This window comes from Xanthomonas hortorum, from assembly GCF_011305375.1.
GTDB lineage: Bacteria > Pseudomonadota > Gammaproteobacteria > Xanthomonadales > Xanthomonadaceae > Xanthomonas > Xanthomonas hortorum_E.
This window is the reverse complement of the sequence record NZ_VCME01000002.1, coordinates 57672-173014: the sequence shown is the minus strand read 5'-3', so window position 1 is coordinate 173014 and position 115343 is coordinate 57672. Positions and strand designations below refer to the sequence as shown.

The window sequence follows — 115343 nt, the reverse complement described above, 5'->3', positions numbered from 1 at the left end:
GCGCCACCTCGGCCACGCGACGAATGTTTTCCACGCGGTCTTCGTCGGTGAAACCCAGATCGCGGTTGAGCCCGTGGCGCACGTTGTCGCCGTCCAGGATGAAGGTGTGATAGCCCAGCGCATGCAGCCGCTTGTCGACCAGATTGGCAACGGTGGATTTGCCCGCGCCCGACAAGCCGGTGAACCACAGCACGCGCGGGGTCTGGCCCTTGATGCGCGCACGCGCGGCGCGATCCACATCCAGATGCTGCCAGTGCACATTGCCGGCGCGGCGTAGCGCAAACTCCAGCGTGCCGGCGGCCACGGTGGCATTGCTCTGCCGGTCGATCAGGATGAAACCGCCCAGCACGCGGTTGCGCGCATACGGCGAGAACGCGATCGGCTCATCCAGCGCCAGATTGCAGTAGCCCACCTCATTGAGCTCCAGCCGCTTGGCGGCCAGCCGCTCCTGCGTGTTCACATCGACCTTGTGCTTGATCTCGCTAATGCTCGCTGTGACCGTGCGCGTGCCGATCTTGAGCCAGTACGGGCGGCCCGGCAGCAACGCGGCATCGTCCATCCACAGCAGATGCGCGGCGAACTGGTCGGCCACTTCCGGCGGATCGTCGACGGCAGCGATGATGTCGCCACGGCTGATGTCGATCTCCTCGCGCAAGGTCAGCGTGACCGCCTGGCCAGCGCGCGCGCTGTCCACCTCGCCATTGGCATCCAGCACCGATGCCACCTGCGTGCGGCGCCCGGAGGGGACCACCACCACCGCATCGCCAACCCGCACCTGCCCGGCCGCAATGGTGCCGGCATAGCCACGGAAATGCTGGTTGGGACGATTGACCCACTGCACCGGCAAGCGGAACCCGCTGCCGGCTTCCGGCGTCTCCACGTGCACGGTGTCGAGATGCTGCAACAGATGCGGGCCGCTGTACCACGGCATCCGCGTCGAGGCGCTGGACAGATTTTCGCCATCCAGTGCCGATAGCGGAATGCACTGCACATCGGCAATGCCCAGCTGCGCGGCCAGCACGCGATAGGCATCGGCGATCTCGGCGAATACCTGTGCGTCGTAGTCCACCAGATCCATCTTGTTGACCGCCAGCACCACATGCCGGATGCCCAGCAACGACACGATGTAACTGTGCCGGCGAGTCTGCGCCAATAACCCCTTACGCGCATCCACCAGCACCACCGCGACATCGGCGGTGGATGCGCCGGTGGCCATATTGCGCGTGTACTGCTCATGCCCGGGGCAATCGGCGACGATGAACTTGCGTTGGTCGGTATCGAAATAGCGATACGCCACATCGATGGTGATGCCCTGCTCGCGCTCGGCGGCCAGGCCATCCATCAACAACGCATAGTCGATGCCCTCGCCCTGCGTGCCGTGCCGGCGGCTATCGCTTTCCAGTGCTGCGAGCTGGTCGTCGAACAAGCGCTTGCTGTCGTATAGCAATCGCCCGATCAACGTGCTTTTGCCGTCATCCACGCTGCCGCAGGTGATGAAGCGCAGCAGCGGCTTTGATTCGTGTTGATGCAGGTAGGCGCTAATAGCGCCGGGAGTCGGGAGTGGGGAATGGGGATTGGCAAAGGCAGCTGCTTCCCCCGTTCCGTCCACGGCGAACCGCTGTTGCGAATCTTCAATCCCCACTCCCGAATCACTGCCCATCAGAAATACCCCTCAAGCTTTTTCTGCTCCATCGATGCACCCGGCGCATGATCGATCATGCGGCCCTGGCGCTCGGAGCTGGTGCTGACCAGCATCTCGGCGATCACCGCTTCCAGCGTGTCGGCGGTGGATTCGATCGCGCCGGTCAGCGGATAGCAGCCCAGCGTGCGGAAGCGCACCGAGCGTAGCTGCGGTGTTTCGCCTTCATGCAAGGGCAGGCGATGGTCGTCGACCATGATCCACGCGCCGTCGCGCTCCACCACCGGGCGCGGTGCGGCGAAATACAGCGGCACCACCGGAATGGCCTCGCGGTAGATGTACAGCCAGATATCCAGCTCGGTCCAGTTGGAGAGCGGAAACACGCGCACGCTTTCGCCCGGTTTGGTGCGCGCGTTGTAGAGATTCCACAACTCGGGGCGCTGATTCTTGGGGTCCCAGCGGTGGCGTGCATTGCGGAACGAGAACACGCGCTCCTTGGCGCGCGATTTCTCCTCGTCGCGGCGCGCACCACCAATGGCCGCATCGAAGCCGCCCTGCTCCAGCGCCTGCTTCAGGCCCTGGGTTTTCATGATGTCGGTGTGCACCGCCGCGCCATGGCTGATCGGGCCGATGTCTTGCGCGATGCCGTCCGGGTTGATGTGCACGCGCAGGTCCACGCCGGTCTCGGCCGCACGGCGGTCGCGGAAGGCGATCATCTCGCCGAACTTCCAGCGCGTGTCCACGTGCAGCAACGGAATCGGTGGCGGCGATGGCGCAAATGCCTTGAGCAGCAGATGCAGCAGCACCGAACTGTCCTTGCCCACCGAATACAGCACCACCGGGGCCCGGAACTCGGCGGCGACTTCGCGCAGGATGTGGATGCTTTCGGCCTCGAGCCGGTCGAGGTGAGACAGGGGCTGCAGAGTCATCGGGGTGTCGTGGCGTCGGCGGGCAGACCAGCCGATGGTAGGGCAAGGCGCCGCAGTGTGTGGCGCAGGCAGCCCGCACCCAAATAAGCGGCCGGCATAACGCGATAACGGCTCATCCTTTCTGGCCGCCGCAACGTTTCCATAACATCACTGGTCTCATCAACGCCCCCGGATCCAAATGACCGCCGCCAGTTCCGCGCTACCGCCCAGCCCCTTGCCCGACGAGCGCAAGGCGCTGCTGGAACGGTTGGTGGACGGCCTGGATTCTGCGTCACTGTGGTGGCTGTCTGGTTACACCGCCGGGCTGGCACAAGGCCAGCCGCCGCGCTCGCTCGCGGTCCTGCCGGGCGGCCAGCCCCACGCGATCGCGCAAGCGAGCCAGCGCCTGACCGTGCTGTACGGCAGCCAGACCGGCAATGCCCGCCGCGAAGCGGAGCAACTGGCCGCCGAGGCCGAGGCGGCGGGCTTGAGCGTGCGCCTGCTGCGCGCCGACACCTACCCCACCCGCGAGTTGGCCAGCGAACGCTTGTTGTATGTAGTGATCAGCACCCAGGGCGAAGGCGACCCGCCGGACGATGCGATCGGGCTGGTCGAATTTCTGGCCAGCCGGCGCGCGCCCAAGCTGCCCGAGCTCAAGTACGCGGTGCTGGGGCTGGGCGATTCCAGCTACGCGGATTTTTGCGGCATTGCGCGCCGCATCGACGAGCGCCTGGCCGAACTCGGCGGCAGCCGTGTGCAGCCGCGTGGCGAAGCCGATCTGGATATCGACAGCGTCGCCGCGCCCTGGCGTGCGCAGGCACTCACGCACGCACGCGAGCACCTCAAGAGTGGCCCGCCTTCGGCCACCATCACGCCATTGCGCAGCAGCGCGGCCGCAGCAGTGTGGTCGCATCAGCACCCGTTCGCTGCAGAGGTGCTGGCCAACCAGATCATCAGCGGGCGCGACTTCAAAGGCCCGCAATTTCGCGTCTATGCACTGCCCGTCAAGCGCGTGCGTCATCTGGAATTTTCGCTGGAAGGCAGCGGGCTGAGCTACGAGCCCGGCGATGCGCTGGGCATCCGTCATCGCAATCCGCCCGCACTGGTGGATGCAGTGCTGCAGACGCTGCGCCTGGATGGTCATGCCGCGGTCACCATTGGCGAAGAGACTCTGGCCTTGAACGAGTGGCTTGCCACCCGGCGCGAACTCACTAAACTGTCGCGGCCGCTGCTGGCCGCACATGCCGAGCGTGCGCGCGCCGAGGAGCTGCAGACGCTGCTCACCCCGACCCAGACTGCCGGCCTGGCGTCGTTGCTCTCCGATCACCAGTTGATCGACGTGCTGCGACGCTGGCCGGCGGATTGGGACCATGGCGGCCTGCTGGCCGCCCTGCGTCCGCTCACCCCACGCCTGTACTCGATCGCCTCCAGCCGCAAGTGCGTGGGCGAGGAAGTGCATCTGGTCGTGGACGAACTCACCTACCAGGCGCACGGCCACGCGCATCTGGGCTCGGCCAGCGGCTTTCTTGCCGCCCTGCGCGAAGGTGACACCGCACCGGTCTACGTCGAGCCGAACGAACGCTTCCGCGTGCCGGCCGACCCCGATCGCGACATCCTGATGATCGGCCCGGGCACCGGCGTGGCACCGTTCCGCGGCTTCGTGCAGGAACGCGCCGAAACCGGCGCCAAGGGCCGTAACTGGCTGTTCTTCGGCGCCCAGCATTTCAATACCGATTTCCTGTATCAGGCCGAATGGCAGCAGGCCCTGCAGCGCGGCGAACTGCATGCATTAGAAGTGGCGTTCTCGCGCGACCAGGCCGAAAAAATCTACGTGCAACACCGCCTGCGCGCACGCGGCGCCGAGGTCTACGCCTGGTTGCAAGGCGGCGCGCATGTGTATGTGTGCGGCGCCATCGGCATGGGTAAGGACGTGCACGCCGCCCTGCTCGACATCGTCGCCACCCACGGCGCACTCGATGCCGAAGCCGCAGCTGCGTATCTCACCCAGCTGCAGGTGGAGGGGCGGTATGCGCGCGATGTCTATTAGAGCCGGGAATCGGGATTGGGGAATCGGGAATCGGAACAGCCCGCAACTGACCTTTCCTGGCAGACCAAGCCGCTTTTTACGATTCCCCATTCCCGACTCCCGATTCCCATGACTCACTCCGTCGAAGACATCAAATCCGAAAGCCGTCGTCTGCGCGGGTCGCTGGAACAGAGCCTGGCCGATGCGGTGACCGGTGCGTTGCGTGAGGACGATCAGACCCTGATCAAGTACCACGGCAGCTACCAGCAGGATGATCGCGATATCCGCGATGAGCGGCGTCGGCAGAAGCTCGAACCGGCGTATCAGTTCATGATCCGCACGCGCACGCCGGGCGGGGTGATCTCGCCCACGCAGTGGCTGGCGCTGGATAGCATCGCCACGCGGTATGCCAATCATTCGTTGCGCATCACCACGCGCCAGGCATTCCAGTTCCATGGCGTGATCAAGCGCGAACTCAAGGCGACCATGCAGGCGATCAATGCGACCTTGATCGATACGCTGGCCGCCTGCGGCGATGTCAATCGCAATGTGCAGGTCGCGGCCAATCCGCTGCTGTCGCAGGCGCATGCCACGCTGTATGCCGATGCTGCGCGCGTGTCCGAGCATCTGCTGCCGAATACGCGTGCGTACTACGAAATCTGGCTGGACGAAGAGCGCGTCTCCGGCTCCGGCAGCGAAGAAGAACCGATCTACGGCGACCGCTATCTACCGCGCAAGTTCAAGATCGGCTTCGCCGCGCCGCCGCTCAACGATGTGGACGTGTTCGCCAACGATCTGGGCTTTATCGCCATCCTGCGCGAGGGCCAATTGCTCGGCTACAACGTCAGCATCGGCGGCGGCATGGGCGCCAGCCATGGCGATGCGGAAACCTGGCCGCGCGTGGCCAATGTCATTGGGTTTGTCACCCGCGATCAGTTACTGGATCTCGCAACCGCCGTGGTCACCACGCAGCGCGACTTCGGCAATCGCGCAGTGCGCAAACGCGCGCGCTTCAAGTACACCATCGACGATCATGGTCTGGGCACCATCGTGGCCGAGATCGAACGCCGCGCCGGTTTCGCGCTGCAGCCGGCGCAGCGGTTCGCCTTCGAACACAACGGCGATCGCTACGGCTGGGTCGAAGGCGAAGACGGGCTGTGGCATCTGACCCTGTCGCTGCCGGCCGGGCGCATCGCCGATACCGAAAGCGCCGCCCACCTGAGCGGCCTGCGTGCGATTGCGCAGTTGAACGTCGGCGAGTTTCGCATGACGCCCAACCAGAATCTGGTCATTGCCGGTGTGCTGGCCAGCGAGCGCGCACGCGTCGATGCCTTGGTTGCGCAGTACGGTCTGGATGCCGGCAATCGCGCGCCCACCGCACTGGCACGCGGCGCGATGGCCTGTGTGTCGCTGCCCACCTGCGGCCTGGCGATGGCCGAGGCAGAGCGGTATCTGCCCGACTTCAGCGCGGCCTTGCAACCGTTGCTGGAACAGCACGGACTGGCCGACACCCCGATCGTGCTGCGCCTGTCCGGCTGCCCCAACGGCTGCTCGCGCCCGTATCTGGCCGAGATCGCGTTGGTGGGCAAGGCGCCCGGTCGCTACAACCTGATGCTGGGCGGCGATCGCCGTGGCCAGCGTCTGAACACGCTGTATCGCGAGAACATCACCGAAGCGGACATACTCGCCGCACTCGAACCGCTGCTGGCGCGCTATGCGGCCGAACGCGACCAGGCCGGCGACGAAGGCTTCGGCGACTTTCTGCATCGCAGCGGCCTGATCGCCCTGCCGCCCTACCCCACCCACCGTCACCTCGACCTGGAATTGCTCGCATGACCGCGCTGCCTGTTGCATCGATCGCACCTTCCGCGCTGGACGACCTGGACGCGCTCAATGCGCAGCTGGAAGCCCTGCGTGCCGACGAGCGCGTGGCCTGGGCACTGCAACACGGCCCGCAGGACGCGGCGCTGTCGTCCAGTTTCGGCGCGCAGTCGGCAGTTACCCTGCACCTGCTCACCCAGCAGCGCCCGGACATTCCGGTGATCCTGATCGATACCGGTTACCTGTTCCCGGAAACCTACCGGTTTGCCGACGCGCTGGCCGACCGGCTCAAGCTCAATCTCAAGGTGTATCGCCCGTTGGTCAGCCGTGCCTGGATGGAAGCGCGCCACGGTCGCCTGTGGGAACAGGGCATGGTCGGCATCGACCAGTACAACAACCTGCGCAAGGTCGAGCCGATGCGGCGCGCATTGGACGAGCTCAATGTGGGCACCTGGTTCACCGGCCTGCGCCGCAGCCAGTCCGGCGGCCGCGCGCAGACGCCGATCGTGCAAAAGCGCGGCGAGCGCTACAAGGTCAGCCCGATCGCCGACTGGACCGATCGCGACGTGTGGCAATACCTGCAGGCACACGATCTGCCGTATCACCCGCTGTGGGAGCAAGGCTACGTGTCGATCGGCGACTTCCACACCACGCGCCGCTGGGAACCGGGTATGCGCGAAGAAGACACGCGTTTCTTCGGATTGAAGCGCGAGTGCGGCATTCACGAGGACATCTGAGCACTACACCCCGTCGTGATTTCTTCGCGGTAATTTCAAGCGCTGTGGCGCGCTGAATGTTTCTGCTGGCCATCCCAAGAAGTAAGGCCTCGCCGCAGCGAATGCTCAGCGCGATGCAGCCGCAGACATGCCGACCCTCATGGCGCTGCGACGCCAGTTTGATCGCGCTGCATCCAGTAGCGATCAAACAGCCACATCAGCAGCAACGAGAATCCGACCAGCGGGAAGATCAGCCCGCAGATCGCCAGCAGCAGCATCAGACCGCGCAGCGTGCGTGGTTCGGCCGGCAGCGGCGGAACGCCCAGCCTGCCGGCCGGGCGACGCTTCCACCACATCACCGCAGCGCTCACGCACAACAACACGATCGCCGCGCATGCCAGCAACAGGATCAACTGATTGGCCGTGCCGTATTGCTGGCCCAGGTGCACGTTGATGCCCCATTCCAGCGCGCGCCCTATCGGCCCGTAATCGCGATAGGTCATGTCCAGCAGCACCGCACCGCTGTACTGATCCAGATGGATAACGCGCTGCCGTTGCAGGTCGGCCGGATACACCGAGGCGGTGTACACGCCAGTGGCGCCACGCGGCGGCGAGATGCTGTAGCCCGGCACGATGCCGAGCGCATCGAAGCGCGCCATCGCCGCATCGAGCCCAAGCGCCCCGCGTCCCGGCGCAGCGACACTGCCCGCGCCACCGTGAGCCGCGTGCTCGCTGTCCGTCGAGTGCGCGTGTTGCGTCGAGTGCGCGTGTTGCGTCGAGTGCGCGTGTTGCGCCGAGTGGCTTGAGTGCTGTGAGTCCCCCGGCAGGCCTGAGTGCTCTGAGTGCTCTACAGGATTTGCATCAGAAGCACGCTGACTAGCCCCTCTCCCCGCGGGGCGAGAAGGCACGGCTTGCGCGCCACTGGCGCGCGTGCCTTGGAGCGCCCGCGCTGCTAGCGCGGGCCGGGGCGCGGAGCGGGGGTTGGGGTGAGGGTCGGCAGCACGCACTGCACTCACCTGCAACCCACCCGCCTGCTCATGCCGCGCAACAACTCCACGCCCAGGCACAACAGACTCCGGCACACGCGCCTGCCGCAACGACCATGCCGGATCGGTCGTCTCGGTCAACCGCTGCTGCGACATCGGCTGCTGTACCCGCAGCCCAGCCGGATACCCGAAATCATGCCCATTGACCCAGCGATTGACCTGCGCGCCCCACAGCCACGACCACGGCATGCCGGTCAGCGCCAGGAACAGCAACACCGCGCCCACACTCGCCCCGGTGACCGCATGCAGATCGCGCCAGAACAGCCGTTGCGCCGGCTTGCCGCGCACGCTCAACACCCCGCCGCGTCGCCCGCGCGGCCACCACAGATACATACCGGTCAGCACCAGCACGATCGCCCAGCCGGCCGCCATTTCGATCAACCCGCGCGCAAACGGCCCGATCAACTCCAGGCTGTGCAGCCGACGAATCGTCCAGCCCAGGGTGCCATGCTCGGGTAGCGTACCGAGCACGCGTGCGCGGTACGGATCGACATAGACCACTCGCCGCATGCCGTGCGCATCGACCAACCCGATCTCAGCGCTGGCATCGGCACGACTCGGCGTGGTGTAACGGAACAAGGTGCCGCCATCGCTGCGCTGCGCCGCATCGACCAATTGCTGCGCAGACACGCGCAGCGCGCCCACCGGCACGACTTTCAACCCGTGGTGCACGCTGCGATCGATCGCGTCCTGATACAGAAACGCTGCACCGGTCAGCGCCAGCCAGATGATGAAAGGCAGCACCAGCAAGCCGGCATAGAAATGCCAGCGCCATACCGCGCGATAGAAGCGCCAGCGGCTGTCCTGACGCAGCTCGGCACCAGCACCCTGAGCAGTCGATACGCGCATCAGAAGCTCCAATCCCAGGACAGCGACAACGCACGCCCGTCGCCCGGCGAATAACCGGAACTTCCGGTGTCGTACCACGCGTACACATACGCACGATCGGTCACGTTGCGCAGCTGCAGGCTGAGCGCATTGCGCGCATCCACGTTCCAGCGCGCGCCCAGATTGAGCAGGGCGTAACCACCGGTGCGGCCCAGCGTATTGCTGCGCTCCAGATAATAGTCGCCTTGCGCATTGCCCCAGGCGCTGAGCTGCACAGCCGAAGTGAGTTGCCATTCCAGCCCGGCAGTCGCCAACCAGTGCGGCACGTTTTCGATCTCCTTGCCGCGCGTGGCCGGTGCGCTCGGATCGGGTGTAGCGATGCTGGCCTTCTGCCGCGAATACGACAGCCAGGCCCGCCAGTGTTCGGCCGGCTGCAGATTCAGTTGCGCATCCCAGCCGCGCCGCAGCGTGCGCCCCACGTTGGCCACATCGCCGACACCGGCCACGCCATTCACTCCCAGAATAGTGGCGACTTCACCGGACGCGCGCTGTTCCCAATACGCCAGGCGCCCGTCCATTACAGCCGATGGAGCGAACTTGAAACCGGCCTCCCAGCCATCGTTGATCGATGGGCCTAGATTGCCGGGCTGGCGACGATATGCACCATCGCCGCTGCCGATCTGGAAGCTGCGGCCCCAATTGGCGTACATGCTGCTCTGCCCGACAAGCCGATAGCTGGCGCTGAACTTGGGCTGCTTGATGGTGCCGTAGTCGTAGGTGGGCGCGTAGAGGCCCGCGCGCACATCGTGCAGCTGCCCATCGACGCGGTCGATGCGATAGCCCGGCACCACCTGCAGGCGCTCGATCGGTGTCAGCACCGCCTGCACATAAGCTCCGCGTGTGCGCAGGTCGTAATCCCAATCGCGCAATTGCGCACCGCGCACGCGCGCCACGGTGCGGTAACGCTGCGACTGGTTGTCCTGCCACTGCGCATCCACGCCGGCTTCCAGGTTGGCGCTCAGCGCGCCCCAATCCGGCTGCCAATTGCCACGCAATAGCAGGCCGCGATGGGTTTCGTCGGTATCGCGTTCCTGCTGCAGGCCGGCTGCGGAAAACCGCACCCAACGCCGATTGCGATAGTCGTTTTGATAGGCCTTCGCGCTCCACTGCGCATCGGCGCCCAGCGTGCCGTCCGCATGCAATGCGGTCTGCCGTAGCTGGCGTTCGCTGCGATCGTCCTGCGCATAACCTGGCGAACTGCGCGGCGCCGTACGCGCGCTGGCCGCATCCAGATAGCCCGCTTCCAGCGCATGATTGTCGTAGTAACGCGTGGTAAGCCCGGCGCGGAACGCAGCATCCGGGTCGGTGTAGAACCACTTGCCGGCCACGCTACGCTTACGCGCCTCGGCATGGTCGCGATAGCCATCGGAATCGCGCCACGCCAGTACATAGTTCTGGCTCCATGCGCCATGTTCGAAGCCCTTGCCCAGCTGCACCTCGCGCGCACCGAAGCTGCCGGCCGTCACGCTCAAACGGCCATCGTTACCGCCGGTGCGGGTCAGCACGTCCACGCTGCCGGCAATCGCATTCAGACCGTAGCGCGCATCGTTGGTACCGCGCACGATCTCGATCGCGCTGATGTCCTGCGGAAACACCGCGTCCAGATACGGCATGCCACCGGCATTGTCGTTGCTGGGGATGCCGTCGATCAGCAGCTTCACTGCATTGATCCGTCCCTCGCCGTTGAAGCCACGAAACGAGAACCGCCCCGCATCGGTGCCCATGCGGAACTGGGTGACCTGCACACCCGGCGCGCGCATCAGCAGCTCCCAGCTGTAATCCACGTGCTGATCGTGCAGCAGCTCGCCGCCGATCACATCCACCGAACTCAGCACGCGCGCCGTGTTCGGGCTGCGCTGGGTCTGGCTCACCTGCACCTTGCCCAGCGTCAACGCCGCATCCTGTGCCTGCACCTGGCAGGCAGGCCACCACACCAACGCCAACGACGGCGCATACCACATCGTTTTCAATAACCGCAGACGCATGACCAACCCTTCGCCGTGCCGGCACGGCAACACCGCCACGCGCCGCGGCATAGCAGCGGGCACAGGCATCACTTCAGGAAAGCGGGCCGTCCATGCAGCGGCAGGCGGGCACGCCGGAAGACCAGGCGTGCAATCAACACAACGCAGCGGACGCCCGCGATGGGGCCAGACTCACGCGTGCAGCGGCGGCCCACGTGCCCCGAGTGCGGCCCAGCGCACGACCGACCACGCCCGTGCATGGGTGTGCATGGGCGCCGGCGCCGACCGGAGTTGCAGCAGACACAGCACCAGCAGCGCCAGCCACGGCAGCAGCCGCGCAGCCAGCACGCAGTAATCGCAAGCTTCGCCGTGCATGCCGGCAGCGTGTTCGCCGGTTTGCGGCTTGGCTGGCGACGCGGCGCTGTCGTGATGATGCGCGGCAGTCTGCGCCGGCATGGCCTGGTGGCCTGCGTGCACCGACCCGCCTGCGTCCAATGCCGGCCCGCTCATGCACATCGGTTCGACCGACTGCGCCTGGCTCCAACGGCTGATCAGCGGCGCCACCAGCATCAGCGCCACCGCCAGACAGGCAAGCAGATGCAGCCAACGGTGATGACGGAACGAACGCATCGCGCGAGTGTAAACCGCCGCCTACCGCGCGGCGATGCTTGCGGCCGGTGCGCGACCGGATGTCGCACCCGGATGTCGCACCCTCGAGTCGTCGCGACCTCTTCAGTACTGATCGTTGCTCCGCCGCAACACACCCCGCAATTTGCGTCACGACATCGCAAACAAACCAAAACGCCGCCCCTCCACTGTCGGGGCCGGCAGTCACAGTTCCATCCACGAGCGTGATCGCACCCACATGCCAGCCCCTGCCATGCCCTATGCTTGTCGCTTATCCAATTAATTCTGCGCGCGCATGAGCGTCTTGTTCGATTCAGCGGCTGAGCCCCTTCCCTGCGCGCCCAAACCAGCGAGCGAAGCGTTGCGCCTGCAGGCGCTGCGCAGCTACGGCATTCTCGATACGCCGCGCGAGGCGGCATTCGAAGACATCACCAGGTTGGCCTCGATCATCTGCCAGACCCCGATCGCGCTGATCAGCCTGGTGGACGCCGACCGCCAATGGTTCAAGAGCGAGCGCGGCATGGGCGAGCGCGAGACGCCGCTGTTCAAGTCGATGTGCGCGCATGCGCTGCTCGACAACGACGTGCTGGTAGTGCCCGACACGCGCGAAGACATCCGCTTTGCACGCAACCCGCTGGTCACCGGCGAGGTGCCACTGCGGTTTTATGCCGGTGCGTTGCTCAAGACCAGCGAAGGCCTGTCGCTGGGCACGGTCTGCGTGCTGGACCGGCAACCGCGTCAACTCACTGACGAACAGGTCGAAGCGCTGCGAGCACTGGCACGCCAGACCATGGCGCAGCTGGAACTGCGCCGCGCGCTGCAGACTGCCGAAGAGTCCGACCGCTATCGCAGCCGACTGATGGCGATCGCCGGGCACGACTTGAAAACCCCGCTGCGCACTGCGGCCTATGCCATCGACAAGATGCGCCGGCACGCCAATGTCGATTCCATTCCCACCCTGGTCACCGCACGCGATGCGATCGGCGTGGTGGCACGCAGCCTCGACGAACTGGCCACACTGGCCGCCGCGAGCAAGAGCTCCACCCCGGATCTGCAGCCGCTGGCACTGGAAGACGTGCTGCACGCGGTCCTCGGCGTGTGGCGGCAGCCGGCGAGCGACAAATGCCTGGCCTTGCGCCACGTGCCCACTTCGCTGCGCGTGCGCAGCCACGCCACGCTGCTGACCACGCTGATCGGCAACCTGGTCGGCAACGCGGTCAAGTACACCGAACGCGGACGCGTGCTGGTCGGCGTGCGCCGCCGCCCCGGCTATGCCGAGGTGGAAATCATCGACAGCGGCATCGGCCTGAACCTGGACCACCCCGAACAGGTGTTCCAGGCGTTTCGCCAGGCGGATCCGAACAGCGAAGGGCTGGGCATCGGTCTATGGATCGTGCACCGCACTGCCGAAACCCTGGACTGCGAGGTGGATGTGCGCCCACGCCCGGCAGGCGGTACCTGTTTCTCGGTGCGCATCCCGCTGGCCTGAGCGCGGCAATGCGTCGCGCATAAAAAAAGGCGGACCCGGGCTCCCGACCCGGATCCGCCGCCAAGCACGCCAGGTCTCTCCCCAGGGACCCGGGTGCGCCATCGCGCAGCCTCGCGCAATGGTGATGCGACAGCGCTGGCAACCCCTCGACGACACCGCCAAACACACCGGCCATGCGATCACTGCATCGCCGGTCCTGCGCCGTCCACCCCTAGACGTCCGAAAGTGTCGCGTTATGGTTGCTATAAGGATTTACGACAGCGCAGCGCGCAACTTGATACGGACCGATGACGCCGATCCGGCGGCCCTGACACGTGTAGGGAGAATCACTGACAGCGTATTTCCGGGTTAGTGTGAGCCTGCGCGCAGGCTATTGATCGCATTGAGATTTTCGCAACCACGTACGTTGCAGTGCAGCATCCACGCGCGCGACAGATGAGGCCGTCAAAGCTCAGGTTCGGCCGCATCCTGCCGCGCAAACCACTCGGCCGAATGCACCTCTTCGGCTGCGACCTCCAACAGCTGACGCAGCACCGCCAGCGGAATCTGCACCTGGGTGTCGCCGGCCTGCACTGCCACCCATAACGCTTCGTCGTGCGGGTCGGCCAGTACCGTCAGCAACGCATGCTCGCGGCCGTCGAGGTTGGCCGACAGCTGCAACGACATGCCGCCGTCCTGGTCGGGCGACCACAGCCGGCTGAGAGGCGGACGCAGTGGCTCGGTCAATCGCTCGGTCATCGGTTACAGCGCCTCACAGTGGCAAACGGAGATCGCGCGCATAGCAAACCGGAATTGGTATACCCCGCGCGCAGACTGCAGTGTACGAACAGTCCCTACCGATTCCGAACGCTGATACCAGCATGATGCAGTTGTTACGTGGACGTACTTTCGGTGTGTCTCATGCTGGTACGCGCCCAAGCGCCCTCAGTGACCGGAGCATTCGCGTAAAACTGGCAGGCACCGTGAGCGGCGATAGTCGATGCGCGGTGCCGCATCCGGGAGCGGGACACGCCGCAAGTACGTCCATGTAGGCTCGGTGGCGGCATCCATGCCGCCACACGGTCCCGCACCCGGATACGGCACCACGCTTCCACTCTTTGCGGCTGCTGATGGGCAAGCAATGATTTCAGGTACGCATAATGCTTGCGGGTTCCACAGTAGATTTCTGCAGTCGATGTGGTTGGCATCAATCCATCGTTTCGCCACTGTGAGGTCATGATCCGAAGAAGGGCCAGTGAGCCAGACACCGTTTTTCCTTCAACCACCGACAACACCTGGTGGTGCTTGCGCGCGTACCGGCGTGGGACCTTACGCGGCATGGATGCCGCGTAAGAGCCTACATGGACGTACTTGCGGCGTGTCCCACGCTGGTACGCGCGCAAGCGCCCCTCAGTGACCGAAGCACTCCCCCAAACACAGCAGACGTCGTGATCAAGTTTGGTCGACGCGCGGCAGCTGATCGGCAGGTAAGGCCTTTGTTTTTTTCTGCAGCCATCGACAACATCCGAAGCTACTTGCACGCATGCAGCCTTCGATAGCCGCTCAACCAGCGCTCATGCGGCCGTCGCCAGCCGCTCAGCTGGTAATGGTCTGGGTCAGCGACTCCCAGGTCGGCGGCAGCGGCCAGTTCGGCGCCTGGTTGCCGTCCAGCACGCGGCGCAGATCGCGCTTGTCGATCTGCGGCGCCAGCACATGCACCAGATCCAGCGCGTAATCGCGCAGCACGCGGTCGCGGGGTAGTACCGCCCAGGCGATGCAATCGGCAATGGGCGCTGGCGCCGGCCAGGCGCGCAGATCCTCGTCGTTGGCGCTGACCGCCATCTCCGCCACCAGGCCAACGCCCAGGCCGGCACGCACATAGGTCTTGATCAGGTCCGCATCCAGCGCGGTCAACGCGATGCTCGGCTCCAGCCCGACCTGCGCAAATGCCCGCTGCAACGACGAACCTGGCCGCGTGGACGACTCGTAGCTGATCAACGGGTATTGCGACAGCGCCTGCATGTCCGGCGCGGTACGCGCCTGATCCAGCGGATGACCGCGCGGCACGATCACCAGCCGACGCCAGCGGTACAACGGCACCGCAATCCCGGCGCTCGGCTCGCCACCGGCGGTGCTGACCACCGCGATATCCGCATCGCCCTGGCTGAGCAGATCCAGCGCCGCACTTTCCGCGGCCTGCTGCAGATGCACGCTCACCTGCGGATAGGCGTGCTTGATCTGCGCCACCGCCGGCGGCAGCACGAAGCGCGCCTGGGTGTGGGTGGTGGTCAGGGTCAGCTGGCCCTGGCTCTCGCGGCGCTGGTTGGCCGCATAGGTACGGATGTTGTTGGCTTCCGACAGCACCGAACGCGCACGCTCGATCACCTCCACCCCCGCCGGCGTGACCGCGTCCAGGCTGCGCCCCTTGCGCACGAACAACAGAAAGCCCAGTTCGTCCTCCAGCTGTTTGAGCTGCTTGGACAGACCGGGCTGGGTGGCATGCACACGCGCGGCGGCCAGCGTGATGTTCAGCTCGGCATCGGCGATGGCGACCAGATAACGAAGTTGGGTCAGCGTCATGGGCTTATATCCAAAAAAGCGCGAGGCGCCACAGGGACTCGACTGTAGAGGAGTTCTATGGACCAGCTTATAACCGAACGCTATTTCCAGGGTGTATGAAGTCATTTCCGACGGCTATATGCCGGCGTTACGGTCTGGCCCTCCCTTCTCGATGCCCCTGCCGTGCCCCCTGTGTTCCCGCTCATTGCCGACCTGCGTGGCCGTGCCGTCCTGGTGGTCGGCGGCGGCGCCGATGCCGAGCGCGCCACCGCCGGGCTGCTGCAGGCAGGCGCGCTACCGTTGGTGGGTGCACCGGAACTCACCATGCAATTGCGCAACTGGGTGCAGGCCGGGCAGGTGCGCTGGCTGTTGGGCGGGTTCGACCCGGCGTGGCTGGAACTGCCCGACCAACTGGTCTGGCTGACCATCGCCGCCAGCGCGACAGCCGAACTCAACGATGCCCTACGCGCTGCAGCCACCGCGCGCCGCCTGCTCACGCACGACGCTACCCCGGCCGCTTCAGCAGCGACACCCGCAGCATCCCCCACGCCCCGTAGCGCAGTCGGCACGCTGGCCCCCGGCAGCGTGACCCTGGTCGGCGCCGGCCCCGGCGATCCCGGCCTGCTCACCCGGCATGCCCTGCGCGCGCTGCGCCAGGCCGACGTGGTGCTCTTTGATCGCCTGGTCAGCCCACAGATCCTGCAACTGGCACGTCGCGACGCACTGCGCGTGGAAGTGGGCAAGGCTGCACAAGGCCACAGCACCCGCCAGGAGCAGATCCACGCGCTGATGCTGGAACACGCCCGCGCCGGGCGCCGCGTGGTGCGGCTGAAAGGCGGCGACCCGTTCGTGTTCGGCCGTGGCGGCGAGGAGCTGGAATTCCTGCGCGACCACGGCATCGCTTTTCAGGTCGTTCCCGGCATCACCGCTGCGATCGCTTGCGCCGCTTATGCCGGCATTCCGCTCACCCACCGCAACCACGCGCAATCGCTGCGGCTGATCACCGCGCACTGCAAGGATTCGCTGGACACGCTGGACTGGCAGGCGCTCGGCCAGGAACGCCAGACCCTGGCCTTCTACATGGGTGTGGCGGGCCTGGACGGCATCCAGCAACGCCTGTTGCAGGCAGGCCGCGCGCCCGCCACGCCATTCGCGCTGGTGGAAAACGGCTCGCGCCCGCAGCAACGCGTGATCACCGGCACCCTCGCCAGCCTGGCCGCCACCGCACAGCACCACGCCGTGCGCGCACCGGCCTTGCTGATCCTGGGCGAGGTCGCCGGGCTGGCCGCCAGCCTGCACTGGTTCGGCGCACCGCCGTTGACCGCACAGCCGCCCCCGCACTCACCCATCGCAACGCCCGACGCGCCCACACTCGCCCACGCAGCCTGATTCCGACGGAGACCCCATGGCCCTGTACGACAACATCCTCGACACCATCGGCCGTACCCCGGTGGTCAAGCTCCATCGCCTCGCGCCCGAGCACGTGACCCTGTACGTCAAGGTCGAGGCGTTCAATCCGGGCGGCTCGGTCAAGGACCGGCTGGCGCTGGCGATCGTTCTGGACGCCGAGCAGCGCGGCCTGCTCAAGCCCGGCGACACCATTGTCGAAGCCACCTCCGGCAATACCGGCGTGGCGCTGGCAATGGTGGCCGCCGCACGCGGCTACAAGTTCGTCGCCACCATGGTGGAAACCTTCTCCATCGAGCGCCGCAAATTGATGCGCGCGTATGGCGCCAAGGTGATCCTGACCCCGGCCGCCGAGCGCGGCAGCGGCATGGTGCGCAAGGCCAAGGAACTGGCCGAGCAGCACGGCTGGTTTCTGGCCAGCCAGTTCGCCAACCCGGCCAATCCGGCCTATCACCGCAACACCACCGCCGCCGAAATCCTGCGCGATTTCGCCGGCCACCGGCTGGACCATTTCGTCACCGGCTGGGGCACCGGCGGCACACTCACCGGCGTGGGCGAAGTGCTGCGCGTGGCCCGCCCGGAAGTGCGCATCACCGCCACCGAGCCGGCTGGCGCTGCGCTGCTACAGGGCCAGGACTGGAAGCCGCACAAGATCCAGGGCTGGACCCCGGACTTCGTGCCGGAAGTGCTCAATCGCGATGTCGCGCACGAAGTCCTGAGCGTGGAAGACACCGATGCGATCACTGTGGCCCGTCGCCTGGCCGCCGAGGAAGGCATCTTCACCGGCATCTCCGGCGGCGCCACCGTCGCCACTGCATTGCGCGTGGCCGAAAGCGCGGTGCCCGGGGCCGTGGTGCTGGCGATGCTGCCCGATACCGGCGAGCGGTATTTTTCCACGCCGCTGTTCGCCGACATCAACGAAGGCTCCGACGACGATTGGCTTGCCGGTCTGCCCTGATCGTCGCGTTGTGTCTGCATACAAGGCCGCGCCCACAGCGCGGCCTTTTTGTTTGTGGTCGATCCAGTCATCGGCCTCGCCTTCCTCGGATCGGCCTAGCCTTCCTCGGCATGCGATTGCGTCATGCAATCGCATGGTGCCGCAGATACCTCGGACATCGCCAAGCTTTGTAGATCGCTGCGTGCGGAGCAGCTCGCACTACGGCACCCGCGCACTCCCGTCCATGTCAAGGAAACGTTAGGATGGCGGCCGTGATGCAGGGAGAAACGTGGTGAACAACCGGCCGTACGGACACAGCGACACCCGCACCTCGCGGGCGCCATGGCTGGTCAAGATCACTTCGCCTGCTCACTTCGCGCTGGCACTGGGCCTGGGTGCCTGGCTGCAAAGCGCGTTGGATCTGCCATTACCTGCGCCAACCCTGTTGGCATGGATCGAACTGGCCGGCGGCGGCATCGCCGGTCTCGGGCTGGCGCTGGCGGTGAGCTGCTTCATCCTGTTCGCGCGCCAGCGCACCACGATCATGCCCAGCGGTCATCCCTCGCGGCTGGTGCTGGACGGCCCGTATCGCTTCACCCGCAACCCGATGTATCTGGCGCTGGTGCTGAGCTACATCGGCCTATGTCTGCAGCTGGGTTTGCTGTGGGCGGTTGCGTTGTTGCCGCTGCCATGGCTGGCCTTGCAGCTCTACGTCATCCCGTTCGAAGAAGCGCGCCTGCGCAGTGAATTCGGCCGCCATTACAGCGCCTATTGCGCGCGCGTGCGGCGCTGGTTGTAGTTCTCGGTCGTCGGTGACATCTGCGTTGCGATTGACCCGATCGATCGCATTGGCACGTTCGCACAGCCGCAGCATGCCATCGACGCGCGGCATCGACGTACGCGCGCCGGGCAGTCGCAGCAAGTGAGATGAATGGGCGATAGCGTGCCCATTCCGCAACGCGCGCCCCATCACGCGTTCCTCATGCAAATCCCTTAACTATCGCGCTATGAAGATCGAAGTCTGGCAAGGCGACATCACCGAACTCGACGTGGACGTCATCGTCAACGCCGCCAACGAATCATTGCTGGGCGGTGGCGGCGTGGATGGGGCCATCCATCGCGCAGCTGGCCCGCGTTTGCTGGAAGCCTGCGAAGCGTTGCCGCAAGTGCGTCCGGGCGTGCGCTGCCCCACCGGCGAAATCCGCATCACCGACGGCTTCGATCTGAAGGCACGGCATGTGTTTCATACCGTCGGCCCGGTGTGGCGCGACGGCAAGCACAACGAGCCGGAACAACTCGCCAATTGCTACTGGCAGTCATTGAAACTTGCTGAGCAGATGATGCTGCATTCGATCGCCTTTCCGGCGATCAGTTGCGGCATCTATGGATACCCGTTGTATCAGGCCGCACGCATCGCCGTGACCGAGACACGCGACTGGCAGCGCTCGCACAAGGTGCCCAAGCATATTGTGCTGGTGGCCTACAACGAGGCGACCTTCAAGGCATATCAGCAGGCATTGGCCGCGCAGGAAACTGCGGCCGCCTGAGGCGCGATGCAAAGGTTGAAGTGACGAGCGCCGCGAGGCGCTCGTTGCGTTTTGACAAGACGACTGACGTGCAGCGCCATCATTGCCGCCGACAGTCTTTCAACGACTTCAGTGCCGTATGACGGTGTGGCCCGGCATCGCGCCCGATCAGCGCTGTCGCTCTTGATCGAGGCAAACAAAAACGCCGGCATTGCTGCCGGCGTTTTTGTCTTAGCGATGCGATGGCCTTGCAGCCGTCGTCAACCGATCAACCCTTCCACTTGCCCAGCGCGGCCAGACCGTTTTCCTTGGCGCGCTCATAGATGATCTGCTGCGCCTTGGCGAAGTTGCCGGTCATATCCTTGGCCCACAGCTTCAGTGCAGCCTGCTGCATCGCGCGGCCGTAGGAGAAGCTCAGCGGCCACGGCAGATTGCCGAGCTGGTGCATCTCGTTGAGGTGCGCGGTGGACTGCTCGTCGCTCTGGCCGCCGGACAGGAACACGATGCCCGGCAGGATCGCCGGCACGGTCGACTTCAGGCACATCACGGTGGACTCGGCCACTTCTTCGATGCCGGCCTGCTCTTCGCAGCCCTTGCCGGAGATGACCATCGAGGCCTTCAGGATGGTGCCTTCGAGCACGACATTCTGCTCATACAGTGCGCCGAACAGCGAACGCAGCGTGGCTTCGGTGACTTCGTAACAGGTCTCGATGTCGTGGCTGCCGTCCATGATCACTTCCGGCTCGACCATCGGTACCAGGCCCTGCTCCTGGCACAGCGCGGCATAACGCGCCAGCGCATGCGAATTGGCCTCGATGCAGGTGCCGGACGGGATGTCTTCGCCGATGTTGATGACCGCACGCCACTTGGCGAAGCGTGCGCCCAGCGTGTAGTACTCCTCCAGACGCGCACGCAGACCGTCCAGACCTTCGGTGACCAGCTCGCCCGGCATGCCGGCCAGCGGCTGCGCACCCTTGTCGACCTTGATGCCCGGAATGATGCCGTGGGCGGTCATGTACTCGGCGAACGGCACGCCGTCCTTGGTCTTCTGACGGATGGTCTCGTCGAACAGGATGGCGCCGGAGATGTAATCGCTCAGCTTGGGCGTGGTCAGCAGCAGTTCGCGATATGCGCGACGGTTTTCTTCGATGTTCTCGATGCCGACGCTGGCAAAACGCTTGGCGATCGTGCTGGTCGATTCGTCGATGGCGATGATGCCCTTGCCCGGGGCGACCATGGCCTGGGCGGTTTCGGCAAGCTGTTCGATGCTCATGTAGTTCCTGTGGCAGCTGCGGGGGAGAACGAAAGTATAGCGACGAAAGTCGCAGACATTCCTTCACGGAATGTCTGCAACCGATTACACGTGTCCTGCGTGACAGGATGTGTGGCGCGGCGCGCATCGCGATGTGCACGCATGCCGACGATGCCGGTGGCCGCGCATCGGGCGGATGCGCGCATGGGTCTTGTCTGGCGTCTTGCGTGCGCAAACGTTCCGCAACAGACCTCACCCGAACATGCCACACAGCACAACGGCGACCCGCAGGCCGCCGTTGTGTTTGTCCTCGCGATCACCACACAGCGCGCGTTTCGCAGGCGCGCTGTGTCATCACAAAACAGACGTGACTACAGCTCGCCCAATCCGCTGGCGCGGCCGTCTTCGCCCACTTCCAGCAGACGCAGCGTGTTGGTGGCGCCGTGGGTTTCCATATGCTCGCCGCTGGTAAAGACCACACGGTCGCCGGGCCCCATGCGCTCGTTCTCCACCAGCAGACGGATCGCCGCACGTGCGGCTTCGCGCGGGGTCAGGCCGCGGCTGTCGAAGCTGATCGGGAACACGCCGCGCATCATCGCCATGTGGCGGCGTGCGCCATCGTGACGGGTGAACGCGTAGATCGGCATGTTGGAGCGGAAGCGCGACAGATAACGCGGCGTGCCGCCGGATTCGGTCAAGGCGACCACACCGGCCAGACCGATGTGCTCGGACAGGAACATCGTCGCCATCGCGATCGCCTGGTCGGCGCGCTGCAGATTGCGTTGCGCCGCTTCGAAGTCGGTGTCGAATTCGAACTGACGCTCGGCACCCAGACAGATGCGCGCCATCGCTTCCACCGCACGTACCGGGTAGGTACCGGCAGCGGTTTCGGCCGAGAGCATCACCGCATCGGTACCGTCGATGACCGCATTGGCAACGTCCAGCACTTCGGCGCGGGTCGGGATCGGGCTTTCGACCATCGACTGCAGCATCTGCGTGGCGGTGATCACCACTTTGTTCTGCGCCAGCGATTCGCGGATGATCTTCTTCTGCAGGCCCGGCAATTCGGCATCGCCGATTTCCACGCCCAGATCGCCACGCGCCACCATCACCACATCGGAGGCGGCAACGATCTCGACCAGGTTCTCGATCGCTTCGGTGCGCTCGATCTTGGACACCAGCGCGGCATCGCAACCGTGCTGACGCGCGATACGCCGCGCATCGTTCATGTCTTCGGCATTGCGGCAGAACGACACCGCGATGAAGTCCACGCCGATCTTGGCGACGATGCCGATCAGTTCCTTGTCGCGCTCGGTCAGCGCGCCGAGCGACAGCCCGCCGCCCTGCTTGTTCAAGCCCTTGCGGTCGGACAACACGCCGTCGTTGAGCACGGTGGTGACGATGCGCTGGCCCTGCACTTCGGTGACCTGCAACTGCACCAGGCCGTCGTCGAGCAGCAGCACGTCGCCTGCAGTGACGTCCTGCGGCAGGCCAAGGTAGCTGACGCCCACCTGATGCTGATCGCCGGCCGGGGCATTGGCATCGGCCACCAGGTCGAAGCGCTCGCCCATGATCAGCTTGATCTTGCCTTCGGCAAAGCGCTCGATGCGGATCTTCGGGCCCGGCAGGTCGGCCAGGATGCCGACCTCGGCACCGACACGCACCGCAGCGGCGCGGACTTCGGCCGCACGCTTGGCCTGGCCGGATGGATCGCCGTGGCTGAAATTGAGGCGCACCACGTTGACGCCCGCCTTGAACAAAGCGTCCAGCACACCGGGCGGATCCGTGGCCGGTCCGAGCGTTGCGAGGATCTTGGTGCGGCGTTGACGTTCTTTCATGATGGCCTCCCTGTAAAAGCCGCGAAACTTAACACACGCGTCACGTACCAAGGATGGCATTGCGGCATAGCCACCCTTGCATTACGGCATGTCCTGAAGACAGTGCGGGACAGTACGTACGCTTTCCGCACCACGCTGACGCGCTGCGGGCTAAAACTGTGGGCTGCCACCCTAACGCGGCGGCGGTGAAGAACAGACTTTTCAAGCGTCAATGATTTGCGTCGATCAATGCACGCAACTCGGCCGGGTTGTGTGCGATTGCACCGGCACCGGCGGCGCGCAGTTCGGCTTCGTCGCCGAAGCCCCACAACACGCCGATGCTGTGGATACCGTGGTGAGTGGCGCCATCGATATCCATGCGGCGGTCGCCGATCATCACGCAGCCGGTTTTTTCGATCTGCAAACGGCGCAATGCTTCGGCGATCAGGTCCGGCTTGAAGCGGCGCTCGCCGTCTTCGCTGGCGCCGATCACGTTCTCGAAGCACGCACCGAAGGGCAGATGCTCGACGATACGGCGCGCGTAGCGCTCGTTCTTGGAGGTCACGACCGCCAGGCGATGGCCGGCGCGCTGCAGGTCGATGACGACCTCACCGATACCGTCGAACACGCTGAGTTCGGTCCAGCCCACCGCGTCGTAGCGCGCGCGGTAGGCGGCCAAGGTGCGCTGCACCAGCTCCGGATCATCCGGAAAGCACTCCGTGAAACTGTCGCGCAGCGGCGGGCCGATCCAGGCGCGCAGGGTCTGCGGCGACGGACGCGGCTGGCCCACCTCGTCGAAGGCATGCACGATGCTACCGACGATGCCCGGCTCCGAATCGACCAGGGTGCCGTCCAGATCGAAGAACAGCGTGGCTGCACTCACTTACCGCGCGCCTCGAGTGCGGCCACCGCCGGCAGGGTCTTGCCTTCCAGGAACTCCAGGAACGCGCCGCCGCCGGTGGAGATGTAGGTGACGTCCTTGGCGATGTCGTACTTGTCCACGGCGGCCAGGGTGTCGCCACCACCGGCGATCGAGAATGCCCTGGAGCTGGCGATCGCACGCGCCAGGGTTTCGGTGCCGTGGCTGAAGGGCTCGAATTCGAACACGCCAACCGGCCCGTTCCACACCACGGTGCCGGCGCTGGCGATCAGCTCGGCGTAGCGCTTGGCGGTCTGCGGGCCGATATCCAGAATCAGATCGTCGGCCTCCACGGCATCGAGCGACTTCACGGTGGCCTGCGCATCGGGCAGGAACTGCTTGGCGACCACCACATCGGTGGGCAACGGAATCTCCGCGCCGCGCAGCTTGGCATCGGCCACGATCTGGTTGGCGGTGGGAATCAGGTCCGGCTCGTTCAAGGACTTGCCCACGTCATGCCCGGCTGCGGCGATGAAGGTGTTGGCGATGCCGCCACCGACGATCAGCTGGTCGACCTTGTTGACCAGGTTGGACAGCAGCTCCAGCTTGGTGGAGACCTTGCTGCCGGCCACGATCGCCAGCAGCGGCTTGGCCGGGTTGTCCAGCGCCTTGGCCAGCGCATCGAGCTCGGCCATCAACAGCGGGCCGCCTGCGGCCACCGGGGCAAAACGGATCACCCCATGCGTGGAGGCCTGCGCGCGATGCGCGGTGCCGAAGGCGTCCATGACGAACACATCGCATAGCGCGGCGTACTTGCGCGACAGGGTCTCGTCGTCCTTGCCCTCGCCGACATTCATGCGGCAATTTTCCAGCAGCACCACCTGGCCCGGCGCCACCTCGACCCCGTCGATCCAGTCACGCACCAGCGGCACGTCCACGCCCAGCAGCGCGCTCAAGCGCGCGGCCACCGGCGCCAGCGAATCTTCTTCGGTCCAGCTGCCTTCCTTGGGGCGGCCCAGGTGCGAAGTCACCATCACTGCAGCGCCCTTTTCCAGCGCCAGCTTGATGGTGGGCACCGAGGCGGTGATGCGCTGTTCGGAGGTGATCTGGCCGTTGTCGATCGGCACGTTGAGATCCTGGCGGATCAGCACGCGCTTGCCGGAGAGATCGAGGTCGGTCATGCGGACAATGGACATGGGGTCAGCTCGCTAGGTCTGGGGATTCGGGAGAGGGGATTGGAGATTGGTCGTGCGGAAGCAGGCCGCAGGGGCGCTGGATGTCATGCATTTGCAGACGCGTTGAAGCAGCCGCTGCACGCTGTCGTTGCGCCCGCGTACGGATCGCGGGAAATTGCGCGTTGCCTGTCACGCATGTCGCTGCCGACACGGCTGGCGACGCGGATGATGGTCGGTCGAAGACGACGGGCAATGCGGATGCCTTGGCGACGGGGGACGCCCATTGTCGGACCTTCGCGCCGCAGCGGCAAACCGCAGTGCGGCGCACCTCGCTATCAGGCGTTGCGATTGGCCACCGAGCTACGCAGCAGACTCACTGCGAAACCGCCGACCAGCAAGGCGCCGCCGACCAGCAGGCCCCAGAGCAACCAGCGCTTCCAGTCGCGCGGCGTGGTGGCCGGCTGCAATGCTGCATCGCCAGCCAGCGGCTGTGCCTGCGCGGCGACGCTGGCCTGGGCCGGTTGCCACTGCGCACCACGTTCGTGACGTAGCGCCTGCAGCATCGAGGCCAGCGGCGCTTCACCACGTTGCACGCGCGCGCTGCCGGCAACCACTGCGTACGGCGGCTGGCCCTGCGCGAGAAACATCACCCGCTCCGGCTGGTAGCCCACACGCAGGGTCGGCACTGCGGTGCTGCGCCCTTGTGCGGCGAGCAGCCGCCATTGACGATCGCGCACCGGTGCGGACAGCACTTGCGGCGGCGAGGCGGCCGCAGCGCCATTGCCCAGACGATAGGCCAACCACGGCCCGGCCTGGCGCTGCCACGGCGCATCGTCGGCATCGCGGCTTTCCACGATCCATTCGACCGCTTCGGCCTGACCACCGCCGACATCGATCTGGGTGATCGGGAAGCGCCCCGGCAGGACGTAGACCACGGCTGCATCCTGCGCGGTGCCCGGCAACTCCAGCCATTCCACGTGGGTGGGCGCGGCGATGCCGTCCAGCTCTGCATCGACCACACGCAAGGCCGGCAGCTCGCCCGACACCGGCACGATGCGCAGATAACGAGCGCCCTCGTCCAATGCGATGCGGCGTTGCTGCAGGCGCTGGGCCTGATTGTCCAGCGCCATCACGGTGGCGTCGGAAGCGAGCACGCGCCAGTCGCGCAGATCGTCGCTGCCTTCCACGCGCAGTTGGGCCTGCACCGGCATGTTGCCGTCCCAGTCCAGCCACAGCGCACGCACACGATCGCGCAAGGCGCTGGCATCGATCAACCAGCTGCCGCCGGCGCCCGCAGCTGCCGAGGTGCCGGTTGCAAAGCGGCCTTCCAGCCGGCGCACCGCGCCACTGGCATCGCGCTCGGCGATCAGCTGCAGATCGCCGTTGGCAGGCGCCGCACCCGCCGGTAGCGCAAACAACGGCAAGCGCTGCCGGCGTGGCGCGACAGCTGGCGCTGCGTCCACGGCGAGTAATGCAGTTGGCACCTCTTCGCCACGCGCATCGATCACCGTGACATCGCGCAGCGCTGCGTCATCTGCGCTGCGATAGAGCGCATCGTTCAAGCTCAGCTGGTACATGCCGGCATCCGAGCCGGCCACCTGCAACGGCCATTGCTGACGATAGTCCTGGCGCACATCGGCCGCCTGCGCCATTAGCGGCACCAGCAGCAGCCATCCCCATTGTCTCGCTTTCATGCCTGATCCTTTTCGACGCCATCGTCTGCGACAGCAGGTTCTTCAGCGGCCGCCTGGCGCGGCGGCGCCGGTGCCAGATAGCCCACCACGGTGCACAACAGGCCATAGGCCATGAACGAGCCGATGCCGAGGAGATTGCCCAGATGCTGGCGATCGACCAGGACCAGCTTGGCCAATACCAGGCCCATCAACAACGCCCCACCCAACCACAGACCGCGTTGACCGCGACGCGAGCCGATCACCCAGCCCAGCACGCCCAGCACGCTCCACACGATGGTCAGACTGGTCTGCGACAAGGTGGCGTTGATCAAGGACGCATCCCACGCCACGCCGCCCCAGTGATGCACGCTGTGCAAGGTGCTGCCGGTGATCAACACCCAGCCCAGGACACCCAGCGCCGTCACACGCCAGCGTTGCAAGGCCAACGGCGCCCGCATGGACCATGCCCAACGCGCGAGCAAGGCCAGCACGGCCAGTTGCGCCAGCTCGGCCGGGTTGAGCACGGGCAGCCACGGCAATGGCGCGGCGCTCACCGGATCCAGCAACACGATCAACCAGCCGATGCCCAGCACGGCGAACACACAGCTCAGCAAGGCATTGCGCGCAGGATCGAAGCTTGCGCCCTGCGGCCACGCCAGCCACGGCCAGCGCAGCAGCCCCACGGCCGCCACGGCAAGCCAGGGCGCGGCGAGCAATGCGCAGCGCCAGCCGTTGGCAAGCAGGAATGCATCGGCCAACCAGGCTGCGCCCAACGACACCACCAACGGCCACAGCAACCACCAGATGAACTGCGCGGCCACAGCGCCGGCACCGTGCTGCATGCGCAAGCACCACAGCGCACGCGCACCGGCCAACGCAAACCCCAACCACGCCAACGCGCCCCAATGCGCGAACGGCTGGGTATGCGCATGGCTCTGCCAAAGCGCCAGCGGCACGGCCAGCGCTAGCCCGGACATCACCGTCCACACCAATGCCGTTGCCGGGCGACGACGATGGACCTCGGCCGCCATCCACAGCGTGAGCGCCACAAAGCCCAGCAGCAGATCCGGTTCGCTACGCAGATCGCCAGCAAAACTGAAGATCTCGTGCACGCCGCAGAACGCCCACCAGCCCAGCCCCCACAGATACGCAACCAGTGCACGCCGTGGCTGCCCTGCATCGCGCAGGAACCAGGCACTGGCGCAGCCGGCAATGGCAAGCAGCAAGGTGCTCATGCAGGTGGCATTGGCAATGGCCAACACGTCGTAACGCCACGCATCCACGCCGAAGGCGACGCCGACCGCCGCAAGCAACTGCAGCGCCACACCGCTGAACTGCGAGATGCGTCGCTGCTGCCGCAAGCCCAACCACAACAAGCCCACACCTTCGAGTGCGAACACGCTGGCGGTGGCACGCGCCGACAATGCCAACGGCACCGCCAGCGTCGCAAAACCCACCGCCAGCATCGCGTGTGCTTCGCCCAGCAAGCGCGTGGAGGCACGCCGCAGCAGCCAGCTCGCCAGACCTGCATACAGCACCGCCACGGCCAGCGCGCACAACGCCAGCGGCAACCGATCGCCTTCCAGCAGACGCGCCTGCAACGCGAACGCCACCAGTGGCGTGCCGAACAACAGGCTGCCGTCGATGACCTTGCCTGCACTGCCATCGCCGCGGCGCGCATGCAGCACCGGAATCGCCACATACATGGCGAAGAACAGCAGCAGGAACGGCTCGGTGCTGGCGAATTTTGCCGGGCTGTATTGCAGCGCGCCCCACAGCGTGCCGATGCCGAAGGTGAAGGCGAATCCGAGCAGGTTCAGCACCCGCCACGGGCGCGTCCAGGCGATCGCCACGATGCCGGCGTTGAGCACGGCGTAATACGAGAACAGCGCAACATGATTGCCGGTACCGGTGGATAGCCAGATCGGCGCGAGGAAGCCGGCCAATACACCGAGTACCGCCAACGTGCGCGAGTCCTGCACCACCGCCAGCACGCACATGCCGGCAATCAGCACCACGCTGATCCCCATCGCCAGGCCGGCGCCCAGCAATCCATACAACTTGAAGGCGGCGAACACGGTGAGCAACAAGCCGCCGATGGCGCCACCCTGCAAGGCCAACGCAAAGCCCGGGCGCTGCAGCCGTTGCTTCCAGCCGAACACCAGGCCGGCCAATGCCAGCACGCTGATCCCGGCCAGCCGCAGCTCGACCGGCATGCGCATCCAGCCCTGATCGCTGGCGTACTTCAACAGCGACGCCACACCGGCCAACAACACCAGCATGCCGACCTTGACCGGCACATTGCCTTCGGTGAACCAGCGCTTCACTGCGCTAGCTGCGCGAGAGATCGGGCCGGGTTCGGATGGGATGTAGTGCGGTTGCTGCTGTGGCTCAGACTGCGCAGGCGCAGTGGACGAAGTCGGCGCATCGCCTGCGCTGCGCGCTGCCGAAGACGCGAAAGCATCGGCGGGCAATGATGGCGGCATCGTCACGACAGGCACCGGTGCAGCCTGCAGGTCTGCTGCGCGAGGCGAGTCGGGCTCGCCAAATGTAGACACACCGACGTCGGATGCGTCTTGCTGCGGCTCCCACGCCCTGAAAGGCGTTGGCATTGGCGAATGCACCGCCGCCGCATCCGCGGCCCCCGCCCCACTGGCCTGCCACTGCGCAAGCCGCTGCTCCAGCGAATCCACGCGCCGCCGCAACCCGGCAATCCATACCAGTGCAATCACCAATCCCACCGGCAACGCAAGCAGAAACAGCACTACCAGCCCGATCATCGTTTCCAACGTATTCCCCCTGATTCGGCATCCGGCCGACTCTAGCGTCGCCATGCTACTCGGCGCGCCGACGAAAGTCGGCAGGGCACCTCGATTGTGTGGCCAGAGGACAGCGCTTGCTGGCAGCCCAAGCAGTGCGTCAGCCAGCGCGAAGCGACAGCAGCAGCGCTACCAGGTGGTTCAACCTATCGGCGGGGATCGCGCATGACATGGGCTGCGTCGCGTCATCGAGCAGAGAACGCATAGCTCGGTCTCTATGCATTGCATTCCCGCCCAGCAGACCGCTTCAATCCACTGCAGCACACATAAAAAACCCCGGACCAGCCGGGGTTTTCGACAAGCGGCGCGATTTACTTCGCCACAACCCGCACCATTTCCAGGCACTTGTTGGAGTAGCCCCACTCGTTGTCGTACCAGGACACCAGCTTGACGAAGGTGGAATCCAGGGCGATGCCGGCGTCGGCGTCGAACACCGAGGTGCAGGTCTCGCCGCGGAAATCGGTAGCCACCACCTTGTCTTCGGTGTAACCCAGCACGCCCTTCAGAGCGCCTTCGCTCTGCGCCTTCACTTCGGCACAGATCTCGGCGTAAGTGGCCGGCTTTTCCAGTTCGACGGTGAGGTCAACCACCGACACGTCCGAGGTCGGCACGCGGAAGCTCATGCCGGTGAGCTTCTTGTTGAGCTCGGGAATCACCACGCCCACGGCCTTGGCAGCGCCGGTGGAGGACGGAATGATGTTCTCCAGGATGCCGCGCCCACCGCGCCAATCCTTGTTCGACGGGCCGTCCACGGTCTTCTGCGTTGCCGTGGCCGCGTGCACGGTGGTCATCAGGCCGCGCTTGATGCCCCACTTGTCGTTGATCACCTTGGCCAACGGCGCCAGGCAGTTGGTGGTGCACGAGGCGTTGGAGACGATCGCTTCGCCCTTGTAGGTCTTGTCGTTGACGCCGAACACGAACATCGGCGTATCGTCCTTGGACGGTGCCGACAGGATCACCTTCTTGGCGCCCGCGTCGATGTGCTTCTGCGCGGTTTCCTTGGTCAGGAACAGGCCGGTGGATTCGATCACTACCTCGGCACCGACGGCATCCCACTTGAGGTTGGCCGGGTCGCGTTCCTGGGTCAGACGAATCTTGTTGCCGTTGACAATCAGCGTATTGCCGTCGACCGATACATCGGCCTTGAAGCGGCCATGCACCGAATCGTATTGCAGCATGTAGGCCAGATAGTCGGGCTCGAGCAGGTCATTGATGGCCACGATCTCGATGTCATTGCCGAAGTTCTGCACCGCAGAGCGCAGCACGTTGCGGCCGATGCGACCGAATCCGTTGATGCCAACCTTGATTGCCATGTTCACTAGCTCCTGCGGCCGCGACAGCGCGGCGGATGGAAAGGGACGGCCATTCTAGCAGCGTCGCACTCGCGCAGCCGTGCGCTTGAATGCTGCGCAGTACAGCATGCAAAGACGTTGTGGTCAGGTGCAGCCGCAGCCATCGCAGGCATCCCCGAACCACTGCCGGTAGACGCAGTGCCGACCCTGGATGTCTGCGCTCGCTGCATGCGCGATGCACGGCCCCACATGCAACGAGAGACCTGCTGATCCAACGCCTGCATGCACCGCGCTGGCAGCGGGCTCGGCAATAGCCTGTGTCCTTCAAGAAGGCACCGGCGTATCGCTCTCACATGGGCATCCGCACGTGTTGCTCAGCGCTCGACGCTTCGCACAACGAACAATTGTCTGCACAACAGGCAAAACCTGAAGAGGGCCATACATCCTCATTAAATTATTTATTTTCAATCGCTTAGAAATATCCAAACTACGCCATACAGCATACTCAAGACTATGCCGAACAGCAGAATTTCGGCGCTCCGTGGATTTCGATACTGGCCCTGCCTGCTGAGGCACCCATCAATCACAACGGAGATTCCCCCATGCGTCGCACCCTTCTCTCTCTGGTTCTGGCTCTGGCCGCCACCCCGGCGCTGGCTGGCGGCGTGATGCATTACACCGAAAAGGCAACGCTGCCCACCGATGGCGAAGCGCGCGAAGTGGCGGCGTTGTTCGACACCTGGAACGCGGCGCTGGCCACCGGCAACCCGCACAAGGTTGCCGATCTGTACGCACCGGACGGTGTGCTGCTGCCGACCGTCTCCAACGAAGTGCGCGCTTCGCGGGCGCAGATCGAAAAGTACTTCGAGATGTTCCTGACCAAGAAGCCGCAGGGCGTCGTCAACTACCGCACCGTGCGCGTACTCGATGAAGACAGCGCGGTGGACGCCGGCGTCTACACCTTCACGCTGACCGACAAGGACGGCAAGAAGAGCAAGGTGCAGGCCCGCTACACCTTCGTGTACGAAAAGCGCGACGACAAGTGGCTGATCATCAACCACCACAGCTCGGCGATGCCGGAAGTGGATGCGCCCAAGGTCGCCAAGGTCAAGTAAGTGCTCGATCCCTGCAGCCATCCGCTCGCGGCCTGCGCCATCGCGCATGCAAGCGGCGGCGCTCCTCCCCCGCCGCCGCTTGCACCAGGCGCATCGCGTTGCACCTCAGGCGCGATGCGCCGGTGCGATCACCGCCACGGCGCGCACCGCTGTTGTCAATGCCAGCTCCTGCTCACACCGCTGCATGACACACAGCGTCATCGCGCCAACGGATTGATCAGGATCAAGGCAGCCCTCGGGCAAACCCACAAGACTTACTCCATCTTCTGCACACAACGAGAATTTCTATGCGCATGCGCTCTACCCTTCTGCTCGCCGCCCTGGCCGCCAGCTTTGCCAGCGTCCCCGCATTGGCTCAATCCAAAGGCGACTGGACGGTTGCCGTCGGCGCCCACCAGGTCGCGCCCAAATCCGATAACGGCCGTCTGGTCGGCGGTACGCTCGAAGCAGACGTCGGCAAGGACATCAAGCCGACCTTTACTGCGGAATACTTCATCGCCGACAACCTGGGCATCGAAGTTCTGGCTGCGCTGCCGTTCGAGCACGACATCGCGCTCCGCGGCATGGGGCGTGTCGGCAGCACCAAGCATCTGCCGCCGGTGATTTCGCTGCAGTACCACTTCAACAGCCAGGGCAAGCTCTCGCCGTTCGTTGGCGCGGGTATCAATTACACCCGTTTCTTCAGCACCGACACCCGCGGCGCGCTGGCCGGCAGCGATCTGGAACTGGACGATTCCTGGGGCCTGGCCCTGCATGCAGGCGTGGACTACAAGCTCAGCGAGCGCGGCGCCCTGCGCGTGAACCTGCGTTGGATCGATATCGACACCGAAGCCAGCCTCGATGGCAACCGCATCGGCACGGTCAACATCGACCCGCTGGTCTATGGCGTGGCGTACGTGCACCGGTTCTGATCCACTGCGTGCGCGGTGCATCTCTGGCACACTGGGCGTCCAGGGACGTGCATCCACCGCCGGAGTTGCGGACAGGTTGGTCACGTCGACCGCCTGTCCGACCTACCGGGGATTCCATGAGCATGCTGATCCGTACCGCCCTCGCCATCGCACTGGCCGCTTCGGCCACACCCGCTCTTGCACAGTCGGCCGGCCACTGGACCACCGGCTACGGTGCCGGCTATGTCTCGCCCAAATCCGACAGCGGCACCTTCGGCGGCACGCGTGCCGAGATCAAGGGCGCACCGGCGCTGTCGTTCACCTACGAATACTTCATCCGCAACAATCTCGGCATCGAGGTGCACGCTGCCGTCTCGGGCAAGCACGATCTGGAACTCGACGGTATCGGCAAGGTGGGGAGCTACTGGTCGGTGCCGCCGAGCGTGCTGTTGCAGTACCACATCAACGGCTACGGCACGGTGTCGCCGTTCGTGGGTGTGGGCATCAACTACACCACCTTTCTCGGTGAAGACGTCGATGATGCATTCGGCAATGGCGATCTGAGCTTCGACGATTCGGTGGGCGCCACCGCGCATGTCGGCGTGGACTTCATCTTCAACGAGCGCAGCGGCTTGCGCGTGGATGCGCGCTGGACCGGCTCGCAAAGCAACGTCGACTTCAACGGCGCGCGGCTGGGCAAGGCGAAGATCGATCCACTGACCTATGGCGTGTCCTACCTCGTGTACTTCTGATCGTATTGTAGACGCCACGCTGAGGCGTGGCCGTCGTGCAACCGGGACGGCCATAAAACCGTCCCGGACCGTTGCGTACAATTGCGGGATGAAGACCTTCTCTCCCTCTACCGTCGTCCTGGCCGCAGCCATTGCTGCAACACTCCAGCCCATGACCGCATTCGCCTGGGGCCCGCAGGGCCACCGCTTGGTGGCGCGCGTTGCAGAAACCGAACTGACACCGCAAGCGCGTGCGCAGGTGGCGCAATTGCTCGCAGGCGAGTCGAATCCGAGCCTGGCCGGGGTCGCGACCTGGGCCGATGAACTGCGCGAACACGATCCGGATCTGGGCAAGCGCTCCGGGCCCTGGCATTACATCAACCTGGGCGAACACGAGTGCGGCTACGTGCCGGCGCGCGACTGCCCGGATGGCAATTGCGTGATCGCCGCGCTCGAGCAGCAAACCGCGTTGCTTGCCGATCGCAGCCAGCCGTTGGACGTGCGGCGGCAGGCGTTGAAGTTCGTGGTGCATTTTGTCGGCGACATCCATCAGCCCATGCATGCCGGTTACGCGCACGACAAGGGCGGCAACACGTTCCAGCTGCAGGTCGATGGCAAGGGCAGCAACCTGCATGCGCTATGGGACAGCGGCATGCTCAACGACAGCCACCTCAGCGACGATGCGTATCTGCCACGTCTGCTGGCGTTGCCGGCTGCCGCTGCGGTGTCTCCGGCGCTGCCGCCGCCCGCTGCTGCCTGGGCGCAGGCGTCGTGCAAGATCGCGATCACACCGGGCGTGTATCCGAGCGAGCATGTAGTGCCGGACAACTACATCGCCACCTATCGTCCGATCGCCGAGACGCAATTGCGGCTTGCCGGCGACCGACTCGCCGCCGTGCTCAATGCGGCGCTGGCTGCCCCCTGAGATGGAGACGCCGATGCAGCCCGAAGTCCTTACGTTCTTCCACGCCGACAGCAACACCTTCACCTATGTGGTCGCCGATGCGGCAACCGGTGCAGCGGCGGTGATCGACCCAGCGCTGGACTATGCGGCCGACACCGGCGAGGTCAGCACGCACGCCGCGCAGGCCATCGTCGATGCCATCGCCGAACACGACTGGCAGGTGCACTGGCTGCTGGAAACCCATGCGCATGCCGATCACCTGTCTGCCGCGCAATGGCTCAAACAACACTGGCCACAGGCGCGCATCGGCATCGGCGAAGGCATTCGGGATGTGCAACAGACACTCGCACCGCGTTATGCCTTGCCAGAGGACTTCCGCGCCGATGGCTCGCAGTTCGATCACCTGTTCGCCGATGACGAACGCTTCCAGCTCGGGGGCATCCAGGCGCGCGTCATCGCGGTGCCTGGGCATACCAGCGACAGCATCGCGTATCTGATCGGCGATGCGCTGTTTCCCGGCGATTCGTTGTTCATGCCCGACGCGGGCACGGCGCGCTGCGATTTTCCCGGTGGCGATGCGCGGCAACTGTTTGCCTCGATCCAGCGCCTGTATGCGCTGCCGGAAGACACCCGTGTGTTCGTCTGCCACGACTACGGCCCGGGCGGCCGCGCTGTGGCGCATCAGACCAGCATTGGCGAACAGCGGCGCCGCAATATCCATGTGCGCGATGGCGTCGAGATCGAGGCGTTCGTGACACAGCGGCAGGCACGCGATGCCACCTTGCCCGAGCCCAAGCTGATCCGGCCTGCGCTGCAGGCCAATCTCCAAGCTGGCCGATGCGGCGGAGTGGATCGGTAACGTTCCAGTGTGGTCGCCACGCGGCGCACGGGGTGCAGCCGCTATGATCGGTCTCTGACCCTGCTGGAGCTTACCCATGCGCACGATCGGTTTTTGGCAGCGCGCGTTTTGCGTGCTGATGCTCGCCCTGCCCGTCCTGGCCACTGCGCAGACTGCACCGGTAACGGTGTTTGCCGCAGCAAGCTTGAAGGAATCCATGGACGAGGCCGCGGCCGCTTACGAAAAGGCGACCGGCACGCCGGTACGCGTGTCGTATGCCGCCAGCTCCGCACTGGCACGCCAGATCGAGCAAGGCGCACCGGCAGACGTGTTCTTCTCGGCCGATCTGGAATGGATGGAGTATCTGCAGCAGCGCGGCCTGGTGCTGCCGGCGCAGCGCCACAACCTGCTCGGCAACACGCTGGTGCTGATCGCCCCGGCCGCCAGCAAGGTGCGCGTGGACCCGCGCAAACCTGGCACGATTGCCAAGGCGCTCGGCGACAGTGGCCGGTTGGCGGTTGGCCAGACCACCAGCGTGCCGGCCGGAAAATACGCCGCCGCATCGCTGCGCAAACTCGGCCAGTGGGATGGCTTGAGCAACCGCCTGGCCGAGTCGGAGAGCGTGCGCGCCGCATTGATGCTGGTCTCGCGTGGCGAGGCGCCGCTGGGCATCGTGTACGGCTCTGATGCACGCGCCGATCCCAAGGTGCGCGTGGTCGCCACGTTCCCCGACGACAGCCACGATGCGATCGTGTATCCGGTCGCTGCGTTGAAGAACAGCAGCAATCCCGACACCGTCAAGTTCGTGCAATGGCTGAGCAGCAAACCGGCCAAGGCGATCTTCACCCGCCGCGGTTTTTCGTTGACCGATTGAGGCGCGCCGTTGTCGATGTTCACCCCGCAAGAGCTGACCGCGATCGGCTTGAGTCTCAAGGTCGCGATCGTTGCCGCCATCGCCAGCCTGCCGCCGGGTATCGCTTGCGGCTGGTTGCTGGCGCGGCGGCGCTTTCCGGGCAAGGCCCTGTTGGACGCGTTACTGCACTTGCCCTTGGTGATGCCACCGGTGGTGACCGGCTACGCGCTGCTGGTGGTGCTGGGCACGCAGGGGCCGGTCGGTAGCTGGCTGCTGGAATACTTCGGCATCCAGTTCGCGTTCCGTTGGACCGGCGCGGCGCTGGCATGCGCGGTGATGGGCTTTCCGTTGATGGTGCGCGCCATTCGCTTGTCCATCGAAGCCACAGACCGCCGCCTGGAAGCGGCCGCCGCCACGCTCGGCGCCGGTCCGTGGCGGGTGTTCTTCAGCATCACCTTGCCGCTGGCCTGGCCGGGTCTGGTCGCTGGCACGGTGCTGGCATTCGCCAAGGCCTTGGGCGAGTTCGGCGCCACCATCACCTTCGTCTCCAACATCCCTGGCGAAACCCAGACCTTGTCGTCGGCCATCTACGGCTTGATGCAGGTGCCCGGCATGGAATCAGGTGTGTGGCGGTTGGCTGGCGTTGCGCTGGCGATTTCGCTGGCCGCGCTGCTGCTGTCCGAATGGCTGGTGCGCAGGCCGCATCCGCGTGAGGACGACTGATGCTGGACATCGATCTGCAATTGCAGCGCGGCAACTTCCAACGCCACATCCGGATTCAGGACGCCGCCCGCGTGGTGGCCTTGGTCGGCCCGTCCGGTGCGGGCAAGACCACCGTGCTCAACGCGATCGCCGGGCTGGTGCGACCGCAGGCCGGGCATATCCGCATCGATGGGCGGTGTCTGTACGATGCCCGGCAAGGCGTGAACCTGCCTACGCACAAACGCAGGATCGGCTATGTCTTTCAGGATGCGCGGCTGTTTCCGCATCTGGATGTGCGCCGCAATCTGCGTTACGGCCGGCATGCGCGTGGCGCGGCGCCGTTCGGTTTCGACGATGTGGTGGCATTGCTGGGGATTGCGCCGTTACTGCAACGCCGGCCGCGCAATCTGTCCGGTGGCGAAGCGCAACGCGTGGCGATCGGCCGCGCCTTGTTGTCGCAACCGGCGATTCTGTTGTTCGACGAGCCCTTGTCGGCGCTGGATCAGGCGCGTCGCGAAGAATTGATTCCCTACCTGCAGCGCGTGCGCGACGAGATCCGTCTGCCGATGTTGTACGTGAGCCACAATCCCGATGAAGTGCAGCGCATTGCCGACAGCGTGCATGTGCTGGAGTAAGCGCAGCCGGCAGCGCTGGTGCGTTGCGTCCATTCGCTGACGCAAGGCCTGCGTCAGCGGGCAACCTTGCCGGTGCGCACGCTGACCTTGCCCTGCCGCATCTCGAAGGTGAATGCGAACGACAGCGTCACCGGCACCGGTTCTTCGCCGGTTGCGCCGGTGCAGTCGTCCAGCGCCGCCGGCTGCGCCACACCAGGCGCAAACGTACACATCGCGGCCGGCACGAACTGCCAGTGCTGCACCGTGGTACGCACCGCCTGCACCAGATCGGCATTGCCCGGCAGCAGACCGGCCGCGCATTCGTCGCGGTCGGACATCGGATCGACGCGCTGCACCGCGCCGTCGGCGGTCAGGATCACATGCGCGCAGACGGTGGTCGGCGACAAGCTCTGCCGTGGCGAATCGGCCGGCAGCACCGGCGCCGCGCTGCGCAGCGCGCGCGGCATGCGGAAGCGTTGTGTCGGCGCCAGCGTATAAGGCTGGATCGAAGAATCGCCGTCGCCGCCCGACTGCGCGCTCAGCATGCGCTGGTCCACCGAATCTTCGCGCTGGCTGCGCTGCTGTTCCTGCACACGTGGCGTTGCGCATGCGCCAAGCGACAGCGCCAGGACTGCGGCGCAGATAGGAGCACCTCTCATCGCAGCGCCTCCTGTAATTCGCAGCCTGGCAGCGCGCAACCGGCAAGGCGCTCGGAGGGTGGCGCATGCGATCGTGCAGCGCTGGCGCTGGCATCGGCGGTCTTGGTCGTTTGCTCAGGCGCATCCAGTTCGAACTTCACCGGCACGCGCACGTTCGATGCAATGGCCTTGCCCTGTGCGTACGCAGGTTTCAGTCGCCATTGGCGCGCTGCATCCAGCACCGCTTGATCGAAGACACCGGCCGGCGTGCTGCGCACGACGGCGATGTGCTGCGGTACGCCACCTGGGTCGACCTCCATCTGCAGTTCGACAAAACCCTCAATGCCGCCATCGAACGCAGGTGCAGGATATTTAGGCGGTCGCATCGTGGTGAAATCCGCATAGTTCGACTCCCGCATGCGAGTGACACCCGCCGCATCGCTGTCTGCAGGCGCGGCGTAAGACACTGCTGCGATACGTGCTGGCTGCAGGGCCCAAGCGGCGGCACTGAGTGTTACCGCGAGCAACAGCACGCCCCCACCGCTCCAGCGCGAACGCTGGGCATCTTTCACTGGACCACGCAACGCCGCGATCCGCTGCGTCAACGGATGCGAGGCAGCCCAGTGACAGGCGAGCGGTGTGCAACCGGCACCCAGCTGGGTCTTGAGCATTGCCGTGGCATAGCTGCGGCGCTTGCCTAGATGCTGTGCCAGCACGGCCGCATCGCAGGCCAGTTCCTGATCCAGCCGGAACGCGCGCCAGGCCAGATGCATCAGCGGGTTGAACCAACCGATGCAGAGCAGCAGTGCCGCAAGCAGATTGGCATGCAGATCGCCGCGGCGCAGATGCAGCCGTTCGTGCGCCAGCACCAGCGCACGTTCGGCAGCGCAATAGCGCGTAGTGAAATCCGACGGCACCACAATACGTGGGCGCCAGATTCCCAATGATGCCGGCAGCCCGGTGTCATGCGTTGCCGACCACACTGCATTGTCCAACGCGTACAAAGGCCCAAGGCTGCGCACGAAACGATGCTGCCGCCGCCACAGCATGGCTGCCATCAGCGCGGCACCAGTCAGCCACACCGCCAATGCCAGCGTCGTCCACGCAGCAGCACCGTCATGCGCGTTGGACAGAGCCGGCATCGCAGCAAGCAGCGGCACCTTCAACATCGCAACATCCGATTGCGGGCTTGGCAGCACGGCGGCCAACAAGGCGAGCGGAACGCATGCCCAGATCGCGTACGCCGCCGTTGCACCAAACCAGCCGCGCAATGGGCGCCGTAGGAGCAGACAGATCGATAGCGCGGCCGCGGTGTAAAGCGTTGCGCGCAGCAGTAGCGGAACCAGTGCGTCAGGGCTCATCGTCCAACTCCTTGATCAGCTTTTTCAATTCCGCGATGTCGGACGCGCTGAGCTTTCCGCGCTCGCTGAAATGTGCCACCAATGGCGCCACCCGCCCACCGAATAGCCGTTGCAGCAATCCTTCGCTCTGTTGCTGTACCCACTGCTCGCGTTGCAGCAGCGGGGTATAGAGATATTTGCGCCCGTCTTTCTGCGCGGCGATGGCGCCCTTGTTGAGCAGGCGATTGAGCAAAGTCTTGATGGTCGGCTCGGCCCAATCGGTCTGTGCCAGCGCTGCGACCACCTCTTCTGCCGTGCGCGGAGCACCGTCCCAGAGCACTTGCATCACTACCGCCTCTGCATCGCTGATCGACATCCGATTACATCCGTAATTTTTACTGATTACATGCGTAAACCCAGTGGTTGTCAAGCCTGTTCCTCCTCGGGCTTCAAGCAGCGATTGCAGCGACCAACCGCAACGCCAACTGCCCAAGCAACCGGCTCGCCATCGGCTCGGCTACCCTGCACGGATGACCGAACATCTCACTGACCTGCCCTCCGCCGTGCAGCGGATCCTGCAAGATATCGAAGGCCCCTTGCGCGTCGGTGCGCCGCTTGGCATCGGCAAGCCGCATCGGCTGTTGAACGCCTTGTATGCGCAGCTCAAGGACACGCCGTCACGACCGCTGGCGCTGTACACGGCGCTGTCGCTCAATCCGCCCAAGCCCGGTGCGGGGCTGGAGGCGCGCTTTGCGGCGCCGTTCGTTGCACGTCATTTCGGTGACGACTTTCCGCGCTTGGCGTATGTCGACGACATGCTGCGCGACGCATTGCCGGCGCATGTGCAGGTGGAAGAGTTCTACATGCAGTCCGGCGGCCTGCTGCACTCCACGCAGGCGCAGGCCGACTACACGAGTCTGAACTACACGCACGCCGCTGCGGCGGTGGCGCAACGCGCGCCCAACCTGATCGTGCAGAAGGTGGCGCGCGAACCGGGCGGTATGCGGCTGTCGCTGTCGTGCAACAACGACATCACCCAGGACACACTCGATGCGGTGCAGGCGCTCGGCCTGCCACGTCCGCTGTTGGTGGCGGAAGTGGATACGCAACTGCCGTGGATCGGCGGCACTGCAGCGGTGGACGAGGCGTTCTTCGATCTAGTCATCGACCTGCCCGGCCCGTCGCCGCGCCTGTTCGGCTTGCCGCGGCAACCGGTAAACACCATCGACTACGCGATCGGTTTGTATGCCAGCACGCTGGTGCGCGATGGCGGCACCTTGCAGATCGGCATCGGCACGTTGGCTGATGCGCTGAGCCATGCGCTGGTGCTGCGACAGACCGACAATGCGACCTATCGGCGCGTGCTGCATGCATTGGATCCGGAGCTGGAACAGCATCCTGCGGTGCACGCCAGCGGTGGTCTGGAGCCCTTCGAGATCGGCCTGTACGGTTGCAGCGAAATGCTCAATGAGGGCTTCAAGCAGCTGGTGGACTGCGGCGTGATCCGCCGCAAGGTGCACGACGATCTGCCGCTGATGCAGCGCATCGCCGACGGCAGTGCCGATGCAGCCGATCACGCGCAGCTGGCACGCGAAGGCGAGTTTCTGCATGGCGCGTTCTATCTTGGTTCGCCGGACTTCTACCAATGGCTGCGCGATCTGGATGCGGAGACCCGCGATGCCATCGGCATGCGCCGCATCAGCGAGATCAACCAGCTCTACGGCGGCAACGAAACATTGGAGCGCTTGCAACGCCATCAGGCACGCTTCTTCAACTCCTGCATGATGGCCACCGCGCTCGGTGCAGCGGTGTCCGATGGGCTGGACGATGGGCGCGTGGTCTCCGGTGTCGGTGGTCAATACAACTTCGTGGCAATGGCGCATGCCTTGCCGCAGGCCCGCAGCGCGCTGATGCTGCGGGCCACCCGCGATGCCGGAGCACATGCAGCGAGCAATGTGCGCTGGAATTATGGGCACACCACCATCCCGCGCCATCTGCGCGATCTGTACATCACCGAGTACGGCATCGCCGATCTGCGTCACCAGACCGATCAGGACTGCGTGCTGGCGATGGCGGGCATCTGCGATGCGCGCTTTCAGGATGCATTGCTTGCCACAGCAAAGACATCGCGCAAGCTGCGTAGCGACCCTGTACTGCCTGCCCGCGCACAACGCAATACACCGCAAGCGCTGGAACAGGCATTGGCGCCATTTCGCCGCGACGGCAGCCTGCCGGACTACCCACTCGGCAGCGACTTCACCGAGGTCGAGCAACGCGTGCTACGCGCCCTGACCTGGCTCAAACGCGCCACTGCCAGCAACAGCGCGAAACTGACGACGGTGTGGCGCGCACTGCTGTCACGCGATGCGAGCGATGCAGACGACGCTGCCTGCTTGCAACGCATGGCATTGGACACGCCACGCGGCATCGGTGAGCGCGTGCAGGCACGGCTGCTGGCATACGCCTTGCGCAAGACCAGATCGCACTGAGAGCGGCTTTGCCGGGATGTGCCGAGAAACGATGTCATGGCGCGTTTATCGCATTGTGACCCACGACGGCAACACTGCGGAAAGCGTTGCGTCAAATTTGGCCGGGATGATGGCGACCACCTTCTTTCCGGCTTCGGTGCATGCGCTTTCTACACGCTTTTTCGGCTTTGAATCCAGGCGATGACAGCAAAGCGAAGCCATCGCGCGCCAAGCGAAGCAATTCGAGACATGCTGCATTTTGCGGCGTGTTGATGATGGCCAGCGTCACTTCACACGCCGCACCTCGCCTCACCGATCTGCAGTACATCGGTAGCCACAACAGCTACCACGCCGGCTTCGCCCCCAGTGAAGCGGCACTGCTGAAACAACTGAATCCGGAATTGTTCGCAGCACTGGATTATCGCCATCCAGCGCTGACGCAACAGTTGGACGATGGCGTCAGACAGCTAGAACTGGATGTGTTTGCCGACGCGAACGGCGGCCGCTACGCGCACCCGGCGATCGTCGCGCAGATCGCCAAGGCCGGCTTGCCACCAGCACCGCCAAGCGCACCAGCCGGCGTGATGGACAAGCCGGGCTTCAAGGTCATGCATGTGCAGGATGTGGATCAGCGCAGCAACTGCCAGCCGTTGATCGCCTGTCTACAGGAAGTGCGCGCGTGGTCCAAGCAGCACCCCAAGCATGTGCCGATCTTCATCCTGCTGGAAACCAAACAGGCAGCGTTGAAGCTAAGCTTTCCGACCGTGCAGCCGGAGCCGTTTGATACCGCAGCGCTGGATGCCTTGGATGCCGAACTGCGCTCGGTATTTCAGCCCGGCGAGTACCTCAGCCCCGACCAAGTCCGTGGCACGGCAGCTACGCTCAACGCCGCTGTGCTCGCGCATGGCTGGCCATCCTTGCACGAAGCACGCGGCAAGGTCGTGTTCCTGCTCGACCAGCGCGCGGCCGGTGCCAGTTACCTGCCCGGGCATCCGTCATTGCGCGGCCGCGTTTGCTTCACCAACGCCGTGCCGGGCGAAGACGATGCCGCGTTTACTGAACTCAACGATGGCCCCGTCGAGAAGATCAAACAGCTGGTGAAAGCAGGCTATCTGGTACGCACGCGGACCGACGCAGACCTGAAAGAAGCGCTGCACAACGACACTACGCGCCGCAACAGCATGCTGGCCAGTGGTGCGCAATTGCTCAGCACCGACTTCCCCGCACACGAGCCGGCCAGCAACGGTTACGTGGTGCGCTTCGATGGCGATGCGGTCGCACGTTGCAATCCGCAGCTTCCGCACGCGCATTGCAAGGGTGTCGACCTCACGCATTGAGTGGGGTCACGTCCGCAATCGCACCACCCACGCAAAACACCCAGACCTGTCGCAATGGAAGGCGTCGGCGATGCACGCCTGCGCCCGCGTTATCGGGCACCCCACGTTCTCCAGCTACGCGAGCCAACTGCATGCAGCACCCCCGCACCTTCCATCGCCTGACCTGCGCCATTGCGCTGGCGCTGTCGGCACCTGCGTTTGCCGAGACTCCCGAGCCCGCTACCACCACATTGGATTCGGTCAACGTGCAGGCCAAGCACGCTGCAACACCGGGATCGCTCAACGAACAGCGCCTGTCCAGCAGCGTCAACAGTGTGATGAGCAAGCAGCAGATCGATGCCATCCCGTCGGGCGGCATCGCCGATGTCGTGTCGCACATGCCGGGCCTTTCCGCGTACAGCGACATGCATCTGGGCCAGGCCACCACTGGCGAGAACGCCTACGTCAGCATCCGCGGCATGGATGCCAGCTACAACGCCTACACCCTCAACGGCTTCGGCATGCCCGAGACCGATTCGTCCACGCGCGCCATCTCGTTGAACATGCTGGCGCCGTTCGGCATCCAATCGGTGCAGGTTTCCAAGTCGCCCACACCCGACATGCCGGGCGACTCGATCGGCGGTGCGATCGACATGCGCACGCCCAATGCCTTCGACTTCGATCGCGATGTCTATGCCAAGACCACCGCGCAAGGTCAGTTCAACGCGCTGGCCTCTGACCTGGGCGGCAAGGACACCGGCGGCACCTTCCAGCAGGAGCTGGCCTGGAAGTTTGGCGACGGCCATGCCTTCGGCCTCTACGCATCGGCCTATTACGGCAAGAACAACAACATGGCACAAGCGCCGGCGCCCAACAGTAAGTACGTGCCGGCCGATCCTGCATTCGCCAGTGCAACGGACCTGCGCGATGTCGGTCCGTTGATCAGCACCCGCTACAAGTACAGCCTCTACACCAGTCAGATCGAACGCTATGGCGGCAATCTCTCGCTCGATTGGCAGGGCGACAACAGCGCACTCTATGCGCGTGCCATCTACGGCAGCTACGGCGTGACCGGGCAGCAGGATCAGTCCAGCGCGCGCCTGGAGACCTATCGCAACCAGCCAACCGCCGTGCGCGGCGGCTACGTCAACACGCACGATATCGACGAGAAGCTGGCGACGCTGCAACTCGGTGGCCAGACCACGCTGGATCGCTTGCGCTTCGACTATGGCGCTTCAGTCGGTCGCGGCACCCGCAGCCGTCCGGACTATGTGTCAGCCAGTCTGTATGGTTTTACGCCCGGTAGCTTCGCCTTCGACCTCAGCAACCCGCGCTATCCGAGCATCGCGCCAAGCTCGCCTGCATTGAAAGACTTTTTCTACAACCTGGATTCGTCGCTGCTGTGGAAGGTGCAGGGGCATGACGCCGGCAGTCACGACAACCGCGTCAACGCACATACCGATATCACCTATCAGGTCGATGGCGATGTACTGGACAGCGTCAAAGTCGGCCTGTCTGCCGATCACTCCGACCGCGGCGCCTATGATCATCCGTTCTTCCACAAGGACGGCAACTTCGTCACCAATGGGCCTTATTTTGGCGGGCCGAATTACGCGTTTCCCACTGCCGGCGGCCCACCGCTGAGCGCGATCCCGGGACGTGTCACCAATAGCGCGTTCGATGGCCGTTACACAGGCCCGTTCAAGCTATTGGACCGCAACTGGATGCTCGCGCAGGCGCTGCCTTACAAGTACGTCAACGATCCCAACGGCGCGGGCGTCTACACCGCCAACGACTACAACGCCAACACCACCTCCAGCACCGAGGCGATCTATTCCGGTTACGCAATGGCCGCGCTGCATATCGGCTCGGTGAGCGTTCTGCCCGGTGTGCGCTACGAGTTGACGCGCTACTCGGCCCAATCCTGGCAATCCAGCGGCGATGGCAGCACCGGCAGTTTTGTCGGCACCGGCAGCACGTATGGGCAAGTGTTGCCGGGCATCAGCGTCAACTATCGGCCAGACGATCTCAACGTGTACCGCGCTTCATTGCGCCGCAGTTTCAGCCGCCCGGCGTTCGGCCTGATTTCCGGCGAGACGGTGTACACCATCGACGACACCCAGCAGGTGGTCGGCATCTCCAAGCCCAATCCCGATCTGCATCCGAGCAAGGCCGACAACGCCGATCTCTCCGCCGAGTTCTACGACCACAACGGCGGCGTACTCAGTGCATCGACCTATTACAAACGCATCACCGGCTTCATCTACACCTCGCAATCGGCGACCAGCAACGACAACACGCTGGGCGGCCTGGTACCGACCGGCACCACGTTCGAAAACGGCGTGCCGGTGACGATGCCGCAGAACGGTGGCACCGCCAAGCTCTATGGCCTGGAATTGGCGGCGAGCAAGCGCCTGCAGGACCTGCCGGGCATCTGGAGCAATTTCGGCGTCACCGCCAACCTCACGCTGCAACACAGCGAAGCAGACAGCAAACGCAGCGATCAACCGGAAAAGACCTGGTTGCCGCGCGCACCGGAGCGCATCTACAACCTGGATCTGTTTTACGACGATACGCATCTGCGCACCGACCTGAGCTACAACTACACCGGCCTGCAATTGCTGGGCTTGACCAGCGACCGGCTCAACTACTACCTGCAACCGGTGAAGTCGTTGGACTTCAATGCCACCTACCATTTGCCGCACCATATCGATGTGGGTGTGTCGGCCAAGAACCTGCTCAATGCGGCAACGTTCTACGAAACGCAGGGCAAATCCAAACGCTACATGGCCTACGATCCCGGCGCCGATGGTGCGTATGTACAGACCGGCCGGGTGTACATGCTGACGTTGGGCTATACCTACTGACGGCAGACCTGCAGACAGATGCGGCGCGATGTCTGCAGCTGCAAAGACCAGGTTTGCGCTGATTCAATCGATCGCCTGACTGACATACAGGCGATCGATTATTGCGCGGTGCACGACTCCCTCCACCGCCCGGATAGACGCATGAGCAGCCGGCTGACGCGTCGACTCGGCAGCTGCGCGGAGGCGAGATAGCAGGTATCCACTTCTGACCCGCATCGATACTGCGTTCTCAGTCAGTCCCGGTGCAGCCATTTCACGCAGACCACGCAGGCAGCTCGGGCAAGGTGCGCGCATGCCTCTTTCGGACCTGCTCATGCCCTCACGCCCCTACGCTCGCGCCTGCCTGCTCACTCTCGCCCTGAGCGCTTCATTGTCTGCACTGGCGCAAGCGCCGCAGCCCGCTGCTGCACCTGCACCTGCAGCAACGCCAGCGGCGAAAGTCGTGCCGAGCGGCCCGCGTTCGGATCTGCATGCACAAGTCCTGCTGGATCGCGCGCATTTTTCGCCGGGGCAGATCGATGGCGAGCGCGGTTCCAATCAGAAGCGTGCCGTCTCCGGGTTTCAGGCCGCGCACAACATCAAGGTGACCGGTGAGCTGGATGACGCGACCTGGCAGGCCTTGCAGGCCGACGCCACGCCGGCGCTGGTGCAATACACGCTCACCGCTGCCGATGTCGCCGGACCGTTCCAGCCGATTCCCAAGGGCCCGGCCGAGCAGGCCAAGCTGCCCTCGCTCGGCTACACCTCGGTGGATGAGGCACTGGGCGAGCGGTTTCATGCCGACCCCGAACTACTACGCCAACTCAACCCCGGCGTGGACCTGAGCAAGGCCGGGGGCGTGATCCAGGTTCCCAACATCGACGGTGTCCCGCCACTGGCCAAGCCGGCCAAGCTGGTGGTCGACAAGTCCGAGTCGACGCTGCGCCTGTTCGATGCCGACGGCAAGGTCTATGCGCAGTTCCCGGTGTCTTCCGGCAGCAAGCACGACCCGCTGCCGATCGGCCGCTGGAAGGTCCTGGGCGTCGCGCGCGATCCCGTGTTCAAGTACAACCCCAAGCTGTTCTGGGACGCGAAGAAGGGCGATCAAAAGGCGACCTTGCCGTCGGGTCCGAACAATCCTGTGGGCCGCGTCTGGATCGACCTGTCCAAGCCGCATTACGGCCTGCACGGCACGCCGGAACCCGGCCATGTCGGCAAGACCGAATCGCATGGCTGTGTGCGCCTGACCAACTGGGACGTGGTCAATCTGGCCAGCGTGGTCGGCCCGTCCATGCCGGTGGTGATGCAGGAGTAAGCATGAAACTGCTGATGATGCTGGTGGTAGGTGTGCTGCTGGGTGCAGCCGGCTATTGGTGGCTGGAACGTGAGGCACCGCGGGCGACAGTAGAGCCAGCGGCCACTGTTGCACCCGTGGCAACACAGCGCGACGCGGCGCCTGCCGAACCGGCATCTGCTGCTCCGGCAGCCGCGCCACCGCCAGCCGTTGCCGCTGCGCCGGCAACCGATGCGGCGCCAGCCAATACGCCTGCAGCAGCAACGCCTGTGCCACCAGCTGACGCCGCAGTTTCAGGCTCTGGCTTGTTGATTCCGGTACAAGGCATCAGCAGCAGCCAGCTGCAGGACACCTTCACCGACGCACGCAGCGAAGGCCGCGTGCACGATGCCATCGACATCCTCGCACCGACCGGAACAGCGGTCCTCGCAGTGGCAGACGGCACGGTCGAGAAGCTCTTCAACAGCGAACGCGGCGGCCTGACGCTGTATCAGTTCGACCCGAGTGGCACGTATTGCTACTACTACGCGCATCTGGAGCGCTACGCCGATGGTCTGGCGGAAAAACAGCCGATCAAGCGCGGCCAGATCATTGGCTATGTGGGCAGCACCGGTAACGCAGATCCTGCGGCACCGCATCTGCATTTCGAGATCCATCGCCTCGGGCCGGAAAAAGAATGGTGGAAGGGCGAAGTCGTGAATCCGTATCCCGTCTTGCATGGCGATCAGACACTGCAGTGATGCACTGATGCGGTGGCGTACACAAAGAGCGGCTAACAAAACGTAGCGAGCGGTCGTCAGGTGGGTGCGGGCGGCGCGCTCAGAACCGGAGTGTACGAGCGGTACATGAGGATTCCGAGCACCGACCGCGCCCGCCTGGCGGCTGCGCAGTAGGTTTGTTAGCCGCTCTAAATCAACATCCCACCAGACACCTCGATGCGCTGCGCATTGATCCAACCGGTGCCCGGCGCCAGCAATGCAGCCACCACCGGTCCGATATCGTCCGGCAGCCCAGGGCGACCTAATGCAGTGACCGAGGAAATCATCGCGTTGACCTGCGCGTTGTCACGCACGCTGCCGCCATTGAAGTCGGTTTCGATCGCACCCGGCGCCAGCGTGTTGGCACGGATGCCCCGCGCGCCCAGCTCTTTGGCCAGATAGCGGGTGAACACTTCCACCCCGCCCTTCATCATCGCGTAGGCCGACGAACCGGGCAGTGCAAAACGTGCAAGGCCGCTGGACACGTTGAGGATGCGTCCGCCATCGGCAATCAGCGGCAACAACGTCTGGGTCAGAAAATACGGGCCTTTGAGATGGATGTTGAACAGCGCATCGAATTGCGCAGGCGTGGTCTCGGCAATGGGCGCATGCAAGCCGGTGCCGGCGTTGTTGACCAATGCATCGAAGTGGCTGCGACCCCAACTGGTCAACACTTCCGTCAGTTGAGCGGCAAATGCAGCGAAGCCCTCGACATTGGCAACATCCAGCTGCAAGGCATGCGCGCGACGCCCCAGCTTTTGAATGTCTGCGACAACTGCAGCAGCCTCGCCTGCTTCGCTGCGATAGGTCAGCACAATGTCGCTGCCGTCGGCAGCGAGCGCGAGCGCGGCGTTGCGGCCCAGGCCACGGCTGCCGCCGGTGATCAACGTGATGGGGGTGGTGTTCGACATGCTGTACTCCGGGAGTGAGGGATGATGCCTAGGACGACTACACGCCTGTAAGGATGTCAGCCGCGTCGGTGCTTGGCATCGGTGTTTGCCAGCGATGTTGTAGCGCGTGTTTGTGCGCCAGCCTGCGACGGTATGTGTATCGCGTCGTTGCAAAGACTATTGCGCTTGCCGCGCCGCATAAATCAGCTCAGGCTGATTGCACCGTTCAAAAGTATCGACCAATCGATGGACACCTTGGAGTCGTTGCGCGCATTCCTACGTGTGGCCGAGCTCGGCAGTTTCACCCGCGCCGCCGAAACCTTGGGCCTGCCCAAGGCCAGCGTCTCCACTGCCGTGCAACGGCTTGAAGCGTCGCTCGGCACCCAGCTGTTGCATCGCACTACACGCCGCGTGCAACTCACTGCCGACGGCACCGCGTTCTATCAGCGCGGCCGCGATTTGCTCGATGACATGGACGAGTTGCAAGGCATGTTTCAGCGCGACCGTAGCCAGTTGCGAGGGCGCTTGCGGGTGGACATGTCGTCCGGCATTGCGCGCAATTTCGTGATTCCCGCCTTGCCGGTATTTTTGGCACTGCATCCACAACTGGAAGTGGAGATCAGCGGCACCGACCGCCGCGTGGATGTGGTGCGCGAAGGCTTCGATTGCGTGTTGCGCGTGGGCGCGCTCGAAGACACCAACCTGGTCGCGCGACCGCTCGGCGCGTTTCGCATCATCAACTGCGCCAGCGCGGATTACCTGACGCGGCGTGGCACACCGCGCTGTCTGGACGATCTGGCGCAGCACGATCTGGTGCATTACGTCACGACGCTGGGCCAGCGGTCGCCCGGCTTCGAGTACCACGACGGGCAGACCTATCAACTGCTGCCGATGCGCGGCCCGGTGACGGTCAACAACGGCGATGCCTATCTTGCTGCGGCATTGGCGGGCCTGGGCATCATCCAGGCACCGGCCAGCCCGTTGCGCCCACACCTGGATAGCGGCGCCTTGATCGAGGTGCTGGCCGCCATCGCGCCCGAACCGATGCCGGTCACGCTGCTCTACGCGCAGCGTCGCCACCTGCCGCAACGCGTGCGCACGTTCATGGATTGGGTGGCAGAAGTGATGGCGCCGCATCTTGAGGCGGTGTTGCGGTAAGCCCGCGCGCCACCAGATCGCTGTTGTCTTCATTGAAAAAAACACCCGATCTCAAAAAAACAGGCACCTTTTGCAAGGTGCCGGTGAGGTACAGCAGTAACATCGTCGGGCGATTCAGCAGTCCCGGCCGTGTACTCGATCAAAACGTGTAGTTGAAGGTCAGCATTCCATTACGCGATGCGCCCCATGCGCCGTAACCGGAGTTGATCTGCGAGTAATAGCGCTTGTCGAACAGATTATCCACGTTCAACTGCACCGAGAACTGCGGCGATAGCCGATAGCGTGCGAACGCACTGACCAGTGCATAGGCGTCCTGCTCCACTGTGCCGTAGGTCGCATCGACGTAATAGATGCGGTTCTGCCAATTGATGCCGCCACCAACGGTCAGGTCGCTCCATGCGCCCTGCGGGGTATAGCTGTTGAACAGCTTGATGGTGGTTCGCGGAAGGTGCTTGTTGATTGAGGTGTCATTGGCATCGCGCGCAGTGTAGTGCGAGGCACCGAAGGTGGTGTTCCAGCCTTCTGCAAGACGGCCAGACACTTCGAAGTCGAAGCCCTCGCTGATGGTGCCACGTGCAGCGATATACGCCTGCTCGCCATTGGGCAGCAGGATGTTGGTGGGCTGTGCAACGTTGTCTTGCTCAATGCGGAAAATAGCCAGCGATGCGTTCAACCGGTCATCGAACCAGGCTGCCTTGACGCCAGCCTCGTAGCTCTTGCCGTCGATCGGATCCAGGAACGTGTTGTTGAGACTACGCAGGCTCTGCGGCTGAAAGATCTCGGTGTAGCTGACGTAGGTGGACCAAGTGTCGTCAATGTCGTAGATCAGACCGGCATAAGGCACCGTGACCTTGTGCGAACGATTGGCGCCTTCGCCTTCGCTTTGCCAGTCCGTATAGCGCGCACCGGCAATCAAGGTCAGCGGATCGGCAAGCGACAGACGCACCGCCGCGTAGCCAGCCTTCTGGGTGATGGTGCCGCCGCTTGGGAAGACGTCTGCGGTGCTCCAATCGGGCTGCGCATAATTGCCGTTCCAGGCGCGATAGTCGGGAATGGTTTCGTACACAAGCGGATCAAACGAAGCGACCGGGAAATTTGACCGGCCAACATTTAGGTATTCGCGACGGTTGTAGCTCAGGCCGCCCATGAACTGGTGTTCGCGTCCGAACGCCTGGAACGGGCCGTCCACATAGGTGTCGGCACCGTCGACCTTGCGCTTGGTTTCGTAGTGGCCGGAATACGGTATTACGCCACCGCCGGTTTGACGGTCGAAGCCATAGATCGTGTAGAACGGATAGAACAGCGTGTTATTCGCTGCGGTCTCTTCGTGGCTCACGTTGGCCTTGAAGTTCCAGCCATTCTCGAATGCATGCTCCAGACTGGCGAATGCACGCTCCATGCGTGTGTCCCAATAGGTCCAGTCAGTCGCCGGATTGAACGAAATTGGGAAGTTGGTACGCGTGCCATCGCTATAAACCAGCGGGAAGCCGCCCCAGGTGACATCGTCCGATTCCTTTTTCTGGTACTCGTAGCCCACGCTCAGCAAGGTGCTGTCGGTGAGGTCGGCATCGATGATCGCCGAGCCAATCTTCTTGCGCATGCTGTAGCGGTCCATATCCGACTCCCCGTCCTGATACACGCCGATCACGCGCGCGCGCACGTTGCCGCTGGGCGTCAGCGGCACGGTGACATCGACCACGTTGCGGGTCTTGTTGAAATCGCCACCACCCACCGACACCGTGCCGGTGAAGTCGCGGCTGAGCGCATGCTTGCGCACCAAGTTGATCGAGGCCGACGGATTGCCCGAGCCAGTCAGCAAGCCGGTTGCGCCGCGCACCACCTCGACGCGGTCGTACAGTGCCACGTCCAGAGAAGAATCGCCGTAGCTCCAGGCCTGATCCATGTAGGCCGGAATACCGTCGAACTGGTAATTGTCGATATAGAACCCGCGTGCGAAGAACTCCACGCGCTCGCTGTCGCTGGGCGCCGATGACACGCCGGTGACGTTGTTGAGCACGTCGGTGATGCTCTGCAGGTTCTGGTCGTCCATGCGGTCACGGGTGATCACGGTGACCGACTGCGGAATCTCGCGCAGCGACAGATTCATGCGCGTGCCGGCGGTGGTCTTCTCCACCGTATAGCCCTTGGCCTGCTCGCCCTGCACAATCATCCGGTCCAGCGTGGTGACCTCGGCATCGGCGGCGGCAACGGGCGCTTCGGCCAGGGCCTGGCCGGCGGCCAGCGTGCACAGCGCAGCGAACAGCGCGCGCGGCAGGGCATGGCGACGCGCGCCCATGGAAACATGACGCAACTCGGTACTACGGATCATCGGGAACTCCAACGCAGACGGAATCAGACCACGCGCTGCGAAGACGCCGCGCCGGCAACAAGGGGGAGGAAGCGGTGTGCCGTACCAGCGGCAGCACGTCATTTTAATGGGAATGATTCACATTTTAAATAGCTGGGTTGACATTTTTTTAGCATTTGCTTGACATAAGCGAGCGCTACCTGGATGGGAGCGCGTTTCGCAGGATCTGGTCCAGCGGAGATCAGCAAGGCCTATTTCGATGGTCTTTCTGCCCCCAGCAAGGAATTTCTGCTGCTGCCCCGCACCGGGCACGATCCCAACCCGCCGATGATGGACGCTCAGTTAAAGGTGCTGACCACGATCCGCGCATCGGCGCTGGCCAACGACGCGCACTGACACGCGCAATGCCTCCGTTGCACGACGACGCATCGCGCATCGCTGATGAGGCCCAACAAAAAAGCCGGCTTTCGCCGGCTTTTTTCTTCAGCGCAACACGCGAGGCCTTACAGCGCCTTGGCTGCCGTAACCACATGCTCGGCCGTGATCTTGAAGTACGCATACAGCTGATCCGCCGGCGCCGAGGCACCGAAGGTGTCGATGCCAACCACATCGCCATCCAGGCCCACATACTTGCGCCAGAAGCCGGTCACGCCCGCTTCAACCGCCACGCGCTTGCGCACCGCATTCGGCAATACCGACTCGCGATAGGCCGCGTCCTGGCGATCAAACACATCGGTGGACGGCATCGACACCACGCGTGTCTTCAGGCCGGCCGCATCCAGGGTCTGCTTGGCTTCCACCGCCAGGCCGACTTCCGAACCGGTCGCGATCAGGATCACGTCCGGCACGCCGCCTTCGGCATCGGCCAGCACGTAGCCACCGCGTTCGATCAGCTTGATCTGCGCGTCGCTGCGCGGCTGGTGCTGCAGATTCTGGCGACTGAACACCAGGCAGCTCGGGCCGTCCTTGCGAGTAATGGCGGCCTTCCAGCTCACCGCCGATTCCACCGCATCGCCCGGGCGCCACACATCGTTGTTGGGGATGTAGCGCAGAGAAGCCAGGTGCTCCACCGGCTGATGGGTAGGGCCGTCTTCGCCCAGGCCGATCGAGTCGTGCGTGTACACGTGGATGGCATGCGCCGGATTCAGCGCGCTCATGCGCACGCCGTTGCGCGCGTAGTCGCTGAACACCAAGAAGGTGGCGTCGAAGGGAATAAAGCCGCCATGCAGCGCCAGGCCGTTGGCAATGGCGGTCATGCCGAACTCGCGCACGCCGTAATACACGTAGTTGGCATCCGGGTCGTCGGTGGCCACCGACTTGCTGGCCTTCCACAAGGTCAGGTTGGAATGCGCCAGATCGGCAGAGCCACCGATCAGTTCCGGCAACAGCGGCGCGAACGCTTCGATCGCCAGCTGCGAGGCCTTGCGCGAGGCGATGGTCTGGCCATCCTGCTGCGCCTTGGCGATGTAGGCATCGGCCTGGGCGATGAAGTCGGCCGGCAGCTCGGCGTGCGAGCGACGGGTCAGTTCGGCAGCTTCGGCCGAATACTGCTTGCCGTACTTGTCGAACAGCTGCTCCCACTCGGCCTGACGCAGTGTGCCGGTGCCGCCTGCGCGCCAGCCGGCGTAGATCTCTTCGGGAATTTCGAACGGGCCGTACGGCCACTCCAGCGCCTTGCGCGCGCCTTCCAATTCTTCCTTGCCCAGCGGTGCGCCGTGCGAGGATTCCTTGCCGGCCTTGCTGGGTGCGCCGAAGCCGATCTTGGTGCGGCAGCAGATCAGCGTGGGCTTGTCGGTGTTCTCCAGCGCGGTCTCGATGGCGGCCTTGATCTTCTCGGCGTCATGTCCGTCCACATCGCGGACCACATGCCAGCCATAGGCCTCGAAACGTGCCGGCGTGTTGTCGCTGAACCAGCCATCGGTGTTGCCGTCGATGGAGATGTGGTTGTTGTCCCAGAACGCAACCAGCTTGCCCAGACCCCAGGTGCCAGCCAGCGAGGCGGCTTCGTGCGAGATGCCTTCCATCATGCAGCCATCGCCCATGAACACCCAGGTGCGGTGGTCGACGATTTCCAGCTCCGGGCGGTTGTAACGCTGCGCCAGCAACTTCTCAGCCAGCGCAAACCCGACCGCATTGGCGAAGCCCTGACCGAGCGGACCAGTGGTGGTCTCGATGCCGGGGGTTTCGCTGCGCTCGGGGTGGCCGGCGGTCTTGCTGTGCAGCTGACGGAACTGCTTGAGCTGCTCGATCGGCAGGTCGTAGCCGGACAGGTGCAGCAGCGCGTACTGCAGCATCGACCCGTGACCGTTGGACAGCACGAAGCGGTCGCGGTTGAACCACTGCGGGTTGTTCGGGTTGTGCCGGAAGAAATCGTTCCACAGCACTTCGGCGATATCGGCCATGCCCATCGGCATGCCGGGATGGCCGGATTTGGCGGCTTCGACCGCATCTGCGGCAAGAAAACGGATGGCGTTGGCCAGCTGGCGGCGGGTGGGCTGGGTCATGGGCGTCTATGGAAGCGGAGGGGAACACCGCTGAAAGCGGAGCCGCTTATTCTCCCACAGAGCGCGTTAGGGAGCCGGGATTGAGGAGGCGGGATTGGGAAATCGGGAATCGGGAATCGGGATTCGGGATTGGCGAAGGCCGGAGCCGGAGCCTTGGCAGCCTCGTCCGCTGGGCAACGGTGCAACCGGCGGCCCAGACGCCGCCGCAACACCGCAAGACCTGACGTGGAGTATGACCGTCGCAACAGCCCGCTCCGACGAATCCCCAATCCCGAATCCCGAACCCCTACTCCTCGCCCTTGGCCACCAAGGTCGTCAACGCCAGATCGCCGGTCACATTCAACGCCGTGCGGCACATATCCAGGAAGTGATTGACGCCCAGGATCATGCCGATGCCGACCGGGTTGACCCCGACCATCGCGCAGATCAACGCCACCACTGGCAGCGACCCGGACGGCACACCCGCGGTGCCGATGCCGCCCAGGATGCAGACCACCATCACCATGAACTGCTGGCCGATGCTCAGGTCCACATTGAAGAACTGCGCCAGGAAGATCACCGTCACGCCCTCGAACAGCGCGGTGCCGTTCTGGTTGGCGGTGGCGCCCACGGTCAGCACAAAGCGCGACACCCGCGGCGGCAGGCCCATCTCGTCGGCCACGCGCAGCGCGGTCGGCAAGGTCGCATTACTGGACGCAGTGGAGAACGCCATCATCGTGGCCTCCTGGGTCTGCTTGAAAAACCGGATCGGCGAGTGCCCGGCAAACTTCACCGCCAGCCCGTAACTCACCACCATGTGCAGACCCAGCGCCAACACCACCACGCCCACATAAGCGCCCAGGCGGATCAACAGATCGAAGCCGAACAGCGCGGCCAGATTGAACATGAAACACGCCACCGCATACGGCGCCAGCCGGATCACCAGCCCGATCAAGGTCATCGATATTTCGAAGATACCCTCGATACCGCGCTTGAGCGTGGCGACTTTTTCATCGGCAGTCAGCACCATGCCCACGCCGAACATCACCGCAAAAAACATCAGCGACAAAATCGCGCCATTGCTGGACGCCGCAGCGATCACGTTGCTGGGCACGATCGACAACAGCATGTCCATGCCCTGCGGCTGGGTGCCGGAGCTGGAAATGATCTCGCGGGTGCGCTCGGCGTTTTCCTGGATCAACTGATTGGCCAGTTGCGGATCCACGCCAGCCCCAGGCTTGAGCACATTCACCAACACCAGGCCCAGCAACACCGCCACACCGGACAGCGCGATGGTGTAACCCAAGGTGCGCCAACCCACGCGCCCCAGCGCGCGGATGTCGCCCATTTCGGAAATGCCCATCACCAAAGCCGAAAACAACAGCGGCACGATCAGCATGAAGATCAGATTAAGGAAAATCTGCGAAAACGGGGTGGTGATGTACTTGGTCACCGTGCGCACCCAGTCGACATCGCTGCCGGCCAGGTAATAGACCGCCAGACCCAACACCAGGCCGACGGCGAAGCCGATGCCCATCTTCCAATGCAGGGGCAGGCCGGGGCGGCGTGCGGCAGGGGATGCAGTCATCTGGTCGGGCCTTGATCTGGACACAAAGGCCGGAGCTTAACAAACGCCATCGATGCGGCCACCTACCCGACGTGCCGCTGCGCGCCTGCCCGAGGGTAGGTGTCCCTCTCGACGTCAGGTGATGCAGGCGTTGGCGCGGGAGCGGGCGAGAGTCCTGCAACCAGTCTGCTGCCCTAATCGATCTGCAATTGGCACATCCACATCGCCTGATTAGCTTGAAGCGGCAAAAATTTCGAGTCTTGCCGTTGCTAGATGCAGCCAAAAGCCTGGTTGGTCGAGGGCACGATGCCTTTTAGCTTTAGATCAAAAGCCTGGTTGGTCGAGGGCGCGGTGCCCTCGCCGCTCGCGGGACACGCCGCAAGTACGTCCATGTAGGCTCGGTGGCGGCATCCATGCCGCCACACGGTCCCGCAATCGGCGAGGACACCGCACCAGAGAGTTGGTCGGTAGCTGAGTAAATGCTGGTGGTCTCGCGAGTTGCGGCTTGCTGGTGCGGGTAGCAGAACTACAGGTGAGCTATCGAGTCAGAAGCACGCCATGCATTGCTTTTAACCATACACACCGACCATCTCGACTGGTCCTTGCCCGCCCACCGTCGCGGGACCTTACGCGGGATAAGAGCCTACACGGACGTACTTGCGGCGTGTCCCGCGATGGTGGGCGGGCAAGGGCCTTGCAGCCAAACCGCAGCCCCAGCGCTCTGCTTTCACCAACACAGTCAGCAACCCACGTGTAACCGAAATCAACGCGCCACAGCAATACACGGCTTTGCAACTATCCAGAACCTGCCAACCGCTGCCGATACAGCGCAGCCGATCAACGCGCCGGCGGATACAGCGGCGCCAATACCTCCGGTTCCGCAGCCGTTGCATGGCGCCAACGCGGGCCTTTGGAAAACGCCTCGCGCAACGCTGTACGCGCGGCGGCCACATCACCATCGCCGCCCCAGCGCGCGCGCTGCATCTGCGCCACTGCTGCGCGCTGAGCCGGGTCGCTCAACGCGGCCAGCACGCTGTCGATGTCGGCAACACCGGCCATGCCGCAGAGTACCGCCGCCACATCGTCCATCCCGCCGGTATCGAGCGCGCGCCGCAATTCGGCCACACCATGTGTCGCACGCCGGCCAGAGGCAGGCGTATCGCTGCCATTGGCCACCAGCGCACTTCGCACACCACCGCGACGCCGCAGCAACGCCCACGCAAGCGTGGCGACCCACAACAACGCGAAACCGATCGCCGCGCCGATCCAGCCCCACGGCCGTTGCGCAGCGGCGGGTTGCTGCAGGCTCAGCGTACTGGGAGCTGGAGTTGGGGCAGCGTTATCCGGCGACGGATTGGCAACCGGCGCAGGCGCGGGCGCCGCAAACGCGCCGCTACCCGCAGCCACATCCAACGTGAGATCCGGCAGCGATGCAGTCTTGGCCGCCGCTGCGCCCACATCCCACCACGCCACCTGCAAACCCGGCACCACCAGTGGACCGGCGCGGTTGGGCACGATCGAATAGCGCCGGGTCAGCCGCAGCTGCGGCGAACCGTCCACGAAGCGTTCCTCGTACTGCGCCGGCTCGGCGAACACCTGCGCGTCAGGCACGCTAGGAGTAGGCAATTCCGGAAACTGCGCCTGGGTGGCACCGCGTGCGCTGGCTTCCACCACGATCTGCGCCGCCTCGCCGGCAGTCGCGCGCTGCGGCGTGGTGGTGTAACGCAGTTGCAGACTGCGCAGCGGCAACCACGGCTGCGGCGCGTTGGCCGGCTGCGCACGCACCTGCAGCGGAATGCTGGCGCTGCGCGCGGTCAGCTCGCCATTACCGCGACCGAAATAATCATCGAAAAAACCACCGACCGAACGCCCATTGAAACGCGCCGACGGCAACAGCAAGCGCCCACTGCGCTCGGGCACCAGCAAATAGCGCCGCTCCACCACGTTGTATTGATGATTGTTGACCAGCTTGACCGAACTGACGTCATCGCCAATGCGCTGCAACGAGGCGCCATCGGGCGCTTCCAGATCCAGCTCGCCGGAGGCCAGCTGCGTAGCGAAGTACAAGCGCACCACCACGCCCACGCTTTGCTGCACGTAGGGCTGCGGGTCGTCCACCTGCGTTTCGACGAAGGCGTCTTCATTGCCCTGCGCCGCGCTCGGCCCGCCTTGCGCGCTGCCACCAGCGCTGCTGGTGCTTCCGGTGCTGCCGGTGCCCGCATTGTTTGCAGCCCCAACCACCTGCAACCGCAGCGGCTCGGTGCGCTCGTTGCCGACGCGTATCGCCGGCACGATCAGCTCGCCGCTCCTGCGCGGCGTCAACACCACGCCGAACAACGCACGCACCGTGACCGATCCATTGGTCACCTGCATCTGTTGATTGGCGCTCTTGGCACCCAGTGCGAAATCGTTGCGCAACGGCGTGTAATCCGGATCGACGCCGCGTTGATCGGTTTCGATATTCAACATCACCACGTCGCCGGCATTGGCACTGTCGCGGTCCAGCCAGGCGCGCGTCACCGCACCGACGGGTGCGGAAGCGAGCATCACCATGCTGGCCAGCATCGCGATCGCCGCGCGGCGTAAGTGGTGTGTGCCGATCATCGTCCGTCCCGTTGCCTGCGTTCGTGTTCCAGCCTGAATTTGGTGCGCAGCAAGCTGCCCGGATCGTCCGGAACGCGCCGCAACCAGGCATCCACCGCCTGCCGTTGCTCGCGCTGTTCCGGCGTCTCGCTGACGGCTGCGGCTTCCTGCTTGCCGTTTGCATCGGCGCTCTTGTCGCCGGCCTGCGCCATCGCCTGCTGCATCTTTTGCCGCTGCGCGGCATCGGCCTGCTGCTGCGCCCGCGCATCGGCCGATTGCGGCGGCGCGTCCTGCTTGCTCTGCTCGCCTTGCCCGCTCTTGGATTGCTGGTCTTGCGACTTTCCATCCTGCGGCGTCTGCGCCGGAGAGGGCTGATCCTTGCTGTCCTGTTTGCCTTGGGCGTCCTGCTTGCCCTGCCCATCCTGGCCAGCGTTTTGGTTGTCTTGTTTGTTCTGCCCGGACTGATTTTGGCCGGGCTTGTTCTGACCGGCTTGCTTCTGGTCTTTGGACTGGCCCTTGCCGTCCTTGTTGTTCTGCTGTTGACGCTTGCGCGCCGCATCCACCGCCGCACGATTGGCGATGGCGTCCTGCTGGTCGGGGTGTTGCTTCAGCGCACGGTCGTACGCCGCAATCGCTTCGTCGTACTGCCCCTGCCGGGCCAGCGCGTTGCCAAGGTTGTACAGGCCCTCATCGGTGGGCACATCTTCAAACGCTTTCTGTGCCGCAGCGAAATCGCCTTTGCGATACGCCTGCACGCCTGCATCCAGACGTTGCTGTTGCACCTGATCGGCGCGTTGCCACAACGTACTCTCTGCTGCGTGCGCGGGCTGAGCCAACGGCAACACACACACCAACGCGAGTACCGCCACAACCGCACGACGTCGGAACGCCAGCAGCGCCAACAGCATCACCGGCAGCAGTAGCCAGTAGCCCTCGTCCAGCCAGGTCTTGCCGCCATTGGACTCGGCCGCTTCATCGGCCAAGGGCTGCTGCGTAGGATCGAGCACCCCCAGCGCACGCAAATCCGAATCATCCGCTGCAATGCGCGCATACCGCCCACCGCCCTGCCCGGCCAGATCGCGCAGGCTGCCTTCGTCCAGCTTCGCCTGTGCGATTTCGCCGGTACTTGTGCGATAGGCAGCGCCGCGCTCGCTACCCACACCGAGCGCAGATACGCTGAATCCACGCGAATGCGCCAGCCGTGCAGAACTGCCGGCCCCACGATCCGCACTATCGCTGACCAACAGAATGTCGCCTTGCTTGAAGCCCGCCTGCACCAGCAACTGCGTGGCCGCATCGATCGCCGCATCGGCGCGCTTGCCATCCACCGGCATCACCGATGGCGACAACGCGTCCAGAAACAACGCCACATTGGCCGTGTCTTCAGTGAGCGGTGCAACGGTGAAGGTTTCGCCTGCATAGACCAGCAGCGCGACTTCGCCACCGGCGCGCTTGCGTAACAGCGTGGCCAGTTTCGCGCGCGCCTGCAGCAAGCGCGATGGCGGCAAATCGTTGGCATTGATGCTGGACGACAGATCCAGCGCTACCACCAGCGGCATGCTGGAGTGATACACCGGCCGCTCGACCTGCCGCCAACTCGGCCCGGTCATTGCCACCACCGCAAGCGCATACGTCAACGCAGCCAGCACGAAGCCGAGCCATCCGCGCTGACCACCGGAGACCAGTAACTTGGGCAACAGATGCGCATCCACACTGTGCCGCCATACCTCCGCATCGCGTCGGCGCAGGTGCCAGAGCAGCGCTGCCGGCACGATGGCCAGCAGCGCCCATAGCAAGGTCGGGCGCAGCAGATGCAACGACTGCAATGCCGCTGTCAGCTCGGTCAGCGCGTTCATCGCCATCTCCGCGGCAGCACGTAAGCCAGCAGCGCAATCACGATGGCAGCGCCCAACGGCCAGTAATAGCGCTCCACGCGCGGTTGCACCGACGGCCCCATTGCCTTCACCGGTTCCAGCCGATCCAGTTCGGCATAGATGCCGGCCAGTTCCTCGGTGTCGCGTGCGCGGAAGAAACGCCCGCCGGTCTGTTCGGCGATCTTGCGCAACCCGGCTTCATCGATATCGTCATTGCCACCGGCCGGAATCGGCACGCCGAACAACGAATACCCACCGCTGCCACCGAACGCGATGGTATGCACGCGCACGCCTTCGGCCTTGGCAAGTTCGGCGGCTTTCAATGGGTTGAGCACGCCGGCCGTGTTGACGCCATCGGTGAGCAGCACTACCACACGCTGCCCCTGTTTCTGCTCGCGCAGCCGTTTGACCGACAATGCAATCGCATCGCCAATCGCGGTTTCGCGCCCGGCCAAGCCCACCACACTGTCGGCTAGCTGGTCGCGCACGGAGGTCAGATCCGCGGTCAACGGCGTCAGCGCATAGGCGCGTTGGCCGAACACCAACAAGCCGACACGATCACCTTCGCGGCGATCCAGAAAGTCCGACAACACCGCCTTGGCCGCCGTCAGGCGATCGACCACGCTGCCGCCAAGCACCATATCCGGCTCGCTCATGCTGCCGGACAGATCCACCGCCAGCATCATCTGTCGCGCCTCGCGCGGCGGCTGGATCACCTCGCCCAGCTGTTGCGGACGCGCAAGCGCCGCACACAGCAAGAACCAGCCCAACCATGCCAACCAGCGCGGCATCCGCAATGCCGGCACACGTTGCGCCTGTGCAACCGCATGCAATTGATCGGCGTAGGGCACGCGCAGCGCAGCCGCGTCGGCACGCCGTTGCGGCCAGAACCACATCAGTAACGGCAGCGGCATCAACCACCATGCCCACGGCCACGCGCAGTGCGCGAGCGCGTCCTGCCATTGCGACCACTGCAGCCAGTTCATCGCTGGCCCCGCATCAGACTCAGAAAACGCTGTCGCGCCAGTGTCTGCACGGCATCCAGATCTGCCACCGCTGGCGCGCGTTGAAATCCGCCCTCAAGCACCGCGCGGCCCGGCCCTTGCGAAAACGCATGGGTCTTGCTTTTGCGGCCATCCAGAAACTGCAACCACGCCTCGCCCTGCAACCGATCGGCCTGCGCATCGACGCTGCGCGCCGCACGCCGCAACAACACCGACAGCATCGCCAATCGCTGCGCGGGAGTTGTTGCGCTCTGTAGTTCGGCATCGAATGCCGCCAACCAACGGCGCTGCTGCCGGCGACGACGCCACCACCAGAACCATGCGGCACCGAACACCAGCACCACTGCGGCGAGTACCAACCACCACCCCATCGCCAACGGCCACCACGACGGCGACGGCGGCAGATGGACATCGCGTAGCGGGAGCGATTGCGGCGCCATTGTCATCGACCCCGCACGGCGTTACTGCCGCCCAACCAGGCATCGCTGGCATCGTCGGTGGACAGGCGATGCAAGCGCACACCGCGTGCCTGCAATACAGACGTCAGTTGCTCCAGCGGCGCGACGAATTCGGCCTGCCAGCGCGCGCGTCCGGCCTGCGTGGAGAGATCGATCGCAATGCGCTCGCCACGCACATCGAAGGTGAGTGCACGTGCAGGTGGTGCTAGTTCCAACGGGTCGACCAGCACGATCACCACGACCTCGTGATGCAATGCCAAGCCCGACCAGCGCGCCTCGGAGATCTTGCTGGCGCTACGTGCATCGGCCAACACGGTCAGCCGCGCACCGGGGCGCAGCAAGCGTGTAGCATGATCCAACGCAACATCCAGCCCGGCATCGCCCGACGGCGGCTGCGCGTACCAGCGCGCCAATGCGTCCAGTACCGGCAGCACGCCGCGCTGGCCCGAACGCGGCGCGATCGGTGCTTCACTGGAGGTGCCACGCAGTGCGGCAATGCGGTCGCCCTGCCGCTGCGCCAACCACGCCGCAACGGCCCCCGCACGCGCCGCCTGCACCGATTTGTAGCGCACCCGCGTGCCGAAGAAGAGCGATGGCGCGGTGTCGGCCACGATCAGACTCAAGCGTTCGCGCTCGGCCTGGAAGAGTTTGGTATGCGCTCGCCCGGTGCGTGCGGTGACGCGCCAGTCAATATGCCGCGCATCGTCGCCGGCGACATACTCGCGCGATTCGGCGTATTCCATCCCACGCCCGCGCGTTGCCGCCGGCACCGGCCCCACCAAGCCATGCCGGCCACGGCCTGGCTGACCGCGATGGGTCACGGTGCCGCGCAGCGCGATCAACTCCGCAAGCGTCGGGCGCAGACCATCGCCGGCGACGGACGACGGAACAATTGCAGAGGGCGGAGACGGCATCGAAGACATCGGATTCTGGCGAGAGGGCGGCATACCTCAGCGACACGCTACCCGATCAGGGCAGCGGAATCTTTTCCAGCAAAGCGGCGACCAGGCGTTCGCCATCCCAGCCTTCGGCGGTGGCTTCGTAGCTGGGCAGCACGCGGTGGCGCAGCACGTCGGGCGCAATTGCGCGGATATCGTCCGGCGTCACGTAATCGCGCCCCGCCAGCCACGCACGCGCACGTGCGCAGCGCTCCAGCGCGATCGAACCACGTGGGCTGGCGCCCCAGGCAATCCGCCGCGCCAATGCCGGGTCGTAGCGCTGCGCATCGCGCGAAGCCAGCACGATCTCGATCAGATAGCGCTCAAGCTGCGGCGCCAGATGCACATCCAGCACCACACGTCGCGCAGCGAAGACGTCTTCCAGCGGAATCTTGTCGGGCACCGTCTCGTGCTTTTCCAGCGTATCGCGTGCTGCTTCGCGCGCCAGGCGCAGAATCTCCGCCTCGGCATCCGCCTGCGGGTAGCCGATACGCACATGCATCAGGAAGCGATCGAGCTGCGCCTCGGGCAACGGGAACGTGCCCTCCTGCTCGATCGGGTTCTGCGTCGCCATCACCAGGAACAGCTGCGGCAGCGCATAGGTGTGCCGGCCCACAGTGACCTGGCGCTCGCCCATCGCCTCGAGAAGCGCCGACTGCACCTTGGCCGGCGCACGGTTGATCTCGTCGGCCAGCAGAATCGGATGGAAGATCGGCCCCGGCATGAATTCGAAACGGCTGTCCTGCGGCCGCCAGATCTCGGTACCGGTCAGATCGGAAGGCAGCAGATCCGGGGTGAACTGCACCCGCGCGAAATCCGCTTCCAGCCGCGAGGCCAGCGCCCGGATCGCGGTGGTCTTGGCCAACCCCGGCGCACCCTCGACCAGCAGATGGCCGTCAGCGAGCAAGGCGATCAGCAGCCGCTCGACCAGCGCAGACTGGCCCACGATGCGCTGCGTCAGCGACTCGCGCAGCAAGGTGAATTGACGATGCAGCCGGTCCTCGGTGGGCGCGGCGGCGGCTTCTGGGGGTAGCAGCGGCGGTGCGTTCATAGGCTCAGTGTGACCGATTCGAGCGCGATTGGTTCACTCAATGGCATCGGGATGTTCAGTGAGCGACTAAGGTCACGCTGCCGGCCATACTGCGGATGGACGGCTCTCCTGGGCACATCACAGAAAAAACCACGGCGTCGATCGCCTATTGTTCCAGCTAGGTAAGCCTCTCAACTTGGAACGCAGATGAGCGCACTGCGCCTAGAATTCGAGTGCATGACCTGAAAAGAAGAAGGCCGCTTTCGCGGCCCCCCTCATATCCAGCACGCTTACCGTGCTGCGTTTGCGACTCGCAATACCTTGGGAGTCACAAAGACCAGAAGCTCGGCTTTCTCCTTGCTGCGCCCACGTTTCTTGAACAGGTTGCCCAGGAATGGAATGTCTCCCAAAAACGGAACCTTTGAAACACTTTCCCGATCGGTAAATTCGTAAACGCCACCGATCACCACCGTTTCACCGTCGGCCACCAGAACCGCGGTATTGACTTCCCGACGATTGATTTCGGGCACCGTGCCGTATTGCGGCAAAGTGATGAAGCGTGCGACTTCGTCCTTCTTGACATTCATATTGAGGAAGACACGATTGTCATTGGTAATGGTGGGGGTCACTCTCAGCTCAAGCAGAACTTCCTTAAACTGCACGTTAGCCTGCGACCCACCGCCTGCAACACCCGCACCGCTGATGGTCACATAGCCGATCTCTCGACCCTGCTTGATGACGCCTTCGCGCTGATTGGCAGTCACGATGCGCGGATTGGATACGACTTCGCCGCGCCCTTCTTCCTGCATCGCAGATAATTCAATATCCAGATTGAAGTTCGACCCTAGCAGAGTATAAGCAAGGCCGGCTGCGCCACTGTTCGTGAATCCACCAGCTCCAAGATCAATATTCAATCCCGACGGAAACAAGAAGGTTGGCAGCGTGGTGCTCGTACCATTGGGTGTGGCGGGCGTTCGAGTGTTATTAAGCTCATTGTTGCGTTGATTCAACGTATTGCTGTAATTGACATTACTCTCAAGCGAACCACTCAAAATCCCCCGGCTAGTGGCTCCAGAGACTCCAAAACGCGCGCCCAAGTCGCGCGCAAAAGTATCGGTCGCAATTACAATACGACTTTCAATCAGCACCTGATCAACAGGCCGATCAATGTGCGAAATCAGCTCGCGCATCTGCGCGACCTTCTTAGGGATATCGCTGATCATCAACGTATTAGTGCGTTCGTCCGCAACTAGCCGACCGCGAGGCGACAAAAATCCATTGTCCTGCTGGCCGCCGCCTTGCCCACCTTGACCACCGCCCTGACCGCCACCACCAATCCCCTTCGCCTCGGTTAGCGCTTTGAAGATCACAGCTGCATTGTGGTAATTGATCTGCACGTAATCGGTAATCAGATCCTCGCGATTCTCGATCGCAATGCGGGCGTCTTCTTTATCCTGCTCGAACTTGGCCAGCTCCGGCTGCGGTGCGACCCACACCACGCCACCGTCGCGGCGCTTGTCCAGGCCTTTGGCGCGCAGCACGATGTCCAGCGCCTGGTCCCACGGCACGTTCATCAGGCGCAGCGTGACATTGCCCTGCACCGTGTCGGAGGCGACGATATTGAGGTTGGACTCCTCGGCGATCAGCTGCAGCACGGTGCGCACCGGCACGTCCTGAAAGTTGAACGTCACCGGGCGGCCACTGTAGCCGCGCGCAGCAATCTGCGCTGCTGCCTGGGTGACCGCTGCGGGGCTCACGCCACCAACCGCCGGCTGGCCTTTGCGCGGCGTGATCTCGACCACGTATTCGTTGCCGGTCTGATAGGCCAGCGAATCGAACGCACCCTTGGTCGACAGCACCAGCTGCGAACCGGAACCGGACGGCTTCACTTCGACGCGCTGCACCGGCGTTGCGAAGTCGGTGACGTTGAGCGGGCGCTGCAGTTCGGCAGGCAACCGGGCGTTGCTGATGTCGACCAGCACGCTGTCGCCCTGCGTGCGCAGATCCGGGCTGGCGCCCTGGCCGTCGAACTGCAGGATCAGGCGGCCTGAACCATCTTCGCCACGTTTGAAATCGATCTTGGACACCGCCAGACTCGCCGGAGCGACCTTGGCCGGATCCTGCGCAGGCTGCTTCAGCGCCGCCGCTGCGAACGCGCTGCCGCTCGCCACTGCCAGCGCGAACCCCAACGCACAGGCCTGGAACATCGCGTGGCGTCGAACCGGACGCAGCCGCCGGGCATTGGAAAACGTCATCGTGCTATCCCCTATCACTTTATTGATCATCCAATGCGAGTGCGGCCGGCCGTTCAAGCCATCCACCCGCACCGTCCGGCACAAGTTCAATCAGCTCGATGCGGTCTTCGTAGACCCCGGTCACCCGGCCATCGCTCTGTCCCAGATACACACCCGGCCGCACCCGGTAAGTCACCTTGTCAGGCGCCATCACCAGCGCAATCAGGCCCGACCCACCGCCAATGGTCCCCACCATGTCGAGGGCGTCGAGCGGATAGGCTTCCAACGGTTCCTTGCGCCGGTTCGGATCCGGACGCGTACCGTTGCTGCCTTCCGCAGTGACCCAGGCATCGCTGAACGGGTCGCGCATCACCTGCGCGGCATACTCGAATGTCTCGAACTGCTGCATCACCGGCAATGGCTCCAACGGCGGCGCCGGACGTGCGCGTACCTCGGCAACCCAGGCTTCCAGATTCGGCGCATCGCCCGGTGTGCTGGTCACACCGCGCGTGCACGCCGGCAATACAGCAATTAACGCCACGCAGGACAGGATCTTGAGCAGTTTCATGGTCATTGGCCGCCCTTCTTCGCAGCGTCGGCCGCAGCCTTCTCCTGCTCGGCCATTTCCTCATCGTCCAGATAACGATAGGTCTTGACCGTGCCGGAAAGTTCCAGCGCCCCGCGCGGGGTGATACCGGCCTTGGGGTCCTTCGGCTTGAGGTTGATGTCGTGCATGGTCAGGATCACCACGCGCGGCAGCGAGGCGACACCGCTGACGAAGGCACCGAACTGGTGGTAACTGCCCACCATGCGCAGCGCGATCGGCTTCTCGGCGTAAAACTCCTTCGGCGATTCCGGACCCGGCTGGAACAGCTCGTTGGACAGGCCGCTGGACAACGCGGTCTGCGAGATGTCGATGATCAGATCCGGCATCTCGGTCTTGCTGGGCAGCTGACGCAGCATCTGCTGCAGCACCTGTTCCATCTGCGCGAGCTGCTGCTTGAGCGGCTCCAGATTCACCGCGCGACCCTGCTGGGTCTCGAACTCGGTGCGCAGCTGCGTTTCGGTGCCTTCCAGGCCTTCGAGTTCATCGCGCTTGCCGCTGATCAACAGGAACCAGGCCAGCACCAGAATGAACAGACCAACCACCACGCAGAACACGATGCGTGCCTGCTGCGGCCAACCGCCGATGTTGTTGAAGTCCAGATCGCTGAGCTTGAAGGATTTCTTGCTCATGACGCTGCCCCCTGCTGCGGCCGATTGGCGGGCGCCGGCGCCGGCGCTGGCTGCGGTGCTGCCGCAGGTGCGCTCGGCGGTGTTGCAGGCGCGGGCGCCGCTGCAGGAGCAGCAGGCGTGGTACCAGTAGGCGTCGCACCCGGCGCGGCCGGATCCACCACCGCGGGCGCGGTGCCGTTCTTGTCGGCCTCGTTCGGATTGGCCAACTTGACCTTGAGCGTGAACACGTACGGCAGCGCCTTGGTTTCCATCGACGATCCCGCAGGTTGCCCGGCCTTGTCCTGGCTCTTGGCCTCGATGATCGACAGATCAGGATTGGTCATCCAGCCCGAGCCTTCCAGGTTGCGCATGTAGGCACTGACGCGCGCATTGGATTGCGAGCGGCCTTCCAGGGTCAGGATGTCGCCGTCCTGCTTGATGTTGGTCAGCGCTACGCCATCGGGAATGGTGCGCACCAGCGAATCGAACAGATGCACCATCTGCGAGCGATTGGCCTGCAGCTCCTCGATGACCTTCTTGCGCGCAAGCAGGCGGTCCTTCTTCTTGTCGAGCTCCTTGATCTCTTCGTTCTGCGCCTTGACCTTGTCGATCTCGGTGGTCAGGAACGCATTGCGTTCGGTCTGGCCACTGATCTGCGCGTCGTAATAGAACCAGATCAGTCCGGACAGCAGCACGCCAGCAAGCGCTGCGAAGCCGAGCATCGAGTAGAACTCACGCTCACGCGCCTTCCGGCGCTCGGCGCGCCAGGGCAATAGATTGATTCTTGCCATCAGTCAAAGCTCCTCAGGGCCAGGCCGGTGGCAATCATCAATGCAGGCGCATCCAGCGCCAGCGCATGGGCCTGAACCTTCGGGCCGAGCGTCATCTGTGCAAGCGGGTTGGCGACCACGGTGGTCACGCCGAGTTGCTCTTCCACCATCTCCGGCAGGCGCGACAGCGCGGCGCAACCGCCGGCCAGCACGATGCAGTCGACGCGATTGAATTCGCTGCCCGCGTAGAAGAACTGCAACAGGCGGCTGATCTGCTGCACCGTCGCCTCTTTGAACGGCTCCAGCACTTCGACCTCGTAGCTCTCCGGCAAACCGCCCTGACGCTTGGCCAGGCCGGCTTCTTCATAGGTCAGGCCGTAACGGCGCATCACTTCATCGGTGAGCTGCTTGCCGCCGAACACCTGCTCGCGGCTATACAGACTGCGACCGGAACGCAGCACGCTCAGCGTGGTCATGGTCGCGCCGATGTCCACCAGCGCAACCACTGCATCGGCGGCCACCGGCAGCTCACTGGCGACCAGGGCAAACGCGTTTTCGACCGCAAAGGCCTCCACGTCCATCACCTTGGCAACCAGGCCACCGAGTTCCAGCGCGGACTGGCGCAGTTCCACATTCTCCGAACGCGAGGCAGCCAGCAGCACCTGGACCATGTCCGGGCTGTTGGGCATCGGGCCGAGCACTTCGAAATCGAGATTCACTTCCTCGATCGGGTACGGAATGTAATTGGTCGCCTCGAGTTCGACCTGGGCTTCCATATCGCTGTCGTCCAGATCGGCCGGCATCGGGATCAACTTGGTGATCACCGCCGACCCGGCCACGGCCGCAGCCGCGTTCTTGGCCTTGCTGCCGGAACGATTGATGGCGCGGCGAATGGCTTCGCCCACCGCCTCCACTTCGACAATGTTCTTTTCCACGACCGCGTTCGGCGGCAACGGTTCCACCGCGTAATGATCCACGCGAAAACGATTCCCGCTACGCGACAGCTGCAAGAGCTTGACTGCAGTGGAACTGATATCGACACCAATCAGTGGCGATTGACTCTTGGGTAGAAGCCCCACGGAAACTCCCCTGCCGACGGGCACTTGGACGCATGTCTGCGCCCTCGTATTAATAATCAAATTTTAACAGTTGACAAGCCCTTCACGCGCAAAGCAATCGCCCCACGACGTGATCCCCAGCGCTGTCTTCTGCGATCCCCATAGTTCGGCCCCAGCCAAACTCGGCGTCATCTATACTCTGTGACCAAGAAATCTGCAATCGGAATCTCTCTTACATGCCCCGTATTCGCCGTTGGTTGGGCTGGATCCTGGCCACGCTCGTCGTGCTAGCACTGCTTGGCGCTATTGCTGCCGGCGGCCTGTATTACGCCATTTCCTCGAAGTTGCCGGACGTGCAGTCGCTCAAGCAGGTCGAGCTGCAGGAGCCGATGTACGTCTATGCCAGCGACGGCCGCCTGATGGCCGTGTATGGCGAGACCCGGCGCTACCCGATCCAGATGAAGGACGTGCCGCTGCGCCTCAAGCAGGCTTTTTTGGCGACCGAGGATGCGCGCTTCTACCAGCACGGAGGTGTGGACTACAAAGGCATCGGCCGTGCAGTCTGGCTGCTGGCCACCACCGACGCCAAGCGTGTGCCGGGTGGTTCGACGATCACCCAGCAGGTGGCGCGCCAGTTCTTCCTCAGTTCCGAGTACAGCTACACCCGCAAGCTCGCCGAGATCCTGTTGGCGCGCAAGATCGAGAGTGAGCTGAGCAAGGACGAAATCTTCGAGCTGTATCTCAACAAGAGCTTCTTCGGCAACCGCGCCTACGGCGTGGGTGCCGCGGCCGAGTACTACTACGGCAAGAAGATGAGCGAGTTGAGCCTGGATGAGATGGCTTCGCTGGCCGGTATCCCCAAGTTCCCGTCCAGCGGCAACCCGATCAGCAACCCGGAACGTGCGCAGGAACGGCGCGATTACTACGTGCTGCAACGCATGGCCGAGCTGGGCTTTGTCACCCAGGCCGAAGCCGATGCCGCCAAGGCGGTGCCGATGCACGCCAAGCCGCACGAGCCGCCGGTCGAGGTCTATGCGCCTTATGTGGCCGAGTTGGTGCGCCAGGAAATGATCGCCAAGTACGGCGGCGACGTGCTTAACAAGGGCTACCACGTCACCACCACCATCGACGCGACGCTGCAGACCGGCGCCGATGCGGCGATCGCAGAAGGCCTGCGCCTGTACGACCACCGGCATGGCTGGCACGGCGTGGAGCAGCATTTCGATGTCGCCGCCGATGCCGATGCGCCGGCGCTGGCCAAGCATCTGTCGGGCGTGTTCACCCAAGGCGGCCTGCGCGCGGTGATCGTGGCGCGCACCAATGCCGATGGCGGCGTGACCGTGGTGCAGAGCGACAAGACCGAGCTGACATTGCCCGCGAGCGCCAGCCGCTGGACCAACAAGACACCGGCCAAGCTGCTGACGCGCGGTGACCTGACCCGCATTCGCGCCGGCGACAAAGAAGGCGAGTGGATCATCGACCAGTTGCCGCGCGGCCAGGCCGCGCTGGTGTCGCTGGACGCCAACAGCGGCGCCCTGCGCGCACTGGTCGGCGGCTTCAGCTTTGCCGGCAACAAGTTCAATCGCGCCACCCAGGCGCGTCGCCAGCCGGGCTCGAGCTTCAAGCCGTTCGTATATGCGGCCGCGTTCGAGAAGGGCTTCAATCCGGCCTCGATCGTGCTCGATGCGCCGGTGGTGTTCCGTGACCGCCGCGGCAAGACCTGGTCGCCGCAGAACGACGGCGGCGGTTTTCGCGGCCCGATGCGCCTGCGCGAGGCATTGGTGCAATCGCGCAATCTGGTCTCGGTGCGGCTGTTGGACGCAATCAGCGTCGATTTCGCACGCAAGTACATCAGCCAGTTCGGCTTCCAGGAAGCGGAGCTGCCGCCCAACCTGTCGATGTCGCTGGGCACCGCATCGCTGACGCCGCTCTCGGTCGCGCGTGGCTATGCGGTGTTCGCTAATGGCGGCTCTCGGGTGGAGACCTGGATCGTGGACGAGGTCAAGGACCGCGACGGCAACGTCATCTTCAAGGAAGTGCCGGCCGTGGCCTGCCGCACCTGCGCGACGCAGGGCGGCACCGCCGCACCGGTGAGCCAGGTGGTGGACGGCTTCAACTTCGGCGCGCCTGCGTTGCCCAAGTCGATCGAACCGGCTACCGCAGCGCCGGCCACACCAGCGGAGACCACCCCGGCAGCCGTTGCCGAAACCAAGATCGCGCCGCGCGCCATCGACGAGCGTACTGCGTATCAGTTGGTGTCGATGATGCGCGACGTGGTCCAGCGCGGCACCGGCACCGCGGCCAAGGTGCTGGGCCGCGAGGACGTGGGCGGCAAGACCGGCTCGACCAACGATCACCGCGACGCCTGGTTCTCCGGTTTCGGCGGCCCCTACGCCACTACGGTGTGGGTGGGTCGCGACGATTTCCGCTCGCTCGGCTATCGCGAGTACGGCGGCAAGGCCGCACTGCCGATCTGGATCGACTACATGCGCGTGGCGCTGAAGGACAAGCCGATCGCAGCCAACGACCCGCCCGACGGCATGACCCAGGCCACCATCAACGGTGCGGTGGAATGGGTGAAGAACGAAGATCTCGATCGTCTGCAGGATTACGACTACGGCCTGCAGGAACAGCAGGACGAGAAGGCGTTCGATATTTTTTAAGAGCCGGGATTGGGGATTCGGGATTGGGGAATCGCGGCGGCATCACCCGCCCGGTTCCCCGAACGGTTTAGCGGCATCGACTGCCCCAGTCGCAGTAGAGGGCACTGGCAATCACCGTTGCTTGATTTCCCTTCAAGGGAAGACAGGCCGCATTCGCCACGCCGTCATGCGGCTGTTGTAGAGTCGAACCAGGTTCATTAGGGGAGCCCGGTCATGCACCACGCGCGCGAGCACGCCGATACGCGAACCCGAGAGCGTCGCCATCGATTGGCGCACGAAGCCGCCCGGCTGATGGCCGAAGGCGGCATCCGCGATTTTCATCAAGCCAAGCTCAAGGCGGCCAGCCGATTGGGCATCCATGACGATGCATCGCTGCCACGCAACCGCGAGATCGAAGACGCATTGCGCGAATATCAACGTCTGTTTGCCGGCCCCGCGCATGGCGTGCGACTACGCCAGCGACGCGAGGCCGCATTGCGTGCACTGGAGTTTCTCGGCCCGTTCCAGCCGCGACTGACCGGCCCGGTGCTCGATGGCACCGCCGACGCCAATGCGCCTGTGCAATTGCAGCTGCACAGCGACGATGCCGACGCAGTGCAGCGGTTTCTCGAAGAACACCGCATCCCGGCCGAATTACGCACGCGCCGGCTGCGCCTGGATCGCGAACGCAATGGCGAGTTCCCGGTGTGGCTGTTTAGTGCAGAGGATCTGACCTTCGACCTGACCGTGCTGCCCTACGACGCGCTGCGCCAGGCACCGCTATCCCAGCTGGACGAAAAACCGATGCCGCGCGCATCGGCCGCGCAAGTACGTCAGCTGCTGGCCGACGAGGACGGCCGCGATTCTTTGCAACAGCTGCGCTGACCGCAGCCGGCTGTAACGATCGACGACCGACCGCAACGCCCCACCCATCAAAGCAAACGCCCCGCAATGCGGGGCGCTGGTTCAAGCAGACAACCGCAAGCGCTTAGCGCTGGCCGGCGTCCTTATAGTCGCGCTTGTCGTAGCCGGTGTAGATCTGGCGCGGACGGCCGATCTTCATTTCCGGATCGACCTGCTGCTCCAGCCAATGCGACACCCAGCCGGCGGTGCGTGCGATGGCGAACATCACGGTGAACATTTCCACCGGGATATTCAGCGCCTTGTAGATCAGGCCCGAGTAGAAGTCGACGTTCGGGTACAGCTTGCGCTGCACGAAGTAGTCGTCCTTCAACGCGGCTTCTTCCAGCTTCAGCGCCACTTCCAGCAGCGGGTCGTTGACGCCCAGCTCGCCCAGCACCTTGTGGGTCATCTCGCGGATGATCTTGGCGCGCGGGTCGAAGTTCTTGTAGACGCGGTGACCGAAGCCCATCAGACGGAACGAGGAGTTCTTGTCCTTGGCCTTGGCCACGGCGGACTCGACGTTGTCGGCGGTGCCGATCTCTTCCAGCATCTTCAGCACGGCTTCGTTGGCGCCACCATGTGCCGGGCCCCACAGCGCGGTGATACCGGCAGCGACCGAGGCATACGGATTGGCACCGGTCGAACCGACCAGACGCACGGTCGAGGTCGAGGCATTCTGCTCGTGATCGGCATGCAGGATGAACAGCAGATCCAGCGCCTTGGCGACCACCGGATTGATCTCCAGCGGCTCGCTCGGCACTTCGAACATCATGTGCAGGAAGCGGTCGACGTAGTTGAGGTTGTTGCGCGGGTAGCGGATCGGCCAGCCGATCGAATAGCGATACGCAGCAGCAGCCAACGTCGGCACCTTGGCGATCAGACGGATGGCAGCCTGACGGCGCTGCTCCGGATCGTTGAGGTCCAGGGTGTCGTGATAGAACGCCGACAGCGAGGCGACCGAACCGGCCAGCATGGCCATCGGGTGCGCGTCGTGGCGGAAGCCACCGAGGAAGTTCTTCAGCGACTCGTGCATCATCGTGTGATGCGTGACTTCGTGGTCGAACTTCTGGAACTCATCCGCCGTCGGCAGTTCGCCGTTCATCAGCAGATACGAGACTTCCAGGAAGCTGGACTTCTCGGCCAACTGTTCGATCGGGTAGCCGCGATACAACAAAACGCCGTTGTCGCCATCAATGTAGGTGATGGCCGACTTGCAGCTGGCGGTGGCGGTGAAGCCCGAGTCGTAAGTGAACAGACCGGTTTCTTTGGTCAGCTTTGAAATATCGACGCAATCGTTGCCAAGCGTGGGCTTGAGTACCGGCAGAACAACCGACTTTTCGCCGGCGTTGAGCGTGACCTGATCAAGATCGGACACTGTGTACGCTCCTTCAGTGGAAGGCGCCTGTCACCAAATGGGCAGGCACGTGATGGAAGTCCAGGGCATCGCCCCGGATCACGTCATTATCGCACAGCAACATTTTGGCCGTCGCTTGGACAGAAGTCGTAGACGCACCCGTCCGGGGCGTAAAAACGAAGTTGTCACCGCGCAAAAAACAACGGCCGCGCAATGCGCGGCCGTTGCCGGTACAGCCCGTCCTGCAAGTTCAGCGCGCGTAGCGCTTCTGGAACTTGTCGATACGGCCGCCGGTGTCGATCACCTTGTGCTTGCCGGTATAGAACGGGTGCGATGCCGAGGAGATATCCACCTTGATCAGCGGATAGTCCTGGCCGTCTTCCCACTTCACGGTCTCTTTCGAGCTCATGGTGGAACGGGTCAGAATCTTGAAATCGGACGTCACGTCGTGGAAGACGACGTCGTTGTAGCTGGGATGAACGTTATCTTTCATGGACTTGGCGCCGGGCTGCCTGGATAAGCCGGTCATTATAGCGGCCTACCTTTGCCCGGCGCAAGCTGCGTCCTAACCCGCTGCCAACGCCGCCTCGACCAGGCCATGGAACCGCTGGCGGTCGTAGTCCAGCAGCAGGTTGGCGTTGTCGGGCGCGCCGTCTCGGCGATTCCAGTCCACCACGGTCATGCCACGGGTGTGGGTGCCAGTCAGCTCGATGTGGACCGGCCGCCGCTCCAGCCGCTGCGCGCCCTCTGGATGCAGCGCGAAGGCCATCGCCAGCGCATCGGCAGCGTACCAGTGCTCGCCACGGCTGTCTTCGGACCACAGCCGGGTCTTGCGCGAGATTTCCTCGTAGAACTTCGCGCGTGCAGAGTCCGTCGCCAGCCATTGCTCGACATCGCGATGCAGCAGGCCGTGCGCGATGGTGGCCTCCCAGTCGGCGACATCGAACTGCGGAAAACCGCGGAACACGATATGCGCCGCCTCCGGGTCGAAGCCGATATTGAATTCGGCCGCCACGGTGATATTGCCGTGCCCGGTCAGCGCCCCACCCATTACCACCAGCCGCGCCACGCGCTGCGGCAGGGTCGGGTCCAGCGTAAGTGCCAGGGCAAGATTGGTCAGCGGGCCGAGCGCGACCAGCAACAGCTTGCCCGCGTGCTCATGCGACAGGCGCAGGATGGCCAGCGCGGCATGCTCGGCCTCGGCAGTGCGCTTGGCCGGCGCCAGGCCGACATCGCCAAAGCCATCGATGCCATGCACGTGCGCCGCATCCACCGACGGATGCAGCAGCGGCTGCGGGCAGCCCGCGTAGACCGGCACATCGTCGCGGCCCGCAATCTCGCAGACCTTCAAGGCGTTGCGCACGGTGTGCTCCAGGCCCACGTTGCCGGCGGCGATGGTCAGGCCGACCACCTCATGACGCGTGTCGTTGAACGCCATCAGCAGCGCCAGCGCGTCATCCACGCCCGGGTCGGTGTCGATCAGCAGCGGTATCTTTTTTGTCATGGGATTCGGGATTGGTCATTCGGGATTCGTTACCGCATCTTCGCAAGGATCGGCGGGGCACGCGAATCCCTACACACCCAGATCGCAGCGACCTGGCTTTACCAATCCCCAATCCCCAATCCCCAATTCCGAATGCCCAATCTCCGCCGCTCACGCAGCTGCGTAACGCACCGCACTGCCGATCCAACGCGCAACGACACGATCGGCGATCTCCGGCGCTTCGGCCAGCAGTCGTTCGGCGAGCACCTGCACGCGCGGCAGCAACCCGGCATCGCGGGCCAGATCGGCAATGCGAAAACTCGCCAGGCCGGTCTGCCGGGTGCCCAGCAATTCGCCAGGGCCACGCAACTCCAGATCCTTTTCGGCGATCACGAAGCCGTCGTTGGTCTGGCGCATGGTTTCCAGACGCTGGCGCGCCATCATCGACAACGGCGCCTGATACAGCAGCACGCAACTGGACGCAGCCGCGCCGCGGCCGACCCGTCCGCGCAGCTGATGCAACTGGGCAAGGCCCAGGCGCTCGGCATTTTCGATGATCATCAGCGAGGCGTTGGGGACGTCCACGCCCACTTCGATCACGGTGGTGGCGACCAGCAGATCGGTGTGGCCCTGCTTGAAATCCAGCATGGCTTTTTGTTTTTCGGCCGGCTTCATGCGGCCGTGCACCAGCGCCACGCGCACGCCCGGCAACTGTGCCGATAGCGCTTCAAAGGTGACTTCTGCGGCCTGCGCTTCGATCCTTGGCGGGCCAGGCGGCGCGCCTTTGCCGGGCTCTTCGCTTTCTTCGATCAAGGTGCACACCCAGTACGCCTGACGCCCTTCGGCGCAGGCGGCGCGGATGCGCTCTACCAGGTCCGGGCGACGTTCTGCGCTCAAGACAATCGTCTGTACCGGCGTGCGCCCGGGCGGCAGCTCGTCAATGGCGGAAACATCCAGATCCGCATAGGTCGACATCGCCAGGGTGCGCGGGATCGGGGTGGCGGTCATCACCAATTGATGCGGCACGCTGCCGGCAGCCGCACCCTTGTCGCGCAGGGCAAGCCGCTGATGCACACCGAAGCGGTGCTGCTCGTCGATGATGGCCAGCGCGAGGTCGTGAAAGACCACCGCCTCCTGCATCAATGCATGCGTGCCGACGACGACCTGTGCCTGGCCGGAGGCCACCTCGGCCATCGCCGCAGCACGCGCCTTGCCGGTGACCTTGCCGGCCAGCCAGACGATGCGCACGCCCAGCGGTTCCAGCCAGCCACGCAGGTTGGTGAGGTGCTGCTCGGCCAGCAGTTCGGTCGGCGCGGCCAGCGCCACTTGCTTGCCCTGCTCCACCGCCAGCATCGCCGCCAACGCGGCGACCACGGTTTTACCGCTGCCGACATCGCCCTGCACCAGCCGTAGCATCGGCGATGGCTTGGCAAGATCGCGCGCAATCTGCTCGAACACGCGCTGCTGCGCGCCGGTGAGCTGGAACGGCAATGCCGCGCGCAGTTGCTGCACGAGGTTGCCATTGCCGGGCAGCCTGGGCGCATGAAAGCGCTGCAAGGCGATGCGTTGGCGGCGCAGGCTGAGTTGATGCGCCAGCAGTTCCTCGATCGCCAGGCGTTGCTGGGCCGGATGGCCGCCCGCGAGCAGTTGCTGCGGGTCGGTGTTGACCGGCGGGCGATGCATGGTCAGCAGCGCCTCGCGCAAAGAGGGCAATTGTTCGTCCTGCAGCCAATGCGGCGGCAGCAATTCCAGCGCGGCCTCCGGCGGCAACCGCTCCAACGCCTGGCCGATGAGCTTGCGCAGCGTGGCCGGCCCAACGCCCTCCAACACCGGATAGACCGGGTCCAGGCTATCGCCCAGCCCGGCGTCTTCGCCCTCCGCCAGCACACGGTAACTGGGGTGAACGATTTCCCAACCGTTCTGCCCCGGTTTGGGCGTGCCGAACACCCGCACCCGCGTGCCCGGCGCGAACTGCGCCACCTGGGCCGCGCGGAAGTGGAAAAAGCGCAGCACCAAAGTGCCGTGCGAGTCGTCCGACACCGCTACCCGCAGCACCGGCCGGAAGCGGAAGCCGCGCTCCATCGCATCGACGCGGCCTTCGATCTGCGCCGGCACGCCGCCCTGCAACTGCGCGATCGTGGTCAGCCGCGTGCGGTCTTCGTAACGCAGCGGCAGATGCAGCCACAGATCCTGCAACGTGAAAATCCCACGCGCAGCGAACTTCTCGGCCACTTTCGGGCCGACCCCGGGCAGGCTGGACAGCGACGCCTGGCCTGCGACGGCCAGGCTCGGCGTGACGGTGAGCGCGCGTGGCACGGCAGATCGAATCGGATCAGTCGAACTGGATCACTCGAGCACCATCACCGCATCGACTTCGAAACCGGCGCCCTTGGGCAGACCGGAGACTTCGATGGTGGAACGCGCGGGGAACGGCGCCTGGAAATACTCCTGCATCACCGCGTTGACGGCGGCGAACTGGCCGAGATCGGTCAGGTACAGGCCCAGGCGCACGATCTTGTCGAGCGAGCCGCCGGCTGCTTCGGCCACCGCCTTGAGGTTGTCGAAGCAGCGACGTGCTTGCGCACCGATGTCGCCCGGCACGATCTCGCCGGTGGCCGGATCCAGCGGGATCTGCCCGGAGAAATACACCGTGTTGCCGGCACGCACGGCCTGCGAATACGGGCCAATGGCGGCAGGCGCCTGGTCGGTATGGATGATCTGGGACATGGAAACTCCGCTGCAAAGGTGTGTGCAGCAGTTTAGGCGTTTGTGCGGATTTGCTCGACTGTTGCGCGCGTTTTACTGACGACCCACGCTTTGCACCACATGCAAGCGCCGCAACCGGCGCATCACTTCGGCCAGATGGCGGCGGTCGCGGACCTGGATGTTGAAGCGCAGCACCGCGGCATTGAAATCGCGGTCCAGGTAATCCACACGCTCGATGTTGGACTGGCTCTGCGCAATCGCCGCGGCAAGCTGCGCCAGCACGCCGGTGCGGTTTTCCACCTCGACCACCAATGCGGTGTCGTAATCGCCGGTGACGCCCGAATCCCAATCGATCGGCACCCAGCGTTCGGGCGATTTGCGCAGTTCGGCCAGGTTGGTGCAATCCAGCCGGTGCACCACGATGCCCTTGCCGGCGGTGTGGTAGCCCATGATTTCGTCGCCGGGAATCGGCTGACAACAGTTGGCGAAGCTGATCACGCCACGCTCGCTGCCGTCGATCAGGATCTTTTCGTGCGAATGCTTGGAATGCCCGCCGCCGCGCAGTTCGGCATAGGCCATCAAGGCCTGCGCGGCCTGGTTGGGCATCCAGTTACCCAGCGCCACATCGGCCAGCAAGGCTTCCAGGCGCGGATAGCGGTGTTCGCTGAGGAAGGCGTCCAGGCGGCCCTTGGGCAGCCGTTCCAGCGAACTGTCCATCGCTTCCAGCGCGCGATCGAGCATGCGGTGGCCGAGCTGCACGGCATCTTCGTGTTCGAGTTGCTTGAGCTGGTGGCGGATCGCGGTGCGCGCCTTGCTGCTGACCACAAACTCCAGCCACTGCGGTTTGGGCGTGGCCGAGCGCGCGGTGATGATTTCAACCGCCTGCCCGCTGACCAGCTTGGTGCGCAATGGCACCAGCTTCTTGTCCACGCGCGAGGCGACCGCGCGATTGCCCACGTCGGTATGCACCGCGTAGGCAAAATCCAACGCGGTGGAATTGCGCGGCAACGCCAGGATCTTGCCCTTGGGCGTGAACAGATAGACCTCGTCCGGGAACAGATCGACCTTGACGTTGTCCAGAAACTCCAGCGACGAGCCAGCAGCGCGCTGCGAATCGATCAACTCCACGATCCAGTCGTGCGCACGGCTCTGCGCACTGTTGGGCGATGTGGAACCGACTTTGTAGGTCCAGTGCGCGGCCACGCCGCGTTCGGCGATCAGGTCCATCTCTTCGGTGCGGATCTGTACTTCGATCGGCGAGCCGTAGGGTCCGAACAACACGGTGTGCAGCGACTGGTAGCCGTTGGCCTTCGGGATCGCGATGAAATCGCGAAAGCGCCCGTCCAGCGGCTTGAACGTGGCATGCACCGCGCCGAGGGCGTGATAGCAATCGGCCACCGAACGCACCACCAGACGGAAGCCGAACACATCCATCACCTGGTCGAAGGATTTGTTCTCTTCGTGCATCTTGGAATAGATGCTCCAGGGCGTCTTGATGCGACTGACCAGACGATGTTCAAGCCCTTCCTTGGCCAGCCGCTGCGACAACTGCACTTCCACCTGCGCCATCGATTCGCGCCGCACCACCGGTTGGCTGCGGATGTGCTTTTCGATGATGGCGTGACGCCATGGATACAGCGCGCGAAAGCCCAGGTTCTGCAACTCGGACTTGATCAGGCTCATGCCCAGGCGCTGTGCGATGGGCGCATAGATTTCCAGCGTTTCGCGCGCGATGCGGCTGCGCGCCTCACTGCTCTGCGCGCCCAGCGTGCGCATGTTGTGCAGGCGGTCGGCCAGCTTGATCATGATCACGCGCAAGTCGCGCGACATCGCCAACAGCATCTTGCGGAAACTTTCCGCCGCCGCTTCCTGGCGGTCGCGGAACTTGAGCTTGTCCAGCTTGGTGACGCCATCGACCAGCTCGGCCACCGCTTCGCCGAACTCGGAGGCCAGCTCTTCGCGAGTCAGCGGCGTGTCTTCGATGGTGTCGTGCAGGATCGCGGCGATCAGCGATTCCATGTCCAGGCCGAGTTCGGCGAGTACGCCGGCCACGGCGACTGGATGGGTGATGTAAGGCTCGCCCGACTTGCGGGTCTGGCCGGCATGCGCGGTGGCCCCTACTTCCCAGGCACGGCGCAGGATCGGCAGCTGCTCCTTGGGAAGGTAGCTGGCAGCGCGTTCAAGGTGCAGGACGTAATCGGGGATGGCCGGGTCGGGAGACGAGGACGTCACGACGGTCGCCTGGGCAGTGGGGCCTGGGTTCATGGCGGAAGACTATGCCAGCGGCGCAGTCACGGCAAACGTTTGCGCACTACGCGCGCGAAAGCGGCCCGCAAACGAAAACAGCCCGCACAAGGCGGGCTGTTCGGATCGATCGCAGCGATGTGAGCAATCAATCGTCGTTCTTGGACATGTCTTCGTCGGCGACCACTTCGGCGGCGGCCCATTCCAGCGCTTCGCGCTCGGCACGCTCGCGTTCGGCCTTCTCGACTTCATCGATCAGCGCGTTGTCGATCCGGCGGGCGGCGATCTCGCGCAGCGCCATCACGGTGGGCTTGTCGCTGGCGTCTGCGTTTTCGATCAACGGCTGGACGCCGTTGGCGAGCTGACGGGCGCGCTTGGAGGCCATCATGACCAGCTCAAAACGGTTGTTCACGACTTCCAGGCAATCTTCTACGGTAATGCGGGCCATGCGGGCTCCCGGCGACCAGCAACGGCCGCGCATCGAATGAGGGAAAGGGGGCGGAGTGTACGCCGGGGCCGCTGGGCGGGCAACCGGCTGTCATTCAGTTTGCTTTGGAATCAGCCACTTGGAACAAATCGATCAAGACGCAGCGCCTTCCTGGTGCGCAGAACAGCCCCGCAGGCCTGGCCGGCCGTTTCCCTAAGCCGAGGCGACACGCAGGCCGAGTGCCGATGTTCAGCTGCAGCGTCATCGCGTGACACCGAGGATCGCCACTCCACCTACCACACCAGGAACTCAGTCAAGCAGCGCCTGGATCAGGCCGGCATGCCGCTGCTGCTGCGCCTGCCGACGCAGCCGGCTGGCGGTGAAGATCGCGCACATCTCCGACACCGCCGTCTCGAAGGTCTCGTTGATGATGACGTAATCGAATTCTTCGAAGTGCAGCATCTCTTCGCGTGCGGCGGCCAGGCGCTGCGCCATCACGTCCTCGCTGTCCTGACCGCGCTTGCGCATGCGCTCGTCCAGCGCCTGGCGTGAGGGCGGCAGGATGAAGACGCTGACCGCGTCGGGCACTTTCTGGCGTACCTGGCGCGCGCCCTGCCAGTCGATTTCCAGCAGCACATCGTGGCCGGCAGCCAGCTGCGGCTCCACCGACTGCCGCGCGGTGCCCTTCCAATCGCCATGCACCAACGCATATTCGAAGAAGTCGCCCGCTTCGATCATGCCCTGGAACTCGTCGGCGGAGACGAAGTGGTAGTGCTCGGCATGCCGCTCGCCGGGCCGCGGCGCGCGCGAGGTGAACGAGATCGACAAGGCAATCTTGGGATCGCGCGCCAGGGTGGCGTTGACGATGCTGCTCTTGCCGGCGCCGGAGGGAGCCGCAACGATATAGAGGGTGCCGCGCATTTTTAGGGAATAGGGAGTCGAGAATAGGGAATGGGGCACCGCGCGGAGCAAGCAGGCCGAGGGGAATCGTACCTGCTTTGACGATTCCCCATTCCCGATTGCCTATTCACGGCTATTCGATGTTCTGCACCTGCTCGCGGATCTGGTCGATCAGCACCTTCAGATCCACCGCTGCGTTGGACGTGCGGCTGTCCACCGACTTGGAGCCCAGCGTATTGGCTTCGCGGTTGAATTCCTGCAGCAGGAAGTCCAATCGACGGCCGACCGGTTCGCGCTGCTTGAGCACGCGGCGGATCTCGGAAATATGGCTGGACAGGCGATCCAGCTCCTCGTCCACGTCCAGCTTCTGCAGCCACAGCACCAGTTCCTGCTCGGCACGCCCCGGGTCCACCGGATGCGGCAGATCGGCCAGGCGTGCGGCGAGCTTGGCGCGCTGGCCTTCGCGAATGACCGGGATCAGCGTGCGCACTTCAGCGGCGATGCGTTCAATGGCATCGACCCGCTCGCTGATCGCCTCGGCCAGCTTGCCGCCTTCGCGCTCGCGCGCGGCGACGAAACTGTCCACCACCTCATCGAGCAATGCCAGGGCCTGGGCTTGCAACGCCGGTGCGTCCACGTCCTGCACCTGCAGCACGCCGGGTAGCTGCAACAGATCGGTAAAGCCGACCTGCAACTTGGGAAACACACCGTCGAGCCGCGTGGCCAGTGCGCCCAGTTCCTGCAGCAGGGATTCGTTGACGGCCAGGGTCTGCGCGTTGTCCGGCGCGCGCAGGCGCAGTGCCAGATCCAGCTTGCCGCGGCTGTTTTTTGCCGCCACACGTTCGCGCAGCATCGGCTCCAGCGCGCGCAGTTCTTCGGGCAGGCGCACGCCTATTTCCAGAAACCGGTGGTTGACCGAGCGCAGCTCGCAACCGAGCGTGCCCCAGGGCGTGATGCGTTCGCCGCCAGCAAACGCGGTCATGCTTCGAATCATCGTCAGTCCCGTGCCTTCAAAGCGCGAATGGTACCCTAGCCGCCCGCGCTGGCTGACCGCCTCGCCACGCGCTGACCCAGACCCACCTCCCGACTTCCGGACTCATCGCATGACCTTTTCCCGTCCCAGCGGCCGCACGGCCGACCAGCTGCGCCCGGTGCGCATCGAACGCGCTTTCACCCGTCACGCCGAAGGCTCGGTGCTGGTCAGCTTCGGCGACACCCGCGTGCTGTGCACCGCCAGCGTGGAAAACCGCGTGCCGGGGTTCCTCCGCGGCAAGGGCGAAGGCTGGGTGACCGCCGAATACGGCATGCTGCCGCGCTCCACCCACACCCGCTCCGACCGCGAAGCCGCACGTGGCAAGCAAGGCGGGCGCACGCTGGAAATCCAGCGCCTGATCGGCCGCGCACTGCGCGCCTGTGTGGACCGCAATGCCCTGGGCGAGCGCACCATCACCCTGGACTGCGACGTGCTGCAGGCCGATGGCGGCACCCGCACCGCTGCGATCACCGGCGCCTACGTGGCGCTGGCCGATGCGGTGAACCTGCTGCTCAAGCGTGGCGACATCAAGAAGCATCCGCTGATCGGCGCTGTAGCCGCGGTATCGGTGGGCATCTATCGCGGCGAGCCGGTACTGGATCTGGATTACCCCGAAGACAGCGACTGCGACACCGACATGAATGTGGTGATGAATGACGGTGGCGGTTTCATCGAGCTGCAGGGCACCGCCGAAGGCCACGCCTTCCGCCGCGACGAACTCAACGCGCTGCTCGCCCTGGCCGAAAAGGGCATGGGCGAATTGTTCGCCCTGCAACGCGCTGCGCTGGCCGGATGAGCCGTCGCATCGCCCTGACCACCTTGCTGGTCGCCGACTACGATGCGGCGATTGCCTGGTACACCGGCGCGCTGGGTTTCCACGTGCTGCAGGACCGGCTACTCGACGGCGGCAAACGCTGGGTGGTGCTCGGCCCGGGCGACGCGCAGGAGGCCGCACTACTGCTCGCGCAGCCGAGCGATGCCGCGCAGCAGGCGCGCATCGGCGACCAGACCGGTGGGCGGGTGGATCATTTCCTCTACACCGACGACTTCTGGCGCGACCACGCGGCCATGCAGGCGTTTGGCGTGGAATTTCTGGAAACCCCGCGCGAGGAGCCGTACGGCACGGTCGCTGTATTCCGCGATCTGTACGGCACCAAGTGGGATCTGCTGGAGCCCAAGCAATGAAACAACTGGTCCTGGCCAGCGGCAACGCCGGCAAGCTGGAAGAACTGCGCGCCATGCTCGCCGACCTGCCGCTGCGCATCGTGGCGCAGGGCGAACTGGGTGTCGAAGACGTGCCGGAAACCGGCCTGACCTTCGTCGAGAACGCCTTGATCAAGGCGCGTCATGCCAGCGCGGTCACCGGCCTGCCGGCACTGGCCGACGACTCCGGCCTGATCGTCGATGCCCTCGGCGGCGCGCCCGGCTTGTACAGCGCGCGCTATGCCGGCAGCCCGACCAATGCGCAGGCCAACAACGCCAAGTTGCTCGAGGCCATGCGCGATGTACCGGCCGAGCGCCGCAGCGCGCGGTTTTATGCGGTGATCGTGCTGCTGCGTCACCCGGAAGATCCGCAACCGCTGATCGCCGAAGGCCGCTGGGAAGGGGTGATCACCACCGAACCGCGCGGCGATGGCGGCTTCGGCTACAACCCGGTGTTTCTGGACCCGGTGTACGGCCTGACCGCTGCGGAAATGGATACTGCGTTGAAGAACCGGCTGAGTCACCGTGCGGTGGCGTTGGCTACGTTGCAGCACAAGCTGCACGCCCTGTCGCTGTGAACGATGGCCTGATGCAGTGTCCGACCTGATTCCACCGCCGTTATCGCTGTACGTGCACCTGCCGTGGTGCGTGCGTAAATGCCCGTACTGCGATTTCAACTCGCATGCGGCCAAGGGCGTGCTGCCGTTCGAGGAGTACGTGGATGCGTTGATCCGCGATCTGGACAACGATTTGCCGCTGGTGTGGGGCCGCGTGGTGCATTCGGTGTTCTTCGGCGGTGGCACGCCGAGCCTGTTTCCGCCCGAGGCGATCGATCGCTTTCTGCAAGCCGCGGCTGCGCGGCTGCGCTTCGCACCGAATCTCGAGATCACCCTGGAAACCAATCCAGGCACCGCCGAGCATGGCCGCTTCGATGGTTATCGCGCCGCTGGCGTGAACCGCCTGAGCTTCGGGGTGCAGACCTTCGACGATGTGGCGCTGCAGCGGCTCGGTCGCATCCACGACAGTGCCGAGGCCGAGCGCGCGATCAAGCTGGCGCAGGATGCCGGTTACGACAATTTCAATATCGACCTAATGTACGCGCTGCCCGAGCAGACTTTGGCGCAGGCCGAGCGCGATCTCGAGCGCGCCTTCGCGCTGCAGCCCACGCACATGTCGCATTACCAGCTCACGCTGGAGCCGAACACGGTGTTCTTCGCGCGGCCGCCCAAAGGCATCCCCGACGACGATGCGGCCTGGGATATCCAGGAACATTGCCAGCGTCTGCTGGCCGAGGCCGGCTACGCGCAGTACGAAGTGAGCGCCTACGCCAAGCCCGGGCGGCAATGTGCGCACAACCTCAATTACTGGCGCTTTGGCGATTATCTGGGCATTGGCGCCGGTGCGCACGGCAAGATCAGTTCCGGCGCCGAGCAGCACGTACTGCGCCGCTGGAAGCACAAACATCCGCAGAGTTATCTGGCCAGCGCCGGCAACGCCGCGTCGATCGGCGGCGATGAAGTCGTGCCGCGCGCCCGGTTGCCGTTCGAATACATGCTCAATGTATTGCGCCTGCACGAAGGCTTCCGGCTGAGCGATTTCGAAGCCTCTACCGGTTTGGAGGCGTCAGAGATCGCAGCGCCGTTGGCGCGCGCGGTCGCGCAGGGTTGGATGACCGAGCAGGACGGACGCGTGATACCGACCGAACTGGGCCGCCGCTTCACCAACGACGTGGTCGAGTTGTTCCTGACCTGACGCTGGCCAGCAAACCCTAGCGAGCGCCCGTCATCCGCGCGTGACCGGCACGGCAGGTCTGGAGCGTTCGAGTGGTCCATCGCACCGAGCAACGGCTGCGCCTGGCCGCTCCAATGTCGCGCGGCAACGCGGAAAACATGCTACATAGCTCACGCTTCGAACCGAGCATACCTCCCCGGATGTCCACGCCCGCCTCTTCCCTGCAGCACACACTCAGCGGCCCGATTGCCGATGCGCCGGTGTCCGCGCGCGGCCGGCATCTGCTCGCGGCACTGCATGCGCACTGCGTGCAGGCGCTCAGCGGGCCGCTGCGGCTGACCATCGTCGAGCTGGAACGCGAGTTGCTGCATCAGGCCGAACATGCGCGCAACAGCCAGATCCAGGCCGAAACCTACGCGCAGACGCGTGGCCTGCGCGATCATATCGATCGGTTTCCGCAAGCCTTTCTGCAGCAGCTGGCGCAGGATCTGGCCAACCTGCGCGAGCGCCCGTCGCTGACACCGCCGGCCGATGCGCCGGCGCATCCGCAGATGCTCACGCTGGTGGAAGACACCGATATCGACCGCGACATCGTGCTCAGCGAGATCGCACGCCGCGAAACCTCGCGCCGTGCCGATGCGCTGCAATTGCTGGCGCAACGGTTGGCGGTGATCGGCGTGGTTGCCGAATTCGAACTCGAAGAAGTCCCGCTCGGTCCGTACGCGCTGTGCCGCCTGCTGCGCCACTGCGGCGAAACGCTGGGGTTGAGCCTGGATGGGCAACTCACGCTGTACCGCGTGTTCGAGCGTCAGCTGATCGAGCGTTTGAACGATCTGTATGAGCGTGTCAACAGCGTCCTCGCACAGGAAGGCATCCTGCCGGGGCTGATCTATCACCCGTATCTGGTCAAGCCCACGCAGGTGCAGACGCGGCGTGCGCTGCCTGCATCTGCCACTGCATCAAAGGATGCTGCACCCACCAACGCGCGCGCGATGCCGCCGCGTGGCGGGCAACCGGCGACCGGCTGGAGCGGACAGTCCGCACCGACACCGTGGCAGAGCGCCTTGCTGGATCCGTCAGATTTTCCGATGACACTGGCTGCGGCTACATACGGTGAGCAGGCAACACCTGCATTGAGCGATGCAATGCAGGCGCTTGGCGGCCTGATGTCATCGGCACGTCAATCGCAGGCGGCCGGCAACACAGGCCCATCTGCGCCTCAAAGTGCATCGAATTACGGCGCTGCCAATCGCGGCACAGCGCCCGCAACAGGCTCGCAGGCAACAGCTGAAAGAGCATTTCCCCAGCTTGCCTCCACGGCAGTGCCCAAAGCCGCGCTCAGCGACGCGCTGGCCAGCCTGCAAGGCGCGTTAGCCGTGCAATCAACTGCAGCGGCCGGCATCGATGCGCTGCAGCGGCAGGTGCTGGAACTGTTGCGCGCCCAGCACGGCCCGGACGCGGCGCTATCGCCGCAGGACACCGACACCTTCGACCTGCTCGGCCTGCTCTACGCGCAGATGCAACGCGAAGTGCGCGAGCAGACCCCGGCGCAGACCTTGCTTGCCAAGTTGCAGGTACCGCTGGTGCGCGCGGCATTGGCCGACACGCATTTTTTCGTGCGCGATCAGCACCCGGTGCGCGAATTGCTCAACACCGTTGCCGAGTCCGGTGCGGTGTGGCTGGGCGAGGACGATGTCGACCCGCAGTTGCTGCACAAGCTGGGCAATGCGGTCGACAAGATCGTCAACGACTATCACGGCGACGAAAGCGTCTTCGCTGCGGCCAACGACGAGATTCAGACCCATCTACGCGCACTGGCGCGCAAGGCCGAGGTCGCCGAGCGCCGCCATGTGGATGCCGCACGCGGCAAGGAACGGCTGGAATCGGCCAAGCAGCAGGCCGCCGATCGCATCGAGGATCTGTGCGAGCAGAGCGCGCCACCGCGTTTCGTGCAATCACTGCTGCGCCAGGCGTGGTCGGACGTGCTCACGCTCACGCTGCTGCGGCAAGGCGAGCAATCGCCCGAATGGGATGAGCGCCAGGCACTAACGGCGCGTATCGCCGAGGTCACCTGTCTGAGCAAGGGTCAGCCCACCGACACCGCGCTCGGTGGCGATGTCCAAACCGCGCTGCTACAGATCGGCTATCACCAGGACGAAGCGGCGGCGATCGCGCGGCGCCTGTCCACGCCCGGTGGCGAAGACGAGATGACCTCGCGCACCGAACTCACCGCCAAACTCAGGGCGCGCACGCGGCTGGGCGACCAGGGCGACAACGCCCCGCGCAAGGATATCGCCACACCGCGGTCGCCGGCCGAAGAGGCGTGCTACACGCAGTTGCGCAGCCTGCCATTCGGTACCTGGTTCGAATTCGTGGTCAACCAGCAGGGTGACCTGCGTCGGCAACGGCTGTCCTGGTACAGCCCGATGACCGACAACGCGCTATTCGTCAATCAGCGTGGGCAAAAGATCGGCGAGCAATCGCTGGATGGTCTGGCGCGGCTAATGGCCGGCGGCCAGGCGCGCTTGCTGGTCGAAGAAAAATCGCGTCTGATCGACCGCGCCTGGCATGCCACCGTGCGCACGTTACGTCACCTTGCCGGCCAGTCGCCTGCTGCAGAGCTCGCCCCATGATCCAGGACACCCGTCGCGCACCGCGCCGTCAACCAACCGATCTGGTGCCGGTCACCGACATGCTCAGCGAGGCGCAGATCGGCCGCGTTGGTAACGTGTCGGAAACCGGCATACTGCTGCTGGCTTCGGTTCCGCTGTATGACGACGCCTTGTATCAATTGCGCTTCACCCTGCCCGAGCGCGTGGGACGCGCCACCGAGATCGATGTCGGCGTGCACCTGCTGTGGTCCGAAGCCGCGCACGCTCCCGGACAGGCCTGGGCCGGTTTTCGCTTTCTGACGATGTCGGAGCCGCATCGGCGACGTCTGCGCGCCTGGATCGCCGAAGAACACATGGCCGGCTGAAGGCAAAGCGCCGCTGCCAGGATTGCGGCAAAATTGCGCATTGCCTTTGCATTGCCGATCGAGCCCCGCATGACCCAGCCGTCCTTGAGCCACCTGTATTCCGACCACCTGCGCACGCTGACCGCACGCGCCGATCAGGCGCTGCAACGCGGCGGCTTCGATCATCTGGTCGTGCCCAGCGGCAGCCTGCATTACCAGGTGTTCGACGACCGCGATTACCCATACGCGGTCAACCCGCAGTTCAAGGCCTGGGTGCCGCTGATGCGGGTGCCCAACAGCTGGCTGATCTACACCCCGGGCAAGCGCCCGACGGTGATCTTCTACCAGCCGTTCGACTATTGGCATGTGGTGCCCGACGCCCCCAGCGGCTGGTGGGTGGAGCACTGCGACATCCACATCATCCGCACCCCGGACGCGGCCTTGGCGCTGCTGCCCAAACAGCCCGAGCGCTGCGCGATTCTTGGCGAGGCGCAGAGTGCGCTCGGCGCCTATGTGCCGAACAATCCGCAGCCGGTGATCGATTACCTGGACTACCAGCGCGCCTTCAAGACCCCATACGAACTCGCACTGCTGCGCATTGCCCAGCAGCTGGCAGTGCGCGGCCATCGCGCCGCCGAAGTGGCATTCCGTGCAGGCCAGAGCGAGTTCGGCATCCACATGGCGTATTGCGCAGCCGTGGGCCAGGACGCCAACGAACTGCCGTACGGCAACATCATCGCGCTCAACGAACACGGCGCAGTGCTGCACTACACCGAACTCGGCCAACAGCCGCCGCAACCGTTGCGCAGCTTTTTGATCGATGCCGGCGCTTCGGCCTACGGCTACGCCAGCGACATCACCCGCACCTATGCCGCCGACCCGGGCAGCGAGTTCCAGGCACTCATTGATGCAGTCGACGCCGCACAGATCCGCATGGGCCAGAACGTGCGCGCGGGCGTGGATTACAAGCAGCTGCATGTGGACGCGCATCTGGCGTTGATGGGCATCCTCAAGAACTTCGGCATTCTCACCGTGTCGCCGGAAGCCGCGCTCGCCACCGGTGTCAGCGCCGCGTTCTTCCCGCACGGGCTGGGCCATCTGATCGGCTTGCAGGTGCACGATGTCGCCGGCTTTGCAGCCAGCGACCGCGGCGGCCGCATCGAGCGCCCCGCCGGTCACCCGTATCTACGCCTGACCCGCGTGCTCGAACCGGGCATGGTGGTCACCATCGAGCCGGGCGTGTACTTCATCGACATGCTGCTGGACGAAGTGAAGAAGAACGGCCACGCCGCCAGCATCGACTGGCAGCGCGTCGACCACTTCAAACCCTACGGCGGCATCCGCATCGAAGATGAAGTGGTGTGCACTGATGGCGCTCCCGAAAACCTGACGCGCCCAGTGTTTGCCGCACCATAAATTATTCTGCACAGCACGGAGCATCGCCATGAACGATCCACGCCAACCCTCGCACCCGGACCATCCGATGTATCAGCAGATCGAACGCGGTGTGCACGCGCTCGATGCCGCACATGGGCGCGAGCCCGACCAGACCAGCGCGCGGCTCACTGCCGCGTTGCTGCCGCTGGCCAAGGAAGGCGGCTTGTCGCGCGTGGATCACGTACTGATGAGCGACGCCAACAACAAAGGTGTGCATGGCGGCGAGAATGTGTTCGTGGTGCAAGGCGATCCTGCCAACCCGGCGCATCTGCGCGCGCATATGAAGACCGAACAGGCATTGAGCACGCCGGAAGAGCAGTCGTTCGCGCGCGCACAGCAGCTTGCATCGCCAGCTGAGCAGGTTCAGCCACCCGAACCCACTCAGACACCGCGGTTGGGGCAGTAAGATCGGCTAATAAAACGACTGAGCGGATGCCTAACAGTGAGCGCAGGGTTTTGTCAGCCGCATCTTGGTGATTGCCGTCAGAAGTCCAGGTCAACCGCTGAGTCGGTCGAGGGCGCGGTGCCCTCGCCGCTCGCGGGACACGCCGCAAGTACGTCCATGTAGGCTCGGTGGCGGCATCCATGCCGCCACACGGTCCCGCAATCGGAGAGGACACCGCACCAAGAAGTTTGCCGGTTGCTTTGTTGAAACCTGCCCGTCGATCACGTTGCGCTGCGAAACTGATCCGTCGCGGTGTTATCCAGACAACACACCATGCCTTGCTTGCAACCATGCACACCGACCGTCTCCACTGGTCCTTGCCCGCCCACCCTTGCGGGGCTGGATGCCGCGGAAGAGCCTACACGGACGTACTTGCAGCGTGTCCCGCGATGGTGGGCGGGCAAGGGCCCTGCAGCCAGGCCGCAGATCAGCCGCCCTGCAGCAGGCCGGCATGAAGTCGTTCTGTTAGCCGCTCTAAGTAAGGCGATAAACCCGATTCGACGCGTCGTCGATGCGACGCGCGTTGGACGCAACATTACGCAACGCGGCCGGCCATCTCCGCTTCGATCTCGTCGGCACTGCGCGCCAGCGCATCGGTCAACACGCGATGGCCTTCGGCGGTGATCAGCACGTTGTCTTCGGTGCGGATGCCGATGCCGCGCCACCTGGCTTCCACCGTGGTGTCGTCGGCGCTGATGTACAGCCCCGGTTCGATGGTGAATACCATGCCCGGTTCGAGCAGGCGCGAGTCGCCCGCCAGCCGGTAGTCGCCCACATCGTGCACATCCAGGCCCAGCCAGTGGCCGGTCTTGTGCCGATAAAAGCGCTTGTAATGGCCGTCGGCGATGTTGCGTTCCAGCGTGCCCTTGAGCAGCCCCAGGCGCAGCAATCCTTCGGTCAAGGTTTCCACTGCGGCCAGATGCCCGGCTTCGTACGCTACGCCGGGGCGCGCCTGCGCGAGAGCGGCAGCTTGCGACGCACCGACCAGATCATGCAGCGCGCGCTGTGCCGGCGTGAAGCGGCCATTGACCGGGAAGGTGCGGGTGATATCGGCCGCATAACCGCGATATTCGGCGCCGGCATCGATCAGCACCAGCTCGCCGTCGCGGCTGCGCGCATTGTTGGCGCGGTAGTGCAGCACACAGGCATTGCTGCCGGTGCCGACGATGCTGCCGTACGCCGGCCACGCATCGGCAGCGCGAAATTCGCGCTCGACCTCGGCCTGAAATTCGTACTCATGCACGCCCGGCCGTGCCAATCGCATCGCGGCGCGATGCGCACGTACGCTGATGTCGGCGGCCTGCTGCATCAACGCGATTTCATCGCGCGATTTGAACAGGCGCTGCTCGTGCAGCAGATGTCCTAATTCCAGGAATTCATGCGGCGGCTGCGCGCCGTGGCGCACCTGCTCGCGCACGCGCTTGAGCCAGCCGATCAACTTGAGATCGAAGTCGACATCGCGCCCGAAGTGGTAGTAAACACGGCTACGGCCTTCCAGCAACCCCGGCAGGATCTCGTCGACATCGTCAATGGGATACGCATCGTCCATGCCGTAACGCGCCACCGCGCCTTCCTGACCTTCGCGCGGGCCATCCCAGGCTTCGCGCTCGGCATTGCGCTCGCGGCAGAACAGGATCGCCTCGCCATGCTTGCGCCCGGGCACCAGCACCAGCACCGCTTCCGGCTCGGGGAAGCCACTCAGGTACCAGAAATCCGAATCCTGCCGGTACGGGTAATGGGTGTCGTGGCTGCGTACCCGCTCGGGTGCGGCCGGCAGGATCAGAATCGCCTGCTCGCCGGCCATCTGCATCAACTGCTTGCGCCGGCGCGCGTATTCGGCCGCGCCGATCCCGGTGAGCTTTTTCATGTCGGTCACGCGCGGTCAGTTCAAACGTTGGCGGAAACGCGGCCCCATCACGCAGTCGCCATGCAGCAACAGCACCGCCACGCGCACGAACTCCTCGATCTCCGCCAGCGCGGTGTCGTCTTCGTCGGCGGCATCGAAATCATCGCTGGAGGCCTGCGCCAGCCGCGCCAGGTCCTGCAGGGCTTCTTCGCCCTCTTCGGTCAGTGCCGGGCGCTGCTTTGCAGCCAAGCCGAACCCGCCCAGGAAGGCACGACACCAGTCGAACAAGGCGTCGGTACGCGCCGCCAGCGGTGCGCCGTCGTCGATCAGCAGGAGCTCGAAGGCGAAATCGCGGTCTTCCAGCTGCGCCACCGTGGCCTGCCGCATCTGGTCCAGGGCGCCGCCCTGCTTGGGTGGTACCTGCGCCACGTCGGCCAGCACGTGCCCCAGCCAGTCGCCGCTGTCGGCGCCACCACCGGAGAGCCACCCGCACAACCCACCATGCAACTCCGCCGCAGAGGACGCCAGCGCCAACTGGCGACTCTCGTTTTGCACAGCGGTTACGTCAGGCAGATCCATCAGGTCATCCAGGCTAAGAACAGAAGGGGCCGGCACACCGGCCGGCGATCAGACTTCCCAGTGTATCAAGGCACCCCGCCCCGGCTGCTACTGCCGCGTTCCATGCAGCGTTCCACGCGCACGACGCCGGCTTAGCTCGAGCCAGCGCCAGCCCTTGTCGGGATTGGCCTGACGGCGGGTGAGCGGGCCGTGATCGCGCGCTTGACCGCCGCGCGCACGCGCCCCTATCGTGGGCGTATGGACAACGCTGCCGCCCTCGCCCAACTCCGCGCACTTGCCGCCCGCGTGGAGGCGTTGGTCGAGCGCACCCAACGGTTGACCGACGAGAACCGCAGCCTGCGTCATCAACAGGAGCAGTTGATCGGCGAGCGTGCGCAGTTGTTGACCAAGAACGAACAGGCGCGCTCGCGCGTGGAAGCGATGATCGTGCGCTTGAAGTCACTGGAGCAACACACGTGAGCAACAACGAGCCGGTCAGCGTGCGTATTCTGGATCGTGAATACACGGTTGGCGTTACCGCAGACGAACGCGAGAGTCTCACTGCTGCGGCACGCCTGCTGGATCTGCGCATGCGCGAGATCCGTGGCAGCAATCGCATGGCGGCGGTGGATCGCGTTGCAGTGTTGGCCGCGCTCAATCTGGCGCACGAATTGCAGCAACTGCGCGAACAGCAAGCGCTGTACGAGCGTGAATTGGCGAATACGCTGGACAACTTGAATCGCCGTCTCGACAGCGTGGCCGACACACCGCGTTGAGTGCAATTCGCACTGTCGTCGCAAATATGAATTTTCAATCGTGCCGACCGACGAATGGGCTAGCCATCGCGCAGCAGAGGTCTATACTTCACCTGCGTTCTCTGCTGTAAACGACAGCGTGCAAAACATTCGCCTTGTCCCTTAATTACGACCACGGGGGCGCGACGAAGCCGGGAGTGCAAGTCCGCCTTGTAGCGGGAAGCCCGATGGCCTCACAACGTCCCCACTTGAACCCCGGGTTCAAGGTCGTTTCGCCCGCATCGTTCATGGCGGAGAATGCAAATCTGAAACGGCGCCTTCGGGCGTCGTTTCTTTTTGCGTGTCTGAAACAATGCGTCATCCCTTCCGCCATGAGACACCCATGACCGACGACCGAGATGCATTGCGCCAGCAGTTGCGTGCGCAGCGCCGCAGCCTGCCGGCGACGCAGCGATTGGCGGCCGCCGATGCGCTGGCCGAGCGCTTGCTGGCGCTACCGTTCGCGCCGCAGACCGGTGCCGTGGCCGGGTATTGGGCGATGGATGGCGAAATCGCATTGCACCGGTGGCAACTGAGTCTGCCGGCCGGCGTGCGCTATTGCCTGCCGGTGCTGGACGGCCGCGTGCTGCGCTTCGCGCCGTGGCGGCCGGGCCAGGGCCTGGTCAGCAACCGCTACGGCATTCCCGAACCGGACGTGGAGCGCGCCGAGCTGCTTGCACCCGAGGAAATGGCATTGGTGATCACGCCGCTGACCGGCTTCGATGCGCAGTGCCGGCGGCTAGGCATGGGAGGCGGCTGGTATGATCGCAGCTTCGCGTTTCGGCATCGCCAGGCGCCGCCGCCCTGGCTGGTTGGCGTCGGCTTCGCTGCACAACAGGTTCCCGCCCTGCCCGCAGAATCGTGGGACGTGGCGGTGGATGCCGTCTGCACCGAACGCGCCACCTTCCTGAAAGACGACACCGTGTCCGTATGACTGCCCGCAAGCGCTATTGGTTGATGAAGTCCGAGCCGGACACGTTTTCCATCGATGATCTGGAGCGCGTCGGCACCGAGCCGTGGAACGGCGTGCGCAATTACCAGGCGCGCAATTTCATGCGCGACGGCATGCATGTGGGCGATGGGGTGTTCTTCTACCACTCCAATTGCAAGGTGCCGGGGATTGTCGGCATCGCCAAGATCGCCAGCGCGGCCTACCCGGACGACACCCAGTTCGACCCCAAGTCCGATTACCACGACCCCAAGGCCAGCCGCGAAGACCCGCGCTGGATGCTGGTGGACGTGTCCTTCGAGCGCAAACTCAAGCGCACGATTGCGCTGGACGAAATCAAGCAGCAAGCCGATGCGCTGGGCGAAGGTTTCCCGCTGATCGCCCGCGGTAACCGCCTGTCGATCCTGCCGGTGACCGCCGCGCAGTGGAAGCTGCTTCTAGCAATGGAATAGCCGAGATTGGGGATTGGGGATTCGCTCGATGCCCGCCGCCCGCTTTGCACCGCTCTTACAAATCCCAAATCCCCAATCACTAATCCCGAGCCCTCAAATGTCCGAAGCAAAACGCCTGGCCGCCGAAAAAGCGATCGATTACGTGGAAGACGGCATGATCGTCGGCGTGGGCACCGGCTCGACGGTGGCCTACTTCATCGACGCACTGGGCCGCATCGGCCATCGCATCAAGGGTGCGGTGTCCAGCTCCGAGCAGAGCAGCGCGCAGCTCAAGCGCCACGGTATCGAGGTGCTGGATCTCAATCACACCGGCAACCTGTCGCTGTATGTGGACGGCGCCGACGAGTGCGACCCGAACCGCTGCCTGATCAAGGGCGGCGGCGCGGCGTTGACGCGCGAGAAGATCATCGCCGAGGCCAGCGAGCGCTTCATCTGCATCGTCGACCCGAGCAAGCAGGTGCCGGTGCTGGGCACCTTCCCGCTGCCGGTGGAAGTGATTCCGATGGCGCGCAGTTTGGTGGCCCGTCAGATCCTGGCGCTCACCGGCGGCCAGCCGGTGTGGCGCGATAACGTGATCACCGACAACGGCAATGTGGTGCTGGACGTGCACAACCTGCAGATCACCGACCCGGTGGCGCTGGAGCGCAGTTTGAACCAGATTCCTGGCGTGGTCTGCGTGGGCCTGTTCGCGCGTCGCCCGGCCGATGTGGTGATCGTCGGTGGCGAACCGCCGCGCGTGATCTAAGCGGTGACCTGCGTGCGTTCGCGCGCGCATTTCCGGCCTGCGGCGCGAAGCCACTGCGGGCCGGCCACCTACTGCACGCAATGACCGGCCCAACCCACCACGCCGGCTTGACGCACGCGGCCGCTTGGCAGATGGTGCGCCATTCCCGTCAGTTGGTACGCCGCATGCGCCATGTTCGCTTTCTCGCCCTCGCCTGTCTGATCCTGCTGAGCGGCTGCGCCAGTGCCGGCAGCACGTGGGTGGAACTGGCCGGCACGCGTTACCAGGTGGAACTGGCGCAGAACGACGCCGATCGCGCAAAAGGCCTGATGTTCCGCGACGCAATGCCGGACGATCACGGCATGCTGTTCATTCACGACCGTCAGGAACCGCTGGCGTACTGGATGAAGAACACCAAGATCGCGCTGGATATCCTGTATTTCGACAACCAGCGCCGACTGGTGTCGCAGCAACGCGACGTGCCGCCGTGTTCGGCCGGCGATGCCTGCCCGCCCTACCCCAGCAAGCAGCCCGCCCGTTACGTGCTGGAGCTCAATGCCGGCCAAGCCGCCAAGCTCAATCTGCAGGACGGCGCCACGCTGAACTTCAGCCCGGACATCCCGAAGCTCAAGTAAATCTCACACCACAGGCCATTCCTGTCAGGAAGTACCGGACTTGAACCACGCGCCGCTTGCCGACACTCTTGGCAGCATGGTCGACATGCTCCCACTTCCCCATTGGACCGCGCTCGCCAGCCTGGACGACGACGCGGTGCCGTTGATGTCCACCGCGCTGCTGATCGCGCGCGACGAGTATCCGCAGCTGGATGCCGAGCTGTACGACACGCTGGTGCAGAGCCACGTGGAGCATCTGCGCCGTGAAGTAGAGGCGATCGACCTGTGGCCGCTGAAGATGGCCGCGGTGAATCGCTATCTGTTCGACGAGCTGGGGTACTCGGGCAATCACGACGAGTATTACGACCCGCGCAACAGCTACCTCAATCAGGTCTTCGAGCGCCGCCTGGGCAACCCGATCTCGCTGGCGATGGTGCAGATCGAAGTCGCGCGCCGGCTGGGCATTCCGCTGGCGGGGGTGTCGTTTCCCGGGCATTTCTTGGTGCGTTTGCCGGTGGACGACGGTGTGCTGGTCATGGACCCGTTCAACGGCGGTCGCCCGCTGGGTGTGGACGAGTTGCGCGAGCGTGCGCGTCCGCATCTGGGTGGCGAGGTTCCCGACGACCGCGCCCTGGCGCAGATTCTCGACCCGGCGCCGCACCGCGCGATCCTGATCCGTATCCTGCGCAATCTGCACGGTGTCTACGCCGATGCCGAGCACTGGGACCGCGCCGCCCGTAGTGCCGACCGCATCCTGAAGCTGGTGCCGGATCAGCCCGAAGCGCTGCGCGACCGCGGCATGGCCTATCTGCATCTGGGCCACCGCAACGGCGCCCGCCACGATCTGTCGCGCTATCTGGTGCTCAATCCCGGTGCGCAGGATGCGGGCAATCTGCATGAGCATCTGGTCGAGCTGAACGGTCAGCGCGCGCACGCGCACTGAAATCACCGCCAGCTGCGCGTGCGTCGGCGTCGCGCGAGCGGGCACAGGCGAGGTTCTGGCGCGAAAAACGCAGTCACTCAACTGCACTGCAAAGCGCCTCAGCCGATCTCGATCATCTCGAAGTCGTCCTTGGTCACGCCGCAATCCGGGCAAGTCCAGGTCTCCGGGACGTCTTGCCAACTGGTGCCCGGGGCAATGCCTTCTTCGGGGATGCCGTCGGCCTCGTGGTAGAGAAACCCGCAGACGACGCACATCCAGGTGCGGTAGGTGGTCGTGGATGTCTCGCTCATCGGATAATCGCGGTCACGCAACGGTGGGACTGCATTGTCCCATCCCACCCACCGCTTCCGGAAGCGCTGCCATGCCCGACCTGCACAACGCCCGCGGCGTCTACCTGATCACTCCAGACGAGCCCGACACTGCGCGCCTGCTCGCGCGTACGCGACCGCTGCTGCCTGCCGTCACCTGGCTGCAGTACCGCAACAAGCAGGCCACCGCGCCGCTGCGATTGGAACAGGCCAGCGCGCTGCGCGAGGCCTGCGCCGCGCACGGTGTGCCGTTGATCATCAACGACGATGCGCAGTTGGCGTTGCAGGTGGGCGCGCAGGGCGTGCACCTGGGCGAAGACGATGGCGAGGTGGCGGCGGCACGCGCGCTGTTGGGCGCGCAGGCCATCATCGGGGTGTCGTGCTACGACGAGATCGCGCGTGCGCAGGCGGCGGTGGCGGCCGGTGCGAGCTATGTGGCCTTCGGTGCGTTCTTCCCGACCACGACCAAAGTGACGACACGTCGCGCCTCGCCTGCGCTGTTGCAGCAAGCCGCTGCGCTGGGAGTGCCACGCGTGGCGATCGGCGGCATCGCGGCTGCGCAGGTGCCGGAGTTGGTATCAGCAGGCGTCGAGTTGATTGCGGTGGTTAGTGGCGTGTACGCCGCGCCGGATCCGGTCGCAGCAGTGCAGGCATATCGGGCCGGGTTTGCGCAGTAGCGCTGCTGGCAGACGACAGAGTTGCCGGCGACACGTGCTGTCCAAGACGCAGGATGCAAGACCATCAAGATTTCGAGTCGTAGCAATGTTTGATGCAGTCGCAAGCTCAGGTCAAAAGCTTGGTTGGTCGAGGGCGCGGTGCCCTCACCGCTCGCGGGACACGCCGTAAATCCATCCGTGGAGGCTCAGTGGCGGCATCCATGCCGCCACATGGTCCCGCAATCGGTGAGGACACCGCACCAGAGAGTTTCCTGGCTGCTTTGTTAAAAGCCATGCGCACCGACCAACTCGACTGGTCCTTGCCCGCCCACCGTCGCGGGACCTTACGCGGCATGGATGCCGCGTAAGAGCTTACAAGGACGTACTTGCAGCGTGTCCCGCGATGGTGGGCGGGTAAGGACCCTGCAGCAAACGCAAAGAACTCAAGTGCGCGCTGCTCTCGCCCCTCGGGGGACACGCCGTGACCCCGTCCCTGGGGGCTCAATGGCGGCATCTTTGCAGCCAACGGTCCCGTAATCGGCGAGGAAACCGCACCAGACAGTTTGCTGGTTGCTTGAAAACATGCACACCGACCATCTCGACTGGTCCTTGCCCGCCTACCGTCGCGGGACCTTACGCGGCATGGATGCCGCGTAAGAGCCTACACGGACGTACTTGCGGCGTGTCCCGCGATGGTAGGCGGGCAAGGGCCCTGCAGCAAACCCGCATATCAGCGGCTCTACACCTGATCTATCCGCATCGTCCAACCCACTCAAGACAACCGAATGATCGAGTCGTCGCGTCGGATAGATGCAGGCAAAAGCTCAGTGGGCCGAGGGCGCGCTGCCCTCGCCGCATCAGAGCGTTGGCCGTGACCCGGTAAAAAGTCGCGCGGGTCGCGCGCCTTATTCAGACGATTGAAGCTGGTTAGAGCCCCATCGCTAAAAAAAAACAGCGACGCGTGCCATCACGCGTCGCTGCCGGTTTTGACTCCGTCGCCCAACGCGATTAGAAGTCGTAGCTCAGCGTCACCCGGCCGGAGCGCGGTGCCTGATAGGCGACGACCTGATCCCACAGCGGGTTGGTGGTGTTGTCGGGCAGCTGCGAGAACGGATAGATGTTGGTCGCGGTCTGCTCGTTGGTGATATTGAACACGTCGAAGCGTAGTGCCAGCTTGCCGGCGGCGAATGCCGGCTTGTAGGTCACCCCCATGTCGAGCTGCGCGATCCAGCCCAGACGCCCCTGCGAGCCCGGAGGCGATGCCACGCCGGTGCCGGTTTCCGGGTTGTAGCAGTAGTGGTACGGCCCGCCGGTGATCGCGCTGCCACCGTAGCCGGCCGGATCCGTGCCGGGGTAGTTGTCACCGTAGTAGTTGCCCAGGCAGTTATGCGGCGCGCCCGAAATCAGGCTGAAGTTGGCCGACGCACCCCATTGCGGATTGAACTGGTAGAAACCGAACAACTTGAGCTGATGGCGGTGATCGTTGGATTGATCGCCGTTGAAGTGTTCCATCAGCGCCGCGTGGTCCCAGCTCTGCGTGGTGGAGACCGAGGCCTGGCCCTGATAGCTGCCCAGTGCCCCGCCGGTGCGCCACAGATCCGAACGCACCTGACCTTCGGTGGTGCCGTAGCTATGCGACCAGACGTAGTTGACCTTGGCATACCACTTGCCGTCGAACGGGCGCTCCAGGTTGAACTCCACCGCCGAGTAATTACGCTTGAACTTCGGGAAGCCCGCAGCCTCGCGGCTTACCGCCACTTCATGGAACTGACCATCGGTGCCGATCACGCCCCAGGTGTTGGTCTGGCCGGGATTGATCAGCGATGCACCGGCAACCTGCGAGAAGTCGATGGTCACGCCCTGCGCGGCGGCGGCAGCGATCAACGCAGTGTTGGAGACGTCGTAGTTCTGATCATCGATACCCGCATTAAGGCGACGATGCGTGCCGCGCACGCCCAACACCCAGCCGGTGTCCAGCTGCTTGGTGAAACCAAGGATGACCTCGTCCTGGTTCTCGCCTTCGATGTCCTTGACCACCGCGGTACGTACATCGGCGATGCGACCGAAGCGCGAGTTGGCCGACACCGCCGAACCCAGCTGCTGCGCCACGATCGGCGTGCCATCGGCATTGATGCCGCTGTAGGTGAAATAGGTATCGGTGGTGGTGGCCGGGGTGAACAGGCTCACTGCCGACAGCGGTAGGCCCAGGTAGTAACGGCCGATGTTGCCGAACACCTTCAGGCTTGAATCGCCGTTGACGTCCCAGCTGAAGCCCAACCGTGGCGCCCAGGCATTGTCCACTTCGATATAAGGATCGCCAGACGGGGTGTAGTTGGTGAATTCGTCCTTGCGCAGGCCGATGCTCAACAGCAAATTATCGGTGACCTGCCACTTGTCTTCGATGTAGTAGGCGCGTTGCTTGGCCTCGTACGAATACAAGCTGGTGTTGATATTGCGCACCGCGTAATAGCCGCTCGATCCGTTGACCGGATCGACCAGGCCCGGGCTCGGCGCACCGATGCCGCCAGCTTCGTTGGCAGACTGGCTGACCAGTCCACCCGTCAGGAGGCCATTGGGATCGTTGGTCTGACCATAGGTCCACGCAAAGCCGGGGCCGGAAAGCACCGAGCCGACATCGATGCCTTCGGACTTCTGGTTATCGATACCGAAGTTGAGCGTGTGGTGGCCGATGCGCCATTCCAGATTCAAGCGCTGATTGTCCTTTTTGTACTCGCGGTCGGGCGAACTGACCGAGGTGACCAGCTGACTGCCGATGCGCGGTGTGCCGCCGGTATAGGCCGGATTCTGCAATGCGGCGCTGTTGATGACCGGGCCACCCGCCGCGTTGTAGTTGAAAGGCGTCAGCTCGTCGGGCGTGCTCATCTTGCCGTACAGCGCGGTCACGGTGAGGTTGTCGTTGAGATAGCCGGTGTACTTGCCGGTGAACAGAGTCGGGCCGGTTTTCCAGGTGGATTCGTCGGTGAAATAGCTGCCGCGCGTACGATCGACATAGTTGTAGCGATAGATGGAGCCGTTGGTTTCGGCCTCGTCGCTGGCGCCGGTCACCTCGATCAGGTGATTGTCGGTGATGTTCCAGTCCACCTTGGCGTACCAGCGCTTCTGCTTGTAGTCGTAATCGGTGAGGCCACCGGTACGGCCGTTGTCGGTATCGCGATTGGTGCCGACGCGCACGCCGTCCGAATCCACCTGCTCGGCCGCCAGGAAGAAGAATAGCTTGTCCTGGATGATCGGCCCGCCGACATAGGCGCTGTAGGTGGTCTGGTTGGCTTCGGCCTCGCTGGCCGGCTGGTACAGGCCGTTGGCCGAGCGCGCATAGCGATAGGCGGCGTTGTTGACGGTGCTGGCCTGCGCATCCGGGCGCCAGTAGATATCGCGCTGATTTGCGCGCAGGCCGTTCGGCTCCCAGATGACCGCTGCGCCGAACTTCCACTCATTGGTGCCGCGCTTGCCGATCTGGTTGATCACGCCGCCGTTGGCGCGGCCGTATTGCGCGCCGTAGCCGCCGGTGAAGATTTCCTGCTGGTCGATGGCGCCGTACGGCAGGGTCAGACCGCCAAGATTGTTGCTGATGGTGGTGGTGTTGAAGCCATTGAGGTAATAGGCGTTTTCGCTGGCGGCCGAGCCGCCGAAGCTGGGCAGCGAACCGCCGAGCGGGCCGTTGTCGAAGCCACCGCTGTTGACCACCACGCCCGGCGCCAGCAAGGCGATGGCTTCGGCGGTGCGGCCCAGCGGCAGTTGCTGCAGCTGCTCGGCGGTGACCACGGTGCGCGTGTCCACGCTGCTGACGTCGATGGTGGTCAGGCCTGCGGCGGTAACGGTGACGCTATCCAGCGTCTGCATACCGCTCCCCGCAGCGGCGGCGAACGACACATCGGTGTTGGCGCCAACGGTGATCGCGACGTTTTCGCGGGTTTCCACCGCTGTGCCATCGCGCTTGACCGTGACCTTGTAGGTACCCAGCGGCAGATTGCCGGCGGTGTAACGGCCGCGCGCATCTACCGGCACCTCGCGGGTGAAACCGCTGTTGTTTTCCACCAGCACGCTGGTGCCGCTGCTCTGCCCCACGCTGCCGACGATGCTGCCACTGGTGGACTGCGCGTGGACGCTCCCCATCGCCACGACCAGCGCCAACGCCAAGACACGCTTCTGGATACTACGGTTCATGCTTTCTCCCCAAGTCTGGAACTGTCGGCAACGCGACAAAAATGAACGGCGCCAGTGGCTACCGGAATCACACTTTCTGAACATCCGGATCGAAGTGCCAATGACCACCCGCCATCAGCTCATGCCCCAAACCATCGATACCGTCCCGTTCGATCATAGGCAGCTGCGTTGCCCTACCCGCCTGCTCCGACGGGTAGGCAGGCACACGGTGGGTAGGCGGATAGGGGGCGCAAGCCTGACAATGGCGCGTGCGCTGCCCGTGGTCGGGCAGCGCCGCCCCATCGGCATCACTCAAGGATCCACGCGCATGAACCACTCCCGCTCCCACGCCCTGTTCGCCCAGGCGCAGACCCTGCTGCCCGGCGGCGTCAACTCCCCGGTGCGGGCGTTCAAGTCGGTGGGCGGCGAGCCGTTCTTCGTGGCGCGCGCCGATGGCCCGTATCTGTATGACGTGGACGACAACCGCTACATCGACTACGTGGGCTCGTGGGGGCCGATGATCGCCGGCCACAATCACCCGGCGGTGCGCGAGGCGGTGGAGCGTGCGATCCGCGATGGGCTGTCGTTCGGTGCGCCGTGTGCGGCCGAAGTGACCATGGCCGAGACGATCAATCGGCTGGTGCCCTCCTGCGAAATGGTGCGCATGGTCAATTCCGGCACCGAAGCCACGCTATCGGCGGTGCGACTGGCGCGCGGCGCCACCGGGCGCAATCGCATCGTCAAGTTCGAAGGCTGTTACCACGGCCACGGCGACTCGTTTCTGGTCAAGGCCGGCAGCGGCATGCTCACTCTGGGCGTGCCGACCTCGCCCGGCGTGCCGCCCGGCCTGAGCGAGCTGACCGCCACCCTCACCTTCAACGACTTCGAAGGCGCCACGGCGCTGTTCGACGACATCGGCGCCGATGTGGCGGCGGTGATCATCGAACCGGTGGTGGGCAACGCCAACTGCATTCCGCCGCAGGCCGGTTATCTGCAGCACCTGCGCACGCTGTGCACGCGGCACGGCGCGCTGCTGATCTTCGACGAAGTGATGACCGGATTCCGCGTGGCGCTCGGTGGCGCGCAGGCGCATTACGGGGTGACCCCGGACCTGAGCACCTTCGGCAAGATCATTGGCGGCGGCATGCCGGTGGGCGCATACGGCGGCCGGCGCGACTTGATGGAGCAGATCGCACCCTCCGGCCCGATCTACCAGGCCGGCACCTTGTCGGGCAATCCGGTGGCGATGGCGGCGGGCCTGGCGATGCTGGAGCTGGTGCAGGAGCCCGGCTTCCACGCGCGCCTGAGCGCGCAGACCAGCGCGCTGTGCGAAGGCCTGGAAGATGCCGCCCACGCGGCCGGCATCGCGGTCACCACCAATCAGGTCGGCGGCATGTTCGGGCTGTTTTTCACCGACGAAATCGTGGAGAGCTACGCGCAAGCCACCGCCTGCGATATCACCACCTTCAATCGCTTCTTCCACGCGATGCTGCAGCGGGGCGTGTATCTGGCGCCATCGGCGTACGAAGCCGGCTTCATGTCCAGCGCGCACGACGCTGCGGTGATCGAAGCCACGCTTGCAGCGGCGCGTGAGGCATTTGCGGAAGTCGCGAGCTGAGGCGCATTCATGCGGGTCGCTGCGGGATTCGATTTGCGCAGTGGCCACCGCAAACTTTGCTTTTGTCTTGTGGCTGTCATACCTTTCTGAAAGGTGTCCACGGACGGGCATGGGTGGGGACCCTCGAAGCAGCGGATGTGTCGTCGTCGCCGGTCACGGTGACGCCTGGTGCGTAGCCGCTGTTTCATCACGATCTGCAGTGCGTCGAGTCGGCGCGCTGCCGACGCTTGCCACGGCCGCCCTCGCCTCATGCTCAAGCCTGTTGCGTTGCTTACTCCGCGCCCGTCACCGTCGCGCGATTCCGTTCTTCCCGATTGGCTGCTTGCCAGCAAGCTGGAGCCGCCGCTGTCGCGCCCTGGTGCGGTGGTGCGTGGCGCGTTGCTGGCTGCGCTGGATCAGGCGCACGCCCGCCCGCTCACGCTGTTGCTGGCACCGCCAGGGTTTGGCAAGACCACCCTGCTGACGCAGTGGCATGTGCAGCTGTGCGCGCGCGATCACGCCGCTGTGGCGTGGCTGTCGCTGGATGAAGAAGACGCCGACCCCGCGCGCTTCCTCGGCCATCTGGCCTTGGCGCTGCAGAGCGCAGGGGCGGATCAGGCACTGTGCGCAGCGGTGCTGCATAACCGCGATCAGGACCCGCGCGAGGCGGTGACGGTGCTGATCCGCGCGCTGCGCGCCGCACCACGGCGCATCAGCGTGATTCTCGACGACTACGACCGGCTCGGCAGCGGCATCGTCGACGAGCTGGTGTTGCGCCTGGTCGAACACAGCGGCGGACGTCTGCACCTGTTGCTGGCTACCCGACGCATACCGGCGCTGCCATTGGCGCGTCTGGATCTGCAGGCGCTGCTCAGCCGCGTGGGCAGCGCGCAACTGGCGATGGACGAGCGCGAAGCGCAGGCATTGCTGGGGCCGCAGGTTCCCGCGCCGGTCGTGGAAGAATTGCTGCGTTACACCGAAGGCTGGCCGGTGGCGCTGCATCTGGCGCGGCTGTGGCTGGAAGGCGGCGCGCAACGTCAGCAGGAAGTGGCCGCGCGTTTCTCCGGGCGCAGCGCGCAGATCGCCGCGTACCTGGCCGAGCAGGTGGTCAACGATCTGGATGCCGACACGCGCGATCTGTTGTTGCGGACCAGTGTGCTGGAGCGCGTCAACGCCGCGCTGGCCGATGCGGTGCGCCAGCGCGACGACAGCGGCCGGCTGCTGGCGCGGCTGGAACATTTCCACGGCCTGCTGGTGCCCATGGATGGCGAGCGCGAGTGGTTTCGCTATCACCCGTTGTTCGCCGACTTTTTGCAGCAGCTGCTCGATCGCGAGCATCCTGGCCAGGCCATGCAACTGCATCAACGTGCCGCGCGCTGGTTCGGCGATCATCAGTATCTGGCCGAAGCGGTGCGGCACGCATCGCGCGGCGATTGCGGCGACCTGGCGGCCAGCTACATCGCGCGCGCCGGCACCTGGCAATTGCTGCTGACCCACGGCACGCATGCAGTGCGCGCGCTGCTGCGTCACTTCGAACACCGCACCATCCGCGACACCCCGGCGCTGAATCTCACTCAAGCGCATCTGCATGCGAAGCTTGGCGAATTCAGCCACGCGCGGTTGTTGCTGGAACGTTTCCGCGACTTTCCCGCTGCACTACGTGAGCCCTTGCAGCGCGATTACACCGTGGTGGTGGCGGCACTGCGCGATCGCCTCGATGAAATCTGCGGCAATCCGCATGGCCTGACCCAGATCGCCGCACAAGCCTCCGCGCTGGACGAAGACGACCATCTCGGACGCGGCATGCTGCTGTGCATCTGTGCCACCACCGCCATTGCGCAAGGCGCCTTTGTACTAGCCGAACGCTATGCCTTGAACGCACGCGATGCGATGCAGCGTGGCGGCAGCGAACTGGGTGCGAGCCAGGCGCTGTTGTCGTTGGGCCAGAGTTTTTTCTATCGCGGTCGCCTCAGCGACGCCGAAGCCTGTTACCAACAGGCACTGAGCGGCTGCGCCCGCACGCCGCAACTAGATCGCGTGCTGGAAGCAGCCGCCAACTGTCTGCTGGCGCAACTGCATTACGAACGCGGGCATCACGACGATGCAGCCGATCTGCTGCATCCGGCGCTGGAATTGCTGGAGCAACACGACGGCGGCATGGACGTGCTGGCCGCCGCTTACGACACCGCACTGGGATTGGAGCGCGTGCGCGATCACAGCGGGCGCAGTGCCTTGGCGCTGCTCGAGCACATTGAACAGATCGCGCATGGGCGCAAGCTGATGCGGCTATCGGAACTGGCCGCAGCCTGGCGCCTGATGCTGTTGCTGGAACATCCAGGCAATGCCGCCATCGACGTCCTGATCGCGCGTACCGGCGGTGAATCCGGATTGGCGCATACCCTGCGCTCGGCGCACCGTTGGCGCGACCGCGCGGCGATGGGCTTTGCGCTGGCACGCTGGCATCGCCTGGCAGGGCGCAGCAGCGCGGCGCTGACCATCCTGGGCCAGATCGAACACGCCTGCCTGGCCAACGACAACCTGTGCCACCTCGCCCGCACCCGTGCGCGCATCGCCCTGGTGCTGCAGCAGCGCGGCGAACTGGTCGCCGCCCTGCCGCATCTGTACAGCGCGCTGGATCATGTGGCGCTGACGCAAAGCTGGCAGGCGATCGTCGAACTCGGCCTGCCGGCCAAGGCGATGCTGCGCTCGCTCCGCCAACACGACCCGCATACCGTGGGCGGCACCACGCGTGCGCTCACCATTCAAGCCTTGCTCGAACGCCTCAGTGGCGACGAAGACCCGGCCGGCGATATTTTCAGCGAACGCGAACTGGAGGTGCTGGCACAACTGGCGCGTGGTTATTCCAACAAACAGATCGCACGCTGTTTGCACCTGTCGGAAAACACCGTCAAGTTTCATTTGAAGAATCTCTATCGCAAGCTCGACGCGCGTAGTCGCGAAAGCGCCCTGGCGCAGGCGTTGCAACGCGGATTATTGCGGGCGGTGGATCCGCATGCCGGCCCGGATGCGGCGCCGAACTGATCCGAGTGCGCGTATCACGGCCTGCGCTTGACGCGCATGTGCATGCGTTGCGACATCGCCTGTCAGGCGATGTCGCAGACCCCATCAGCCAAAACTCAGCGTGCCTTTCATCATTGCCCAATGACCCGGAAATGAGCAGAAAAAGGTGTAGTCGCCGCCCTTGCTCAACTTGCTGGTCGCAAAGCTCACCGTGGTGCTGTCGCCGCCGCCGATGACCTTGGTATGCGCGATCACGCGGGGGTCGGCTTTGGGTAGATAGCTGTCGGCGATGCTGGAGCGTACGCCAGCATTGGCGACGGCTTGAAAATCGGCGGCCTTGGTCAACACCCAGTTGTGGCCCATCACCGTGGCGGCCATCTTGCCGGAGTGCTTGAGGGTGAGGTCCACCTGCGTGCAGTCGGGCGCCAGCTTGATCGCGCTCTGGTCGAACTTCATCTGATCATTGCCGGTGATGGTCACCGCGCAGGTACGCGCCCATGCCGAAGGTGCCAGCAGCACCAGTCCAAGCACCGCAATCGTCGAAAACAGCTTCAAAGGAACACTCCTGCGATAAAAGATGCGCGACGCCCAGCGCGCCTGGTCACCCCAACGCGTTCGCATGCGCCGGTGTGACCAGAGTAACGCCTCATGCGTATCGGAAAAAAGCATCCATCGGATCCTGCACATCGGCGGTGGCTTCCGTCAGCGGCAATGGGCCGCGCTTGCCGGCCATCACCTGCACGAACGCCTGCTTGAAGCGTGCCATCTCCGCTTCGGTGCCAATCGTGATCCGCGACCAGGTCGGCCACACCGGCCAGCTGCGGCCGATGAACACGCCATGGGTGGCCATGTCGTCCTTGAAGCCGGCAGCCGGGCGCTTCACATCGACCATGAAGCAGTTGCTCTCCGATGCGGTGCAGGCGTAGCCCTGCTTGGCGAGAAACGCCATCACATCCTTGCGCGTGGCCGCCGTGCGTGCGCGGCGCTGCGGCACCAATGCCGGATCACGCAGGCTGGCCAGGCCTGCAGCAGCGGCAGTCACCGGCAGGCTGTTGACGCTGTAGAACATCAGCTTGGCCAGCAGGTCCGGGCGTGCAGCTGCATAGCCCAGGCGAATGCCGGCCATGCCGTAAAGTTTGGAGAAGGTGCGCAACACCACCACGTCCTCGCCTGCGGCAACCATGTCGACCACGCTGCTGGTGCTGTGCGCAAAGTGGATGTAGGCCTCGTCCACCACCAGCACGCTCCCCTTGGGCTTGTGCGCCAGTGCGTAATCCAGATCCTTGCGCGCAGTCACCGAGCCGGTGGGGTTGTTGGGATTGCAGATGTAGATCACGCCCGGGCTGGCGTCGGCGGCGCACATCGCCTGCACGTCGTGCGAGAAGTCCTTGCGCAACGGCACCTTGATCAATTTGGCGCCATTGCGGGTGGCGGCGCGCCAACCGGATTCATAGGTGGGATCTGCGGTGACGAGCGCGGCGCTGGGCGAGGTGAACGCCAGCATCGTGTAGTCCAGCGGCTCGGTGGAACCGGCGTAGGCCATCAGGTGATTGACCGGCAGCTTGAGCTCGGCGGCCAGGGTATTCATCAGTTCCATCTGCACATCGCGCAGGTAGCGCCCACCTTGCGGTGCGATCTGTGCGATGGCCTTGACCGCTGCCGCCGATGGGCCATCCGGGAATTCATTGGAGCCGATCATCACCGGCGACAACGCGCTCGCCGGTGTCGGCACGATGGCGGCGGAGCGTTCGGCGGCGCTGGCCAACAGCGGCAGCGCACTCGCGCCGGCAGCGCCGGCAAACAGCGCGGAGTCACGGAGAAACGTGCGGCGCGAAAGAGCAGTTTTCATCACAACCTCCAACAATATGGCAATGCGGATTCAAGGACGAACGGCGACCACTTCGATTTCCACCCGATACAGCGGATTGCCCAGCGCGGCGATCTGGAATGCAGAGCGCGCCGGCAGATTGGGCTGCTCCTTGGTGCCGAAGAACTGACGGTAGCCTTCCATGAAACCGTTGAAATCCATCTTGCCGCCCATCGCCGGGTCGCCGACCAGAAACACCTGCATCTTCACCACATCGCCCATGCCCAAGCCCAGCGCTGCGAGTTGCTGCTTGATCTGATTCAACACGCTGACCGTCTGCGCCTTGGTGTCGCCATACGCAGCAGCCGAGTCTTTCGGTGCGCTGGTGTCCACCACGGCCGGCACCTTGCCGCTGACGTAGACGGTGGCCTTGCCGGCGGGAATTTCCACCGCGGCAGCGATGGGGAAATCGCTATTGGGAATCTTGTGGCGGATCACCTCTGCAGCATGCGCGGTGGTGAGACCTGCGGACCACAGCATGGCGGCGGTGAGAACGGCGGTCACTGGACGGAACATGGCAACTCCTTGCATGAGTAGAGACAAAGGGAAAATCAGTGGCGCAGCAATTTGACGTCGTCGGCGGTGACGACCTCGGCGTGATCGTTGCCGAAGTGGGTGCGCACATAGCTCACCACTTCGGCCACCTGGCGGTCGTTGAGCATCTCGCCGAAACCCGGCATGCCGGCGTGGCCGTCGAGCACCATCATGGTGACGTAGGGGCCGGCGGCGAGCTTGGGATTGCCTGCAAGCGCGGGGTATTCGCCCGCGCCTTGTGCGCCGCGCCCGGCCGGCATATGGCAGCCCTGGCAGATCGCCTGATAGACATCCTGGCCGGATGCCTTGGCAAACCCTTGTTGCGGAAACAACTGCGTGGCATCGGAACTCTGCGCCTGCGCGTTGTACGCGCCCGGTGGCAGCAGCAATGCAGCCATCGCAACGGCGAACGTGGCAGCGGCCAAGCGTGACAACAGGCTCATGCGCGCCCTCCTCCGGCCAGCACTTTGCGATGCAGACGGCCCACGACATCGTGCGCAGACAGAATCGCGCCTTCCTGCCAGGCCGGAATATAGGACACGTGCTCACCGGCCAGCGCCAGGCGCCCGTCGATATGGCACAACGGCGTGTAGTGTTCCGCACGTGCCTGCTCGGTCCACATGCCGAAACAGCCATGCGTAAACGGCACGCGGTGCCAGCCGACCGAAATGCCGTTTTCGAATTCGCGTGGATATTGCGGATGCAATTGCGTGCCGTATTCGACCGCCTTGCGCACGCGCTGCTCCGGGGTCATCGAGGTGAACTGGTAGGCATCCAATCCCCACACATACGCACCGAGCAACACGCCCTTGCCGGGGCTGTGATAGTTGGTGCTGGGATAGCTGATCAAGGTGATCGGCAGATCGGTGTAGCTGATGCCGCCGTAAATGGCTTCGTCCTCTTCCCAGAAGCGGCGCTTGAATTGCAGGCCCACTTTCACCGATGCCGCATACGGCACCTGGCCGATCGCGGTGGTCATTGCGTCGCTGGCGGTGACCGGAATACGGCTGAGCACCGATAACGGAATCGTGCAGATGCACCAATCGGCACTGGCGATGCGTTCTTCACCACCGTGCGCGGCATCCTGCCAGGACACGCGTACGCCGCTGCCGTCCTGATCGATCTTGGTGACCTTGGCGTTGTAGGTGATGGCATCGCCGAGCTGGCCCGCGAACGCCTTGCCGATCTGGTCCATGCCGCCCACCGGCTGGAACATGGTGGTCTGCATTTCGTAGTTGTTGCCGGCCGCCAGCGTGGTCCACAGCCGCGAGCGCAACACATCCTGCACGCTGAAAGGATCGGAGAATTCCGGCTTGCCGGACAGACCGCCGCCGGGATAACGCGCAAAGCCGCGGCGCTCGCTGCTGTCCTTGCCTTTGACGTAGCCGAACTTGTGATCCAGCGCGCCCCAGGTGCGCAAGGACTCCAGCAACACTTCCTGGTCTTCGCGGCTCACGCTCTTGTCCAGGGCCTGCTGCTGCGTGCACTTGGCCAACAACTCGGACACGTGGCCTTTGTAATCGGCATCGATGGCGCGAAAGCGCTGCGGTTTGCCGCCGAAGCCCTTTTCGCTATGCAGCAGCGCGTTGTAATTGACTTGATTAAAGGCTTCCAGCGCCACGCCGAATTGCTTGCAGTAACTCAGCACCGCCTTGTGGTGATGCGGAATGCGCCACGGCCCGGGATTGAGATACAGCCCCTGGTCGAACTGGCAGTGTTGCGTTGCCCCTCCCAGTTCGGTGTAACGGTCGCCGCCACGCAGCGTCCAATTGCGGCCGCCGGGGCGGTCGTTGTATTCCAGCAACTGCACGCGATACCCGGCCTTGCGCAGTTCGAAGGCCGCCGCCATGCCGGCCAGCCCAGCACCCAAAATCAGCACCGAGGCGCCCTTCGGGTCGCCATCCAGTTGCAGCGGCCCTTTGAAATTTGATTCGGCTGCCATGCCCAGGCTGCTCATCGCCTGATACATCATTGCGCCGCCAGCGGTCATGCCGATGCGCGCCAGCAATTGCCGCCGCGTCATCGCCCCAGAGTGGTTGCCTTGCATCAACGCGTAGTCCTTGCATGTCATGGATCGAGTACGACCGACAAAACCAATGGCGCGGCCGGCAGCGACGCCGGCCGCATCACTGGCTCAGAACTTGTAGGCCAGGCTGGCGAACAACTGGCGTGGTGCGATCAACTGATACGAGCCGGAGCTTTCGTTCGGGAACACCGCACCGATCGCATCGTCCTTGTCGAACAGGTTGTAGACCGACAACTGCAGTCGCCCACCGGCAAGAAACCCTGCATCCTCGCCCTGATAACCCACGCTGCCGTTGACGATGAAGGTGGCATCCACCTGATCGGTGTTGAGCGTGTCGCCGTAGCGCTTGCCGGTGTATTTGGTATCGAGGTTGACGAAGAAATGTTCGCCTTCCCAACCGCCGTTGACGCTGAACATCACCTTGGGCGAGTCCGGCACTTCGTTGCCTTCCACCTGCACCAGATTGCCGCTGACCGGGCCGAAATAGTTGTCCTGGAATTCGGATTTGTTCCAGGTCAACGAGGCGCCCAGCCGCCAGCCCGGCGCCGGCTTCCACATGCCGGACACTTCCGCACCATAGGTCTGCACGTCGCCGACATTGGCGTAGACGGTGGGTGCCACCACCAATGGATCCGGATCGGTCAGCGCGATGATGCGGTTTTCGTAATCGATCTTGTAAGCGGCGATATAGCCGCTCCACTGGCTGGATTCGGCGCGGATGCCGATATCGATGTTGGTGGATTCTTCGGGCGCGATATCCGGATTGAACGCACCGGAGGTCAACGCCAGCCGCGGGGCGGAGCTGAAGTTTTCTGCGTAGTTGGCGAACAGTTGCACGCCTTCGGCGAGCTGGAAGCTGGCGCCGACCTGCGGCTGGAACCAGTCGCTGTTCTTGATAGTGACATCGCGCCGCACACCGACATTGAAATCGTCCAGATTGGCGATGCCATTGTAATCGCGCTTGACATCCAGGCCCTTGGCGCCGAATTCCATCGTGAGCCGGTCATCGAGCAGACGCAGCGTGTCCTTGATGTAGAGCTGCTTCACCTCGGTGGAGAAGTGGTTGTCGTAGTAGATGACGATCGGCAGCGAGCCCTTCAGCAACGCGCCAGTGGCCGGGTCCAGGTTGTACAGCGGGCGCACCTGATCGAAGTCGTAATTCTCGTACCAGGCGCCGACTTCGAGCTTGTTGTGCTCGGTCTCCCACGACACTGCGGTGGTCACACCATAACGATCGCCGCCCATGATTTCTTCGCGCCGGGTCATCGCACCGACGTTGGTGACATTGCCGTTGGCATCGACAATCTGGGGGTCGTTGATGGCGATATCGGTACGCCCCGGCGTGCCGGCGATGGCATCGTTGTATAAACCGGTGGCGGTGCTTGGCGGGGTGCCGCCGACGCCGTAACCATGCTTGTTTTCGTAGTAGCCGGTGAAGGTGAAGCCGATCGCATCGTTGAACAGGAAATCGCCGTGCAGGCTGAGCAACGAATCGCGTCGACCGTTCTGCCATTCGCTGTAGTGCTCTGCATCCACTTCCGGATTACCGGTGATGCGTTCGTGCAGATCCCACGCCACCGAGCCGTCGGAGTTGTACGACTGCACGTCGTAGTCCTTGCGGTTGTTGTAGATCCAGCCCAGCGTCAGGCTGCCCGCATCCCAGGCCTGGCGGATCTTGGCTTCGAAGTGGTCGCTTTTTTGCGTGGCCGGTTCCATGTCCCACACCCCGCCCTGCGTGCGCGATGCGGAGAGGTACGCGCTGGGGCCGCCTTCCCACCAATCCGGCGTATCCAGGCGCACGAAGCTGCGCACCAGATCGTCCGAGCCGATGGTCTGGGTGAGATTACCGCTCCAGCTATCTCCCCCCTTCGGCGGCAGGCTGGTGTAGCGGATCGCACCGCCGAGTGCGTGATACGAGGGCTGGGTGACATCGCCGGAACCTGCCGACACGGTGACGTCGAGCAGGTTCTCGCTGGACACGTAACGGGTGATCGGCCCGCCTTCGCGGGTGTCGAAGGTTTCGATCGGGATGCCGTCCAGGGTCACGCCGATCTGGTTGGCAGAGAAGCCGCGGATGGTCATCGAGTCGCCGAACTCGTACAGCCCGAACGGATCGGTGGTCTGCACATTCACCCCGGGCAGGCTCGCCAGTAACTGCTGCGGCGCCACGCCGGGCACCTGGGCCTGGATTTCGGCCACCGAGATCGACGCGGTCGTGCGTGTGGAACCGGTGCCCACCACGCTGACCGCATCGAGCGTGCGCGCTTCCTGTGCCAGTGCGGGCAGGCTGTGTGCGCCGGCCAGCAACAAGGTCATCGAGGCAAGCGTGTGGCGACGCGTGGCGGTGGTGAGAATGGCGGCGACCGAGACCGCCAGCTGATCGGTTTTGAAGCGCTTAGGCATGCAATCGACCCCTGGATGCGTGTGGCGTGCTGAGTGACCGGGCCGCTCCCCCAGACCGGCTGACACCGCAAATGCGGCATGCATCGACCATAACCAGCGCAGTTCCGCCGCAAGTGCCGCGCGGAGGGTAGGGGCGGCGCGGGTGGGTAGGTTGCTGCCGAATTCAACGATCTGAATACGTAATGTCCCCACCCACCTGCATGCATCCGGTCATACCAGCTCTCGCATGCTTGCCATGACGTCGCAGATCGACAACGCTGCGCAGCCGCATCACGAGTCCGCGCATGCCGCTTGCAGCACCCTCTCTGTTACTGCTCGATTTCGATGGCGTATTGGCCAGCTACTCGCGGCCGCGCCGCGTGGCTGCACTTGCTGCAGCAGCTGCCTGCACGCCGCAACGGGTGCAGCAGGTGTTGTTCGAGCAAGGCCTGGAGCGTGCCTACGATGCCGGCGCGATCGACACGCAGGACTACCTGGCGCAGTTGAGCGAGGGGCTGGCCGGCGTAATCGATCGCGCCACCTGGATCGACGCACGCGTGGCGGCATGCCGCGCGGACCCCTCGGTGGTAGCGCAGGTGCTGGCGGTATCGGAGACGACGGCCGTGGCGGTACTCACCAACAATGGGCCGTTGATGGTGGAGGCAATCGAGCGGATCGTGCCTGCGCTGTTTCCGTTATTGCAGGGCCGCGTGCTGTGCAGCGGCGCACTCGGCGGCCGCAAGCCCGACGTGCAGGTGTATCAGCGCGCGCTTGCACAGCTGGACGCCACTGCCGCGCGCACCTTGTTTGTCGACGACCTGTTCGTCAACGTGCGTGGCGCGCGTGCAGCCGGCCTGCACGCGGATACGGTGCGCGATGGGCGCGCCTTGCGGCGGGTGTTGAAGCGGTATGGGGTGGCGTAGGAGAGCCGGGATTCGAGATTGGGGAATCGGGAATCGCCGGCGGATCTTCCTCCGTCATCTTGGCCGGCGCGGTGCCGGCCACGATGGCGCAGAAAGCGCAGCTCTGCATCACTGCTGCGCGACGTACTCGGCAATCGCCAGGCGCAGACGTTCCAAACCATCAGCCAGCTCGGCATCGGTCAGATTGAGGGCCGGCACGAAGCGCAACACATCCGGCCCCGCCTG

The 115343-nt window shown here is 64.4% G+C and carries 96 protein-coding genes, 2 other RNA genes and 2 pseudogenes (2 of these 100 cut by a window edge); 45 read left to right on the top strand and 55 right to left on the bottom strand.

Going from position 1 to position 115343, the window contains the following annotated elements; all coding sequences use genetic code 11:
- Window positions 1-1660, bottom strand: partial view of a sulfate adenylyltransferase subunit CysN gene (cysN, locus tag FFY45_RS02290; protein ID WP_176339254.1) — the 5' portion only. The gene continues 317 nt to the left of window position 1, outside the view; 1660 of the gene's 1977 nt are visible here — the first part of the coding sequence; it begins with the start codon at window positions 1658-1660; its stop codon lies off the left edge, out of view.
- Entirely contained in the window at window positions 1660-2568 is a 909-nt protein-coding gene (gene cysD / locus FFY45_RS02285) for a sulfate adenylyltransferase subunit CysD (RefSeq protein ID WP_176339252.1), read from the bottom strand. Before cysD ends, cysN begins: the two co-directional genes overlap by 1 nt.
- A gap of 178 nt (window positions 2569-2746) precedes the next feature.
- Between cysD and FFY45_RS02280 the strand changes: the two genes are divergently transcribed.
- The 3 genes from FFY45_RS02280 to FFY45_RS02270 all read left to right on the top strand — a co-directional run bounded on the left by FFY45_RS02280 (window position 2747) and on the right by FFY45_RS02270 (window position 7131).
- The gene (locus FFY45_RS02280; protein ID WP_176339250.1) at window positions 2747-4594 is read left to right on the top strand and encodes an assimilatory sulfite reductase (NADPH) flavoprotein subunit; all 1848 of its coding nucleotides are present in this window, start codon (window positions 2747-2749) and stop codon (window positions 4592-4594) included.
- Between the two features lie 108 nt (window positions 4595-4702).
- The gene (cysI, locus tag FFY45_RS02275) at window positions 4703-6409 is read left to right on the top strand and encodes an assimilatory sulfite reductase (NADPH) hemoprotein subunit (protein WP_176339249.1); all 1707 of its coding nucleotides are present in this window, start codon (window positions 4703-4705) and stop codon (window positions 6407-6409) included.
- The gene (locus FFY45_RS02270; RefSeq protein WP_115040836.1) at window positions 6406-7131 is read left to right on the top strand and encodes a phosphoadenylyl-sulfate reductase; all 726 of its coding nucleotides are present in this window, start codon (window positions 6406-6408) and stop codon (window positions 7129-7131) included. Before cysI ends, FFY45_RS02270 begins: the two co-directional genes overlap by 4 nt.
- 137 nt (window positions 7132-7268) lie before the next feature.
- Here the strand turns inward: FFY45_RS02270 and FFY45_RS02265 are convergent, their stop codons facing one another.
- The 3 genes from FFY45_RS02265 to FFY45_RS02255 all read right to left on the bottom strand — a co-directional run bounded on the left by FFY45_RS02265 (window position 7269) and on the right by FFY45_RS02255 (window position 11638).
- Window positions 7269-9005: a PepSY-associated TM helix domain-containing protein gene (locus FFY45_RS02265; protein WP_176339247.1), complete on the bottom strand. Its 1737-nt coding sequence runs from the start codon at window positions 9003-9005 to the stop codon at window positions 7269-7271.
- On the bottom strand, window positions 9005-11005 hold the full coding sequence (locus FFY45_RS02260; RefSeq protein WP_176339303.1) for a TonB-dependent receptor: 2001 nt from the start codon (window positions 11003-11005) through the stop codon (window positions 9005-9007). The genes FFY45_RS02265 and FFY45_RS02260 overlap by 1 nt, the downstream gene beginning before the upstream one ends.
- Window positions 11006-11200: 195 nt before the next feature.
- Window positions 11201-11638 carry a DUF2946 family protein gene (locus tag FFY45_RS02255; protein ID WP_176339244.1) on the bottom strand — a complete coding sequence of 146 codons (438 nt, stop codon included), beginning with the start codon at window positions 11636-11638 and terminating at the stop codon, window positions 11201-11203.
- Between the two features lie 292 nt (window positions 11639-11930).
- Here FFY45_RS02255 and FFY45_RS02250 point away from each other — a divergent pair, with 292 nt between their 5' ends.
- On the top strand, window positions 11931-13124 hold the full coding sequence (locus FFY45_RS02250) for a sensor histidine kinase (RefSeq protein WP_176339242.1): 1194 nt from the start codon (window positions 11931-11933) through the stop codon (window positions 13122-13124).
- A 444-nt stretch (window positions 13125-13568) separates the two neighbouring features.
- Here the strand turns inward: FFY45_RS02250 and FFY45_RS02245 are convergent, their stop codons facing one another.
- Window positions 13569-13850: a hypothetical protein gene (locus FFY45_RS02245; RefSeq protein ID WP_176339302.1), complete on the bottom strand. Its 282-nt coding sequence runs from the start codon at window positions 13848-13850 to the stop codon at window positions 13569-13571.
- A gap of 849 nt (window positions 13851-14699) precedes the next feature.
- A complete protein-coding gene (locus FFY45_RS02240; protein ID WP_006451421.1) occupies window positions 14700-15683 on the bottom strand; it encodes a LysR family transcriptional regulator in 984 nt (327 codons plus the stop codon).
- 162 nt (window positions 15684-15845) lie between these two features.
- Between FFY45_RS02240 and cobA the strand changes: the two genes are divergently transcribed.
- The 4 genes from cobA to FFY45_RS02220 all read left to right on the top strand — a co-directional run bounded on the left by cobA (window position 15846) and on the right by FFY45_RS02220 (window position 19553).
- Window positions 15846-17051, top strand: a complete 1206-nt coding sequence (gene cobA, locus FFY45_RS02235; RefSeq protein WP_176339240.1) for a uroporphyrinogen-III C-methyltransferase — start codon at window positions 15846-15848, stop codon at window positions 17049-17051.
- A gap of 16 nt (window positions 17052-17067) precedes the next feature.
- A complete protein-coding gene (gene cysK, locus FFY45_RS02230) occupies window positions 17068-18027 on the top strand; it encodes a cysteine synthase A (protein ID WP_023904961.1) in 960 nt (319 codons plus the stop codon).
- 271 nt (window positions 18028-18298) lie between these two features.
- On the top strand, window positions 18299-18805 hold the full coding sequence (locus FFY45_RS02225) for a methyltransferase (RefSeq protein ID WP_176339238.1): 507 nt from the start codon (window positions 18299-18301) through the stop codon (window positions 18803-18805).
- 208 nt (window positions 18806-19013) lie between these two features.
- The gene (locus FFY45_RS02220; RefSeq protein WP_115040845.1) at window positions 19014-19553 is read left to right on the top strand and encodes an O-acetyl-ADP-ribose deacetylase; all 540 of its coding nucleotides are present in this window, start codon (window positions 19014-19016) and stop codon (window positions 19551-19553) included.
- Window positions 19554-19800: 247 nt separating this feature from the next.
- Here the strand turns inward: FFY45_RS02220 and FFY45_RS02215 are convergent, their stop codons facing one another.
- From FFY45_RS02215 to gap, 7 genes are all read right to left on the bottom strand, one after another.
- Window positions 19801-20805, bottom strand: coding sequence for a class I fructose-bisphosphate aldolase (locus tag FFY45_RS02215; RefSeq protein WP_006451416.1), 1005 nt, complete (start codon window positions 20803-20805; stop codon window positions 19801-19803).
- 350 nt (window positions 20806-21155) lie between these two features.
- Window positions 21156-22622, bottom strand: a complete 1467-nt coding sequence (gene pyk, locus FFY45_RS02210; RefSeq protein ID WP_176339236.1) for a pyruvate kinase — start codon at window positions 22620-22622, stop codon at window positions 21156-21158.
- A 208-nt stretch (window positions 22623-22830) separates the two neighbouring features.
- Entirely contained in the window at window positions 22831-23484 is a 654-nt protein-coding gene (locus FFY45_RS02205) for an HAD family hydrolase (RefSeq protein ID WP_154844455.1), read from the bottom strand.
- A complete protein-coding gene (locus FFY45_RS02200; RefSeq protein WP_023904966.1) occupies window positions 23481-24656 on the bottom strand; it encodes a phosphoglycerate kinase in 1176 nt (391 codons plus the stop codon). The genes FFY45_RS02205 and FFY45_RS02200 overlap by 4 nt, the downstream gene beginning before the upstream one ends.
- 314 nt (window positions 24657-24970) lie before the next feature.
- Entirely contained in the window at window positions 24971-26329 is a 1359-nt protein-coding gene (locus tag FFY45_RS02195; protein WP_176339234.1) for a DUF3999 domain-containing protein, read from the bottom strand.
- Window positions 26326-29088 carry a DUF2339 domain-containing protein gene (locus FFY45_RS02190; protein ID WP_439333505.1) on the bottom strand — a complete coding sequence of 921 codons (2763 nt, stop codon included), beginning with the start codon at window positions 29086-29088 and terminating at the stop codon, window positions 26326-26328. Before FFY45_RS02190 ends, FFY45_RS02195 begins: the two co-directional genes overlap by 4 nt.
- 350 nt (window positions 29089-29438) lie before the next feature.
- Window positions 29439-30440, bottom strand: a complete 1002-nt coding sequence (gene gap, locus FFY45_RS02185; protein ID WP_006451409.1) for a type I glyceraldehyde-3-phosphate dehydrogenase — start codon at window positions 30438-30440, stop codon at window positions 29439-29441.
- Between the two features lie 581 nt (window positions 30441-31021).
- On the opposite strand from gap, the gene FFY45_RS02180 reads away from it, so the two are divergent.
- Complete coding sequence (locus FFY45_RS02180; protein ID WP_176339230.1) at window positions 31022-31534, top strand: SgcJ/EcaC family oxidoreductase; 513 nt, start codon at window positions 31022-31024, stop codon at window positions 31532-31534.
- A gap of 105 nt (window positions 31535-31639) precedes the next feature.
- Here FFY45_RS02180 and FFY45_RS02175 read toward each other — a convergent pair whose 3' ends face one another.
- Complete coding sequence (locus FFY45_RS02175; protein WP_176339228.1) at window positions 31640-31783, bottom strand: hypothetical protein; 144 nt, start codon at window positions 31781-31783, stop codon at window positions 31640-31642.
- A 38-nt stretch (window positions 31784-31821) separates the two neighbouring features.
- Between FFY45_RS02175 and FFY45_RS02170 the strand changes: the two genes are divergently transcribed.
- The 7 genes from FFY45_RS02170 (at window position 31822) to modC (ending at window position 37087) form a co-directional block, all read left to right on the top strand.
- Window positions 31822-32445 (top strand): OmpW/AlkL family protein, encoded by a 624-nt coding sequence (locus FFY45_RS02170; protein WP_176339226.1) that lies wholly within the window; start codon window positions 31822-31824, stop codon window positions 32443-32445.
- Between the two features lie 116 nt (window positions 32446-32561).
- Entirely contained in the window at window positions 32562-33176 is a 615-nt protein-coding gene (locus tag FFY45_RS02165; protein WP_023902611.1) for an OmpW/AlkL family protein, read from the top strand.
- Entirely contained in the window at window positions 33148-34080 is a 933-nt protein-coding gene (locus FFY45_RS02160) for a S1/P1 nuclease (protein ID WP_255171843.1), read from the top strand. The genes FFY45_RS02165 and FFY45_RS02160 overlap by 29 nt, the downstream gene beginning before the upstream one ends.
- A 13-nt stretch (window positions 34081-34093) precedes the next feature.
- Window positions 34094-34918, top strand: coding sequence for an MBL fold metallo-hydrolase (locus FFY45_RS02155; protein WP_176339222.1), 825 nt, complete (start codon window positions 34094-34096; stop codon window positions 34916-34918).
- 76 nt (window positions 34919-34994) lie between these two features.
- Window positions 34995-35771: a molybdate ABC transporter substrate-binding protein gene (modA, locus tag FFY45_RS02150; RefSeq protein WP_176339219.1), complete on the top strand. Its 777-nt coding sequence runs from the start codon at window positions 34995-34997 to the stop codon at window positions 35769-35771.
- A 15-nt stretch (window positions 35772-35786) separates the two neighbouring features.
- Window positions 35787-36473: a molybdate ABC transporter permease subunit gene (modB, locus tag FFY45_RS02145; protein WP_023902607.1), complete on the top strand. Its 687-nt coding sequence runs from the start codon at window positions 35787-35789 to the stop codon at window positions 36471-36473.
- A complete protein-coding gene (modC, locus tag FFY45_RS02140; protein ID WP_176339217.1) occupies window positions 36473-37087 on the top strand; it encodes a molybdenum ABC transporter ATP-binding protein in 615 nt (204 codons plus the stop codon). Before modB ends, modC begins: the two co-directional genes overlap by 1 nt.
- A gap of 53 nt (window positions 37088-37140) precedes the next feature.
- Here the strand turns inward: modC and FFY45_RS02135 are convergent, their stop codons facing one another.
- The 3 genes from FFY45_RS02135 to FFY45_RS02125 are packed head-to-tail and all read right to left on the bottom strand — an operon-like array spanning window position 37141 to window position 39420.
- Window positions 37141-37725 (bottom strand): hypothetical protein, encoded by a 585-nt coding sequence (locus FFY45_RS02135; protein WP_176339215.1) that lies wholly within the window; start codon window positions 37723-37725, stop codon window positions 37141-37143.
- On the bottom strand, window positions 37722-39065 hold the full coding sequence (locus FFY45_RS02130) for a TonB family protein (protein ID WP_176339213.1): 1344 nt from the start codon (window positions 39063-39065) through the stop codon (window positions 37722-37724). Before FFY45_RS02130 ends, FFY45_RS02135 begins: the two co-directional genes overlap by 4 nt.
- On the bottom strand, window positions 39055-39420 hold the full coding sequence (locus FFY45_RS02125) for a BlaI/MecI/CopY family transcriptional regulator (RefSeq protein WP_043888927.1): 366 nt from the start codon (window positions 39418-39420) through the stop codon (window positions 39055-39057). Before FFY45_RS02125 ends, FFY45_RS02130 begins: the two co-directional genes overlap by 11 nt.
- Window positions 39421-39574: 154 nt before the next feature.
- Here FFY45_RS02125 and FFY45_RS02120 point away from each other — a divergent pair, with 154 nt between their 5' ends.
- The 5 genes from FFY45_RS02120 (at window position 39575) to FFY45_RS02100 (ending at window position 47708) form a co-directional block, all read left to right on the top strand.
- Window positions 39575-41533, top strand: a complete 1959-nt coding sequence (locus FFY45_RS02120) for an acetyl-CoA hydrolase/transferase C-terminal domain-containing protein (protein WP_176339211.1) — start codon at window positions 39575-39577, stop codon at window positions 41531-41533.
- Between the two features lie 140 nt (window positions 41534-41673).
- On the top strand, window positions 41674-42849 hold the full coding sequence (locus FFY45_RS02115) for a phosphatidylinositol-specific phospholipase C1-like protein (protein WP_176339209.1): 1176 nt from the start codon (window positions 41674-41676) through the stop codon (window positions 42847-42849).
- 131 nt (window positions 42850-42980) lie between these two features.
- On the top strand, window positions 42981-45695 hold the full coding sequence (locus FFY45_RS02110; protein WP_176339207.1) for a TonB-dependent receptor: 2715 nt from the start codon (window positions 42981-42983) through the stop codon (window positions 45693-45695).
- Between the two features lie 370 nt (window positions 45696-46065).
- Complete coding sequence (locus FFY45_RS02105; protein ID WP_176339301.1) at window positions 46066-46989, top strand: L,D-transpeptidase family protein; 924 nt, start codon at window positions 46066-46068, stop codon at window positions 46987-46989.
- Between the two features lie 2 nt (window positions 46990-46991).
- The gene (locus FFY45_RS02100; protein WP_176339204.1) at window positions 46992-47708 is read left to right on the top strand and encodes a M23 family metallopeptidase; all 717 of its coding nucleotides are present in this window, start codon (window positions 46992-46994) and stop codon (window positions 47706-47708) included.
- A gap of 30 nt (window positions 47709-47738) precedes the next feature.
- On the opposite strand, the gene FFY45_RS02095 is transcribed toward FFY45_RS02100, so the two are convergent.
- Window positions 47739-47815: non-coding RNA, sX9 sRNA (locus FFY45_RS02095), on the bottom strand.
- A gap of 60 nt (window positions 47816-47875) precedes the next feature.
- Window positions 47876-48637: an SDR family NAD(P)-dependent oxidoreductase gene (locus tag FFY45_RS02090; protein ID WP_176339202.1), complete on the bottom strand. Its 762-nt coding sequence runs from the start codon at window positions 48635-48637 to the stop codon at window positions 47876-47878.
- A gap of 159 nt (window positions 48638-48796) precedes the next feature.
- Here FFY45_RS02090 and FFY45_RS02085 point away from each other — a divergent pair, with 159 nt between their 5' ends.
- A complete protein-coding gene (locus FFY45_RS02085) occupies window positions 48797-49774 on the top strand; it encodes a LysR family transcriptional regulator (protein ID WP_176339200.1) in 978 nt (325 codons plus the stop codon).
- A gap of 139 nt (window positions 49775-49913) precedes the next feature.
- Here the strand turns inward: FFY45_RS02085 and fhuE are convergent, their stop codons facing one another.
- Complete coding sequence (fhuE, locus tag FFY45_RS02080; RefSeq protein ID WP_176339198.1) at window positions 49914-52103, bottom strand: ferric-rhodotorulic acid/ferric-coprogen receptor FhuE; 2190 nt, start codon at window positions 52101-52103, stop codon at window positions 49914-49916.
- A 210-nt stretch (window positions 52104-52313) separates the two neighbouring features.
- On the opposite strand from fhuE, the pseudogene FFY45_RS02075 reads away from it, so the two are divergent.
- Window positions 52314-52478, top strand: a pseudogene (locus tag FFY45_RS02075) (alpha/beta hydrolase); the annotation flags it as partial.
- A 107-nt stretch (window positions 52479-52585) separates the two neighbouring features.
- Here the strand turns inward: FFY45_RS02075 and tkt are convergent.
- The 14 genes and pseudogenes from tkt to FFY45_RS02010 form a co-directional block, all read right to left on the bottom strand.
- Entirely contained in the window at window positions 52586-54586 is a 2001-nt protein-coding gene (tkt, locus tag FFY45_RS02070) for a transketolase (protein WP_176339194.1), read from the bottom strand.
- Window positions 54587-54872: 286 nt separating this feature from the next.
- Window positions 54873-56153, bottom strand: a complete 1281-nt coding sequence (locus tag FFY45_RS02065; protein ID WP_176339192.1) for a dicarboxylate/amino acid:cation symporter — start codon at window positions 56151-56153, stop codon at window positions 54873-54875.
- A 248-nt stretch (window positions 56154-56401) separates the two neighbouring features.
- Window positions 56402-56601: pseudogene (locus tag FFY45_RS22425) on the bottom strand (hypothetical protein); the annotation flags it as partial.
- Between the two features lie 368 nt (window positions 56602-56969).
- On the bottom strand, window positions 56970-58736 hold the full coding sequence (locus FFY45_RS02060) for a BatD family protein (RefSeq protein WP_176339191.1): 1767 nt from the start codon (window positions 58734-58736) through the stop codon (window positions 56970-56972).
- On the bottom strand, window positions 58733-60571 hold the full coding sequence (locus tag FFY45_RS02055) for a tetratricopeptide repeat protein (RefSeq protein WP_176339190.1): 1839 nt from the start codon (window positions 60569-60571) through the stop codon (window positions 58733-58735). Before FFY45_RS02055 ends, FFY45_RS02060 begins: the two co-directional genes overlap by 4 nt.
- Entirely contained in the window at window positions 60568-61575 is a 1008-nt protein-coding gene (locus FFY45_RS02050) for a vWA domain-containing protein (protein ID WP_074058172.1), read from the bottom strand. The genes FFY45_RS02055 and FFY45_RS02050 overlap by 4 nt, the downstream gene beginning before the upstream one ends.
- A complete protein-coding gene (locus tag FFY45_RS02045) occupies window positions 61572-62033 on the bottom strand; it encodes a DUF4381 domain-containing protein (RefSeq protein ID WP_176339189.1) in 462 nt (153 codons plus the stop codon). Before FFY45_RS02045 ends, FFY45_RS02050 begins: the two co-directional genes overlap by 4 nt.
- Before the next feature lie 2 nt (window positions 62034-62035).
- Window positions 62036-62998: a DUF58 domain-containing protein gene (locus FFY45_RS02040; protein WP_176339188.1), complete on the bottom strand. Its 963-nt coding sequence runs from the start codon at window positions 62996-62998 to the stop codon at window positions 62036-62038.
- A 22-nt stretch (window positions 62999-63020) separates the two neighbouring features.
- Window positions 63021-64040 carry an AAA family ATPase gene (locus tag FFY45_RS02035; protein ID WP_023902584.1) on the bottom strand — a complete coding sequence of 340 codons (1020 nt, stop codon included), beginning with the start codon at window positions 64038-64040 and terminating at the stop codon, window positions 63021-63023.
- 269 nt (window positions 64041-64309) lie between these two features.
- The gene (locus tag FFY45_RS02030) at window positions 64310-66274 is read right to left on the bottom strand and encodes a type IV pilus secretin PilQ (protein ID WP_176339187.1); all 1965 of its coding nucleotides are present in this window, start codon (window positions 66272-66274) and stop codon (window positions 64310-64312) included.
- A 19-nt stretch (window positions 66275-66293) separates the two neighbouring features.
- A complete protein-coding gene (locus FFY45_RS02025; RefSeq protein WP_006451353.1) occupies window positions 66294-66827 on the bottom strand; it encodes a pilus assembly protein PilP in 534 nt (177 codons plus the stop codon).
- Entirely contained in the window at window positions 66824-67489 is a 666-nt protein-coding gene (locus tag FFY45_RS02020; RefSeq protein WP_006451354.1) for a type IV pilus inner membrane component PilO, read from the bottom strand. Before FFY45_RS02020 ends, FFY45_RS02025 begins: the two co-directional genes overlap by 4 nt.
- The gene (locus FFY45_RS02015) at window positions 67486-68259 is read right to left on the bottom strand and encodes a PilN domain-containing protein (RefSeq protein WP_176339186.1); all 774 of its coding nucleotides are present in this window, start codon (window positions 68257-68259) and stop codon (window positions 67486-67488) included. Before FFY45_RS02015 ends, FFY45_RS02020 begins: the two co-directional genes overlap by 4 nt.
- The gene (locus FFY45_RS02010) at window positions 68259-69317 is read right to left on the bottom strand and encodes a pilus assembly protein PilM (RefSeq protein ID WP_043909467.1); all 1059 of its coding nucleotides are present in this window, start codon (window positions 69315-69317) and stop codon (window positions 68259-68261) included. Before FFY45_RS02010 ends, FFY45_RS02015 begins: the two co-directional genes overlap by 1 nt.
- A gap of 215 nt (window positions 69318-69532) precedes the next feature.
- Between FFY45_RS02010 and FFY45_RS02005 the strand changes: the two genes are divergently transcribed.
- A complete protein-coding gene (locus tag FFY45_RS02005) occupies window positions 69533-71959 on the top strand; it encodes a penicillin-binding protein 1A (RefSeq protein ID WP_176339185.1) in 2427 nt (808 codons plus the stop codon).
- A gap of 213 nt (window positions 71960-72172) precedes the next feature.
- Window positions 72173-72823 carry a hypothetical protein gene (locus tag FFY45_RS02000; protein WP_023902578.1) on the top strand — a complete coding sequence of 217 codons (651 nt, stop codon included), beginning with the start codon at window positions 72173-72175 and terminating at the stop codon, window positions 72821-72823.
- Between the two features lie 103 nt (window positions 72824-72926).
- On the opposite strand, the gene FFY45_RS01995 is transcribed toward FFY45_RS02000, so the two are convergent.
- From FFY45_RS01995 to FFY45_RS01955, 9 genes are all read right to left on the bottom strand, one after another.
- A complete protein-coding gene (locus FFY45_RS01995; RefSeq protein WP_176339184.1) occupies window positions 72927-74216 on the bottom strand; it encodes a citrate synthase in 1290 nt (429 codons plus the stop codon).
- Window positions 74217-74445: 229 nt separating this feature from the next.
- Entirely contained in the window at window positions 74446-74688 is a 243-nt protein-coding gene (locus FFY45_RS01990) for a type B 50S ribosomal protein L31 (RefSeq protein ID WP_043889669.1), read from the bottom strand.
- Between the two features lie 72 nt (window positions 74689-74760).
- Window positions 74761-75699 carry a nucleoside hydrolase gene (locus FFY45_RS01985; protein ID WP_176339182.1) on the bottom strand — a complete coding sequence of 313 codons (939 nt, stop codon included), beginning with the start codon at window positions 75697-75699 and terminating at the stop codon, window positions 74761-74763.
- 150 nt (window positions 75700-75849) lie between these two features.
- Window positions 75850-77994, bottom strand: coding sequence for an ATP-dependent DNA helicase RecG (recG, locus tag FFY45_RS01980; RefSeq protein ID WP_176339179.1), 2145 nt, complete (start codon window positions 77992-77994; stop codon window positions 75850-75852).
- A 30-nt stretch (window positions 77995-78024) separates the two neighbouring features.
- Window positions 78025-78405: a RidA family protein gene (locus FFY45_RS01975; protein ID WP_006451364.1), complete on the bottom strand. Its 381-nt coding sequence runs from the start codon at window positions 78403-78405 to the stop codon at window positions 78025-78027.
- A gap of 72 nt (window positions 78406-78477) precedes the next feature.
- A complete protein-coding gene (locus FFY45_RS01970; protein WP_006451365.1) occupies window positions 78478-80649 on the bottom strand; it encodes a RelA/SpoT family protein in 2172 nt (723 codons plus the stop codon).
- A 127-nt stretch (window positions 80650-80776) separates the two neighbouring features.
- Complete coding sequence (rpoZ, locus tag FFY45_RS01965; protein ID WP_002812428.1) at window positions 80777-81076, bottom strand: DNA-directed RNA polymerase subunit omega; 300 nt, start codon at window positions 81074-81076, stop codon at window positions 80777-80779.
- Window positions 81077-81364: 288 nt separating this feature from the next.
- Window positions 81365-81976: a guanylate kinase gene (gene gmk, locus FFY45_RS01960; protein ID WP_043888920.1), complete on the bottom strand. Its 612-nt coding sequence runs from the start codon at window positions 81974-81976 to the stop codon at window positions 81365-81367.
- Between the two features lie 112 nt (window positions 81977-82088).
- Complete coding sequence (locus FFY45_RS01955) at window positions 82089-82949, bottom strand: YicC/YloC family endoribonuclease (RefSeq protein WP_176339177.1); 861 nt, start codon at window positions 82947-82949, stop codon at window positions 82089-82091.
- 109 nt (window positions 82950-83058) lie between these two features.
- Between FFY45_RS01955 and rph the strand changes: the two genes are divergently transcribed.
- The 8 genes from rph to FFY45_RS01915 all read left to right on the top strand — a co-directional run bounded on the left by rph (window position 83059) and on the right by FFY45_RS01915 (window position 90721).
- The gene (gene rph / locus FFY45_RS01950; protein ID WP_005996762.1) at window positions 83059-83784 is read left to right on the top strand and encodes a ribonuclease PH; all 726 of its coding nucleotides are present in this window, start codon (window positions 83059-83061) and stop codon (window positions 83782-83784) included.
- On the top strand, window positions 83781-84173 hold the full coding sequence (locus FFY45_RS01945; protein ID WP_176339175.1) for a VOC family protein: 393 nt from the start codon (window positions 83781-83783) through the stop codon (window positions 84171-84173). The genes rph and FFY45_RS01945 overlap by 4 nt, the downstream gene beginning before the upstream one ends.
- Entirely contained in the window at window positions 84170-84769 is a 600-nt protein-coding gene (gene rdgB, locus FFY45_RS01940; RefSeq protein ID WP_176339173.1) for an RdgB/HAM1 family non-canonical purine NTP pyrophosphatase, read from the top strand. The genes FFY45_RS01945 and rdgB overlap by 4 nt, the downstream gene beginning before the upstream one ends.
- A 16-nt stretch (window positions 84770-84785) precedes the next feature.
- Window positions 84786-85943 carry a radical SAM family heme chaperone HemW gene (gene hemW, locus FFY45_RS01935; protein WP_176339171.1) on the top strand — a complete coding sequence of 386 codons (1158 nt, stop codon included), beginning with the start codon at window positions 84786-84788 and terminating at the stop codon, window positions 85941-85943.
- A gap of 179 nt (window positions 85944-86122) precedes the next feature.
- Window positions 86123-88555, top strand: coding sequence for a DUF1631 domain-containing protein (locus tag FFY45_RS01930; RefSeq protein ID WP_176339169.1), 2433 nt, complete (start codon window positions 86123-86125; stop codon window positions 88553-88555).
- Window positions 88552-88899, top strand: a complete 348-nt coding sequence (locus FFY45_RS01925; protein WP_176339167.1) for a PilZ domain-containing protein — start codon at window positions 88552-88554, stop codon at window positions 88897-88899. The genes FFY45_RS01930 and FFY45_RS01925 overlap by 4 nt, the downstream gene beginning before the upstream one ends.
- Window positions 88900-88968: 69 nt before the next feature.
- Window positions 88969-90294, top strand: a complete 1326-nt coding sequence (gene pepQ, locus FFY45_RS01920) for a Xaa-Pro dipeptidase (protein ID WP_176339166.1) — start codon at window positions 88969-88971, stop codon at window positions 90292-90294.
- A 28-nt stretch (window positions 90295-90322) separates the two neighbouring features.
- A complete protein-coding gene (locus FFY45_RS01915) occupies window positions 90323-90721 on the top strand; it encodes an XVIPCD domain-containing protein (RefSeq protein WP_176339164.1) in 399 nt (132 codons plus the stop codon).
- Window positions 90722-91295: 574 nt separating this feature from the next.
- Here FFY45_RS01915 and FFY45_RS01910 read toward each other — a convergent pair.
- Together FFY45_RS01910 and FFY45_RS01905 are read right to left on the bottom strand one after the other, a co-directional pair.
- Entirely contained in the window at window positions 91296-92627 is a 1332-nt protein-coding gene (locus tag FFY45_RS01910; RefSeq protein ID WP_176339162.1) for an aminopeptidase P N-terminal domain-containing protein, read from the bottom strand.
- 15 nt (window positions 92628-92642) lie between these two features.
- Window positions 92643-93185: a YecA/YgfB family protein gene (locus tag FFY45_RS01905; protein ID WP_006451375.1), complete on the bottom strand. Its 543-nt coding sequence runs from the start codon at window positions 93183-93185 to the stop codon at window positions 92643-92645.
- Between the two features lie 237 nt (window positions 93186-93422).
- Between FFY45_RS01905 and FFY45_RS01900 the strand changes: the two genes are divergently transcribed.
- From FFY45_RS01900 to FFY45_RS01865, 8 genes are all read left to right on the top strand, one after another.
- Complete coding sequence (locus FFY45_RS01900) at window positions 93423-93644, top strand: TIGR02449 family protein (RefSeq protein ID WP_011038363.1); 222 nt, start codon at window positions 93423-93425, stop codon at window positions 93642-93644.
- Window positions 93641-93940 carry a cell division protein ZapA gene (locus tag FFY45_RS01895; protein WP_006451377.1) on the top strand — a complete coding sequence of 100 codons (300 nt, stop codon included), beginning with the start codon at window positions 93641-93643 and terminating at the stop codon, window positions 93938-93940. Before FFY45_RS01900 ends, FFY45_RS01895 begins: the two co-directional genes overlap by 4 nt.
- 95 nt (window positions 93941-94035) lie before the next feature.
- Window positions 94036-94220: non-coding RNA, 6S RNA (gene ssrS, locus FFY45_RS01890), on the top strand.
- A gap of 81 nt (window positions 94221-94301) precedes the next feature.
- Entirely contained in the window at window positions 94302-94892 is a 591-nt protein-coding gene (locus FFY45_RS01885; RefSeq protein WP_176339160.1) for a 5-formyltetrahydrofolate cyclo-ligase, read from the top strand.
- A complete protein-coding gene (locus tag FFY45_RS01880; RefSeq protein WP_074058189.1) occupies window positions 94889-95359 on the top strand; it encodes an EVE domain-containing protein in 471 nt (156 codons plus the stop codon). The genes FFY45_RS01885 and FFY45_RS01880 overlap by 4 nt, the downstream gene beginning before the upstream one ends.
- 97 nt (window positions 95360-95456) lie before the next feature.
- Entirely contained in the window at window positions 95457-96104 is a 648-nt protein-coding gene (gene rpiA / locus FFY45_RS01875; protein ID WP_176339158.1) for a ribose-5-phosphate isomerase RpiA, read from the top strand.
- A 164-nt stretch (window positions 96105-96268) separates the two neighbouring features.
- Complete coding sequence (locus FFY45_RS01870) at window positions 96269-96718, top strand: DUF192 domain-containing protein (protein ID WP_176339156.1); 450 nt, start codon at window positions 96269-96271, stop codon at window positions 96716-96718.
- A gap of 40 nt (window positions 96719-96758) precedes the next feature.
- Window positions 96759-97640, top strand: a complete 882-nt coding sequence (locus FFY45_RS01865) for a SirB1 family protein (protein ID WP_023904979.1) — start codon at window positions 96759-96761, stop codon at window positions 97638-97640.
- Between the two features lie 98 nt (window positions 97641-97738).
- Here the strand turns inward: FFY45_RS01865 and FFY45_RS01860 are convergent, their stop codons facing one another.
- Window positions 97739-97978: a rubredoxin gene (locus FFY45_RS01860; RefSeq protein WP_023904980.1), complete on the bottom strand. Its 240-nt coding sequence runs from the start codon at window positions 97976-97978 to the stop codon at window positions 97739-97741.
- 23 nt (window positions 97979-98001) lie between these two features.
- Between FFY45_RS01860 and thiE the strand changes: the two genes are divergently transcribed.
- Window positions 98002-98625, top strand: coding sequence for a thiamine phosphate synthase (gene thiE / locus FFY45_RS01855; RefSeq protein ID WP_176339154.1), 624 nt, complete (start codon window positions 98002-98004; stop codon window positions 98623-98625).
- A 987-nt stretch (window positions 98626-99612) separates the two neighbouring features.
- Here thiE and FFY45_RS01850 read toward each other — a convergent pair.
- The gene (locus tag FFY45_RS01850) at window positions 99613-102789 is read right to left on the bottom strand and encodes an outer membrane beta-barrel protein (RefSeq protein ID WP_176339152.1); all 3177 of its coding nucleotides are present in this window, start codon (window positions 102787-102789) and stop codon (window positions 99613-99615) included.
- A gap of 307 nt (window positions 102790-103096) precedes the next feature.
- Between FFY45_RS01850 and hemL the strand changes: the two genes are divergently transcribed.
- Window positions 103097-104386, top strand: a complete 1290-nt coding sequence (gene hemL / locus FFY45_RS01845; protein ID WP_176339150.1) for a glutamate-1-semialdehyde 2,1-aminomutase — start codon at window positions 103097-103099, stop codon at window positions 104384-104386.
- Window positions 104387-104635: 249 nt separating this feature from the next.
- Window positions 104636-107407: a winged helix-turn-helix domain-containing protein gene (locus FFY45_RS01840; RefSeq protein ID WP_176339148.1), complete on the top strand. Its 2772-nt coding sequence runs from the start codon at window positions 104636-104638 to the stop codon at window positions 107405-107407.
- An 84-nt stretch (window positions 107408-107491) separates the two neighbouring features.
- Here the strand turns inward: FFY45_RS01840 and azu are convergent, their stop codons facing one another.
- From azu to FFY45_RS01810, 6 genes are all read right to left on the bottom strand, one after another.
- Window positions 107492-107941: an azurin gene (gene azu / locus FFY45_RS01835; protein WP_074058195.1), complete on the bottom strand. Its 450-nt coding sequence runs from the start codon at window positions 107939-107941 to the stop codon at window positions 107492-107494.
- Between the two features lie 91 nt (window positions 107942-108032).
- A complete protein-coding gene (locus FFY45_RS01830) occupies window positions 108033-109235 on the bottom strand; it encodes a pyridoxal phosphate-dependent aminotransferase (protein ID WP_176339146.1) in 1203 nt (400 codons plus the stop codon).
- A 30-nt stretch (window positions 109236-109265) separates the two neighbouring features.
- Window positions 109266-109769: a RidA family protein gene (locus FFY45_RS01825; protein ID WP_176339145.1), complete on the bottom strand. Its 504-nt coding sequence runs from the start codon at window positions 109767-109769 to the stop codon at window positions 109266-109268.
- Between the two features lie 35 nt (window positions 109770-109804).
- Complete coding sequence (locus tag FFY45_RS01820) at window positions 109805-110230, bottom strand: c-type cytochrome (protein WP_023904988.1); 426 nt, start codon at window positions 110228-110230, stop codon at window positions 109805-109807.
- Window positions 110227-111834: a flavin monoamine oxidase family protein gene (locus FFY45_RS01815; protein WP_176339143.1), complete on the bottom strand. Its 1608-nt coding sequence runs from the start codon at window positions 111832-111834 to the stop codon at window positions 110227-110229. The genes FFY45_RS01820 and FFY45_RS01815 overlap by 4 nt, the downstream gene beginning before the upstream one ends.
- A gap of 87 nt (window positions 111835-111921) precedes the next feature.
- A complete protein-coding gene (locus FFY45_RS01810) occupies window positions 111922-114216 on the bottom strand; it encodes a TonB-dependent receptor (protein WP_176339141.1) in 2295 nt (764 codons plus the stop codon).
- A 284-nt stretch (window positions 114217-114500) separates the two neighbouring features.
- Between FFY45_RS01810 and FFY45_RS01805 the strand changes: the two genes are divergently transcribed.
- A complete protein-coding gene (locus tag FFY45_RS01805; protein WP_176339139.1) occupies window positions 114501-115118 on the top strand; it encodes an HAD-IA family hydrolase in 618 nt (205 codons plus the stop codon).
- A gap of 108 nt (window positions 115119-115226) precedes the next feature.
- Here the strand turns inward: FFY45_RS01805 and FFY45_RS01800 are convergent, their stop codons facing one another.
- Window positions 115227-115343, bottom strand: partial view of an acetylornithine transaminase gene (locus tag FFY45_RS01800; protein WP_176339138.1) — the end only. It continues 1110 nt past the right edge of the window; 117 of the gene's 1227 nt are visible here — the last part of the coding sequence; the start codon falls outside the window, past its right edge; its stop codon occupies window positions 115227-115229.

Excerpts from the sequence above, each read along its gene's own strand:
- cysD (WP_176339252.1), bottom strand. The coding sequence starts at position 2,568 with ATGACTCTGCAGCCCCTGTCTCACCTCGACCGGCTCGAGGCCGAAAGC.
- FFY45_RS02280 (WP_176339250.1), top strand. The coding sequence starts at position 2,747 with ATGACCGCCGCCAGTTCCGCGCTACCGCCCAGCCCCTTGCCCGACGAG.
- cysI (WP_176339249.1), top strand. The coding sequence starts at position 4,703 with ATGACTCACTCCGTCGAAGACATCAAATCCGAAAGCCGTCGTCTGCGC.
- FFY45_RS02270 (WP_115040836.1), top strand. The coding sequence starts at position 6,406 with ATGACCGCGCTGCCTGTTGCATCGATCGCACCTTCCGCGCTGGACGAC.
- FFY45_RS02265 (WP_176339247.1), bottom strand. The coding sequence starts at position 9,005 with ATGCGCGTATCGACTGCTCAGGGTGCTGGTGCCGAGCTGCGTCAGGAC.
- FFY45_RS02260 (WP_176339303.1), bottom strand. The coding sequence starts at position 11,005 with ATGTGGTATGCGCCGTCGTTGGCGTTGGTGTGGTGGCCTGCCTGCCAG.
- FFY45_RS02255 (WP_176339244.1), bottom strand. The coding sequence starts at position 11,638 with ATGCGTTCGTTCCGTCATCACCGTTGGCTGCATCTGCTTGCCTGTCTG.
- FFY45_RS02250 (WP_176339242.1), top strand. The coding sequence starts at position 11,931 with ATGAGCGTCTTGTTCGATTCAGCGGCTGAGCCCCTTCCCTGCGCGCCC.
- FFY45_RS02240 (WP_006451421.1), bottom strand. The coding sequence starts at position 15,683 with ATGACGCTGACCCAACTTCGTTATCTGGTCGCCATCGCCGATGCCGAG.
- cysK (WP_023904961.1), top strand. The coding sequence starts at position 17,068 with ATGGCCCTGTACGACAACATCCTCGACACCATCGGCCGTACCCCGGTG.
- FFY45_RS02220 (WP_115040845.1), top strand. The coding sequence starts at position 19,014 with ATGAAGATCGAAGTCTGGCAAGGCGACATCACCGAACTCGACGTGGAC.
- FFY45_RS02215 (WP_006451416.1), bottom strand. The coding sequence starts at position 20,805 with ATGAGCATCGAACAGCTTGCCGAAACCGCCCAGGCCATGGTCGCCCCG.
- pyk (WP_176339236.1), bottom strand. The coding sequence starts at position 22,622 with ATGAAAGAACGTCAACGCCGCACCAAGATCCTCGCAACGCTCGGACCG.
- FFY45_RS02200 (WP_023904966.1), bottom strand. The coding sequence starts at position 24,656 with ATGTCCATTGTCCGCATGACCGACCTCGATCTCTCCGGCAAGCGCGTG.
- FFY45_RS02195 (WP_176339234.1), bottom strand. The coding sequence starts at position 26,329 with ATGAAAGCGAGACAATGGGGATGGCTGCTGCTGGTGCCGCTAATGGCG.
- FFY45_RS02190 (WP_439333505.1), bottom strand. The coding sequence starts at position 29,088 with ATGATCGGGCTGGTAGTGCTGTTTCTGCTTGCGTTGCCGGTGGGATTG.
- gap (WP_006451409.1), bottom strand. The coding sequence starts at position 30,440 with ATGGCAATCAAGGTTGGCATCAACGGATTCGGTCGCATCGGCCGCAAC.
- FFY45_RS02180 (WP_176339230.1), top strand. The coding sequence starts at position 31,022 with ATGCGTCGCACCCTTCTCTCTCTGGTTCTGGCTCTGGCCGCCACCCCG.
- FFY45_RS02170 (WP_176339226.1), top strand. The coding sequence starts at position 31,822 with ATGCGCATGCGCTCTACCCTTCTGCTCGCCGCCCTGGCCGCCAGCTTT.
- FFY45_RS02165 (WP_023902611.1), top strand. The coding sequence starts at position 32,562 with ATGAGCATGCTGATCCGTACCGCCCTCGCCATCGCACTGGCCGCTTCG.
- FFY45_RS02160 (WP_255171843.1), top strand. The coding sequence starts at position 33,148 with ATGGCGTGTCCTACCTCGTGTACTTCTGATCGTATTGTAGACGCCACG.
- FFY45_RS02155 (WP_176339222.1), top strand. The coding sequence starts at position 34,094 with ATGCAGCCCGAAGTCCTTACGTTCTTCCACGCCGACAGCAACACCTTC.
- modA (WP_176339219.1), top strand. The coding sequence starts at position 34,995 with ATGCGCACGATCGGTTTTTGGCAGCGCGCGTTTTGCGTGCTGATGCTC.
- modB (WP_023902607.1), top strand. The coding sequence starts at position 35,787 with ATGTTCACCCCGCAAGAGCTGACCGCGATCGGCTTGAGTCTCAAGGTC.
- modC (WP_176339217.1), top strand. The coding sequence starts at position 36,473 with ATGCTGGACATCGATCTGCAATTGCAGCGCGGCAACTTCCAACGCCAC.
- FFY45_RS02135 (WP_176339215.1), bottom strand. The coding sequence starts at position 37,725 with ATGAGAGGTGCTCCTATCTGCGCCGCAGTCCTGGCGCTGTCGCTTGGC.
- FFY45_RS02130 (WP_176339213.1), bottom strand. The coding sequence starts at position 39,065 with ATGAGCCCTGACGCACTGGTTCCGCTACTGCTGCGCGCAACGCTTTAC.
- FFY45_RS02125 (WP_043888927.1), bottom strand. The coding sequence starts at position 39,420 with ATGTCGATCAGCGATGCAGAGGCGGTAGTGATGCAAGTGCTCTGGGAC.
- FFY45_RS02120 (WP_176339211.1), top strand. The coding sequence starts at position 39,575 with ATGACCGAACATCTCACTGACCTGCCCTCCGCCGTGCAGCGGATCCTG.
- FFY45_RS02115 (WP_176339209.1), top strand. The coding sequence starts at position 41,674 with ATGCGCTTTCTACACGCTTTTTCGGCTTTGAATCCAGGCGATGACAGC.
- FFY45_RS02110 (WP_176339207.1), top strand. The coding sequence starts at position 42,981 with ATGCAGCACCCCCGCACCTTCCATCGCCTGACCTGCGCCATTGCGCTG.
- FFY45_RS02100 (WP_176339204.1), top strand. The coding sequence starts at position 46,992 with ATGAAACTGCTGATGATGCTGGTGGTAGGTGTGCTGCTGGGTGCAGCC.
- FFY45_RS02090 (WP_176339202.1), bottom strand. The coding sequence starts at position 48,637 with ATGTCGAACACCACCCCCATCACGTTGATCACCGGCGGCAGCCGTGGC.
- fhuE (WP_176339198.1), bottom strand. The coding sequence starts at position 52,103 with ATGATCCGTAGTACCGAGTTGCGTCATGTTTCCATGGGCGCGCGTCGC.
- tkt (WP_176339194.1), bottom strand. The coding sequence starts at position 54,586 with ATGACCCAGCCCACCCGCCGCCAGCTGGCCAACGCCATCCGTTTTCTT.
- FFY45_RS02065 (WP_176339192.1), bottom strand. The coding sequence starts at position 56,153 with ATGACTGCATCCCCTGCCGCACGCCGCCCCGGCCTGCCCCTGCATTGG.
- FFY45_RS02060 (WP_176339191.1), bottom strand. The coding sequence starts at position 58,736 with ATGATCGGCACACACCACTTACGCCGCGCGGCGATCGCGATGCTGGCC.
- FFY45_RS02055 (WP_176339190.1), bottom strand. The coding sequence starts at position 60,571 with ATGAACGCGCTGACCGAGCTGACAGCGGCATTGCAGTCGTTGCATCTG.
- FFY45_RS02050 (WP_074058172.1), bottom strand. The coding sequence starts at position 61,575 with ATGAACTGGCTGCAGTGGTCGCAATGGCAGGACGCGCTCGCGCACTGC.
- FFY45_RS02045 (WP_176339189.1), bottom strand. The coding sequence starts at position 62,033 with ATGGCGCCGCAATCGCTCCCGCTACGCGATGTCCATCTGCCGCCGTCG.
- FFY45_RS02040 (WP_176339188.1), bottom strand. The coding sequence starts at position 62,998 with ATGCCGCCCTCTCGCCAGAATCCGATGTCTTCGATGCCGTCTCCGCCC.
- FFY45_RS02035 (WP_023902584.1), bottom strand. The coding sequence starts at position 64,040 with ATGAACGCACCGCCGCTGCTACCCCCAGAAGCCGCCGCCGCGCCCACC.
- FFY45_RS02030 (WP_176339187.1), bottom strand. The coding sequence starts at position 66,274 with ATGACGTTTTCCAATGCCCGGCGGCTGCGTCCGGTTCGACGCCACGCG.
- FFY45_RS02025 (WP_006451353.1), bottom strand. The coding sequence starts at position 66,827 with ATGACCATGAAACTGCTCAAGATCCTGTCCTGCGTGGCGTTAATTGCT.
- FFY45_RS02020 (WP_006451354.1), bottom strand. The coding sequence starts at position 67,489 with ATGAGCAAGAAATCCTTCAAGCTCAGCGATCTGGACTTCAACAACATC.
- FFY45_RS02015 (WP_176339186.1), bottom strand. The coding sequence starts at position 68,259 with ATGGCAAGAATCAATCTATTGCCCTGGCGCGCCGAGCGCCGGAAGGCG.
- FFY45_RS02005 (WP_176339185.1), top strand. The coding sequence starts at position 69,533 with ATGCCCCGTATTCGCCGTTGGTTGGGCTGGATCCTGGCCACGCTCGTC.
- FFY45_RS02000 (WP_023902578.1), top strand. The coding sequence starts at position 72,173 with ATGCACCACGCGCGCGAGCACGCCGATACGCGAACCCGAGAGCGTCGC.
- FFY45_RS01990 (WP_043889669.1), bottom strand. The coding sequence starts at position 74,688 with ATGAAAGATAACGTTCATCCCAGCTACAACGACGTCGTCTTCCACGAC.
- FFY45_RS01985 (WP_176339182.1), bottom strand. The coding sequence starts at position 75,699 with ATGACAAAAAAGATACCGCTGCTGATCGACACCGACCCGGGCGTGGAT.
- FFY45_RS01975 (WP_006451364.1), bottom strand. The coding sequence starts at position 78,405 with ATGTCCCAGATCATCCATACCGACCAGGCGCCTGCCGCCATTGGCCCG.
- FFY45_RS01970 (WP_006451365.1), bottom strand. The coding sequence starts at position 80,649 with ATGAACCCAGGCCCCACTGCCCAGGCGACCGTCGTGACGTCCTCGTCT.
- rpoZ (WP_002812428.1), bottom strand. The coding sequence starts at position 81,076 with ATGGCCCGCATTACCGTAGAAGATTGCCTGGAAGTCGTGAACAACCGT.
- gmk (WP_043888920.1), bottom strand. The coding sequence starts at position 81,976 with ATGCGCGGCACCCTCTATATCGTTGCGGCTCCCTCCGGCGCCGGCAAG.
- FFY45_RS01955 (WP_176339177.1), bottom strand. The coding sequence starts at position 82,949 with ATGATTCGAAGCATGACCGCGTTTGCTGGCGGCGAACGCATCACGCCC.
- rph (WP_005996762.1), top strand. The coding sequence starts at position 83,059 with ATGACCTTTTCCCGTCCCAGCGGCCGCACGGCCGACCAGCTGCGCCCG.
- FFY45_RS01945 (WP_176339175.1), top strand. The coding sequence starts at position 83,781 with ATGAGCCGTCGCATCGCCCTGACCACCTTGCTGGTCGCCGACTACGAT.
- rdgB (WP_176339173.1), top strand. The coding sequence starts at position 84,170 with ATGAAACAACTGGTCCTGGCCAGCGGCAACGCCGGCAAGCTGGAAGAA.
- FFY45_RS01930 (WP_176339169.1), top strand. The coding sequence starts at position 86,123 with ATGTCCACGCCCGCCTCTTCCCTGCAGCACACACTCAGCGGCCCGATT.
- FFY45_RS01925 (WP_176339167.1), top strand. The coding sequence starts at position 88,552 with ATGATCCAGGACACCCGTCGCGCACCGCGCCGTCAACCAACCGATCTG.
- pepQ (WP_176339166.1), top strand. The coding sequence starts at position 88,969 with ATGACCCAGCCGTCCTTGAGCCACCTGTATTCCGACCACCTGCGCACG.
- FFY45_RS01915 (WP_176339164.1), top strand. The coding sequence starts at position 90,323 with ATGAACGATCCACGCCAACCCTCGCACCCGGACCATCCGATGTATCAG.
- FFY45_RS01910 (WP_176339162.1), bottom strand. The coding sequence starts at position 92,627 with ATGAAAAAGCTCACCGGGATCGGCGCGGCCGAATACGCGCGCCGGCGC.
- FFY45_RS01905 (WP_006451375.1), bottom strand. The coding sequence starts at position 93,185 with ATGGATCTGCCTGACGTAACCGCTGTGCAAAACGAGAGTCGCCAGTTG.
- FFY45_RS01900 (WP_011038363.1), top strand. The coding sequence starts at position 93,423 with ATGGACAACGCTGCCGCCCTCGCCCAACTCCGCGCACTTGCCGCCCGC.
- FFY45_RS01885 (WP_176339160.1), top strand. The coding sequence starts at position 94,302 with ATGACCGACGACCGAGATGCATTGCGCCAGCAGTTGCGTGCGCAGCGC.
- FFY45_RS01880 (WP_074058189.1), top strand. The coding sequence starts at position 94,889 with ATGACTGCCCGCAAGCGCTATTGGTTGATGAAGTCCGAGCCGGACACG.
- rpiA (WP_176339158.1), top strand. The coding sequence starts at position 95,457 with ATGTCCGAAGCAAAACGCCTGGCCGCCGAAAAAGCGATCGATTACGTG.
- FFY45_RS01870 (WP_176339156.1), top strand. The coding sequence starts at position 96,269 with ATGCGCCATGTTCGCTTTCTCGCCCTCGCCTGTCTGATCCTGCTGAGC.
- thiE (WP_176339154.1), top strand. The coding sequence starts at position 98,002 with ATGCCCGACCTGCACAACGCCCGCGGCGTCTACCTGATCACTCCAGAC.
- FFY45_RS01850 (WP_176339152.1), bottom strand. The coding sequence starts at position 102,789 with ATGAACCGTAGTATCCAGAAGCGTGTCTTGGCGTTGGCGCTGGTCGTG.
- hemL (WP_176339150.1), top strand. The coding sequence starts at position 103,097 with ATGAACCACTCCCGCTCCCACGCCCTGTTCGCCCAGGCGCAGACCCTG.
- FFY45_RS01840 (WP_176339148.1), top strand. The coding sequence starts at position 104,636 with ATGCTCAAGCCTGTTGCGTTGCTTACTCCGCGCCCGTCACCGTCGCGC.
- FFY45_RS01830 (WP_176339146.1), bottom strand. The coding sequence starts at position 109,235 with ATGAAAACTGCTCTTTCGCGCCGCACGTTTCTCCGTGACTCCGCGCTG.
- FFY45_RS01825 (WP_176339145.1), bottom strand. The coding sequence starts at position 109,769 with ATGTTCCGTCCAGTGACCGCCGTTCTCACCGCCGCCATGCTGTGGTCC.
- FFY45_RS01820 (WP_023904988.1), bottom strand. The coding sequence starts at position 110,230 with ATGAGCCTGTTGTCACGCTTGGCCGCTGCCACGTTCGCCGTTGCGATG.
- FFY45_RS01815 (WP_176339143.1), bottom strand. The coding sequence starts at position 111,834 with ATGCAAGGCAACCACTCTGGGGCGATGACGCGGCGGCAATTGCTGGCG.
- FFY45_RS01810 (WP_176339141.1), bottom strand. The coding sequence starts at position 114,216 with ATGCCTAAGCGCTTCAAAACCGATCAGCTGGCGGTCTCGGTCGCCGCC.
- FFY45_RS01805 (WP_176339139.1), top strand. The coding sequence starts at position 114,501 with ATGCCGCTTGCAGCACCCTCTCTGTTACTGCTCGATTTCGATGGCGTA.